General features: G+C 45.0%; 118 protein-coding genes, 1 pseudogene and 1 riboswitch (2 of these 120 only partly in view). Of the genes and pseudogenes, 116 read left to right on the top strand and 3 right to left on the bottom strand.

All coding sequences use genetic code 11. From position 1 onward, the window contains the following. The 13 genes from lspA to OKX00_RS13590 form a co-directional block, all read left to right on the top strand. Positions 1–225: the 3' end of a signal peptidase II gene (gene lspA / locus OKX00_RS13650; protein ID WP_053354560.1), read on the top strand. It extends 258 nt beyond the left edge of the window; the window shows 225 of its 483 coding nt (coding positions 259–483); the start codon falls outside the window, past its left edge; its stop codon occupies positions 223–225. Further along, complete coding sequence (locus OKX00_RS13645) at positions 206–1,123, top strand: RluA family pseudouridine synthase (protein WP_053354559.1); 918 nt, start codon at positions 206–208, stop codon at positions 1,121–1,123. The genes lspA and OKX00_RS13645 overlap by 20 nt, the downstream gene beginning before the upstream one ends. Before the next feature lie 190 nt (positions 1,124–1,313). Next, positions 1,314–1,859 carry a bifunctional pyr operon transcriptional regulator/uracil phosphoribosyltransferase PyrR gene (gene pyrR, locus OKX00_RS13640; RefSeq protein WP_265407709.1) on the top strand — a complete coding sequence of 182 codons (546 nt, stop codon included), beginning with the start codon at positions 1,314–1,316 and terminating at the stop codon, positions 1,857–1,859. A gap of 124 nt (positions 1,860–1,983) precedes the next feature. Next, positions 1,984–3,336 carry a solute carrier family 23 protein gene (locus tag OKX00_RS13635; RefSeq protein WP_265407708.1) on the top strand — a complete coding sequence of 451 codons (1,353 nt, stop codon included), beginning with the start codon at positions 1,984–1,986 and terminating at the stop codon, positions 3,334–3,336. Between the two features lie 141 nt (positions 3,337–3,477). Beyond that, positions 3,478–4,404, top strand: coding sequence for an aspartate carbamoyltransferase catalytic subunit (locus tag OKX00_RS13630; protein WP_265407707.1), 927 nt, complete (start codon positions 3,478–3,480; stop codon positions 4,402–4,404). Then, on the top strand, positions 4,379–5,665 hold the full coding sequence (locus tag OKX00_RS13625; RefSeq protein WP_265407706.1) for a dihydroorotase: 1,287 nt from the start codon (positions 4,379–4,381) through the stop codon (positions 5,663–5,665). The genes OKX00_RS13630 and OKX00_RS13625 overlap by 26 nt, the downstream gene beginning before the upstream one ends. Next, on the top strand, positions 5,662–6,765 hold the full coding sequence (locus tag OKX00_RS13620; RefSeq protein ID WP_265407705.1) for a carbamoyl phosphate synthase small subunit: 1,104 nt from the start codon (positions 5,662–5,664) through the stop codon (positions 6,763–6,765). Before OKX00_RS13625 ends, OKX00_RS13620 begins: the two co-directional genes overlap by 4 nt. Next, positions 6,750–9,953 (top strand): carbamoyl-phosphate synthase large subunit, encoded by a 3,204-nt coding sequence (gene carB, locus OKX00_RS13615; RefSeq protein ID WP_265407704.1) that lies wholly within the window; start codon positions 6,750–6,752, stop codon positions 9,951–9,953. The genes OKX00_RS13620 and carB overlap by 16 nt, the downstream gene beginning before the upstream one ends. Next, positions 9,950–10,723, top strand: coding sequence for a dihydroorotate dehydrogenase electron transfer subunit (locus OKX00_RS13610; RefSeq protein WP_265407703.1), 774 nt, complete (start codon positions 9,950–9,952; stop codon positions 10,721–10,723). The genes carB and OKX00_RS13610 overlap by 4 nt, the downstream gene beginning before the upstream one ends. Beyond that, positions 10,720–11,658: a dihydroorotate dehydrogenase gene (locus tag OKX00_RS13605; protein WP_062231669.1), complete on the top strand. Its 939-nt coding sequence runs from the start codon at positions 10,720–10,722 to the stop codon at positions 11,656–11,658. The genes OKX00_RS13610 and OKX00_RS13605 overlap by 4 nt, the downstream gene beginning before the upstream one ends. After that, positions 11,631–12,356, top strand: coding sequence for an orotidine-5'-phosphate decarboxylase (gene pyrF / locus OKX00_RS13600; protein ID WP_265407702.1), 726 nt, complete (start codon positions 11,631–11,633; stop codon positions 12,354–12,356). The genes OKX00_RS13605 and pyrF overlap by 28 nt, the downstream gene beginning before the upstream one ends. Next, a complete protein-coding gene (gene pyrE / locus OKX00_RS13595; protein ID WP_265407701.1) occupies positions 12,337–12,966 on the top strand; it encodes an orotate phosphoribosyltransferase in 630 nt (209 codons plus the stop codon). Before pyrF ends, pyrE begins: the two co-directional genes overlap by 20 nt. A gap of 35 nt (positions 12,967–13,001) precedes the next feature. Continuing rightward, positions 13,002–13,658 (top strand): class I SAM-dependent methyltransferase, encoded by a 657-nt coding sequence (locus OKX00_RS13590; protein WP_231689254.1) that lies wholly within the window; start codon positions 13,002–13,004, stop codon positions 13,656–13,658. Between the two features lie 7 nt (positions 13,659–13,665). On the opposite strand, the gene OKX00_RS13585 is transcribed toward OKX00_RS13590, so the two are convergent. Then, entirely contained in the window at positions 13,666–15,369 is a 1,704-nt protein-coding gene (locus OKX00_RS13585; protein ID WP_265407700.1) for an Rqc2 family fibronectin-binding protein, read from the bottom strand. A 95-nt stretch (positions 15,370–15,464) separates the two neighbouring features. Here OKX00_RS13585 and OKX00_RS13580 point away from each other — a divergent pair, with 95 nt between their 5' ends. From OKX00_RS13580 to spoVM, 17 genes are all read left to right on the top strand, one after another. Next, the gene (locus OKX00_RS13580; protein WP_265407699.1) at positions 15,465–18,131 is read left to right on the top strand and encodes a calcium-translocating P-type ATPase, SERCA-type; all 2,667 of its coding nucleotides are present in this window, start codon (positions 15,465–15,467) and stop codon (positions 18,129–18,131) included. A gap of 216 nt (positions 18,132–18,347) precedes the next feature. Further along, entirely contained in the window at positions 18,348–18,611 is a 264-nt protein-coding gene (gene remA, locus OKX00_RS13575; protein WP_053358281.1) for an extracellular matrix/biofilm regulator RemA, read from the top strand. Between the two features lie 12 nt (positions 18,612–18,623). Continuing rightward, a complete protein-coding gene (gmk, locus tag OKX00_RS13570; RefSeq protein ID WP_265407698.1) occupies positions 18,624–19,238 on the top strand; it encodes a guanylate kinase in 615 nt (204 codons plus the stop codon). 2 nt (positions 19,239–19,240) lie between these two features. Next, positions 19,241–19,444: a DNA-directed RNA polymerase subunit omega gene (rpoZ, locus tag OKX00_RS13565; protein WP_053354544.1), complete on the top strand. Its 204-nt coding sequence runs from the start codon at positions 19,241–19,243 to the stop codon at positions 19,442–19,444. Positions 19,445–19,568: 124 nt separating this feature from the next. Continuing rightward, a complete protein-coding gene (gene coaBC, locus OKX00_RS13560) occupies positions 19,569–20,762 on the top strand; it encodes a bifunctional phosphopantothenoylcysteine decarboxylase/phosphopantothenate--cysteine ligase CoaBC (RefSeq protein ID WP_265410543.1) in 1,194 nt (397 codons plus the stop codon). Beyond that, entirely contained in the window at positions 20,759–23,176 is a 2,418-nt protein-coding gene (gene priA / locus OKX00_RS13555; protein WP_265407697.1) for a primosomal protein N', read from the top strand. The genes coaBC and priA overlap by 4 nt, the downstream gene beginning before the upstream one ends. A 24-nt stretch (positions 23,177–23,200) precedes the next feature. Next, positions 23,201–23,674 carry a peptide deformylase gene (def, locus tag OKX00_RS13550; RefSeq protein WP_265407696.1) on the top strand — a complete coding sequence of 158 codons (474 nt, stop codon included), beginning with the start codon at positions 23,201–23,203 and terminating at the stop codon, positions 23,672–23,674. Positions 23,675–23,683: 9 nt separating this feature from the next. Further along, positions 23,684–24,619 carry a methionyl-tRNA formyltransferase gene (gene fmt, locus OKX00_RS13545; RefSeq protein ID WP_265407695.1) on the top strand — a complete coding sequence of 312 codons (936 nt, stop codon included), beginning with the start codon at positions 23,684–23,686 and terminating at the stop codon, positions 24,617–24,619. Continuing rightward, positions 24,616–25,989, top strand: a complete 1,374-nt coding sequence (gene rsmB, locus OKX00_RS13540; RefSeq protein WP_265407694.1) for a 16S rRNA (cytosine(967)-C(5))-methyltransferase RsmB — start codon at positions 24,616–24,618, stop codon at positions 25,987–25,989. Before fmt ends, rsmB begins: the two co-directional genes overlap by 4 nt. Further along, the gene (gene rlmN / locus OKX00_RS13535) at positions 25,983–27,068 is read left to right on the top strand and encodes a dual-specificity RNA methyltransferase RlmN (protein WP_053354539.1); all 1,086 of its coding nucleotides are present in this window, start codon (positions 25,983–25,985) and stop codon (positions 27,066–27,068) included. The genes rsmB and rlmN overlap by 7 nt, the downstream gene beginning before the upstream one ends. Before the next feature lie 6 nt (positions 27,069–27,074). After that, entirely contained in the window at positions 27,075–27,839 is a 765-nt protein-coding gene (locus OKX00_RS13530; RefSeq protein WP_053354538.1) for a Stp1/IreP family PP2C-type Ser/Thr phosphatase, read from the top strand. Next, complete coding sequence (gene pknB, locus OKX00_RS13525) at positions 27,840–29,834, top strand: Stk1 family PASTA domain-containing Ser/Thr kinase (RefSeq protein ID WP_265407693.1); 1,995 nt, start codon at positions 27,840–27,842, stop codon at positions 29,832–29,834. It begins immediately after the preceding gene. Beyond that, positions 29,824–30,717, top strand: coding sequence for a ribosome small subunit-dependent GTPase A (gene rsgA, locus OKX00_RS13520; RefSeq protein ID WP_053354536.1), 894 nt, complete (start codon positions 29,824–29,826; stop codon positions 30,715–30,717). Before pknB ends, rsgA begins: the two co-directional genes overlap by 11 nt. A 1-nt stretch (position 30,718) precedes the next feature. Further along, on the top strand, positions 30,719–31,366 hold the full coding sequence (rpe, locus tag OKX00_RS13515) for a ribulose-phosphate 3-epimerase (RefSeq protein WP_053354535.1): 648 nt from the start codon (positions 30,719–30,721) through the stop codon (positions 31,364–31,366). A 23-nt stretch (positions 31,367–31,389) separates the two neighbouring features. Next, positions 31,390–31,497, top strand: a riboswitch (TPP riboswitch). Positions 31,498–31,571: 74 nt separating this feature from the next. Then, positions 31,572–32,144, top strand: coding sequence for an energy-coupled thiamine transporter ThiT (thiT, locus tag OKX00_RS13510; protein WP_231689120.1), 573 nt, complete (start codon positions 31,572–31,574; stop codon positions 32,142–32,144). After that, entirely contained in the window at positions 32,141–32,782 is a 642-nt protein-coding gene (locus tag OKX00_RS13505; RefSeq protein WP_265407692.1) for a thiamine diphosphokinase, read from the top strand. The genes thiT and OKX00_RS13505 overlap by 4 nt, the downstream gene beginning before the upstream one ends. A gap of 97 nt (positions 32,783–32,879) precedes the next feature. Further along, entirely contained in the window at positions 32,880–32,960 is an 81-nt protein-coding gene (gene spoVM, locus OKX00_RS13500; protein ID WP_053354533.1) for a stage V sporulation protein SpoVM, read from the top strand. A 93-nt stretch (positions 32,961–33,053) separates the two neighbouring features. Here the strand turns inward: spoVM and rpmB are convergent, their stop codons facing one another. Continuing rightward, positions 33,054–33,242 (bottom strand): 50S ribosomal protein L28, encoded by a 189-nt coding sequence (rpmB, locus tag OKX00_RS13495; protein WP_053354532.1) that lies wholly within the window; start codon positions 33,240–33,242, stop codon positions 33,054–33,056. Positions 33,243–33,473: 231 nt separating this feature from the next. Between rpmB and OKX00_RS13490 the strand changes: the two genes are divergently transcribed. The 11 genes from OKX00_RS13490 to rnc all read left to right on the top strand — a co-directional run bounded on the left by OKX00_RS13490 (position 33,474) and on the right by rnc (position 44,126). Further along, positions 33,474–33,836, top strand: coding sequence for an Asp23/Gls24 family envelope stress response protein (locus OKX00_RS13490; RefSeq protein ID WP_053354531.1), 363 nt, complete (start codon positions 33,474–33,476; stop codon positions 33,834–33,836). Positions 33,837–33,851: 15 nt separating this feature from the next. Then, a complete protein-coding gene (locus tag OKX00_RS13485) occupies positions 33,852–35,528 on the top strand; it encodes a DAK2 domain-containing protein (RefSeq protein WP_265407691.1) in 1,677 nt (558 codons plus the stop codon). Positions 35,529–35,621: 93 nt separating this feature from the next. Further along, positions 35,622–36,284, top strand: coding sequence for an L-serine ammonia-lyase, iron-sulfur-dependent subunit beta (gene sdaAB, locus OKX00_RS13480; RefSeq protein ID WP_062231696.1), 663 nt, complete (start codon positions 35,622–35,624; stop codon positions 36,282–36,284). Between the two features lie 21 nt (positions 36,285–36,305). Continuing rightward, positions 36,306–37,193, top strand: coding sequence for an L-serine ammonia-lyase, iron-sulfur-dependent, subunit alpha (sdaAA, locus tag OKX00_RS13475; protein WP_053354528.1), 888 nt, complete (start codon positions 36,306–36,308; stop codon positions 37,191–37,193). Then, the gene (recG, locus tag OKX00_RS13470) at positions 37,190–39,232 is read left to right on the top strand and encodes an ATP-dependent DNA helicase RecG (protein ID WP_265407690.1); all 2,043 of its coding nucleotides are present in this window, start codon (positions 37,190–37,192) and stop codon (positions 39,230–39,232) included. Before sdaAA ends, recG begins: the two co-directional genes overlap by 4 nt. A gap of 147 nt (positions 39,233–39,379) precedes the next feature. Beyond that, on the top strand, positions 39,380–39,958 hold the full coding sequence (fapR, locus tag OKX00_RS13465; protein ID WP_053358278.1) for a transcription factor FapR: 579 nt from the start codon (positions 39,380–39,382) through the stop codon (positions 39,956–39,958). After that, on the top strand, positions 39,955–40,965 hold the full coding sequence (gene plsX / locus OKX00_RS13460) for a phosphate acyltransferase PlsX (protein WP_265407689.1): 1,011 nt from the start codon (positions 39,955–39,957) through the stop codon (positions 40,963–40,965). The genes fapR and plsX overlap by 4 nt, the downstream gene beginning before the upstream one ends. After that, the gene (gene fabD / locus OKX00_RS13455; protein WP_265407688.1) at positions 40,965–41,903 is read left to right on the top strand and encodes an ACP S-malonyltransferase; all 939 of its coding nucleotides are present in this window, start codon (positions 40,965–40,967) and stop codon (positions 41,901–41,903) included. The genes plsX and fabD overlap by 1 nt, the downstream gene beginning before the upstream one ends. A gap of 5 nt (positions 41,904–41,908) precedes the next feature. Continuing rightward, on the top strand, positions 41,909–42,649 hold the full coding sequence (gene fabG / locus OKX00_RS13450) for a 3-oxoacyl-[acyl-carrier-protein] reductase (protein WP_256225746.1): 741 nt from the start codon (positions 41,909–41,911) through the stop codon (positions 42,647–42,649). A gap of 354 nt (positions 42,650–43,003) precedes the next feature. Beyond that, the gene (gene acpP / locus OKX00_RS13445; RefSeq protein ID WP_053354523.1) at positions 43,004–43,240 is read left to right on the top strand and encodes an acyl carrier protein; all 237 of its coding nucleotides are present in this window, start codon (positions 43,004–43,006) and stop codon (positions 43,238–43,240) included. A gap of 100 nt (positions 43,241–43,340) precedes the next feature. Continuing rightward, positions 43,341–44,126, top strand: a complete 786-nt coding sequence (gene rnc, locus OKX00_RS13440) for a ribonuclease III (protein WP_416054340.1) — start codon at positions 43,341–43,343, stop codon at positions 44,124–44,126. A 50-nt stretch (positions 44,127–44,176) separates the two neighbouring features. On the opposite strand, the gene OKX00_RS13435 is transcribed toward rnc, so the two are convergent. After that, the gene (locus OKX00_RS13435; RefSeq protein ID WP_053354522.1) at positions 44,177–44,401 is read right to left on the bottom strand and encodes a DUF1128 domain-containing protein; all 225 of its coding nucleotides are present in this window, start codon (positions 44,399–44,401) and stop codon (positions 44,177–44,179) included. Between the two features lie 110 nt (positions 44,402–44,511). On the opposite strand from OKX00_RS13435, the gene smc reads away from it, so the two are divergent. From smc to ribF, 75 genes and pseudogenes are all read left to right on the top strand, one after another. Then, positions 44,512–48,081 (top strand): chromosome segregation protein SMC, encoded by a 3,570-nt coding sequence (gene smc, locus OKX00_RS13430; RefSeq protein ID WP_265407687.1) that lies wholly within the window; start codon positions 44,512–44,514, stop codon positions 48,079–48,081. Positions 48,082–48,112: 31 nt separating this feature from the next. Continuing rightward, complete coding sequence (ftsY, locus tag OKX00_RS13425) at positions 48,113–49,099, top strand: signal recognition particle-docking protein FtsY (protein WP_053354520.1); 987 nt, start codon at positions 48,113–48,115, stop codon at positions 49,097–49,099. A gap of 316 nt (positions 49,100–49,415) precedes the next feature. Further along, the gene (locus OKX00_RS13420) at positions 49,416–49,739 is read left to right on the top strand and encodes a putative DNA-binding protein (RefSeq protein ID WP_062231712.1); all 324 of its coding nucleotides are present in this window, start codon (positions 49,416–49,418) and stop codon (positions 49,737–49,739) included. Between the two features lie 14 nt (positions 49,740–49,753). Then, positions 49,754–51,097, top strand: a complete 1,344-nt coding sequence (ffh, locus tag OKX00_RS13415; protein WP_053354518.1) for a signal recognition particle protein — start codon at positions 49,754–49,756, stop codon at positions 51,095–51,097. Positions 51,098–51,184: 87 nt separating this feature from the next. Next, positions 51,185–51,457 (top strand): 30S ribosomal protein S16, encoded by a 273-nt coding sequence (gene rpsP / locus OKX00_RS13410; RefSeq protein WP_053354517.1) that lies wholly within the window; start codon positions 51,185–51,187, stop codon positions 51,455–51,457. Positions 51,458–51,471: 14 nt separating this feature from the next. Further along, positions 51,472–51,699, top strand: coding sequence for a KH domain-containing protein (locus tag OKX00_RS13405; RefSeq protein ID WP_053358276.1), 228 nt, complete (start codon positions 51,472–51,474; stop codon positions 51,697–51,699). A gap of 156 nt (positions 51,700–51,855) precedes the next feature. Beyond that, entirely contained in the window at positions 51,856–52,374 is a 519-nt protein-coding gene (gene rimM / locus OKX00_RS13400; protein WP_265407686.1) for a ribosome maturation factor RimM, read from the top strand. A 1-nt stretch (position 52,375) separates the two neighbouring features. Next, positions 52,376–53,113 (top strand): tRNA (guanosine(37)-N1)-methyltransferase TrmD, encoded by a 738-nt coding sequence (gene trmD, locus OKX00_RS13395; protein WP_265407685.1) that lies wholly within the window; start codon positions 52,376–52,378, stop codon positions 53,111–53,113. A 129-nt stretch (positions 53,114–53,242) separates the two neighbouring features. Continuing rightward, on the top strand, positions 53,243–53,587 hold the full coding sequence (gene rplS / locus OKX00_RS13390; RefSeq protein ID WP_007202524.1) for a 50S ribosomal protein L19: 345 nt from the start codon (positions 53,243–53,245) through the stop codon (positions 53,585–53,587). A gap of 91 nt (positions 53,588–53,678) precedes the next feature. Further along, positions 53,679–54,218 carry a signal peptidase I gene (lepB, locus tag OKX00_RS13385; RefSeq protein ID WP_265407684.1) on the top strand — a complete coding sequence of 180 codons (540 nt, stop codon included), beginning with the start codon at positions 53,679–53,681 and terminating at the stop codon, positions 54,216–54,218. 8 nt (positions 54,219–54,226) lie between these two features. Continuing rightward, positions 54,227–55,087, top strand: coding sequence for a ribosome biogenesis GTPase YlqF (ylqF, locus tag OKX00_RS13380; protein WP_265407683.1), 861 nt, complete (start codon positions 54,227–54,229; stop codon positions 55,085–55,087). A 95-nt stretch (positions 55,088–55,182) separates the two neighbouring features. Next, positions 55,183–55,962, top strand: a complete 780-nt coding sequence (locus OKX00_RS13375) for a ribonuclease HII (RefSeq protein WP_265407682.1) — start codon at positions 55,183–55,185, stop codon at positions 55,960–55,962. Between the two features lie 19 nt (positions 55,963–55,981). Further along, the gene (locus OKX00_RS13370; protein WP_265407681.1) at positions 55,982–57,532 is read left to right on the top strand and encodes a hypothetical protein; all 1,551 of its coding nucleotides are present in this window, start codon (positions 55,982–55,984) and stop codon (positions 57,530–57,532) included. Then, entirely contained in the window at positions 57,529–57,798 is a 270-nt protein-coding gene (locus OKX00_RS13365) for an EscU/YscU/HrcU family type III secretion system export apparatus switch protein (protein WP_265407680.1), read from the top strand. The genes OKX00_RS13370 and OKX00_RS13365 overlap by 4 nt, the downstream gene beginning before the upstream one ends. A gap of 59 nt (positions 57,799–57,857) precedes the next feature. After that, positions 57,858–58,040 (top strand): alpha/beta-type small acid-soluble spore protein, encoded by a 183-nt coding sequence (locus tag OKX00_RS13360; RefSeq protein ID WP_062231725.1) that lies wholly within the window; start codon positions 57,858–57,860, stop codon positions 58,038–58,040. A gap of 202 nt (positions 58,041–58,242) precedes the next feature. Continuing rightward, positions 58,243–59,403: an ADP-forming succinate--CoA ligase subunit beta gene (sucC, locus tag OKX00_RS13355; protein WP_062231727.1), complete on the top strand. Its 1,161-nt coding sequence runs from the start codon at positions 58,243–58,245 to the stop codon at positions 59,401–59,403. A 36-nt stretch (positions 59,404–59,439) separates the two neighbouring features. After that, positions 59,440–60,354 (top strand): succinate--CoA ligase subunit alpha, encoded by a 915-nt coding sequence (sucD, locus tag OKX00_RS13350; protein WP_091005419.1) that lies wholly within the window; start codon positions 59,440–59,442, stop codon positions 60,352–60,354. A 62-nt stretch (positions 60,355–60,416) separates the two neighbouring features. Next, positions 60,417–61,292 (top strand): DNA-processing protein DprA, encoded by an 876-nt coding sequence (gene dprA / locus OKX00_RS13345; RefSeq protein ID WP_265407679.1) that lies wholly within the window; start codon positions 60,417–60,419, stop codon positions 61,290–61,292. Positions 61,293–61,427: 135 nt separating this feature from the next. Further along, a complete protein-coding gene (topA, locus tag OKX00_RS13340; RefSeq protein WP_256225760.1) occupies positions 61,428–63,503 on the top strand; it encodes a type I DNA topoisomerase in 2,076 nt (691 codons plus the stop codon). An 18-nt stretch (positions 63,504–63,521) separates the two neighbouring features. Then, complete coding sequence (trmFO, locus tag OKX00_RS13335) at positions 63,522–64,826, top strand: FADH(2)-oxidizing methylenetetrahydrofolate--tRNA-(uracil(54)-C(5))-methyltransferase TrmFO (protein WP_062231733.1); 1,305 nt, start codon at positions 63,522–63,524, stop codon at positions 64,824–64,826. Positions 64,827–64,913: 87 nt separating this feature from the next. Further along, complete coding sequence (gene xerC, locus OKX00_RS13330; protein ID WP_156418852.1) at positions 64,914–65,789, top strand: tyrosine recombinase XerC; 876 nt, start codon at positions 64,914–64,916, stop codon at positions 65,787–65,789. Positions 65,790–65,813: 24 nt separating this feature from the next. Continuing rightward, positions 65,814–66,356: an ATP-dependent protease subunit HslV gene (gene hslV / locus OKX00_RS13325; protein ID WP_062231737.1), complete on the top strand. Its 543-nt coding sequence runs from the start codon at positions 65,814–65,816 to the stop codon at positions 66,354–66,356. Positions 66,357–66,373: 17 nt separating this feature from the next. Next, positions 66,374–67,771, top strand: coding sequence for an ATP-dependent protease ATPase subunit HslU (hslU, locus tag OKX00_RS13320; RefSeq protein WP_053354501.1), 1,398 nt, complete (start codon positions 66,374–66,376; stop codon positions 67,769–67,771). A gap of 13 nt (positions 67,772–67,784) precedes the next feature. Next, the gene (codY, locus tag OKX00_RS13315; RefSeq protein WP_265407678.1) at positions 67,785–68,564 is read left to right on the top strand and encodes a GTP-sensing pleiotropic transcriptional regulator CodY; all 780 of its coding nucleotides are present in this window, start codon (positions 67,785–67,787) and stop codon (positions 68,562–68,564) included. 301 nt (positions 68,565–68,865) lie between these two features. Continuing rightward, positions 68,866–69,252 carry a flagellar basal body rod protein FlgB gene (gene flgB / locus OKX00_RS13310; protein WP_265410541.1) on the top strand — a complete coding sequence of 129 codons (387 nt, stop codon included), beginning with the start codon at positions 68,866–68,868 and terminating at the stop codon, positions 69,250–69,252. A gap of 3 nt (positions 69,253–69,255) precedes the next feature. Further along, positions 69,256–69,711, top strand: coding sequence for a flagellar basal body rod protein FlgC (flgC, locus tag OKX00_RS13305; RefSeq protein ID WP_265410540.1), 456 nt, complete (start codon positions 69,256–69,258; stop codon positions 69,709–69,711). A 17-nt stretch (positions 69,712–69,728) separates the two neighbouring features. Beyond that, positions 69,729–70,031: a flagellar hook-basal body complex protein FliE gene (gene fliE, locus OKX00_RS13300; RefSeq protein WP_062231741.1), complete on the top strand. Its 303-nt coding sequence runs from the start codon at positions 69,729–69,731 to the stop codon at positions 70,029–70,031. A 115-nt stretch (positions 70,032–70,146) separates the two neighbouring features. Beyond that, positions 70,147–71,736 carry a flagellar basal-body MS-ring/collar protein FliF gene (gene fliF / locus OKX00_RS13295; protein WP_265407677.1) on the top strand — a complete coding sequence of 530 codons (1,590 nt, stop codon included), beginning with the start codon at positions 70,147–70,149 and terminating at the stop codon, positions 71,734–71,736. 10 nt (positions 71,737–71,746) lie between these two features. After that, positions 71,747–72,760 carry a flagellar motor switch protein FliG gene (gene fliG / locus OKX00_RS13290; RefSeq protein WP_248252579.1) on the top strand — a complete coding sequence of 338 codons (1,014 nt, stop codon included), beginning with the start codon at positions 71,747–71,749 and terminating at the stop codon, positions 72,758–72,760. Beyond that, positions 72,753–73,535, top strand: coding sequence for a flagellar assembly protein FliH (gene fliH / locus OKX00_RS13285; protein WP_265407676.1), 783 nt, complete (start codon positions 72,753–72,755; stop codon positions 73,533–73,535). Before fliG ends, fliH begins: the two co-directional genes overlap by 8 nt. Further along, the gene (fliI, locus tag OKX00_RS13280; protein ID WP_265407675.1) at positions 73,525–74,841 is read left to right on the top strand and encodes a flagellar protein export ATPase FliI; all 1,317 of its coding nucleotides are present in this window, start codon (positions 73,525–73,527) and stop codon (positions 74,839–74,841) included. Before fliH ends, fliI begins: the two co-directional genes overlap by 11 nt. A gap of 1 nt (position 74,842) precedes the next feature. After that, positions 74,843–75,280 (top strand): flagellar export protein FliJ, encoded by a 438-nt coding sequence (fliJ, locus tag OKX00_RS13275; protein WP_265407674.1) that lies wholly within the window; start codon positions 74,843–74,845, stop codon positions 75,278–75,280. Positions 75,281–75,295: 15 nt separating this feature from the next. Further along, positions 75,296–75,913 (top strand): MotE family protein, encoded by a 618-nt coding sequence (locus tag OKX00_RS13270; RefSeq protein ID WP_265407673.1) that lies wholly within the window; start codon positions 75,296–75,298, stop codon positions 75,911–75,913. Between the two features lie 19 nt (positions 75,914–75,932). Next, positions 75,933–77,150, top strand: a complete 1,218-nt coding sequence (locus tag OKX00_RS13265; protein WP_265407672.1) for a flagellar hook-length control protein FliK — start codon at positions 75,933–75,935, stop codon at positions 77,148–77,150. A gap of 3 nt (positions 77,151–77,153) precedes the next feature. Then, entirely contained in the window at positions 77,154–77,621 is a 468-nt protein-coding gene (gene flgD / locus OKX00_RS13260; RefSeq protein ID WP_265407671.1) for a flagellar hook assembly protein FlgD, read from the top strand. A gap of 33 nt (positions 77,622–77,654) precedes the next feature. Next, on the top strand, positions 77,655–78,461 hold the full coding sequence (gene flgG, locus OKX00_RS13255) for a flagellar basal body rod protein FlgG (protein ID WP_265407670.1): 807 nt from the start codon (positions 77,655–77,657) through the stop codon (positions 78,459–78,461). A gap of 49 nt (positions 78,462–78,510) precedes the next feature. Continuing rightward, positions 78,511–78,726: a flagellar FlbD family protein gene (locus OKX00_RS13250; RefSeq protein ID WP_062231759.1), complete on the top strand. Its 216-nt coding sequence runs from the start codon at positions 78,511–78,513 to the stop codon at positions 78,724–78,726. Further along, on the top strand, positions 78,727–79,170 hold the full coding sequence (gene fliL / locus OKX00_RS13245; RefSeq protein ID WP_265407669.1) for a flagellar basal body-associated protein FliL: 444 nt from the start codon (positions 78,727–78,729) through the stop codon (positions 79,168–79,170). It begins immediately after the preceding gene. Positions 79,171–79,200: 30 nt separating this feature from the next. Continuing rightward, entirely contained in the window at positions 79,201–80,187 is a 987-nt protein-coding gene (gene fliM / locus OKX00_RS13240; protein ID WP_265410539.1) for a flagellar motor switch protein FliM, read from the top strand. A 1-nt stretch (position 80,188) separates the two neighbouring features. Beyond that, the gene (fliY, locus tag OKX00_RS13235) at positions 80,189–81,331 is read left to right on the top strand and encodes a flagellar motor switch phosphatase FliY (RefSeq protein WP_265407668.1); all 1,143 of its coding nucleotides are present in this window, start codon (positions 80,189–80,191) and stop codon (positions 81,329–81,331) included. Between the two features lie 18 nt (positions 81,332–81,349). Next, positions 81,350–81,712 carry a response regulator gene (locus tag OKX00_RS13230; RefSeq protein ID WP_053354484.1) on the top strand — a complete coding sequence of 121 codons (363 nt, stop codon included), beginning with the start codon at positions 81,350–81,352 and terminating at the stop codon, positions 81,710–81,712. Between the two features lie 18 nt (positions 81,713–81,730). Further along, positions 81,731–82,408 (top strand): flagellar biosynthetic protein FliO, encoded by a 678-nt coding sequence (locus OKX00_RS13225; RefSeq protein ID WP_265407667.1) that lies wholly within the window; start codon positions 81,731–81,733, stop codon positions 82,406–82,408. 52 nt (positions 82,409–82,460) lie between these two features. Further along, the gene (fliP, locus tag OKX00_RS13220) at positions 82,461–83,081 is read left to right on the top strand and encodes a flagellar type III secretion system pore protein FliP (RefSeq protein WP_231689253.1); all 621 of its coding nucleotides are present in this window, start codon (positions 82,461–82,463) and stop codon (positions 83,079–83,081) included. A 17-nt stretch (positions 83,082–83,098) separates the two neighbouring features. Next, complete coding sequence (gene fliQ / locus OKX00_RS13215; protein WP_053354481.1) at positions 83,099–83,371, top strand: flagellar biosynthesis protein FliQ; 273 nt, start codon at positions 83,099–83,101, stop codon at positions 83,369–83,371. 4 nt (positions 83,372–83,375) lie between these two features. Beyond that, positions 83,376–84,146: a flagellar biosynthetic protein FliR gene (fliR, locus tag OKX00_RS13210; RefSeq protein ID WP_265407666.1), complete on the top strand. Its 771-nt coding sequence runs from the start codon at positions 83,376–83,378 to the stop codon at positions 84,144–84,146. Between the two features lie 5 nt (positions 84,147–84,151). Next, complete coding sequence (flhB, locus tag OKX00_RS13205) at positions 84,152–85,225, top strand: flagellar biosynthesis protein FlhB (protein WP_175501852.1); 1,074 nt, start codon at positions 84,152–84,154, stop codon at positions 85,223–85,225. Positions 85,226–85,255: 30 nt separating this feature from the next. After that, the gene (gene flhA, locus OKX00_RS13200) at positions 85,256–87,289 is read left to right on the top strand and encodes a flagellar biosynthesis protein FlhA (protein ID WP_265407665.1); all 2,034 of its coding nucleotides are present in this window, start codon (positions 85,256–85,258) and stop codon (positions 87,287–87,289) included. Continuing rightward, positions 87,286–88,410: a flagellar biosynthesis GTPase FlhF gene (gene flhF, locus OKX00_RS13195; RefSeq protein WP_265407664.1), complete on the top strand. Its 1,125-nt coding sequence runs from the start codon at positions 87,286–87,288 to the stop codon at positions 88,408–88,410. The genes flhA and flhF overlap by 4 nt, the downstream gene beginning before the upstream one ends. After that, positions 88,403–89,287 carry a MinD/ParA family protein gene (locus OKX00_RS13190; RefSeq protein ID WP_091005449.1) on the top strand — a complete coding sequence of 295 codons (885 nt, stop codon included), beginning with the start codon at positions 88,403–88,405 and terminating at the stop codon, positions 89,285–89,287. Before flhF ends, OKX00_RS13190 begins: the two co-directional genes overlap by 8 nt. Continuing rightward, positions 89,275–90,327, top strand: a complete 1,053-nt coding sequence (locus OKX00_RS13185) for a protein-glutamate methylesterase/protein-glutamine glutaminase (protein ID WP_265407663.1) — start codon at positions 89,275–89,277, stop codon at positions 90,325–90,327. The genes OKX00_RS13190 and OKX00_RS13185 overlap by 13 nt, the downstream gene beginning before the upstream one ends. Positions 90,328–90,342: 15 nt before the next feature. After that, positions 90,343–92,340, top strand: a complete 1,998-nt coding sequence (locus OKX00_RS13180; RefSeq protein WP_265407662.1) for a chemotaxis protein CheA — start codon at positions 90,343–90,345, stop codon at positions 92,338–92,340. 22 nt (positions 92,341–92,362) lie between these two features. Continuing rightward, entirely contained in the window at positions 92,363–92,830 is a 468-nt protein-coding gene (locus OKX00_RS13175) for a chemotaxis protein CheW (protein WP_265407661.1), read from the top strand. Next, complete coding sequence (locus tag OKX00_RS13170; protein WP_265407660.1) at positions 92,830–93,471, top strand: chemotaxis protein CheC; 642 nt, start codon at positions 92,830–92,832, stop codon at positions 93,469–93,471. The genes OKX00_RS13175 and OKX00_RS13170 overlap by 1 nt, the downstream gene beginning before the upstream one ends. Next, positions 93,464–93,952 (top strand): chemotaxis protein CheD, encoded by a 489-nt coding sequence (locus tag OKX00_RS13165; protein WP_265407659.1) that lies wholly within the window; start codon positions 93,464–93,466, stop codon positions 93,950–93,952. The genes OKX00_RS13170 and OKX00_RS13165 overlap by 8 nt, the downstream gene beginning before the upstream one ends. Before the next feature lie 26 nt (positions 93,953–93,978). Continuing rightward, positions 93,979–94,746 (top strand): FliA/WhiG family RNA polymerase sigma factor, encoded by a 768-nt coding sequence (locus OKX00_RS13160; RefSeq protein ID WP_265407658.1) that lies wholly within the window; start codon positions 93,979–93,981, stop codon positions 94,744–94,746. 28 nt (positions 94,747–94,774) lie between these two features. After that, positions 94,775–95,203, top strand: coding sequence for a DUF6115 domain-containing protein (locus tag OKX00_RS13155; RefSeq protein WP_265407657.1), 429 nt, complete (start codon positions 94,775–94,777; stop codon positions 95,201–95,203). Between the two features lie 175 nt (positions 95,204–95,378). Beyond that, positions 95,379–96,104: a 30S ribosomal protein S2 gene (rpsB, locus tag OKX00_RS13150; RefSeq protein WP_053354469.1), complete on the top strand. Its 726-nt coding sequence runs from the start codon at positions 95,379–95,381 to the stop codon at positions 96,102–96,104. 102 nt (positions 96,105–96,206) lie between these two features. Continuing rightward, entirely contained in the window at positions 96,207–97,091 is an 885-nt protein-coding gene (gene tsf / locus OKX00_RS13145; RefSeq protein WP_256225784.1) for a translation elongation factor Ts, read from the top strand. Positions 97,092–97,186: 95 nt separating this feature from the next. Beyond that, on the top strand, positions 97,187–97,912 hold the full coding sequence (gene pyrH, locus OKX00_RS13140) for a UMP kinase (protein WP_053358273.1): 726 nt from the start codon (positions 97,187–97,189) through the stop codon (positions 97,910–97,912). After that, entirely contained in the window at positions 97,912–98,469 is a 558-nt protein-coding gene (frr, locus tag OKX00_RS13135; protein WP_053354467.1) for a ribosome recycling factor, read from the top strand. The genes pyrH and frr overlap by 1 nt, the downstream gene beginning before the upstream one ends. An 86-nt stretch (positions 98,470–98,555) precedes the next feature. Continuing rightward, the gene (locus OKX00_RS13130) at positions 98,556–99,314 is read left to right on the top strand and encodes an undecaprenyl pyrophosphate synthase (RefSeq protein WP_062231788.1); all 759 of its coding nucleotides are present in this window, start codon (positions 98,556–98,558) and stop codon (positions 99,312–99,314) included. Between the two features lie 15 nt (positions 99,315–99,329). Beyond that, complete coding sequence (locus tag OKX00_RS13125) at positions 99,330–100,124, top strand: phosphatidate cytidylyltransferase (RefSeq protein ID WP_265407656.1); 795 nt, start codon at positions 99,330–99,332, stop codon at positions 100,122–100,124. Positions 100,125–100,147: 23 nt separating this feature from the next. Beyond that, entirely contained in the window at positions 100,148–101,296 is a 1,149-nt protein-coding gene (locus tag OKX00_RS13120; protein WP_053354464.1) for a 1-deoxy-D-xylulose-5-phosphate reductoisomerase, read from the top strand. A gap of 16 nt (positions 101,297–101,312) precedes the next feature. Then, positions 101,313–102,590: an RIP metalloprotease RseP gene (rseP, locus tag OKX00_RS13115; protein WP_053354463.1), complete on the top strand. Its 1,278-nt coding sequence runs from the start codon at positions 101,313–101,315 to the stop codon at positions 102,588–102,590. A 20-nt stretch (positions 102,591–102,610) separates the two neighbouring features. Continuing rightward, positions 102,611–104,323, top strand: a complete 1,713-nt coding sequence (locus OKX00_RS13110) for a proline--tRNA ligase (RefSeq protein ID WP_265407655.1) — start codon at positions 102,611–102,613, stop codon at positions 104,321–104,323. A 100-nt stretch (positions 104,324–104,423) separates the two neighbouring features. Beyond that, a pseudogene (locus OKX00_RS13105) lies at positions 104,424–108,720 on the top strand (PolC-type DNA polymerase III). 162 nt (positions 108,721–108,882) lie between these two features. Beyond that, the gene (rimP, locus tag OKX00_RS13100; RefSeq protein WP_053354460.1) at positions 108,883–109,356 is read left to right on the top strand and encodes a ribosome maturation factor RimP; all 474 of its coding nucleotides are present in this window, start codon (positions 108,883–108,885) and stop codon (positions 109,354–109,356) included. A gap of 17 nt (positions 109,357–109,373) precedes the next feature. Beyond that, positions 109,374–110,465 carry a transcription termination factor NusA gene (gene nusA, locus OKX00_RS13095; RefSeq protein WP_265407654.1) on the top strand — a complete coding sequence of 364 codons (1,092 nt, stop codon included), beginning with the start codon at positions 109,374–109,376 and terminating at the stop codon, positions 110,463–110,465. A gap of 27 nt (positions 110,466–110,492) precedes the next feature. Beyond that, positions 110,493–110,753, top strand: coding sequence for an RNase P modulator RnpM (rnpM, locus tag OKX00_RS13090; protein WP_062231800.1), 261 nt, complete (start codon positions 110,493–110,495; stop codon positions 110,751–110,753). Between the two features lies 1 nt (position 110,754). Further along, positions 110,755–111,057, top strand: a complete 303-nt coding sequence (locus OKX00_RS13085) for a YlxQ family RNA-binding protein (protein ID WP_369795759.1) — start codon at positions 110,755–110,757, stop codon at positions 111,055–111,057. A gap of 38 nt (positions 111,058–111,095) precedes the next feature. Next, positions 111,096–113,366 carry a translation initiation factor IF-2 gene (gene infB / locus OKX00_RS13080; protein WP_322114319.1) on the top strand — a complete coding sequence of 757 codons (2,271 nt, stop codon included), beginning with the start codon at positions 111,096–111,098 and terminating at the stop codon, positions 113,364–113,366. Next, positions 113,363–113,641: a DUF503 domain-containing protein gene (locus OKX00_RS13075; RefSeq protein ID WP_053354456.1), complete on the top strand. Its 279-nt coding sequence runs from the start codon at positions 113,363–113,365 to the stop codon at positions 113,639–113,641. The genes infB and OKX00_RS13075 overlap by 4 nt, the downstream gene beginning before the upstream one ends. A gap of 26 nt (positions 113,642–113,667) precedes the next feature. Continuing rightward, positions 113,668–114,021 (top strand): 30S ribosome-binding factor RbfA, encoded by a 354-nt coding sequence (gene rbfA, locus OKX00_RS13070; RefSeq protein ID WP_265407653.1) that lies wholly within the window; start codon positions 113,668–113,670, stop codon positions 114,019–114,021. Positions 114,022–114,094: 73 nt separating this feature from the next. Beyond that, on the top strand, positions 114,095–115,018 hold the full coding sequence (gene truB / locus OKX00_RS13065; protein WP_265407652.1) for a tRNA pseudouridine(55) synthase TruB: 924 nt from the start codon (positions 114,095–114,097) through the stop codon (positions 115,016–115,018). 24 nt (positions 115,019–115,042) lie between these two features. Next, on the top strand, positions 115,043–115,343 hold the 5' portion of the coding sequence (ribF, locus tag OKX00_RS13060) for a bifunctional riboflavin kinase/FAD synthetase (RefSeq protein WP_265407651.1). 638 nt of this gene lie beyond the right edge of the window; only the first 301 of its 939 coding nucleotides appear in the window; it begins with the start codon at positions 115,043–115,045; its stop codon lies beyond the right edge, outside the window.

The raw sequence follows: 115,343 nt of genomic DNA, 5'->3' as shown, positions 1-115,343 counted from the left end.
ACAGCGCTTGGTCTTGTGCTCGGGGGAGCAACCGGGAACTTTTTAGACCGTATCATCAGGAAAGAGGTCGTTGACTTCCTGGACGTCAAGATATCGAACTATAACTATCCGATATTCAATGTGGCCGATTCCGCACTGGTTATTGGTGTCATACTAATTTTTATTCAAACATTAATGGAAAGCAAGAATAAGAAGGAGAACATGAATGGAGCACATCGAGGTTAAAATAGAGGAAGAACAACAGTCTGAGCGAATTGATAAGGTGGTAACTTCCATTGAATCAGACTGGTCGCGGTCTCAAGTCCAAAATTGGGTGAAGGACGGCATGGTAACGGTCAACGGCAAAACGGTCAAGACCAATTACAAATGCAGTGCAGGGGATATTATCTCCATCACGATTCCCGAACCGACAATCTTGGATGTTGAAGCAGAAGAATTGAATCTTGATATTGTCTATGAGGATTCCGACGTGCTAGTCGTGAATAAGCCAAGAGGAATGGTGGTTCATCCGGCTCCTGGAAATTATTCAGGTACTCTCGTTAATGGTCTCATGGCTCATTGCAAGGATTTATCAGGTATAAACGGAGTTCTTCGGCCTGGCATCGTCCATCGTATTGACAAAGATACCACGGGTCTTTTGATGGTTGCTAAAAATGATATGGCCCATGAATCATTAGTGAGCCAGCTAAAAGCAAAGACTACGACACGGAAATACAAAGCCATTGTTCATGGCGTCATGCCTCACGACAAGGGAACCATTGATGCACCGATCGGGCGTGATAAAAGTGACCGCCAAAAGATGACGGTTACGGATGAAAACAGCAGAGACGCGGTAACCCATTTTAATGTTCTGGAAAAGTTCAATGATTTCACATTTGTTGAATGCCAGCTGGAAACAGGCAGAACACACCAGATTCGTGTGCATCTGAAATATATCGGTTTTCCTCTTGCAGGAGATCCGAAATATGGCCCCAAAAAGACGCTTGATATCAATGGACAAGCCCTCCATGCAGGTTTGATCGGTTTTGAACATCCTCGCACAAAGGAATATATGGAATTTGAAGTTCCTCTTCCAGAAGATATGGAACAGCTGCTCGACAATCTTCGACGGAAAATGGGTTGACAGCGTCCTCCCTTTCTGTAATAATAAGGTCAAATGAATAGTCCTTTAACAACAGTCCCGTGAGGCTGAGAAGGAAAACGGATTTAGGCTGCAGGCCTAACTAAGTCCTCTCGCCCATACGGTGAGGGGACTTTTTTTATGGGCCGCTTAAAGGATAAGCATTAACGAACGAAAAAGAAGGTGACAAGTCATGCAAAAGGCAGTCATTATGGATGATCAGGCGATCCGCCGGGCACTGACAAGGATTGCTCATGAGATCATTGAACGGAACAAAGGAATTGAAAATGTGGTCCTGGTAGGCATTAAAACAAGAGGTGAATATTTGGCGAAGCGCCTTGCAGAACGAATTCAGAACATTGAGGGGAAACCAGTCAAGGTGGGAGACATCGATATCACCCTTTACCGTGACGACCTTAAAGTAAAGACCGAGAATCTTGAACCTGAATTAAAAGGAACGGATATTCCTGTGGATATTGCCAATAAAAAAGTAATATTGGTGGATGATGTTCTGTTCACAGGCAGAACGGTAAGAGCGGCGATGGACGCCGTCATGGACATCGGCCGCCCTGCTTCGATCCAGCTGGCTGTCCTCATCGACAGAGGCCACCGCGAACTGCCGATAAGGGCTGATTATGTCGGCAAGAATGTACCAACATCAAATAATGAAATCATTTCTGTTTCCTTAGCAGAGGTCGATGGAGCTGATGAAGTATCCATCCACGAAAACAATAAATAGCGCACTGTCCCTTTAAATCGAGTCCAGAGAGACTAGCAAGGGAGGTATGGATAGACAGGCTGCACAAATAGGCAGACCTGTGTATTCAGCACAACCTCCTTCACTTGCAACGGAGGTATTTTTTATGGATAAAAACAGAAATATTGAAATTACAGATCAACAGGAAACACGCCATGCCATACTGGATGTGCGTGAAGTACCGAAAATTCACCAATGGCTGACGTTAAGCCTGCAGCACCTTTTTGCCATGTTCGGTGCTACGGTTCTTGTACCATTCCTGGTTAAACTGGATCCAGGGGTCGCACTGGTCTCAAGCGGTTTGGCAACATTGGCTTACTTGCTTGTGACAAAAGGCCAGATTCCCGCTTACCTTGGTTCATCCTTTGCGTTCATCACTCCAATCATTACCGTTAAAATGCTGGGCGGACCTGAAGCCGCGATGGTCGGAAGCTTTCTTGCCGGGCTTGTTTACGGAGCAGTAGCTTTGATCATTAAAACAAGCGGGCTGAAATGGCTGATGAGAATTATGCCCCCCGTTGTAGTCGGTCCTGTCATTATCGTTATTGGACTGGGGCTCGCCAATACAGCAGTTAAAATGGCAATGAACAATCCACATACAAACGAGTATAGCTTGTCCTACTTTTCAGTCGCTTTGTTCACACTGGCTGTCACGATCATTTGCTCGATGTATTTAAAAGGAATCTTTGGAATCATTCCCATCCTGATCGGTATCATCGCCGGATATCTCTTTGCCTTTGCGAGGGGGATGGTGGATTTGTCGAAAGTAAAGCAAGCTAGTCTCATCGATGCACCAGACTTCATGTTTCCGTTTGTATCCTACACACCGCATTTTTCCTGGTCGATCGCATTTATCATGATGCCGGTGGCTACAGTTACAATCGCCGAGCATATCGGGCATCAGCTTGTACTGAGCAAGGTTGTCGGCCGAAACTTTTTAGAAAAACCAGGTCTGCATCGCTCCATCCTCGGTGACGGCATCGGGGTAATGATCGGTTCTTTCATAGGTGGACCCCCAGTGACCACATATGGTGAAAACATAGGAGTCTTGGCCATCACGAGAGTGTTCTCCGTTTTCGTTATCGGGGGAGCGGCAGTGACGGCCATCTGCTTCGGGTTTTCAGGAAAGGTCACTGCACTTATCAGCTCTGTACCAACACCGGTCATGGGCGGTGTTTCCATCCTTCTCTTTGGGATCATTGCTTCATCGGGGCTCAGGATGCTGATTGATAATCAAATTGATTTTGGAAACAAACGAAACCTGATCATCTCTTCCGTCATCCTTGTTACAGGGATCGGGGGAGCGGTCCTCCAATTTAGTGAAACTCTGCAGATCACCGGCATGGCGCTGGCCACTTTGATCGGTGTGTTCTTAAATCTTGTCCTTCCAGGACGAGAAGATGATTCTGAACTACTGAATAAGATGTTCGGAGTATCTGAAAACGACCCAGCTGCATAATGAACACCTTTTAAATGAGTCCGAGAGGCTTAGAAGGGTGAACCAGTTTGAAGAGCGTATACGCTTCTTCAAATCTGGCTGCACCCTGACAAGAAAACGTCAGGGTGTTTTTTTAGGAAAAATTCAAAAGGAGCTGATACTATGAAAAATTTACTCACGATGAAAGATCTGTCAGTTCTAGAGATCGAACAGATCCTGCATGATGCACACGCGTTTGCCAAAGGAGAGCGATGGCAGCCGGAAGGCCAGACGTTCACAGCCAACCTGTTTTTTGAACCGAGCACGAGAACGAGAATGAGCTTTGAAGCAGCCGAACGGAAATTAGGACTGGATGTATTAAACCTTGACTGCGCCTTCTCGAGCACCCAAAAAGGGGAAACTCTTTACGATACGGTCAGAACACTTGAAGAAATCGGTGCGGCTGCCGCAGTTATCCGGCACCGTAAAGACCGGTATTTTGATGAACTGGCCGGCAGAGTAGGAATTCCGATCATCAATGCAGGTGACGGATGCGGAAACCATCCTACCCAGTCATTGCTTGACTTGCTCACCATCCAGCAGGAATTCATCGTCCTGCAGGGGTTAAAGGTAGTTATCGTCGGTGACATCAGGCATAGCCGTGTTGCGAAATCCAATGCGGAAATTCTAGTTCGTCTAGGCGCAAAAGTTTATTTTTCAGGACCGAGAGAATGGTATGACAGTGAACTGGGTGAGAATGGCTATCTTACGATGGATGAAGCGGTTGAAACAGCAGATGTACTCATGCTGCTGCGGATTCAGCACGAACGCCATGATAACAAGAGCAGCATGACGGCTGATCAGTATCACGAAAAGTACGGATTGACCGTTAAACGGGAAAAAAGAATGAAAGACCATGCCATCATAATGCATCCCGCCCCTGTAAACCGGGGAGTAGAGATTGCCGACGAACTTGTGGAATGTGATCGTTCAAGAATTTTTAAGCAGATGAACAATGGAGTTTTTGTCAGAATGGCGGTTCTTAAATGGGCTCTGGAAACCAATTCAAAGGAGGAAACAAAGAATGGGCATCTTGTTAAAGGGTGGTAAAGTACTGACTGGGACAAATGGTTTAAAAGTACAGGACATTTTAATCGAGGATACAAAAATAGCAGATCTGGGCGAGTCACTGCCTGAAGAAGGCCATAAGGTGATTGACGTGTCAGGGAACCTGGTTACTCCGGGACTTATCGATCTACATGTCCATTTGCGGGAGCCTGGCGGAGAACATAAAGAAACGATTGAAACAGGAACAAAAGCAGCTGCAAGAGGAGGATTTACGACAGTTGCCGCCATGCCGAACACTAAACCGGTGCCTGACAACGCTGCACAGCTTCAATGGGTGAATGAAAAGATCAAAGAGACAGCTTCCGTTCGTATCCTTCCATATGCTTCGATCACAACCAGGCAGGCAGGCAAGGAACTTACTGATTTTGAAGCGTTAAAAAACAAAGGTGCGTTTGCCTTTACAGATGATGGAGTAGGTGTCCAGTCGGCGGACATGATGCTTCAGGCGATGAGGCTGGCTAAACAGAGCGATGCGGTTATCGTTGCTCACTGTGAAGAGAACACACTGATCCATAAAGGATCGGTACATAAAGGAGATTTTGCAGAAAAACATGGACTAAATGGAATCCCTTCCGTATGCGAAGCGGTTCAAATTGCCAGGGATGTTCTTCTGGCAGAGGCAGCTGGAGCCCGCTATCACGTCTGCCATGTGAGTACGAAAGAGTCTGTTCGTGTGATAAAAGATGCGAAGGCTGCAGGAATCAAAGTAACAGCTGAAGTAACTCCGCATCACTTGCTATTGTGTGATGAAGATATACCAGGATTAGACACGAATTATAAGATGAATCCTCCGCTGAGAGGAAATGAAGACAGAAAAGCGCTGATTGAAGCCTATAAATCCGGGGTTATTGATTTTCTGGCGACTGATCATGCGCCTCATAGCAAAGATGAGAAAGACCAGGGAATGGAACTTGCTCCTTTCGGTATCGTTGGTCTGGAAACAGCCTTCCCGCTTCTATACACCAATCTTGTTCAAAAGGGAGTTTTGACCCTGCAGGAACTGGTTGACGGGTTTACGCGGAAGCCAGCTGATTCGTTCAATCTTCCTTACGGAAGATTGGAGATTGGAGCGGAGGCGGACCTGACGGTGATCGACTTAAATCATGAAGAAAAAATAGATCCTGAAAACTTTGTTTCAAAAGGAAAGAATACACCGTTTGCAGGTTGGAGCTGCAAAGGATGGCCCGTACTTACGATTGTAGAAGGCAGCTTTAAGTATGAAAAGGAGAGTGTAAACGCATGAAACGGATTCTGGTTTTAGAAGACGGTACCGTATTTCACGGAGAAGGATTTGGAAGTGCAATCGATCAGGAAGGCGAAGTTGTCTTTAATACAGGGATGACGGGCTATCAGGAGATCTTGTCCGACCCTTCCTATTGCGGACAAATCGTGACACTGACATACCCGATGATCGGAAACTACGGCGTTAACCGCCAGGACTTTGAATCCATCTCACCTGCTGTTCACGGACTGATCGTCAACGAAGCGTGTTCAATGCCCAGCCACTATCAGTCCCTCGGGACGCTTGACGAACTGTTAAAAGCAAAAAATATACCGGGCCTAATGGGAATCGATACAAGAAAGCTAACTCGTTTAATCCGGAAACATGGAACGCTGAAAGGCAAGATTGCTTCAGCTGAGGCTGATATAGCTGCCATCGTAGAAGAGCTTAAATCTGCGCCGCTTAAAACGGACCATGTTCAATCTGTTTCTACGAAAACACCTTATCATCTCCCAAACACAGGTCGAAGGGTCGTCGTAGTGGATTATGGGGCAAAAAGCGGGATCTTAAGAGAACTGTCACAGCGCAGCTGCGATGTGGTTGTGGTTCCCTACAATACAACAGCAAAGGAGATCTTACTGCTGAATCCAGACGGTATTCTTTTAAGCAATGGCCCTGGAGACCCTAAGGATGTGCCGGAAGCCCTTCATATGATCACCAGCATTCTGGAAGAAGAAATCCCGCTGTTTGGGATCTGCTTAGGCCACCAGCTGTTCGCGCTGGCAATGGGGGCAAATACAGAAAAACTGAAATTTGGCCATCGCGGCTCAAACCATCCTGTAAAAGACCTACAGACAGGAAAAATAACAATGACGGCACAGAACCACGGGTATACAGTCAGCCCCGAAACCCTTGCCGGAACGGAGCTTAGATTAACGCATACCGCTGTCAATGACGGAACTGTCGAAGGATTGGGACACAAAGTAAAACCCGCATTTTCAGTGCAATACCATCCAGAAGCCTCTCCAGGTCCTATGGATGCCAATCCGCTGTTTGAAAAGTTCATGAACATGATGAAAACTACCAAGGAAGAGGGGAAAGAAATATGCCTAAACGCTTAGACATTAAAAAAATACTTGTGATCGGATCAGGTCCGATCGTCATTGGACAAGCTGCAGAGTTTGATTATGCCGGTACACAGGCTTGCCAGGCGTTAAAAGAAGAAGGCTATGAAGTTATCCTTGTCAACTCCAATCCGGCGACCATCATGACCGATACCTCGATGGCAGACAAAGTTTTCATAGAGCCGCTTACGGTTCCGTTTGTCAGCCGGATTATCCGCCAGGAACGCCCAGATGGACTTTTAGCCACACTTGGCGGACAGACAGGCTTAAACCTTGCTGTGGAATTGTCAGAGAGCGGCATTCTTGAAGAATGCAATGTGGAACTGCTTGGAACAACACTTTCAAGCATTCAACAGGCAGAAGATCGTGAACTTTTCAGAGGGCTGATGAATGAACTGAACGAACCGGTGCCGGATAGCGAGATTATCCGTACGTATGAAGAGGCAGCAGCATTTACGGCAGAAATCGGCTATCCCGTGATCATTCGCCCAGCTTTCACCCTCGGTGGGACAGGCGGGGGAATTGCCAGTGATGAAGAGGAACTGAAAGAAATCGTAACGAGCGGCTTGCTTGCCAGCCCTGTACACCAGGTCTTGCTTGAAAAGAGCATTGCCGGATTCAAAGAAATTGAGTATGAAGTGATGCGTGACAGCAACGACACATCCATCGTTGTCTGCAACATGGAAAACATCGATCCTGTCGGCATCCATACCGGGGATTCAATCGTAGTTGCACCAAGCCAGACGCTGAGCGACAGAGATTACCAGCTTTTAAGAAACGCTTCTCTCAAGATTATTCAGGCATTAAAGATAGAGGGAGGATGCAATGTCCAGCTTGCTCTCGATCCTGACAGCAGCAACTATTACATTATTGAAGTAAATCCAAGGGTAAGCCGGTCGTCTGCGCTAGCCTCAAAAGCAACAGGTTATCCCATTGCCAAGATCGCAGCTAAAATTGCTGTCGGCTACAGACTGGATGAGATCAAAAACCCGGTCACAGGCTCCACTTACGCAAGTTTTGAACCGGCACTAGATTACATCGTAACAAAGATTCCGAGATGGCCGTTTGATAAATTTGAAGGAGCAAACCGAAAGCTCGGTACCCAGATGAAAGCAACGGGAGAAGTGATGGCGATCGGAAGGAATTTGGAAGAGTCATTGCTGAAGGCGGTCCGCTCGCTTGAAACAAAATGCTATCATCTTGAAATCAGCAATCCGAAGCAGACAAGAGAAGAATTGATCCCAGTACTGGTCAGCGCAGACGATGAGCGTTTATACCATATCGCGCAAGGTTTCAGAATCGGAATGACGGTAAGGGACATTTGGGAGCTGACGAAGATCGATGTTTTCTTCCTTGAAAAGATCAAAGGAATCATTGACCTTGAGCAGAAAGTGCTTAACAAAGTTGGTGATTTAGGATTGCTGCGTGCCGCAAAAGAAAAGGGCTTCAGCGATGTATGGCTGGCGAAAGCCTGGAACATGCCTGAGAAAGAAATCTATGAACTTAGAATGAAGAAGGATATCAAGCCTGTGTACAAGATGGTAGACACATGTGCGGCAGAGTTTGAGTCTGAAACGCCATATTACTATGGAACATACGGTGAAGAAAATGAATCGTTACGAACAGAAAGAGAAAGCGTCCTTGTTCTCGGTTCCGGACCGATCCGGATCGGTCAGGGCATCGAATTCGACTATGCGACCGTGCACACAGTCTGGGCGATCAAAGAAGCCGGCTATGAAGCGATCATCATCAATAACAATCCAGAAACAGTGTCCACAGACTTCAGTACATCGGATAAGCTTTATTTTGAACCGTTAACCGTAGAAGACGTGATGCATGTCATCGATCAAGAAAATCCAAAGGGAGTGATTGTCCAGTTTGGCGGGCAGACGGCCATCAATCTTGCGGATGCTTTGCATGAGCGAGGGGTAGCCATCCTTGGAACCTCACTTGACAACATGGATAGAGCAGAAGACAGAGACCGGTTTGAACAGGCGATGAAAGAATTGAACATTCCTCAGCCGGAAGGAGAAACAGCGTTTTCTGTCAAAGAAGCACAGGTTATTGCAGAGAGAATCGGCTATCCGGTCCTCGTTAGGCCGTCCTACGTTCTGGGAGGCAGAGCGATGGAGATCGTCTATAAAGAAAAAGAACTTCTTCAATACATGGAGAATGCGGTGAGAGTAAATCCTGAACATCCTGTCTTGATCGACCGTTACCTTGAGGGCAAAGAAGTAGAAGTTGACGCGATATCCGATGGAGATGATGTATTCATTCCAGGAATAATGGAGCACATCGAACGTGCGGGCGTTCACTCTGGTGACTCCATTGCCGTCTATCCGCCTCAGCGATTGACGCCTGAACAGAAAGATAAAATTATCGAACGTACGATCTCAATGGCAAGAGGCCTCGGAATCATCGGACTTCTTAACATCCAGTTCGTGCTGCATGGCGAAGAGGTCTATGTATTGGAAGTCAATCCAAGATCAAGCCGAACAGTACCTTTCTTGAGCAAGATTACAGGTATTCCGATGGCCAACCTGGCAACCAAAGTGATTCTTGGAACACCACTGAAAGAACTGGGCTACGAAACAGGATATGCTCCAGAAAAAGAAGAAGTTTTCGTTAAAGTACCCGTGTTTTCTTTTGCCAAAATGCGCCGGGTGGATACGTACTTAAGTCCGGAGATGAAGTCCACTGGAGAAGTGATGGGAAGAGATACCACGCTGCAAAAGGCGCTATATAAAGGACTTGTGGCTTCAGGAATGAAAATGCCGACATATGGATCTGTACTGTTCACCGTAGCAGATAAAGACAAACCAGAAGCGCTCCGCTTGATGAAGCGTTTCTACGAAATCGGCTATACGATCATGGCGACAGAAGGAACAGCGAACTATTTGCAAGAGCAGCAGATCCCTGTGACGGTTGTTCACAAGATCGGAAGCAAGGAAAGAAACCTGCTTGATGTGATCCGCCAGGGCGAAGCGCAATTTGTGGTCAACACGCTGACGAAAGGAAAAGTTCCTGCACGCGATGGATTCCGCATACGAAGAGAATCGTCCGAAAACGGAGTGGTGTGTTTAACAAGTCTTGATACTGCAGAAGCCTTGCTTGGTGTCCTTGAGTCCTTGACCTTTACAGCCAGACAAATGCCAGCTTTTGAAAAGGATCGTGTTCTCATATGAAAAAGGAACTGGTAGAAGTAGTTTCTCAGAAGGAGATTGCTCGTCACATTTTTGAACTGATAGTACAGGGAAATGTTGTTAAGGAAATGACTTCTCCCGGCCAGTTTGTCCACATACGAGTCACTGACACATTTCAGCCTTTGCTCAGAAGGCCGATTTCTATCTGTGATGTGGACCTGGATAGCCGGACCCTGACGATGCTTTACCGCAAAGAGGGCACGGGTACCGCTTTGCTCAGCCAAAAAAAGGAGGGCGAGAAAATCGACCTTCTCGGACCGTTAGGAAACGGGTTTCCTCTGGACAAGCTCTCCCAAGGACAGACAGCGCTGCTTGTCGGCGGGGGTATCGGTGTGCCTCCCTTGTACTATCTGGCAAAAAAACTGCGCAGCCAAGGAATCAATGTGATATCCGTACTTGGATTCCAATCTGCAGAAGACGGATTTTACAGTGAGAAATTCGCCGAGCTAGGAGAAGCATATGTTTCAACGGTGGATGGATCTCAAGGGACTAAAGGGTTTGTAACAAATGTGATAAAAAACAAAGATTTACATTATGACCTGCTGTTTTCGTGCGGACCCACTGTCATGCTAAAAGCTTTGGAACAGCAGGTGCCTTCAGCTGATGGTTACTTCTCTTTAGAAGAACGGATGGGATGCGGAATCGGAGCTTGTTTCGCCTGTGTTTGCCATGTGAATGGAGGGCTTCCCTCAGACTATGTGAAAGTATGCAGCAATGGTCCGGTATTCCCGATTGGTGAGGTGGTATTATGAAACGTCTTGAGGTAAGTCTGCCAGGTTTAAAAATGAAGAATCCGATCATGCCTGCTTCAGGATGTTTTGGATTCGGCCGTGAATATGCAGGATTTTATGATCTGTCAGTCCTTGGGGCTGCTGCCATTAAGGCAGCCACCGTTGAAGCGAGGTTCGGCAATCCTACACCAAGGGTGGCCGAAACCCATAGCGGGATGCTCAACGCGATAGGATTGCAGAATCCTGGTGTGGATCAAATCATGGAAAAAGAACTGCCTTTTCTTAAATCGTATGACCTTCCGATCGTTGCCAATATCGCTGGATCAACAGAAGAAGATTACTGTGAAGCCGCAGAGAAGATGTCCAGCCATCCTCAAGTCTCTGTTTTGGAGCTGAATATATCATGTCCGAACGTAAAAGAAGGCGGCATTCAGTTTGGAACGGATGCGAGAACAGCAGCCGCACTGACAAAAAGAGTGAAAGCCGTCTCGTCCAAGCCGGTGTATGTTAAATTGTCTCCAAACGTTGCAAATATTGCCGAGATGGCAATAGCGGTAGAGGAAGCTGGGGCGGATGGTCTTTCCATGATCAACACGCTTTTAGGTATGAGAATCGATTTGAAAACACGAAAACCGATTTTAGCCAATAAAACTGGCGGGTTGTCAGGACCAGCGATCAAGCCAGTGGCGATCCGCATGATCCATGAGGTGAGCCAGGCGGTATCCATCCCGATCATTGGAATGGGAGGCGTCAGCTGTGCGGAGGATGTGATCGAATTCATGCTGGCCGGTGCTTCTGCAGTCGCGGTCGGAACGGCGAACTTTGTAGATCCGTTCATCTGCCCGGATATTATCTCACAATTGCCGGAATTGCTTGAGAAAATGAACGTCAGCCATATCAGAGAAATAATCGGAGGGAGCTGGAGGGAATGCGAAGTCCCGTCATTATCGCGCTAGATTTTCCGGGTAAAAAAGAAGTAGAAGCGTTTATTGAACCATTTGAAGGACAAGAGGCCTGGGTAAAAGTTGGGATGGAGCTGTTCTATGGAGAGGGACCTCAACTGGTCTCTTATCTGAAAGAAAAAAAGTTCCGGATCTTTCTTGATTTAAAGCTTCATGATATTCCGACAACGGTCCGAAAAGCGATGGAACGAATTGCCGCTCTCGGAGTCGATATGGTAAACGTTCATGCAGCAGGGGGGCGAGAAATGATGAGAGGTGCCATCGAAGGGCTGGAAGCTGTAGCAGGTCCAGAAAAGCGTCCTCTCTGCATCGCGGTGACCCAGTTAACCAGTACATCGTCACAGATGCTCAAGGATGAATTGCTGATCGGCGAATCCATGGAGTGGGCGGTCAGCCATTATGCAAAGCTTGCGAAAGAAAGCGGGCTTGATGGCGTGGTCTGTTCACCGCTTGAGGTGCCATACATCAAGAGGGTCTGCGGACAAGCATTTCTAACCGTAACTCCCGGGATCAGGCTTAAAGATGATGATAAGAACGATCAGAAGAGAACCGCTGACCCTGCAGTAGCCAAAGAGCTAGGATCTGATTACATTGTGGTGGGAAGAAGCATTACCGGGTCTCTTGATCCATTGCAAACATACGTAAATATCGAAAAAGAATGGGGGATTTTACATGAAACAACAAATCGCTAAAGACCTGCTTTCCATTGAAGCCGTTACACTTTCGGTGGAACATCCGTATACTTGGTCATCTGGAATGAAATCTCCTATCTATTGCGACAACCGCCTGACACTCTCCTATCCAAACGTGCGCAATGAGATCGCAGAAGGATTGAAGAACCTTGTTCTAGAGCATTTTCCGGAAACGAACATGATCGCGGGAACAGCAACAGCCGGGATTCCGCATGCGGCACTGCTTGCAGACCGTCTTGACCTTCCGATGAGCTATGTGAGGAGCAGTGCAAAGTCTCACGGAAAAGGCAAACAGATCGAAGGGAAAGCGGAAGCCGGAATGAACGTGGTAGTGGTCGAAGATCTGGTTTCAACTGGAGGGAGCGTCATTACTGCCGTTCAGGCACTTAGGGAAGCAGGCTGCAATGTACTTGGAGTTGTTGCGGTCTTTTCTTACGAACTTGCCAAAGGGGCGGATAATCTGGCAGCCAACAACATAAACGTGCAAACTCTCACCGATTTTAGTACATTAATAGAAACAGCCTCTGTGGAAGGCTATATTTCTCAAGATGATCTCTCGTATTTGCTCTCTTGGAAAGAAAATCCGGAGAACTGGCTTCAAAACGCATAGCGGGAGAATGGAAGGAGCGCTTCTGATTGAGGAAGATGAACGGTGAAGAATTCGATGAATTGGTCTCTTTTTTCGATAGCATGGCACGAACCACCTGGCTCGGCGGAATCCATGATACATTAAAGGAGAAAACAGGATCGTGGAGAGATAAAAAGGTTCTTGATGTCGGATGTGGAACAGGAAGACTGCTGCTTCGCGGCGCAGATGAAGCCGACAAGCTTACAGGTATTGATCTGTCATCGGAAATGATAAAAGCCAGCACGCAAAATTTCTTCTTTCATAACCGCAGCAAGAAGGGGGAGTTTTTGATCGGCGATGCATGTGATCTGCCGTTTGGTGATGAATCATTTGACGTGGCTTTATCAACGTGTGTCCTGTTTCTCCTTCCTGAACCGGAAGTGGGCATCAAGGAGATGATCCGAGTCCTGAAACCAGGCGGAACGCTGGCTATGCTGAATCCATCAGAAAAAATGAATCAGATGGAAGCTTTTCAGTATTGCAAGCAGCATAACATTTCAGGGTTTGAACAAACGGCCATGCTGAAGTGGGCGAATGTTTCAACGAGGAGACATCGATACATATCAGATAGCCTGACTTCTCTTCTTATAACAAACGGCCTTGAAGAGGTCACACATCATGAAGTGCTTGATGGATTGGCCATCATCACCATTGCAAAAAAAATAACCAGGTAGCTCCTGGTTATTTTTTTAATTTTAGCAGTTGATCTTCATCTGGAGTGACATAAAGGGTTTGCTGCTGGTCGTAGATCACAAATCCCGGCTTGGCCCCTGATGGCTTTTTAACGTGCCGGATCAGTGTATAATCCACCGGAACGGAGCCTGAATGCCTGGCTTTGCTAAAATAGGCGGCAAGTCCTGCGGCTTCAATGAGCGCTGTTTCGCTAACTTCCTCGCTCTTTATGACGACGTGAGAACCTGGAATGTCTTTCGTATGAAGCCACGTTTCATTTTGGCGTGAGGCTTTAAACGTCAAATAGTCATTCTGTTTATTATTTTTACCGACAAGGATGGTAATGCCATCTGTTGATTGATAGGTTTCTAGAACAGGCTTTTCATTCTTTTTGGCCTTTTGCTGTTTTCGTCTTCTGACATAACCTTGCTCTTCTAATTCTTCCCGGATGCCTGCCACATCTCTCACAGATGCGGACTCCATCTGCTGGATGAGACTCTCGAAGTAAAGAAGATCTTCTTTCGCTTTTTCCAGCTGCTCTTCAATATAAGCGACCGAGTTTTTAAGTTTAGTGTACTTTTTGAAATAAGCTTGAGCGTTTTCAGAAGGACCTTTCAGGGGATCAAGCGGAATTTCCAGCTTCGGCTGATCCTCTTCGTAGAAATTCGTCACTTCAATTTTCTTTTGGCCTTTTTTCACCAAATAAAGGTGGGATGTCAAAAGTTCACCGAGGACTTTAAATCTATCTGCTTTCTCTGTATCTGAAAGAGATGCATTCAGTTTCTTGATTTTTTTGGCAATTTTATCATGCTCGTTATGCAGCATTTTTTCCAAATCTGCAGCTTGCTGCTTTACTCTGTCCCGTTCGGATTTGCCGTAATAGAAGCGGTCCAGAAGCTCTCCAGCCGTATCGAAATCCTTCCTTTCTCCCTTTAAATGGGAGAGAGCTGTAACCGAAAAGTATTCCTTTCCATCTGAGACAGACATCTGTGGTGCATATCGGTTGTTCCTGAATTCCTCCATCATGGCGGTGAACGCTTCAGAAAGAGTCTCTTTCGTTGCCAGTCCGGCACGGAACGTTATCTCCCTGGCAATCTGTGGTGAGATTCCGCTGTAAAGCTGCACGATTTGACGGTCGATCTTACCTTCGTTCCATCTGATTTTTTGTATAAAACCTTCTGCACTTTCTGTAAGCGGAGAATGTTTTTCCTGAGGCGGAGGAGATAAGTATTTCTGTCCGGGAAGCAAAGTTCTGTATCGGTTCAGTGACGGGGGAATATGCTTGATGCAGTCTATGATCGTGCCGTTCTTATCCTCTACAAGAATAATATTGCTGTGCCTTCCCATAATTTCTATGATCAGCGTCTTATAGGCGATATCACCGATCTCATCTCTGTTTTTTACTTTAATATGAATGATTCTTTCCAGATCAATCTGTTCGATCGATTCGATGACTGCACCTTCCATATGCTTTCTTAGCAGCATGCAGAACATGGGTGGGACTGCAGGGTTATCATACGATTTTGCGGTCAGCTGAACTCTGCTGAATGAAGGATTGGCGGATAACAATAGTTTTTGGTTTTTTCCTCCAGATCTTATCGTAAACAGCAAGTCTGTTTTATCAGGCTGATAGATTTTTGTAATCTTTCCGGATTGCAATGTCTTTTTTATCTCTGAAGCTGTTGCTCTTGTAACAATTCCATCAAAACTCATAGTTTCACCTCTGTTTCTCTCTTCATCAGTATAGCATTATTGAGGACATGCCTGCATATAAATGGCTATATACGTTATGAGGCAGAGGTGGAGAAATGAATTGGTATCAGCTATCAAAGGAAGATGTTGAACGCCTGACCAACAGTAACCTGCAGACTGGCCTGAGTGATAAGGAAAGCCAGAAAAAGCTGAAAACAACAGGATATAACCAGCTGCAGGAAGCAAAGAAACCGTCGTCGATTCTCGTTTTTTTCGCACAATTCAAGGATTTCATGGTGCTCGTCCTTCTAGCCGCCACGTTATTGTCAGGCTTGCTAGGAGAGTATCTTGATGCCATTGCGATTATTCTGATCGTGATCATGAACGGAATATTAGGATTTATTCAGGAACGAAAAGCGGAAAAGTCACTGACTGCACTGCGTGAGCTGTCTGCTCCAACTGCGATCGTTATGAGAAACAGCAGCTGGACGGCGATCTCTGCTAAAGAACTCGTTCCCGGTGATATCGTAAAGCTTTCAGCTGGAGACCGGGTCGGTGCTGACATCCGCATGGTATCTGCTAGAGGCCTTTATATTGAGGAATCAGCACTGACAGGAGAATCCATTCCTGTTCAAAAACGGGGAGAGGCACTCCAGGGAAGCGGATTGCCGCTTGGTGACCAGGCCAACATGGCTTTTATGGGAACGATGGTGACCAGGGGCAGCGGAACAGGAGTTGTTATTGCGACGGGAATGACGACGGAGATGGGAAAAATCGCCCATCTGATCCAGAATGCTGATACGCTTGCAACTCCTCTGCAGCTTAAGCTTGAGCAGCTTGGCAAGATTTTAATAGGCATCGCTTTGCTTTTGACTGTCCTTGTTGTTGTTACAGGCGTGTACAGGGGACATGACTTATACAGCATGGTGCTGGCGGGTGTGTCACTTGCAGTGGCTGCCATACCTGAAGGACTGCCAGCTATTGTAACGATCGCCCTGGCGCTTGGGGTTCAGAAGATGATTAAGCGCAGAGCCATCGTAAGAAAGCTTCCTTCGGTCGAGACTCTGGGCTGTGCCACTGTCATCTGTTCCGATAAAACGGGAACGTTGACTCAGAACAAAATGACGGTCACTCATTTGTGGAGTGAAGGAACGACATGGAATGTAACAGGAAGCGGTTATGATACTGCAGGAGAATTTATAAGAAACGGGCAAAAGACGAGAATCGATCAGCATGAGGGGCTGCTTCAGCTTCTTTCATACGGCGCGATCTGCAACAATGCTGAACTTACGGATTCTGGCAGCATCATGGGTGATCCTACAGAAACCGCATTGCTGATCAGCGCAGCAAAAGCAGGGCTGATGAAAGATAATATTCTCCGTTCGGTTGAAATTTTGGACGAGGTTCCGTTTGACTCGGCAAGAAAAATGATGAGTGTAATCGTCCGCAACCAAAACAACGAGATTTTTTTAATCACTAAAGGAGCACCAGATGTCCTACTGGAAAAAAGTGATTATGTATTATGGGATGGAAAGCGGCAGCTGTTAAAACAGCAGCATACCGAACAGATTAAAGAGGCGATCCTGGGTCTCGGAAGCCAGGCACTGAGAACCATAGCCGTTGCCTACAAGCCACTGCATACAAAAGACAGAGCTGCCGCAGGACCGTCGGCAGAAAACCATCTGACGTTCATCGGTCTTCAAGGAATGATAGATCCCCCAAGAGAAGAAGTGAAAGAGAGTATCAACCGATGCCATGAAGCAGGGATTAAAACCGTTATGATTACCGGTGACCATGTCGTTACCGCAAGTGCCATCGCCAGACAGTTGAACATCCTGCCACAGGGAGGGAAAGTTATTGATGGTGCGGCTTTATCGGTCATGTCAGATGATGACCTGGTAAGGGAAGCAGAAAACATCTTTGTTTATGCCAGGGTCTCACCTGAACATAAGCTTAAGATTGTCAAAGCTCTCCAAAAAAGAGGGCATATCGTCGCGATGACAGGGGACGGGGTTAACGATGCACCGGCAATAAAATCTGCCAACATTGGAATCGCGATGGGTATAACGGGAACAGACGTGGCCAAGGAGGCATCCTCACTCGTTTTAAGTGATGACAATTTTTCAACCATTCGTGCAGCGATCGAGGAAGGAAGAAATATTTACGAAAACATCAGGAAGTTTATCCGATACTTGCTGGCTTCAAATGTAGGTGAGATCCTCGTCATGCTGTTCGCCATGATCTTGTCGATGCCGATGCCGCTTGTGCCCATCCAGATCTTGTGGGTAAACCTCGTAACAGACGGTCTGCCGGCAATGGCCCTTGGTATCGATCCTGCGGAAGATAATGTAATGAAACGCTCTCCGAGGAAGCCCAATGAAGGGGTATTCTCAAGAGGGCTTGGATGGAAGATCGTTTCCAGGGGTTTCATGATTGGAATCGTAACGATTCTTGCTTTCTGGACCGCTCTGCACGAGCACCCGGATCAGCTGATGAAAGCACAGACTGTCGCTTTTTCAACCCTGGTAATGGCCCAGCTGATCCATGTCTTTGACTGCAGAAGCGAAAGGTCAGTTCTGCACCGGAACCCGTTTGGTAACATGGCGTTAGTCTTGGCTGTTTTGTCTTCTGTTCTGCTTACGCTCGTGGTCATGTACATTACTCCGCTGCAAGCAATTTTCCATACGGTTCCCTTGTCTGGCCGGGATTGGCTGCTGGTCCTCGGAATGGCTGCAATTCCTACATTTGCCCTTACAGGGTTTCAAGCATTTAAAAAATTATAAATAGGGGGGATAGAAACAAATCTTCATAGGTTTCTATCCTTTTTATTGTTCTGGGTTGTACATACTGTTAAAATTGTTTAGAATAACGGAGGAATATGTTAAAATGATATAAATGTGCTGGGTACGGATATATCCATACATCGAATTAATTTCTACATAATGATTATGATCTTGCTCGTTCTGGCTAGAATAGAACTACCAACGTTAGGAGCGGTTATATACATGAAGCTAATCAATATTGGTTATGGAAACATTGTAGCAGCACACCGGATCATTTCCGTCGTAAGTCCGGAATCAGCGCCGATCAAACGCTTAATAACTATGGCAAGAGACGGAAATATGCTTATTGATGCCACATACGGCAGACGGACGAGGGCGGTCATCATTACGGACAGTGATCACGTTGTACTCTCTGCTGTTCAGCCTGAAACCGTGGCACAGCGGCTTCTCTCAATTGAAGAGGGAGCGGAAGAAAGTTAAGTGGAGGTAAGTATGGATAGAGAACGGGGCATTTTATTTGTGCTCTCCGGCCCATCCGGTGTCGGAAAAGGTACGGTATGCAAAGCGCTGAGAGCACAAAAGCTGGACATTCAATATTCAGTTTCAGCGACCACCCGAAATCCTCGGGTTGGAGAGGTTCATGGGGTAGATTATTTTTTCAAGTCTAAAGAAGAATTTCAAAACATGATTGAAAATAACGAACTGCTCGAATGGGCAGAATACGTTGGCAACTTCTATGGCACACCGATTGAGTATGTCAATCAGACACTGGATGAAGGCCGCGACGTTATTTTAGAAATTGAGGTTCAGGGAGCGCTTCAGGTACGAAAGACCTTTCCAGAAGGCGTTTTTATTTTTCTGACCCCGCCTAGTCTTGAAGAACTGCGAAGCCGCATTATCGGCAGAGGAACTGAAACGGAAGACTTGATCAATAACCGCATGACAGTAGCCAGGGAAGAAATAGAAATGATGCAGCACTATGATTATTCCGTCGTAAATGATGAGATAAGCCATGCCTGCAGCAGGATCCAGTCTATTATCACCTCTGAACACTGCAAAGTGGACCGTGTAACCAATCGTTATAAAAAATTACTGGGAGATGAATAAGCATGCTGTATCCTTCAATTGATGCCCTTATGGACAAAATAGATTCAAAATATTCACTGGTGACCCTCTCTTCAAAAAGAGCAAGAGAGATTCAGAGAAGCAATAACGGAATCGTTGAAAACCCGGTTTCCCACAAATTTGTCGGAAAAGCTTTGGAAGAGATTTATGCGGGATATTTAACGCCAAAAAAGTCTGACACTGAATGATGATCAATAACAACCTATGATTATAGGTTGTTATTTTTTTCAATTTTTTCGGAATATTACATCTGTTAATCATAATTATATTATGTAAACAGATAGGCGGGGGGAGATTTCATTGAATCATTCAATGAAAAAGATTTTGCTTTGTGTAACTGGAGGGATTGCGGCATATAAGGCAGCAACGATCGCAAGCCAGCTGTATCAGCTGGGGTTTGAGGTAAAGGTAATGATGTCAGAGTCATCACAGAAGTTTATTACTCCGTTGACACTGCAAACCTTATCCCGGAACGAAGTCTACACCGATACATTCGAAGAACGGAATCCAAAAGTTGTTGCCCATATTGACCTTGCGGATTGGGCAGACCTTGCTGTCGTGGCACCGGCTACCGCTAACTGCATTGGCAAACTGGCAAACGGGATAGCTGATGACATGATTACAACAACTTTGCTGGCCACTACGGCACCGATAATGATTGCGCCTGCAATGAATGTCAACATGTATCAGCATCCTGCTGTTCAGGCAAACATGCAAAAGCTGGCAGACTACGGATACCGGTTCGTGGAACCAGGGGAAGGGCTGCTCGCATGCGGCTATATCGGAAAAGGGAGACTTGCTGAGCCAGAAGAAATTATTGCCTGTATTAAGGATTTCTCTGCCGGGCAGATGGATTTGCCTCTTGAAGGGAAAAAGGTCTTGATTACAGCGGGACCAACGAGAGAACAGGTGGACCCTGTCCGTTACTTCACGAATTATTCATCCGGGAAGATGGGTTATGCCATTGCAAGGACGGCAGCAGAAATGGGAGCTTCAGTCACCTTGGTCAGCGGACCAACAGCGCTTGAAAAACCTGCAGGCGTCAAGTTCATATCGGTAGAATCTACCGATGAAATGTTTCATGCGGTTATGAAAGAGTACCCTGAAATGGATCTCGTTATTAAGTCGGCGGCTGTTGCAGATTATACTCCCCGGATTAAATATGGTGAAAAAGTTAAGAAAAAGAATGAGAACTGGTCGGTGGAAATGGAGAAAACGACCGATATTCTGTCAGTACTCGGAGAGAAAAAAGAGAGACAAGTCCTCGTGGGATTTGCCGCAGAAACCGGTAACCTTGAGGGTTATGCGCTCGACAAACTGAAACGCAAAAACCTGGATATGATCGTTGCCAATAACGTCGCTCAAGAAGGGGCCGGCTTCAGTGTTGATACAAACCGTGTGGTCATTTATAAAAAGGACGGTTCTGCAAAGGAATATCCGCTGCTGTCAAAAGATAAAGTGGCTCAGGAAGTTTTGGCGCAGGCTATGGAACTGATGCCTCTATGATCGCAAAAGTTGTCGTGGATGTGCCGGCCAGCAATGTAAACCGCACCTTCGATTACCTTGTGCCTGAAGAACTGAAAGATACAGTTAAACCCGGTATGAGGGTAGCCGTGCCTTTTGGACCAAGAAAACTGCAAGGCTTTGTCATCGAGCTTTGCGAGGAAACTTCTGTTCAAAAATTAAAGAAGATCATTGAACTTCTGGATCCGGTCCCAGTATTGACTGAAGAACTCCTGAAACTCGGCAAGTGGGTATCAGATCAGACACTCTGTTTCTTAATCACAGCTTATCAGGCTATGATTCCAGCTGCTTTAAAAGCTACCTACCACAAGGAATTCAGGCTGGTTGACGGAGTCGGCCTCGCTGACTTGCCGGACGAAGCTAGAGAGTGGTTTAAACACCGGGAATACATCCCGATGGAAGATCTGCTGAAAATTTCACCGACACCGCTTGCCCTCTTCCAAAAACTTGTTCAAAAGAATTCCCTGGAAGTGATCTACAGGATGTCAGACAAAATAACGAAGAAAAAAATAAAGATCGTGCAGAGACGGGGAACAGAAGAGGAGAGACTGCAGCATATCGAATCACTTTCCAAACAGGCGGTTAAGCAAAAAGAGGTTCTATCATTTCTTCATGAGTCTGAAAGCCCTGTAGTATTAAAAGATCTTCTAGAGATGTTCGACACGACAAGGTCCACAGTCCAGGCCTTGGAGAGCAAAGGTTTTATAGAGATAGCGGAGAAGGAGATCTACCGTGATCCGTATGGTGGCCGTGAATTTAAAAGAACGCAGCCCCTGCTCTTAACATCTCAGCAGGAACAAAGCATTCAGCCTGTTTTGGCTGCTCTCGAGGAGAAGAGGCATGAAACTATTCTGCTTCATGGCGTTACAGGAAGCGGTAAAACAGAAATCTATCTGCAGAGTATTGACAGGGCAATTCAAATGGGGCAGGAAGCCATTGTATTAGTGCCTGAGATCTCTCTGACACCGCAGATGGTAAACCGTTTTAAAGGGCGGTTCGGTTCAAGGGTTGCTGTTTTGCATAGTGCTCTGTCCGCCGGAGAAAAATATGATGAGTGGCGAAAAATTCAGCGTAAAGAGGTATCTGTTGTGGTAGGTGCCCGGTCGGCAGTTTTCGCTCCGTTTGAAAATCTGGGCCTGATCATCATCGATGAAGAGCATGAATCAAGCTATAAACAAGAGGAAAATCCCCGTTATCATGCGCGGGATGTTGCTGTCCAGCGGGGAGAGCATCATCAGTGTCCGGTAATTCTAGGAAGCGCAACACCGTCACTTGAATCTTATGCCAGAGCTCAAAAAGGGGTCTACACGCTCTGTGAGTTAAGCGACAGAGTGAACAAGCGGGAGCTTCCCTCTGTTTCGGTAGTGGATATGAGGGAAGAGCTCAGGGCAGGAAACCGCTCGATGTTTTCCCGCGAGTTATTTGATAAAATCAATGACCGACTAAAACGCGGAGAACAATCTGTATTGTTTCTCAACCGCAGAGGCTACTCATCGTTTATTCTTTGCAGAGACTGCGGATATGTCGGAGAATGCCCGCATTGTGATATTTCTCTTACGTACCATAAAAAACAGCATCTGCTTAAATGCCATTATTGCGGCCATCAGGAACCGATGCCTTCCCAATGTCCCATGTGTGAAAGCCAGTATATCCGTTTTTTTGGCACAGGGACACAAAAGGTGGAGGAGGAGCTCGCCAAGCTGCTGCCTCACGCAAGAGTGATCAGGATGGATGTGGATACCACCGGGCGAAAAGGGAGCCATGAAAAGCTCCTAAATCAGTTTGGTGAAGGAAAAGCAGACATATTGCTCGGCACGCAGATGATCGCTAAGGGGCTTGATTTTCCAAAAGTGACACTGGTGGGGGTGCTCGCTGCGGACACGATGCTGCACCTTCCCGATTTCAGGGCCTCTGAAAAAACCTTTCAGCTCCTCACTCAGGTCAGCGGAAGAGCAGGGCGGCACGAGCTTTCGGGAGAAGTGGTTGTACAGACCTACACCGTCGGCCATTACAGCATCGATCTGGCATCAGGACATGATTATCATTCGTTCTATGAAACGGAAATGCAGATCAGACGGGAGCATAAATATCCTCCGTATTACTATTTGACGCTCATTTCGTTTTCGCACACTGAGCTATTGAAGGCTGTAGATGCCAGTGAAAAATCGGCATCCTATCTTCAGCAGAAAGTGTCTCCGGGAACAATCATCCTGGGTCCGGTCGTATCGCCGATCGCCCGTATTAAAGATAGATATCGTTATCAGGTAATGATAAAATACAAAAATGAACCTCGGCTGAGTGACTTGATCTCAGAGCTATTGCAGCATTTTCAGCATGAAATGGATGGGAACGGCCTGCAGATTTCAGTCGATATGAATGCGCAAAATATGATGTAAGCCTATAGATGGGAGAGAATGAGGATGGGAGTTAGGGAGATTGTATGTTATCCTGATGAAATTTTAGAAAAGAAATGTGAAAAAGTGACAGAATTCAACCAGAAGCTGAGCCAGCTGATCGATGATATGTTTGAAACGATGTATGAAGCGGAAGGAGTAGGGCTCGCCGCTCCTCAGATTGGAATCGGCAAACAGATTGCTGTAGTTGATGTCGGAGATGAAACAGGTAAAATTGAACTGGTCAACCCGGTCATTGAAAAAATGGAAGGCGAACAGGACGGTCCGGAAGGGTGCCTTAGCTTCCCAGGTATATTTGGAGATGTTAAACGCGCTCAAAAAATCAGTGTGACTGCGCAGGACAGACATGGAAGAATGTTCACGATTACTGCAGAAGACTTTCTTGCCCGCGCCCTTCAGCATGAGATCGACCATCTGAACGGAATTCTATTTACCTCTAAGGTCAGTTCGTATTATGAAACGGGAGAGTTTGAAAGGTAGGAGTTACAAATGAAAATAGTATTTATGGGAACGCCTGATTTTTCTGTGCCAGTACTGCGCAGACTCGTTAACGACGGCTATGAAGTCGCAGCCGTCGTCACGCAGCCGGACAAGCCGCAAGGGAGGAAAAAGGAAATTAAGCCAACGCCGGTGAAAGCAGAAGCCGAATTGCACGGCATTCCTGTCTTGCAGCCTGTAAAACTAAAGAATGAGTTTCAGGAAATTTTAGATCTACAGCCAGATCTGATCGTAACTGCGGCATACGGACAAATCTTGCCTTCAGAAATATTAGAAGCACCGGAATATGGCTGTATTAATGTTCATGCTTCACTACTGCCGGAATACCGAGGCGGAGCGCCGATCCATCAGAGTATCATTGACGGGAAGAAAGAAACGGGCGTAACGATCATGTACATGGTAGACAAGCTCGATGCCGGCGACATTCTGACACAGGTAGTGGTCCCAATAGGTGAAGAAGACCATGTCGACAGCATGTTCATTAAACTCAGCGTTGCAGGAGCAGAACTCTTATCCAAGACAATACCTGACCTGATCGAGGGAAAATTGACCCCGATAAAGCAAGATGATGATAAAGTTACCTATGCCTATAATATCTCTAGGGAAAAAGAGAAGATCGACTGGACAATGAGCGGTGAAGCCATCTATAACCAGATAAGAGGACTTCATCCTTGGCCGGTTGCATTTTCCACACTGAATGGCCAGACGTTAAAAATATGGTGGGGGAAAAAGGTGCCTGTTCCATCGGATGCAGTGCCTGGGACTGTTCTTGAAACAAACAAAGAGGGATTGACGGTGAAGACCGGAGATTCTACAGGAATATTAATCACCGATCTGCAGCCGGCCGGAAAAAAACGCATGGCAGCTTCACAATTTTTGCAAGGAGCCAAACTGGAACGGGGTACAAAGCTGGGTGAAGAACTGTGAAACAAAACGTGAGAAATACTGCAGTTGAAGTTTTATTGAAAATTGAACAAAATCAGGCCTATAGCAATCTTTTGCTGAATCAGTCCATACAGAAGGCCAATCTTAGCCAAAAGGATGTCGGATTGCTGACAGAGCTTGTATACGGGACAGTCCAGCGGAAAAACACTCTTGATTATCTGCTGGAGCCTTTTGTCGCAAAAGGGTTGAAAAAGCTTGAAAAATGGGTGCTTGTCCTGCTGAGGATGTCGCTCTACCAAATGGTCTATCTCGATAAGATTCCGGATCATGCCATCATTAATGAAGCGGTGGAAATTGCTAAGAAACGAGGGCATAAAGGGATCTCCGGCATGGTAAACGGCGTGCTGAGAAGAATTCAGAGGGAAGGAACGGCTGATCTTTCCGAATTGACCCATGATGAGGAAAGGCTCGCTCTTCAATACAGCATGCCAGAGTGGCTGGTCCAGCGATGGATCACTCAGTATGGCTTGGATAATGCTGAAAAGATGTGCGCGGCCAACATGGAGCCTGCCCCGGTTACGGGCCGTGTCAACAGCATGAGATCCAGCAGGGAGAAAGTGCTGCAATCGCTGCATGATGAAGGCATAGAGGGGAGCAACGGCGGCCTTTCGCCCGATGCGATTAAATTAAAAAAAGGGACCCTTTCACATTCTTCTGCATTTAAGGAAGGATATGTTACAATACAAGACGAAAGCTCCATGCTCGTTGCAAGGGCGCTTAATCCATCATCAAACGAAAAAATCCTGGATGCCTGTGCAGCTCCTGGAGGAAAAACGACCCATATTGCCGAACTGTTAAATAATACGGGAGAGGTAACGGCCCTGGATCTTCACCCTCATAAGGTGAAATTGATACAGGAGCAGGCGGAGCGCCTCGGCCTTACCAATATCAAAACGGAAGCTCTTGACAGCCGTAAGGCCTGCGAAAAGTTTTCTGTGTCATCGTTTGACAGGATTCTGGTAGATGCACCGTGCAGCGGTTTCGGAGTGATACGAAAAAAGCCCGACATCAAATGGTCGAAAAAAGAAGAGGATATCCATCGCATAGCCGAGATTCAGATGCAGATCCTCGATAAAGTGGCCGAACTGTTAAAACCCGGCGGTACTTTGCTTTACAGTACATGTACCGTCGATAAAGAGGAAAATGATGAAATTGCAGATGCTTTCTTAAAGCATCATCCTGATTTTGAATGGGACAAGTCTTTTAACGAACGGCTTCCTGAAACATTACAGCCGTACCTTAAACCTGCTGAAGCACAGGTACAGATTCTTCCTCATTATTTTAACAGTGATGGTTTTTACCTTGCATGCTTTAAGAAAAAGACTACAACTGGTGGTGAAACCCGATGTTAAAACCGTTAAGTGAAAAACAGCAGAACCCGGCAATTATGCCTTCTATTTTTTCGCTTGAGCTGACAGATCTGGAAAATTGGCTTTCTGATATAAAAGAACCTAAATTCCGTGCTTCCCAGGTTTATGATTGGCTTTACGAAAAAAGAATTACGAGTTATGAAGAAATGTCGAACCTTCCTAAAGGGCTTCGCGATAAGATGCAAGAAACCTTTCATATTCAGCCGATGAAAGAATTAGCCCGTCAGGAATCTTCTGATGGTACGATAAAATTTTTGTTTGAACTCCAGGACGGTTATTCTATCGAAACAGTCCTGATGCGCCATGAATATGGAAACAGCGTATGTGTGACAACACAGGTAGGCTGCCGTCTCGGCTGTACATTCTGTGCGTCAACGCTCGGCGGGTTAAAGAGAAATCTGCATGCGGGCGAGATTGTAGCTCAAGTGCTTCAAGTGCAGCGTGCGCTCGATGCCACTGAAGAAAGAGTAAGCTCAATTGTCATCATGGGGATTGGTGAACCTTTCGATAACTACGAAGGACTGATCAAGTTCCTAAAAGTAGTAAACCACGACAAAGGGCTGAATATCGGTGCAAGGCATATTACGGTTTCCACAAGCGGAATCGTGCCTTACATCTACAAATTTGCTGATGAAGGAATGCAGATCAACTTTGCGGTATCCCTTCATGCTCCGAATACTGAAATCAGAAGCAGGCTAATGCCGGTCAACCGCATGTATCCAATGGAAGAACTGATGGAATCAATTCGTTATTACATCAAGAAGACCGGGCGCCGGATTTCTTTCGAATATGGTCTTTTCGGCGGTGTGAATGATCAGGTTGAACATGCTGAAGAACTGGCAGATCTGATTAAAAACGTAAAATGCCATGTAAACCTGATTCCTGTCAACTATGTACCGGAACGTGATTATGTCCGGACACCTAAGAAGCAGATCTTCAAATTTTTAGATACGCTAAAAAAACGGGGTGTCAATGCTACCTTACGAAGGGAGCAGGGACATGATATTGACGCAGCCTGCGGGCAGTTAAGAGCGAAGGAGCGTCAGGAAGAGACGAGGTGACGTAAATTGCAGTATGCCTTTAAAACAGATACTGGTAGAGTTCGTCAGCATAATGAAGACAGCGGGGGAGTGTTCACAAAAGGTGAACACTTTCTTGCCCTTATTGCGGATGGCATGGGCGGACATAAAGCGGGAGATGTTGCCAGTTCCAAAACAATCCAGTCATTTGAGGAAGCCTGGAACGCTTCTTCAGAAGAAATTTCAGAGACTCCTGTAAAGGCTGAAGAATGGCTTTTAGAAACCGTAACACAGACCAATTTGGATCTGCATCAGTATGCAAATAAGAATATTGACTGCAGCGGGATGGGGACAACACTTGTCGGAGCCCTTTGCACACCTTCCTATTTAACGATTTTACATATCGGTGACAGCCGCGTTTATTATTTTTCTGAAAAAAAGCTGATTCAAAAGACCGAAGACCATACCCTCGTTAATGAGCTGGTGCGGTCAGGGCAGCTATCGGAAACAGAAGCGGAAAATCACCCTAGAAAGAATGTGATTTTGCGGGCCCTTGGAACGGATGACCATATTGATGTGGATATTCAAACGATTTCCTGGGGCGAGGGAGATATCGTTTTGTTATGTTCAGACGGCCTCTCTAACAAAGTAACCCGCGAAACGATGGAAAACATACTGAATGATGACAACCTCTCGTTGGAAGATAAAGCTGATCGACTTGTGAACCTTGCAAATGAGGCCGGAGGAGAGGATAATATCACGATTGGACTCGTCCATTATACGCCCCAGACACCGGAAAAGGGAGTAAGTTAAATGATTGGCAAGCGTATAAGCGGCCGCTATAAGTTGCTTGAAGTCATCGGTGATGGCGGAATGGCAATCGTATACCGTGCCAAGGACTTAATCCTTGACCGGGATGTTGCGGTTAAAATACTTCGATCAGAGTTTTCAGACGACGAGGAGTTCATCAAACGATTCAGAAGAGAGGCTGAAGCGGCAACGAGTCTCGCCCATCCTCACATCGTAAGCATATTTGATGTGGGAGAGGAAAATAATGTGTACTTCATAGTCATGGAGTATGTAAAAGGGAAAACGTTAAAACAATACATCAGGGACCACGGCCGCCTGTCTGTTGAAGAATCCATACAGATTATCAGGCAGATTGCCTCAGGAATGGTTGCAGCTCATGAGCATGGGATCATACACAGGGATATCAAGCCCCATAATATCTTAATTGATGAGCATGGATTGGCAAAAGTAACAGACTTTGGGATCGCTCTCGCCATCACATCCGCAACGATTACCCATACGAACTCAGTGCTTGGATCGGTCCATTACTTCTCTCCGGAACAGGCGCGAGGGGGAGTGGCCAATGCAAAATCGGACATCTATTCCCTAGGTGTTGTGCTGTTTGAAATGCTGACAGGCAGGGTTCCGTTTACAGGGGAATCACCGGTATCCGTAGCCCTTAAGCATCTTCAGGAGGAAGTTCCCGAGCCAAGGAAAATCAATCCGGAAATTCCGCAGAGTGTAGAAAATATTATTCTTAAAGCACTGACAAAAAATCCGGTGTACCGGTATGACAGTGCTCTTGAAATGATGGACGACCTGGATACGGCGCTCTCTCCTCACCGTCTGCATGAGCAGCGGTGGAGCAATTTTGATGATGCGGCAGATGCTACACGGGTCATGCCTCCGGTATCCATGAACAAAGCAGTCGAAAAGCCAGCTTCAAATCTAAAAGAAACCGCTGAACCACCGGCCAAAAAGAAGAAAAAAAGATGGTGGCTTGTACTGCTGATTTTACTGCTTTTGCTCGCAGGTGCTGGAGCGGCTGCTTTTGTGGTCATGCCTGGATGGTTTAAAGTGAAAGATGTTTCTGTTCCCAATGTTATCCACAAAGATTACGAATACGGGTTTGAGCGGCTCGCAAAGCTCGGTTTTAACGTCGAGCGTAAAGAGCGCTACGATGAAGATGTGGAACAGGGGAAAATTATAAAACAGAATCCTGATCCGCATTCTATGGTTAAAGAAGGCAGCACGGTTACACTTTTTGTTTCTAAAGGCTTTAAGAAAGTGGACATGCTGGATCTTACCGGAATGGGTGAAGATGCTGCACGAGACCTCTTAAACGAAAGAGGCTACGATAGCAAGAACATTGAGACCATACCGGTGGAATCAGAGGAAACTCCTGAGGGTGAGGTCGTCTCACAGAGCCCGGATAAAGAGGAAAAAGTCAATCCAAGCGAAATACAGGTGATTCTTCGTGTCAGTACCGGCCCGCCTTCGATTCAGCTTGAGAACTTGTCAAATTCCTCGAAAGAAGATGTTGAGAAATACATCTCGCAGGAAGGGCTTAGAGTCAACTTTACAAAAGAGTACTCTGATACCGTAGAAGAAGGAAAGGTCATCTCGCAAAAACCTTCACCTTATACGAATGTCAAAAAAGGTTCTACGGTTGATGTCGTTATTTCAAAGGGCAAGAAACCAGAACCGAAGCCCAAACCAAAGCCTGATGATCAGGAAGACATCACATTTAATAATAAAATAACGGTTGAAGTTTCAAAGGGTGATGAGAATAAACAATTCCAGGTCAGAATTGTTTACAGCGATGCCAAAGAGGAAAATGCTGTTTTCGTAGAAGAAGAAATTTCCCAGACGAAAGAGTATATGGTGCCTTTGACCGTCTCGCCGGACCATGATGCTTCCTATACCGTTTATTTAAATGGGAAAGAGCAGGCATCCAAAACATTTAATTATCAAGATGCGAAGGAAGGTAAATTCAAAGGAGCGAACAATGGACAATAAGACTGAAGGCAGAATTATTAAATCAGTCGCAGGATTCTATTATGTACAATACAATGACAAAGTCTTTCAATGCAGAGGCCGGGGCAATTTCCGTAAAAAGAAAATTACGCCAGTGGTCGGAGATTGGGTCGTATTTGAATCCTCCAATCCGACAGACGGATACATTATGGATGTTAAGGAAAGAAAGAACGAGTTAAACCGGCCGCCAATTTCAAATGTTGACCAGGCAATTCTCGTTTTCTCTGCCGTCCGGCCGGAATTTTCAAGTTCGCTGCTGGACCGTTTCCTTGTCCATATCGAAGACAATGGCATTCAGCCGGTGATCTGCATTACGAAGATGGATTTGATTGAAAGTGCAGAGTATCAGAAGGAAATCGAAAATTACATCGCTGCTTATAAGAAGCTCGGCTATGAGGTCATTCCAACCTCTGCGATGTCGCTGGCCGGCATGGATGACATCAAACCGATATTTAAAGGAAAAACGAGCGTCTTCGCAGGACAGTCCGGGGTAGGGAAGTCGTCTCTCTTGAATGCGCTGATGCCTGAACTCATGCTGGAGACGAATGACATATCAGATCATCTTGGACGCGGAAAGCATACAACGAGGCATGTTGAACTCCTTCCTTTTGAAGAGGGCTTGATCGCAGACACTCCTGGGTTCAGCTCATTGGACTTTGTAGAAATTGAAACCGAAGAGCTCTCCTACAACTTCCCTGAGATGAAACAGAGGGTATCACAATGCAAGTTTCGCGGCTGCACTCACAGCTCTGAACCGAAATGCGCAGTAAAAAAAGCAGTGGAAGAGGGAGAGATCCCATCGTTCCGCTATGAGCATTATCTTGAATTTTTGCAGGAAATCAAGGATCAAAAACGGAGGTACTAGCATGGTAAAAGTTGCGCCTTCCATTCTTTCCGCAGACTTTTCAAAGCTCGGTGAAGAAATTAAGGCAGTGGAAGAAAACGGTGCTGATTATATCCATATCGATGTGATGGATGGGCATTTTGTGCCGAATATTACGATGGGACCTTTAGTCGTTAAAGCAATCAGGCCGCTCACTGAACTGACATTTGATGTCCATTTAATGATTGAAAACCCTGACCGGTATATCCCGGAGTTTGCAAAAGCAGGTGCTGATATCATTACTGTTCATGTTGAAGCATGTCCGCACCTTCATCGGACCATTCAATTAATTAAAGAGCAGGGAAAAAAGGCAGGGGTCGTATTAAATCCTGCTACTCCTGTTGAAACCATTCAGCATATTTTGGCTGATATAGACCTTGTACTCATCATGTCTGTAAATCCAGGCTTTGGTGGACAATCCTTCATCCACGCTGTGCTTCCAAAGATTGAAGTATTATCTGCGAGGATCAAGGAGCAAGGCTTGAACGTTGAAATTGAGGTAGACGGCGGGGTGAACGCAGAGACTGCCCGTCTTTGTGAGAAAGCTGGAGCTACCGTACTTGTAGCGGGATCAGCCATTTATGGGCAAAAAGACATAAAGGGTGCAATCCGTACCATTCGTGGTGTATAATATATTAGAGAATAATTGAAAAAAGTAACCACAGGGGGAGTCCCATACAGGGGCTGAGAGGGGAGTACACTCCCGACCCTTTGAACCTGAAGCAGGATCATGCCTGCGTAGGAATGTGGAGTCGCTGTTGTTTTTACGCTAAGCAACCGTCATTCACATGCCGGTTGCTTTTTTCTTTTCTTAACGAGTTTAGGAGGAGATTGATTTGAGTAAAAAAATTATGTTTTTGACTGAAGTGGCGATGATGTCAGCGTTGGCCATCATACTTAGTTTTGTTCAATTTAAAGGGCTTTGGGCAAATGGAGGCTCAGTTTCATTGGAGATGCTGCCAATCTTTTTAATGGCATTCCGCAGAGGGGTCCCTGGCGGAGTATTAACTGGTTTGATTGTCGGGATGGTTAAAATCCTGGTTGATGGAACTGCAGGATATAATCCCGCTGGTTTGATCCTGGATTACCCTCTCGCGTTCCTATTGGCTGGATTTGCCGGGGTGTTTAAAGTCAGTTCGGCAAGCCAATCTAAAAGGAGGATCTCAGCGATTGTGGCAGGCATCGCCTTCGGAAGCCTGCTCCGTTTGGCCTCCCATGTTGTATCAGGAGTCATATTCTTTGCATCATACGCCCCAAAAGGCATGAACCCTGTCCTGTACTCCATTGTGTATAATGCTTCATACATGATCCCGGTTGCTTTGATCACTGCAGCTGCTTTTATTTTCTTGACAAAAACAGCACCGCGGCTGCTGCACAGGACCGATCCAAGAGTTGTTAACGCGGCATGAAAATTATCATTTTAGCAGGAGGTCCGGAAGAAAGGCAGCCGGACCTCTCTTTATTTGCCGGCGAAAAGGCAGTCTGGGCGGGTGTTGACCGCGGTGTATTCTACTTGTTGAAAAAAGGAATCATACCTGGCTGTGTATTTGGAGATTTCGATTCTGTGAACAGAAGTGAGCGTGAATGGATGGCTTCATTTAACCTTCCTTCATTTGAGTATGACAGTGAAAAGGATAAAACCGATCTAGAGCTGGCCCTTGATTGGGCACTGGAGCAAAAACCGGAGCAGATCCTGCTCATGGGTGCTACGGGCGGGCGCCTGGATCATGAATTGGCCAATATCCAATTGCTCCTTCATGGACTCGAAGCCGGAATTAACATTGAAATATGGGACAGGCAGAATAAGATTGCCTTATCAGCACCAGGACTGCATATCATACAACAAGAGCCGGAGTTCTCTTATGTCTCATTCCTTCCATTTATCGGACCTGTTACCGGCCTGACTCTAAAAGGGTTCAAATATCCGCTTCAGGATCAATACTTGCCGATGGGTTCTACTCTCTGCATTTCCAATGAGCTTGTAAATAAAAGTGGTACTTATTCATTCTCGGGCGGCATATTAATGTTGGTAAAGAGCCATGATTAATATTTTATGCGTCGGGCCGCATGGTACTATTTTTATAAAAGCGAATATATTTATTAGGGAATGTCTTATTTTTCAAAGGGCCTGGAGGAGGGGTATGATGAAATTTTACACCATTAAACTGCCTAGGTTTTTAGGGGGATTTGTACGTGCGGTTTTAGGTTCATTTAAAAAAGGATAATCAATTCCATCCAAAAGAAAAAAGCACCCTTGATGGGTGCTTTTTTCTTTTGGAAATTAAAAAACAACGGGGATGCCGTTGTCTTAAGAGCGATTAAACGCGTTCAATTTTTCCAGATTTAAGGGCACGTGCAGAAACATAAACACGTTTAGGCTTCCCGTCAACCAAGATGCGGACTTTTTGAACGTTTACTCCCCAGCTCTTTTTAGATTTGTTCAATGCGTGGGAACGCTTGTTTCCTGTTTTAGGTCCTTTACCAGTAACGTAACATTTGCGTGACATAATTGTACCTCCTTTATAACAGTAAAACTGTATCATATCAGTCGTATGTTAAATACTAACCTATAGTAGCATGACCACTAAAGAAAAGCAACAAATGATTTTTCGCATTTCAAGTAAAAAGGCTTGACACGGCTTTGTGACTATTGTCAAATGGAGTTGTCCTTTCATAAAACTTAATTTTATAGTAAAATGAGGTTTAGCCATAATTGATTGATTAAAGGAGGATTCATCATGTCCATCGAAATGAAGAATAAATACGGCCAGATTGACATTTCTACGGAAGTGATCGCTACTATTGCTGGCGGCGCTGCTATTGATTGCTACGGAATTGTAGGCATGGCTTCCAGGAAGCAGTTAAAGGATGGTATTACCGAACTTTTAGGACGTGACAACTTCTCCCGGGGGATTGTGGTTCGGCAGGAAGAAGATGAAGTACATATTGACATGTATATTATTGTAAGCTACGGAACAAAGATTTCTGAAGTAGCCCATAATGTACAGACAAAAGTGAAATATACCCTCGATCAAATGCTGGGTCTCTCAGTAGATTCTGTAAACATTTTTGTTCAGGGTGTAAGGGTGACAACCCCTTAGTTAGGAGGAAAGTTCGTGTCTTTAACAGTTTTAGACGGTAAAAAGTTTGCGGCCATGGTTGCATTGGGAGCCGCAAACTTATCAAAAAACGCAGCAATGGTAGATGCCCTTAATGTTTTTCCTGTGCCAGATGGGGATACAGGAACCAACATGAACCTTACGATTACTTCTGGTGCAAAAGAAGTTCAAAACAACATAATTCCCGATATCAGTAAAGTCGCGAGCTCTTTTTCCCGAGGCTTGCTCATGGGGGCAAGAGGCAACTCCGGGGTTATATTATCCCAGCTTTTCCGTGGTTTTTCAAAATCAATCGAAGGAAAAGAAACCATTACTTCGGCTGACTTTGCAAGAGCATTTGAGAACGGAGTAGAAACAGCCTATAAGGCTGTGATGAAGCCAATCGAGGGAACCATTCTTACGGTGGCTAAAGATGCGGCAAAACGTGCCGTTAAGGCGGCCAAAAAAAGTGATGATATCCTTTTCGTCATGTACGAAGTTGTAACGGAAGCCAAAGCTTCCCTAGACAGAACACCTGACTTGCTTCCGGTATTGAAAGAAGTAGGCGTTGTTGATTCAGGCGGACAAGGCCTTCTGACGGTTTATGAAGGCTTTCTTTCCGCGCTGGAAGGAAAGGACCTTCCTGAAATTTCTCCACAATCGCCTTCTATGAAGGAAATGGTTAATGCCGAGCACCATAAAGCACAGCTTCATATGAAAACCGAAGACATCCATTTCGGATACTGTACAGAGTTTATGGTGAAATTCGAACCTGAGAAATTAAAGAAGGCGCCTTTCAGTGAGGAAGCATTCCGCAATGAATTAAACGAGCATGGCGATTCTTTGCTTGTTGTTGCCGATGATGATCTTGTAAAAGTTCATATTCATACGGAACAGCCGGGCAACATGCTTACCCTTGCTCAGAAACATGGTAGTCTGATCAACATTAAAATTGAAAACATGCGTGAGCAGCATACTGCGATTTTGGAATCTGAGACACATGTGCCCGTTAAGATGCCTGAAGCTAAACAAGAGAAAAAAGCATATGGCATCGTTACCGTAGCGATGGGGAGCGGCATTAAAGAATTGTTCACTTCACTCGGTGCCGGTTACGTTATTGAAGGCGGACAAACGATGAACCCTAGTACCGAAGATATCGTCAAAGCCATTGAAGAAGTGAATGCTGAAAAAGTAATCGTACTTCCGAATAACGGAAACATTGTTATGGCTGCAGAGCAGGCAGCATCCATCGTCGACCAGGATGTAATCGTCGTCCGCTCTAAAAACGTTCCTCAGGGAATGGCTGCTCTGCTTGTGTTTAACCCTTCAGCCGAATTGGAAGAAAATCAAAAGAAGATGACAGACGCGCTTTCAAGCGTAAAATCCGGACAGCTTACATTTGCTGTAAGAGATACTTCCATTGATGGCGTCGAGATTTCAAAAGGCGATTTCATGGGGATCTTGAACGGCAAGATCGTAGCTTCGATGCCGGATAAAGATGAAGCGGTTCAGGAGCTTGTAAAGGAAATGATTGATGAGGATTCTGAAATCATCACCCTGATTTCCGGCGAAGATGCATCGGATGAAGATACGGAACGTTTAGTTCAGTTTATCGAGGAATCTTTCCCTTCTGTAGAAGTGGAAGTCCATGAAGGCAGCCAGCCGCTTTATCCTTTTATTATCTCAGTTGAGTAGGTAAAATGTTCTCTCCATTATTGTTGAGTTATGATACAGTAATGGAGGGAATATTTTTTATGTCAGCTATATATTTTTATCGGAGGGACATGAATGAAATACAAAAGTGTTTTTGATATAATCGGGCCGGTCATGATTGGGCCTTCAAGCTCCCATACAGCAGGAGCTGCACGAATCGGTAGGGTCGCCCGCCACCTGTTTGGCAGGAAGCCAGAATATGCCCATATTTCTTTTTATGGTTCGTTTGCAAAAACGTACCGCGGACACGGGACTGATGTGGCGATCGTTGGCGGAATCCTTGATTTTGATACTTTTGATACTAGGATTGTGGATGCGCTTTCATTGGCAGAAGAGCAAGGTATTGATATAAAAATGACCGAGGAAGATGCACTGACCGATCATCCCAATACCGCAAAGATCATTCTTGGTGACCAGAATGGAAAAATTGAACTGGTTGGGATTTCGATCGGCGGAGGGAAAATAGAAATAGTTGAGCTTAACGGTTTTGAATTGAAGCTGAGCGGAAACCATCCTGCAATGCTGATTGTTCATAACGACAGATACGGAGCCATCGCAGGAGTTGCAAATATTCTCGCCAAGCATCAGATCAATATTGGCCACATGCGGGTTTCACGAAAAGAAAAAGGACAAGAAGCTCTCATGATCATTGAAGTAGACCAAAATATAGACCCGGTACTCATCGAGGAGATTGAATCGCTGCCAATTGTACAGCAAGTGGTAAAAATTAATGAGTAACCTTGAAAGGGAGAAGTAAGTATGTTTCGTAATGTTGCCGAACTAGTGGAACTTGCCGAGGCAAAAGAATGCAAGATTTCAGATATCATGATTGAGCAGGAAATGGAGTTTACTGGCCGGACGAAAGATGAAATCATCAGCCAGATGGACAGAAACTTAAAGGTGATGGAAGAAGCTGTTGAACGAGGAATAACGGAAGATGTTAAATCTCATTCCGGATTGACTGGGGGGGATGCCATCCTCCTTCAGAATTATTTAAAAAGCGGGAAAAGCCTTTCAGGTGAGTTCATGCTGGATGCGGTCAGTAAAGCAATCGCAACCAATGAAGTCAACGCGGCTATGGGAACCATCTGTGCTACCCCTACAGCAGGCTCAGCAGGTGTGGTTCCTGGAACGCTCTTTGCCTTGAAAGATAAATTAAATCCGACAAGAGAGCAGATGGTCGCCTTTTTATTTGCTTCTGGAGCTTTCGGATTTGTAGTCGCCAACAATGCTTTTATTTCAGGTGCTGCCGGGGGCTGCCAGGCAGAAGTCGGATCAGCGACCGGTATGGCAGCAGCGGCCATTGTTGAGCTAGCTGGCGGGACACCTTCACAGTCCGCAGAAGCGATGGCTATCGCTCTGAAGAACATGCTCGGGCTCGTTTGTGATCCTGTTGCAGGCCTTGTAGAAGTGCCTTGTGTAAAGCGGAACGCCATGGGAGCAAGCAATGCAATTGTTGCTGCTGATATGGCGCTCGCAGGAATCAAGAGCAGGATTCCGTGCGATGAAGTCATCGATGCGATGTACAAGATCGGGCAATCCATGCCGACAGCACTGAAAGAAACAGCGCAAGGAGGTTTGGCGGCTACACCAACTGCCCGGGAGCTTGAAGCGAAAATATTTGGAATAGCCCTGGATAAAAAATGAAGCTTAACGAATTAAAAGTGACAGAGATCAATGGGATCGGTGAGAGCAAATCAGAAGAACTGAAAGAGCTTGGGGTTGTCTCAGTGATGGATCTGCTTGAATATTTGCCGTTCCGCTATGACAATCATCAGCTGAAAGATCTGGCCGATGTTAAACATGAAGAGAGGGCAACAATCGAAGGGAAGGTTCACAGCGAACCTTCTCTCCGTTATTTTCCAAGAAAAAAATCAAAACTCAGCATCAGGGTGCTGATCGGACGGTATTTAATAACCGCTGTCTTTTTTAATCAGCCATATTTAAAAAAGCAGCTGACACCTGGACAGACGGTTACCCTCACAGGAAAATGGGATGCTCATAAAATGACCCTGACCGTTAATGACATTAAATTTGGACTGCAGCCGCAAGATGAAAGTATCGATCCCATCTATCCGGTCAAGGGAGAGATGAGCGTGAAGCAAGTAAGGCGGCTGATCAAACTCGCCTTCAACCAATATGGTGAGGAGGTTGAGGAAGTGCTTCCTAAGGAGAGTTTGGAGTCCTATAAGCTTTGGCCGAGAAAGCAAGCGCTATACAGCCTGCACTTTCCGCAGAGTTTTGAACATTTAAAACAGGCGCGCCGCCGGATGGTATATGAGGAATTCCTGCTTTTTCAGCTTAAGATGCAAATGTTTAAAAAGATCAACCGTGAACAGTCTGCCGGAGAAAAACTGCATTTCAGCATGGATGATGTCCACAGGTTTGTTACTTCTTTGCCCTTCCCGCTGACGAATGCCCAGCAGCGGGTCACTCATGAGATTTTAAAGGACATGTCATCTCCCCACAGGATGAACCGCCTTCTTCAAGGAGATGTCGGATCTGGCAAAACAGTCGTTGCAGCCATCGCTCTATTTGCAGCTTTTTCCTCAGGAAGCCAAGGAGCTTTGATGGTACCGACTGAAATATTGGCGGAACAGCACTACCATTCGCTTCTCCAGCTGCTTGAACCTCATCAGATTAAGGTGGAATTGCTGACAAGTTCTGTGAAAGGGAAAAGACGGGCAGATATTTTAGCAAGGCTTATAGAGGGTGAAGTGGATGTGTTAATTGGTACACACGCACTCATTCAGGATGAGGTTGTATTTCATCAATTAGGCCTTGTCATAACTGATGAACAGCATCGTTTTGGCGTCAAACAGCGCCGGGTGCTGCGCGAAAAAGGACAAAGTCCGGATGTGCTGTTCATGACAGCAACCCCCATTCCGCGGACGCTTGCAATCTCCGTGTTTGGAGACATGGATGTTTCTGTCATCGACGAAATGCCAGCCGGCAGAAAAGCCATCGAAACCTATTGGGCTAAACATAACATGCTTGACCGTGTCCTCGGTTTTGTACAGAAAGAGCTTGATCAAGGGAGACAGGCCTATGTGATTTGTCCGCTTATTGAGGAGTCAGACAAGCTGGATGTTCAGAATGCGATTGATGTACATGCACAGCTGCAGCACTATTTTCATCGATACAGGGTCGGCTTAATGCATGGAAGGCTCCATTTCTCTGAAAAAGAGGAAGTGATGAGAGAATTTGCTGAGAATAAGTGCCATGTTCTGGTATCTACGACCGTAGTAGAAGTCGGAGTAAACGTACCGAACGCCACGATGATGGTGATCTACGATGCGGAAAGGTTTGGCCTGTCACAGCTTCATCAGCTCAGGGGCCGCGTCGGCCGTGGAAGTGATCAGTCGTATTGTATATTAATCGCTGACCCGAAATCAGAAGAGGGAAAAGAAAGAATGAGGATCATGACAGAAACCTCGGATGGTTTTGTTCTGTCAGAAAAAGACCTTGAACTTAGAGGCCCGGGGGACTTCTTCGGCAGCAAACAGAGCGGGCTTCCAGATTTTAAGATCGCAGATATCGTGCATGACTACCGTGTGCTCGAGGTGGCGAGGAACGATGCTTCCCGGCTCGTCAATTCAGAAGCGCTTTTTCATGAAGGGGCCTACGCTCCGCTTAGAAGCTTCTTGGAAAAGGAAGGCGTGTTAACTTCGGAACGCCTTGATTGATGAGGGTTCTGCCTTCTGACGAATAGGTCCTTTCTTGAAATGATATAGCTGCTATTATATACTACTGTTAGTACCAGCTCTTAAAAAGCGAAAAACCGTGCATCCATAGAGGCTGATGCTTAAATGGCATATCTGGATGGTGTATACATGAAAAGAACGAAAAAAGAACGACAGGCTTTGCTGAAAGCTACAATTGAAAGGACGCCATTTATTACGGATGAAGAACTGGCGGATATATTCACTGTCAGTGTACAGACCATACGGCTTGACCGTCTTGAACTTTCGATCCCGGAACTAAGGGAACGGATCAAAAACGTTGCACAGCAGCAGCTGGATACCGTTAAAGCCCTTCCGCTCGAGGAAGTAATCGGCGAAATTATTGATCTCCAGCTGGACGAAGCAGCGATATCCATATTGGACATAAAGAGTGAACATGTGTTTTCCCGGACAAAAATAGCAAGGGGGCATCATCTGTTTGCACAGGCAAACTCACTTGCCGTAGCCATTATAAACGATGATCTGGCCCTTACTTCAAAGGCAAAGATCCGTTTTACCCGGCAAGTAAAAGAAGGGGAGCGAGTTGTTGCCAAGGCAAGGGTGAGCAGCATTGAAGGCTATCGGACGACAGTGGAAGTTACGAGCTATGTAGATAAAGAGGCTGTTTTTTCCGGGGAGTTCATCATGTTCCGTTCAACTGGAGAAGGAAGGGAAGGGAGTAAGACATGAGAATTGCCATCGATGCAATGGGAGGCGACAATGCTCCGGAAGCTCAGGTTAAAGGAGCTTTAAAAGCACTTTCTGCCTTTGATGATCTTACAGTGATTTTAATTGGAGATGAAAAGAAAATCTCTCCTTATCTGACTTCTGCAAAAAACATTGAAGTCATTCACACGGAAGAAAAAATAGCAAGCGATGATGAACCTGTGCGTGCAGTGCGAAAGAAAAAGAACGCTTCCATGGTTCTCGCCGCTAAAGAGGTAAAAGAGGGGCGGGCGGATGCCTGTATCTCAGCAGGGAATACTGGAGCACTTATGGCTTCTGGTCTGTTTAACGTCGGCAGGATCAGCGGTATTGACCGTCCGGCGCTATCTCCGACGCTTCCGACAGTAGACGGGAAGGGGTTTTTGCTCCTGGATGTAGGCGCCAATATGGATGCAAAACCTGAGCATCTGCTGCAGTACGCTATCATGGGAAGTACATATGCAGAGCAAGTAAGGGGAACGAGTTCTCCGAGAGTCGGTCTTTTGAATGTCGGCACGGAGGATGAAAAAGGGAATGCCTTAAGCAAAGCGGCCTTTCAGCTGCTGAAAGAAGCTCCCGTGAACTTTGTCGGTAACGTTGAAGCGAGGGACCTCCTGAACGGAGCAGCTGATGTTGTCGTCTGCGATGGGTTTTCTGGAAATGTAGTGCTGAAAACGATAGAAGGTACCGCGCTGACGTTGTTTTCCATGCTTAAGCAGGAGCTTACAGCGACCGCTGTCAGCAAGATTGCAGCTGGAATTTTAAAACCCCGGCTTAAAGGCCTGAAGAACAAGCTGGACTATTCAGAGTATGGCGGAGCGGGACTATTTGGGCTTGCTGCACCGGTAGTAAAAGCCCATGGCTCTTCCGATGAGAACGCGATTTTTAATGCGGTAAGACAAACGAGAACGATGGTAGAGAAAAATGTTGTTCAAATCATTGCTGAAAAGATGAAAGAATTTGAAAGAGAAGAACAAAAGGGGGAAGAATAATGGGTAAAATTGCTTTTCTTTTTCCGGGACAGGGCTCCCAAAGCGTTGGAATGGCGCAAGAACTGGCACAAAATTTCGTAGAAGCCCGAACTATCTTTGATACCGCAGATGAAAAGCTCGGTATCTCTTTGTCTTCTATCATTTTTGAAGGGCCTGAAGAAGACTTAAAACGTACAGAAAACACACAGCCGGCCTTGCTGACTGCAAGTATTGCTGTTTTGGAAGTTTTTAAGAAATATGGGATCAAAGCTGACTATGCAGCCGGGCACAGTCTTGGAGAATATTCAGCTCTTGTGGCGGCAGGCAGCCTGTCGTTTGAAGATGCTGTATACGCGGTCAGACAGCGTGGCCTTTTTATGGAAGAAGCCGTGCCGACAGGAGTCGGTGCGATGTCTGCCATCCTGGGAATGAAACAGGAGGAACTTGAAGCCATTACAGAAAAGGTTATTGAGAACGGGCATGCTGTTCAGGTCGCTAATCTTAACTGTCCGGGGCAGATCGTTATTTCTGGTACTGCTCAGGGAGTTGCAGACGCTTCAAGCCTTGCGAAAGAAAACGGTGCAAAAGTGATCCCGCTGCAAGTGAGCGGACCTTTCCATTCTTCCTTAATGGAGCCGGCAGCTGAGAAAATGCAGGATGTTCTTGACTCGATTACGATTCAGGATGCAGAAATTCCAGTACTTGCGAACGTCTCTGCCAAACCGGTAACAGATGCAGGGGAAATAAAAGAAAAGCTCGTCAAGCAAATCTACTCTCCGGTCAGATGGGAAGAGACCATTAATGAACTAATGGCTTTAGGTGTAGATACCTTTATCGAAATCGGACCAGGTAAAGTGCTGTCAGGCCTCGTGAAGAAAGTGAATCGCCGGGCAAATGTCATCGCCATCAGTGATGAAGCAACCATAAATGCAGCAGCGGAAAAGCTGAAGGGAGAGTAAAACTGATGTTAAAAGGAAAAACAGCTCTTGTTACAGGCGCATCCAGGGGAATCGGAAGAGCCATCGCGTTGGAACTGGCAAAAAACGGCGCTAAAGTGGCCGTAAACTATGCAGGCAGTGAAGCGAAGGCGCAGGAAGTCGTAGATGAGATAAGATCAATGGGCCAGGACGCTATCGCTGTACAAGCAAATGTGGCAGATAGTGAATCGGTATCAGCTATGGTTAAAACAGTTATTGAAGAGTTTGGTGCTCTGGACATTCTAGTGAATAACGCAGGTATCACGAGAGACAACCTGATCATGAGAATGAAAGAGGACGAGTGGGACGCTGTCCTTGACACCAACTTAAAAGGTGTATTCCTCTGCACAAAAGCCGTAACCCGCCAGATGATGAAGCAGAGAAAGGGGAGAATCATTAATATCTCCTCCATTGTCGGTGTATCCGGAAATCCTGGCCAGGCCAATTATGTTGCAGCCAAAGCAGGTGTTATCGGATTGACAAAATCGACGGCTAAAGAATTAGCCAGCAGAAATATTACGGTGAACGCAGTGGCTCCAGGATTCATTGATACGGATATGACACACGTTCTTGAAGAAAATGTAAAAGGTGAGATGCTGAAGGCAATACCGCTTGCCCGTTTTGGGAGCACGGAAGACATCTCCTCCCTCGTCACGTTCCTAGCAAGCGACTGCAGTTCCTATATTACTGGACAGACGATCCACGTCGACGGCGGAATGGTGATGTAAGAATAGCGAAAACTGGGAAGCCTAAGGAGAGCTTCTCAGTTTTTATGGAATCCAGCTTCAGTGGCCAGAGACTCGAATGCTTCAGTCTCCCCCTCCAACACAAAGACCGTGTTGCTGTATGAGACTTCCGCCATTTTTCGTCTCTAAACAGGCCACTTCAGCATTTCTGAGGATCCAGCTTCAACGCCTAGAGACTCGAGTCACTTCACTCTCTCACCCCAACACAAAGACCGTGTTGAAGTTCTAGAGTTCCAGTGCTTTTCGTCTCTGATCGAGGCGTTTCAGCATTTCTATCTTTTCTATCTTTTTTTTTCTTATGAAATGGTATATATTATTGAAAGGAGGTGAATACACATGGCAGACGTATTAGAAAGAGTTTCAAAGATTATCGTAGATCGTCTTGGTGTAGACGCTGCTGAGGTTAAAACCGAAGCTTCTTTTAAAGAAGATCTAGGTGCTGATTCCTTGGATGTTGTTGAATTGGTTATGGAACTTGAGGACGAGTTTGATTTGGAAATTTCCGACGAGGATGCTGAAAAAATTACAACGGTTGGTGACGTTGTTAATTACATAAACAGCAACAACAACTAATTTTATGCTGAACAAAGTCCCGTAACAGATGGTGCGGGACTTTAAACCTGTTGGCAGAAGAATAATGCCGATACCCTCTAAGTGTTTGCAGGAGGCAATGATGAAAGGTTCAAAGAAACAGACATCAAATTTAAAGAAACATTCGAGACAGAGATTTAAGCATCAGGCAAGAAAACAGATGGATGAAAAGGTACGCAAACAAAAGGTAGCTCCCTTACAGGAACGAATTAATCTCTTCTTTGACAATGAAAAATTACTGGTTCAGGCATTTACCCATTCATCATATGTGAATGAGCATCGGGGACGTCCTTACGAAGACAACGAACGGCTTGAATTTTTAGGGGATGCAGTTCTTGAATTGACCATTTCTCAATTTCTTTACTCAAAGTTTTCGACTATGAGCGAAGGAGAGTTAACAAAATTAAGAGCAGCCATTGTCTGTGAGCCATCTCTCGTTATTTTGGCCAACGAGCTTCATTTTGGGGATTATGTTTTGCTGGGCAAAGGCGAAGAAAACACCGGCGGACGCACACGGCCGGCATTGCTCGCAGATGTGTTTGAAGCCTTTATCGGTGCACTGTACCTTGATAAAGGAATCGAAGCTGTTAAAGGATTTCTGGAAGTGAATGTTTTTCCCCGAATTAATGAAGGTGCTTTTTCTCATGTGATGGATTTTAAGAGCCAGCTTCAGGAATATGTTCAGCGAGAAGGTCTTGGAACGATTGATTATAAAATTATTCAGGAAAAAGGGCCGGCGCATAACCGGGAATTCGTATCTGAGGTAAAGTTAAATGAAGATACGTCCGGAGTCGGATTTGGACGTTCTAAAAAAGAAGCAGAGCAGCATGCTGCACAGGAAGCGCTCGAGAAGATAATGAAACAATAAAAAAAACACCCTGCGAAAAGGGTGTTTTTCTTATGATTATGTATGAACGCTTACTTCTTTTTTAGGGAACCGAGCTCGGAGACGATGCCTTCCATATCTCGTACACTGAATCCAGGCATTTTCATTACCATATCATAAAGTTCTTTTATGTCATCATATTGGTCAACGGTGTAATCATCACCCTGGATCAGACCTGAGTTTACGAGCTGGAGCTTTTTTTTCAAGCCTTCTATCATAAACTCTATGTTCTCCTGGCTGGGAGTGGATAAGTTCATAGTAGCACCCTTTCTATCCTCAATATTACATAATTGTAGCATAAAAGAATCTATTTGTAAGTTGATCTATGGTAAAATAAATTAGTTAAGAATACATAAGGGGGATTAAGATGTTCCTCAAACGGTTAGATGTAGTAGGTTTTAAGTCTTTTGCGGATCGAATCAATATTGAATTTGTGCCTGGTGTGACTGCGGTCGTAGGGCCGAATGGCAGCGGTAAAAGCAACATTTCGGATGCCGTCCGCTGGGTGCTTGGTGAGCAATCGGCCAAGTCGCTCCGCGGTTCAAAGATGGAAGATATCATCTTCGCTGGAAGCGATAACCGCAAGCCGCTGAACGTGGCTGAAGTAACGCTAACGCTTGATAATGAAGATCAGCATATACCGCTTGAATATAATGAAATCAGTGTCACCCGCAGAGTGTACCGTTCGGGCGACAGTGAATATTTGTTGAATAAACAGCAGTGCCGCCTGAAAGACATCGTGGATCTGTTCATGGATTCCGGTCTTGGCCGTGAAGCGTATTCGATTATCGGCCAAGGGAAGATCGAAGAGATCTTGAGCAGTAAGGCGGAAGACAGAAGAAAGATCTTTGAAGAGGCAGCCGGGGTCCTGAAATACAAAACCCGTAAACAAAAAGCAGAGCAAAAATTGCAGGAAACTCAGGAAAACCTGAACCGGGTGGAAGATATACTTTATGAACTAGAAGGACAAGTTGAGCCTTTAAAAATACAGGCCTCCATCGCCAAGGATTTTCTTGAGAAAAAAGAAGAACTTCAGCAGATCGAAGTGGCTTTGACGGTTTTTGAAATTGAAGAATTGCATGAAAAATGGGAAAAACAATCTACACTCGTAGAAGAACTCAAAAATAAAGATTTCGCACTATCATCGAAAGTGAAAAATGAAGAAGCATCACTCGAACGAGCCAGAGCCGACATACAGGCATTGGACGAATCCATAGACGAACTGCAGCAGTCGCTTCTCGTCGCGAGCGAAGAGCTTGAAAAGCTTGAAGGGAAACGCGAAGTCTTAAAAGAACGAAAGAAAAACTATCATCAGAATAAAGAGTCTCTCAAACAGCAGATTCAGACACTTAAGAAAAAAAGCGAGGAGCTCCAGGCTGCTTCTACAGAAGGGACCAAGATTTTTGGCGAACAGAAGAAGGAACTGCGTTCACTCCGCAGCCAGCTGAAGGAAGAGGAGAACCGTCTTTCAATCATTGAGCTCGATCTTGAAGCAGAGCTGGAACGTTTAAAAAGTGACTACTTCGAGAACTTGAACAGCCAGGCTTCCATTAAGAATGAAATTCGTTATTTATCGGATCAGCAGAACCAGCAGCAGTTCAAGTCGAGCAGGCTGGATCAAGAACACGAGAAATATGTAGCTGAACGTGAAAGAGTCACCTCAGATAAAAAAGAATTGCTCGAGAAGGCTAAGGAAGCTGAGGAGAATATTCAGTCTCACTTAAAGCAGTATGCCGGATTAAAACAACAGCTTGAACACAAAGAAAAAGAGAACGAAGAAATGCAAAGCAAGCTGTATCAAGCCTATCAGTTCATTCAGCAGTTCAAATCAAAAAAAGAATGGCTTGAATCCATGCAGGATGAGTACCAGGGATTTATGCAGGGTGTAAAAGAAGTCCTTAAAGCCAAAGGAACCGTACTGCAGGGCATTGAAGGTGCGGTCGCTGAACTCATCAGCGTACCGGCTGATATCGAGACAGCCATCGAAACGGCTCTCGGCGGATCCATGCAGCACGTTGTTACCCAAAGTGAAAAGGATGCCGTTGCCGCTATCGCTTTTTTAAAGAAAAAAAGATTCGGGAGAGCTACGTTCCTCCCTCTATCTGTCATTAAGGGGCGTTTTATCTCACCGTCTGAAATCAGTTTGGTCGCTTCGCACTCTGCATATGTCGGAGTGGCTTCTCAGCTCGTAACTGGAGACAGCAAATACAAGACGATCATCGCCAACCTGCTTGGCAACATCGTGATCACTAAAACTATCGAGGGAGCGAACGAGATCGCCAAAACCCTCCGTTACAGGTATCGGATTGTTACCCTTGAAGGAGATGTAGTCAGTGCCGGCGGCTCCATGACGGGAGGAAGCGTCAAACAAAAGAATTCCTCGCTCCTTGGAAGACAGCGGGAACTGGACACGGTCACTGGAAAACTGGAGAAAATGGAACAGCAGACAGCTGTCATCGAAGAGCAGGTAAAGGACTCAAAAACAGCGATTACAGAGCTGAGATCTCAGCTCGAATCCTTCCGTGAAGAAGGAGAGAACAGCAGGCTAAAGGAGCAGTCTGTAAAAAGCAGACTGCGCGAAATTGAGATCGAAGAGAAAAACCTGAATGACCGCCTCTCTCTGTATGACCGGGAGAAGAATAGCTATCATTCGGAACAAAGCACGATCGCTGAAAGGATTAAAGAACTTCAGATTTCATTAGAGAGAAATGTGAAAGACGCGAAATCGCTCGAGGATCAGATCGAACAGCTGGATGCCCGTAAGAAAGACCAGCAAACCTCGAAAGAAGAGATTCAGCAGTCAGCAACCGCTTTAAAAATCAAGATTGCAGAAAAAGACCAGCAAACGGCGAACCAGGAAGAGAAACTGGAGAGGATCCAGATGGAACTCCGAGAAGTGAACCATCAGCTTAAAGAGACTGAGCAGGACTTTTGGATGCTGGAAGAAGAGATGAACAGCAATTCATCAGGTGAAGAAATACTTGATGGACACATCGCCAAAAAAAGGCAAGACAAGAATTCTGTACTTCAGCTCATCTCTCAGCGCAGACAGGAAAGACTCACGGTGTACCAGCAAGTGGAGGGCCGGGACCGTGAACTGAAAGAATCAAAACGCATTCTTAAACAGCTGAACGATGCCCTCCGTACAGAAGAGGTGAGCATCAACAGGCTCGATGTTGAGCTCGACAACCGCCTCACCCATCTTCGGAAAGAATACGAGCTTTCCTTTGAAGGTGCGAAGGAACAATTCCTGCTGACCATGGAGGCAGCTGAAGCGAGGAAGAAAGTCAAATTAATCAAACTCGCGATAGAAGAACTCGGCATGGTGAACCTTGGTGCCATCGAAGAGTATGAACGGGTATCGCAGCGTTTTGATTTTCTGACAGAACAAAGAGCGGATCTTGTAGAAGCAAAACAGACACTGCATGGAGTTATCGATGAGATGGACGAAGAAATGAAGAAGAGGTTCGAGGAGACGTTCACAAATATCCGCTCACATTTCGGCCAGATTTTCAAAGAGCTTTTTGGCGGAGGAAGGGCAGATTTATCTTTAACCAATCCGGAAAACCTGCTGACGACCGGCGTGGATATCCTTGCTCAGCCTCCAGGTAAAAAGCTGCAGCATCTTGCCCTATTGTCCGGCGGAGAGCGGGCGCTGACCGCTATTGCCCTGCTGTTTGCCATTTTGAAAGTCCGTCCTGTTCCTTTCTGCATCCTTGATGAGGTGGAAGCCGCACTGGATGATGCCAATGTCAGCCGCTATGCGAGCTATTTGCGAACGTTCAGCAATGAAACTCAGTTTATCGTCGTCACCCACCGTAAAGGAACGATGGAGGAAGCGGACGTGCTGTACGGCGTTACGATGCAGGAATCCGGGGTTTCCAAACTTGTTTCCGTCAAGCTGGAGGAATCAAGGGATCTCGTCGGGGCAAAGTAATGTATCATGTATGAATTTGAAGGAGGAACCTATGAGCTTCTTAAAACGACTAAAAGACAAATTCACTTCTCAAACAGACTCTGTATCTGAAAAATTCAAAAGCGGACTGGAAAAGACCCGAACTTCATTTTCGACAAAAGTCAATGACCTCGTTAAGCGGTACAGAAAAGTTGATGAAGAATTTTTCGAGGAACTGGAAGAAATTTTGATCAGTGCCGATGTAGGTGTCCATACGGTTATGGATCTAATCGACAAATTAAAGGACATCGCGCGTACGAGAAACATCCAGGAAACAGAAGAACTGAAATTCGCAATCTCAGAAACACTCGCTGGAATGCTCCATAAAGGAGAACAGGACGGCTCACTGAACCTTCAAACAGAAGGCATGACGGTCATCCTTTTTGTCGGTGTAAACGGCGTAGGGAAAACGACGACGATCGGAAAACTTGCTCATCAGCTGAAACAACAAGGGAAAACCGTGATGCTTGCTGCCGGGGACACATTCCGCGCTGGAGCGATCGAGCAGCTTGAAGTCTGGGGGCAGCGTGCAGGCGTGGATGTTATCAAACATCAGGAAGGTTCCGATCCTGCAGCCGTTATTTTTGACAGCGTTAAAGCTGCCAAATCCAGAAACGTGGATGTTCTGCTGTGCGATACTGCAGGAAGGCTGCAGAACAAAGTTAATTTAATGAATGAGCTTGAAAAAGTGAAACGCGTTATCGAACGGGAAGTGCCGGGAGCACCGCATGAGGTATTGCTTGTCGTTGATGCGACGACTGGACAGAATGCGATGAGCCAGGCGAAGATATTCAGCCAGTCGACAAATGTTTCAGGTCTTGTACTTACTAAGCTCGATGGTACAGCCAAGGGCGGAATCGTTCTCGGCATCCGGAACGAACTTGATATTCCTGTGAAATTTGTCGGCCTAGGTGAAAAAATCGACGACCTGCAGGCATTTGATCCTGATCAGTTTGTCTACGGACTCTTTTCTGGATTGGAGGAAGAAAAAGCGGAGTAATCCGCTTTTCTTTTTTTGTATGAGGTTGGCTGAATGGAAGTGTTTCGGACAACTTCTCAGTATTTGCGGAGAGTGCTTATCGTCCCTGAACAGGTATCTCAGCTTTTCTTGATCTAGCTTCGACACCCAGGGACTGTATCACTTCGGTCTTTGTCAGCAAACAAAGTGCGTTTTATGCCAAAGACCTCCAGTGTCTATCGTCCCTGAACAGGTATCTCAGCTTTTCTAATCTATCAAGAAAAAATCTTGACATTGTTTCTTCGACAGTGTACTATAATTTAACGTAAAGGCTTTTCACTTAACAAGGGGTGTTGGGATGCTGGATAAGACGATGAGAATTAATTATCTTTATGACTTTTATCAGTCCTTGCTGACACCGAAGCAAAAGAATTACATGGCTTTTTATTATCTGGATGACTTTTCCCTTGGAGAAATCGCTGAACAATATAATGTAAGCCGCCAGGCCGTTTATGATAATATAAAACGGACCGAGGCGATGCTTGAAGAATACGAGGAAAAACTCGGTTTATTTGCGAAATTTCAGGAACGCGATCAGTTACTTTCCAGATTAAAAGAACTGCTCGGAAATTCGTCTGATAAAGTTCTTGAGATCATTGATCGCCTTGAAAACATGGAATAGGAGGCGACAATACTATGGCATTTGAAGGATTAGCCGACCGGCTTCAAAACACCTTGCAGAAAATCCGGGGCAAGGGTAAGGTAACAGAAGCTGATGTTAAAGAAATGATGCGTGAAGTCAGGCTTGCACTATTGGAAGCCGATGTTAACTTCCGGGTAGTAAAAGATTTTATCAAGCGAGTGACAGAACGTTCCATAGGTCAGGAAGTGCTGAAGAGTCTTACTCCAGGCCAGCAGGTTGTTAAAGTCGTTCACGAAGAGCTCACTGCTCTATTGGGCGGAGAACAAAGCAAGATCGCTGTCAACAACCGGCCGCCAACCGTCATTATGATGGTCGGGCTGCAAGGGGCAGGGAAAACGACGACAACCGGGAAGCTTGCGAATCATCTTCGCAAGAAGCATAACCGCAATCCTCTTCTGGTGGCTGCCGATATCTATCGTCCTGCAGCGATTCAGCAAATCGAAACACTTGGCAAACAGCTGAGTCTTCCTGTTTTCTCAATGGGGGACAAAGTGAGCCCGGTTGAGATCACGAAACAGGCACTGGCTAAGGCAAAGGAAGAGCATCATGATTATGTTCTCATCGATACGGCAGGACGCCTTCATATTGATGAAGAACTGATGGATGAGCTTCAAAAGGTCAAAGAACTGGCAAATCCCAATGAAATTTTCCTTGTGGTTGATGCCATGACCGGGCAAGACGCCGTTAATGTTGCCGAGAGCTTTAATGAGCAGCTTGGATTAACGGGTGTCGTACTGACCAAGCTTGATGGAGATACTCGCGGCGGTGCTGCACTTTCCATTAAAGCAGTGACAGATCTCCCGATTAAGTTTGTCGGTATGGGAGAAAAGATGGATGCGCTAGAACCGTTCCATCCAGACAGAATGTCCTCCAGGATTCTTGGAATGGGTGATGTGCTGACGCTTATTGAAAAAGCACAGACTAACGTTGACGAAGAGAAGGCAAAAGAACTGCAAAAGAAGATGCGGGACATGTCTTTTACTTTCGATGATTTCCTTGATCAGATGGGGCAGGTCAGAAATCTCGGCCCTCTTGATGAACTGCTTAGCATGATGCCGGGCGCGAACAAGATGAAGGGCTTGAAAAATGTCTCCATAGATGAGAAACAGATAGGCCATGTCGAGGCTATCATTCGATCGATGACCAAACTCGAAAGAGAACAGCCGGAGATCATCAACGCTTCAAGAAGAAAAAGGATTGCGAAAGGGAGCGGACGGACCGTACAGGAAGTAAACCGCCTCATCAAGCAGTTCGACGATATGAAGAAGATGATGAAACAAATGTCCGGTATGATGAAGGGCAAGAAAAAAGGCGGAATGAAATTTCCGTTTATGTAAAATGGATGAATTTTCTGGTTTACAAAGCTGGGAATTTATTATATTATATTGATTTGTGTGAACAATTTTCGGAGGTGTATTTTTACAATGGCAGTAAAAATTCGTTTAAAACGCATGGGGCAAAAGAAAGCTCCATTTTATCGGGTAGTAGTAGCAGATTCTCGCGCACCGCGTGATGGTCGCTTTATCGAAGAGATTGGCACTTACAATCCAGTTGTTAATCCTGCAGAAGTTAAAATCAACGAAGAGCAGGCTCTTAAATGGATGCTTGACGGCGCAAAGCCTTCAGACACTGTACGTAACCTTTTCTCTAACGCAGGGATCATGGAAAAGTTTCATAACGCTAAACTACAAAAATAATGGGTGATGATATGATGACAGAGTTAATCGAGACGATTGTTAAGGCTCTTGTTGATCATCCAGAAGAAGTCAGCGTGAAAGAGGTAGCTGATGGCGAAAAGCTTGTTTATCAATTAACCGTGCACAGCTCAGATATGGGCAAGGTGATCGGCAAACAAGGCCGGGTGGCAAAAGCGATCCGTACTGTTGTCAATGCTGCTGGAACAAGCCAGAACAAACGTATTTCACTAGAAATCGTATAGCCGGATTTGAATTCGGCGGCAAAGTTACTTCTTTAAGCTTGAAAAGGGATGAGGGCAGCCTCAGCCCTTTTTTGCACTTTTAAATGATTTTTGATTATAGATTCTAATCATTCAGCCCACACTGTATTTAAGAAACGGGCACAAGGGTGGATACATATGTCGAAATGGTTAAACGTAGGAAAAATCGTTAATACACATGGTATACGAGGGGAAGTTCGGGTGATCTCCCGCACGGATTTTCCTGAAGAACGATATAAAATAGGAAACACACTTTATGTTGATTTCGAAGACGGGAGCAGCCTGATACCGGTTGTCATAGCCGCGCACAGGGTTCACAAACAGTTCGACCTTTTGCAGTTTGAAGAACATCCGAACATTAACGACGTTGAAAAGTATAAAGGTCATCTCCTGAAAACGCCTGCGGACGATTCCGTTGAACTTGATGAGGGGGAATTCTTCTATCATGATATCATCGGCTGCACGGTGATAACGGTAGAAGGCGAAGAACTCGGAAAGATAAAAGAAATTCTCTCTCCGGGAGCAAATGACGTATGGGTCGTGAAACGAAAAAACTTCGGGCCTGATATCCTGGTTCCTTACATTCCTTCAGTTGTAAAAAAGGTGGATATCGAAAACAAACAAATCACGATTCATCTGATGGATGGTCTGATTTAACATGAAGATTGATGTCTTATCGCTGTTTCCTGAGATGTTTACCGGTGTATTCGGTTCATCTATCCTCAAAAAGTCACAGGAAAAGGGTCTCGTCCAGTTTCATGTGACCGATTTTAGAGAGTATACAGAAAATAAACACCGGCGTGTTGATGATTACCCCTATGGCGGCGGAGCAGGCATGGTCCTGACACCCCAGCCTCTGTTTGACGCTGTAGAAGCCTTGAAGCGGGAGAAAGATACTCAGCAGCCGAGGGTCATCCTTCTCTGTCCGCAGGGGGAGCGCTACAGCCAGCGAAAAGCGGAGGAGCTTTCGAAAGAATCGCACTTGATTTTTGTCTGCGGACACTATGAAGGATATGATGAACGCATCCGGGAAAATTTAGTAACAGATGAGATCTCGATCGGCGATTTTGTTCTCACTGGCGGTGAACTCGGCGCGATGGTCGTTATCGATAGTGTGACGAGGCTTCTACCTGGTGCTCTCGGCAATGAAGAGTCACCGTTAAAGGACTCGTTCAGCAGCGGAATGCTCGAGCATCCCCAATATACGAGACCCGCAGATTTCAGGGGGATGAAGGTGCCAGAGGTCCTATTGTCAGGGAATCATAAAAACATTGAAGAATGGCGTGCTAAAGAGTCGTTAAGACGCACGTGGAGAAGAAGGCCTGATCTTTTAGAAGGAATGGACTTAACCCCTCAAGAGAAAAAATGGCTTGAAGAGGTTAAAAAAGAGGACTAAATTTTATGGAACTACTTGCCTCTGTCTCTCTCCTATGGTAAGATAAATCTCGTGGCTTAGGCCAGTATTAAGGTGTTCCGCTGCTGAAGAAAACGAGGCAAGAACATCTGTCGGAAGGAGGCAATAACTATGCAACAGATTATTGCAGAGCTTGCTAAAGAGCAACTAAAATCGGATCTACCTAAGTTCCGTTCTGGTGATACTGTTCGTGTTCACGTTAAAGTTGTCGAGGGAACTCGCGAACGTATCCAGCTTTTCGAAGGCGTTGTAATCAAAAAGCGCGGAACTGGAATAAGCGAAACATTCACTGTTCGTAAGATTTCTTACGGTGTTGGTGTAGAGCGTGTATTCCCTTTACATTCACCTAAAATCGCGAACCTTGAAGTCGTTCGACGCGGTAAAGTTCGTCGTGCTAAGCTTTACTACTTGCGTGCACTTCGCGGTAAAGCAGCGCGTATTAAAGAGATTCGCTAATTACACACAAAAGGAGCTTGACTCATCTCAAGCTCCTTTTTACATATTTAAAAGAATGCGAAAAAAATTAAGTTGAATGTGAGGATGAAGTATGGCAAGTCAGAAAAAAGAATCTTGGGAATGGTTAAAAGCATTGGCAGTGGCCTTGATTCTCGCCGGAGCAATTCGTTACTTTTTATTCGCTCCGATCGTGGTGGATGGCGAGTCCATGATGCCTACCTTGCACAACAGGGATCGGCTTGTTGTTAATAAAATGGATAAACCGGAACGATTTGATATCGTCGTGTTCAAGGCAACAGAAACGAAGGATTACATTAAACGGGTCATCGGCCTTCCGGGCGACAAGATTGAATACAAAAACGATACTCTGTATGTAAACGGCAAACCTCTAAAGGAAAAATATTTGGATCCGTATAAGAAACAGACGAAAGATGGAAACTTAACCTATGATTTCACTCTGTATGAAGTGACAGGAAAACAGACTGTTCCCAAGGGGAAAGTTTTTGTGCTGGGAGATAACAGAAGGCACAGCAGTGACAGCCGGAATATCGGCACTGTAGACATGGATGATATTATCGGCAAAGCCAGCGTGAAATTCTGGCCGATTAATGATATAGGTGTAGTAAAGTAGGTGAAGGAATGACCATCCAATGGTTTCCTGGCCATATGGCAAAAGCCAGGCGAGAAATTACAGAAAAACTTAAACTGATCGATGTTGTTTTTGAATTGGTAGATGCGAGAGTGCCCCTTGCCTCCCGCAATCCGATGGTTGACGAGATTACAGCCGGAAAGCCGCGGCTGCTGTTATTAAACAAGGCGGATATGGCGGATCCGGAGGTTACAAAACTTTGGTCGGACTATTTCGAGCAGAAAGGCCTCCCTGTTCTTGTGATTAATTCTAAAACGGGCCAGGGCATTAATCGTATTGAGACAAAAGCAAAAGAACTGGTCAAGGAAAAATTCGATAAGATGAGAGCCAAAGGCATTGTTAAGCCAAGAGCTGTCCGAGCGTTGATCCTTGGAATTCCCAATGTTGGAAAATCCACGCTCATCAACCGGATGGCAGGAAAAAACATTGCGGTCACCGGTGATAAACCGGGTGTCACCAAAAAACAGCAATGGATTAAAGTGGGTTCAGCACTGGAATTACTCGATACACCGGGTATTCTTTGGCCGAAATTTGAGGATCCATCCATTGGGCTGAAGCTGGCTGTAACAGGAGCCATCAAAGAAACACTTCTTGATTTTTCGGAGATTGTTCTGTTTGCGCTTAAGTATTTTAAGGATCACTATCCTGCTCGGCTGCAGGAACGATACAATCTTGAGTCGATTCCAGAAGACCCGATCGTCCTTTTTGATGAGATTGGAAAAAAACGCGGTTGTTTGATGAGCGGCGGCTATATCGATTATGAGAAGACAGCAGAAATAGTGCTGCGCGACATACGTTCTGAAAAACTGGGCAGATTGTCGTATGAAAGACCAAAAGATTTTATCCAGTAGGCACGCACAAGCGTGCCTATTTTCTTTATAATAAACCTGAACTGCTAAATGATTAATTCATGATGGCCGATATACATAGAAAGCGAAGGTTGACGATGAAACTTACGATCAAGGAAATTGAAGAAAGAATCCATGCGCTTAAAGAAGAAAAAAATGAGCTTGATGCTTTTATAGATGAACTTCAGAGTGATGAACGTTCCGGAGTTAAGAAAATCATTTTGGGACATGAAAAAGCACTGGAATCTGCCCGGCTGCTCAAGGATCGCTATGAACAGATGATGGTGTTTGAGAAGGAGTGGACCAGTAAAGGAAAGCATGTAATCGCAGGGGTTGATGAAGTGGGAAGAGGCCCTCTTGCAGGCCCTGTGATTGCAGCTGCAGCCATTTTAAAACCAGGCACATACATACCAGGATTGAATGATTCAAAAATGCTCAGTGAATCGCGGCGTGAAGAATTATTTGGAGAAATCATGAAAAACGCGGTTTCGATCGGCATCGGTCTGGTGACCGCACAGGAAATTGATGAAATTAATATCTATCAAGCTTCCAAGAAAGCGATGGTAAAAGCAGTCGGAGCTATGAAGGAGCAGCCTGATCATCTGCTGATTGATGCGATGGAACTTCCCCTTGCTGTTACCCAGTCCAAAATCATCAAAGGGGACGCAAAAAGTGTTTCTATTGCGGCCGCATCCATCATTGCAAAGGTGACTAGAGACCGGTATATGAAGAAGCTGCACAGGAACCACCCTCAATATCATTTTAATAAAAACATGGGCTATGGCACGAAGGAGCACCTTGAAGCATTGGAAAGATTCGGTCCAGTTGAGGAACACCGACGATCCTTTTCTCCTGTACTGCAAGGTTCACTGCTTTAAGCTTAAGGAGGAGCAGTTTATGAGAGTAGAAAACGGGGAGCTCCTTTCCCTGCTTGGAACCTTCAAGAACAGATCCGCATTGGTGCAAGGACAGCTGACGGCAGCAAAGGTATTGCAAATATTGCCAGGAAATGTGGCGAAATTGTCTCTGCAGGGAGAGGTTAGGACAGCTTTGCTGGAAACCGCCCTTCAAGCAGGAGAAAGCTATTGGTTTGAAGTCAGTCAAACCGAACCCCTGGCGTTAAAGAAACTGGGAGCCATAAAAGGCGGTAAAATGAATTCTGCAGAATTTGTGGCAGCACAGCTCGGATTTCCTAAAGATCCTGCAGCAAGAATGGCCGCTCAGTTTTTGCTGACTTCCAAACTGCCTGCTACAAAAGAACAGCTGGCAACAGTTGCGGATTTGTTTCGAATTTCACAGAACAATGAACCGAAAACAGCAGAAATTCTTCACCAGATGACGAACCGGGATATTCCATTGACAGAAGGTACGTTCAGGGCCATGGAAGCTTATGAAAAAACAGGCCCGCTGCGGACAGAGCTGTTGAGGCTCCTGAATATGATCGATAATCACCAACCTGCCGGACTGTTAAACGAGCTGAAGCAAGCGTTAAACGGTGTATTAAAAGGTTCTGTGGCTGTATCACTGGAAGAGCCGGCAGCAGCGATTCTTGATGCCTTAGTAAGCGAAAAACAGCCAAAAACAGCCGGGCAGCTAGAATATTTACTAAAAAAAGCCGGGTGGCTGGATCCTGCCAGGACATTGGAGGAAATCAAAGCCGGCAGCACGTCAAAAGGAAACGGAACAGCAGCCAACGATGATATGGAGAAATTTTTCTCAAAGCAGGGTGTAAGCCGGGAACAAGCGATGACCCAGCTTTTGAAGCTTCTGCCTGAACTTCCTGAAGAAGATCGTGCTTTCGTTCAATCCTTACTTTTATCCGACCACAGCAAAGACAGGCTGCCGGCAGCCATTAAGAAGCAGGTTGACCATCTTGGCCTGTTTCATGAAGCAAGGTTGCAATCCTTACAGTCTCAGGAAGAAGCAGTGAACAAAAGTGTAAAGTCACTCCTTCTTCAAGTACTTGAGAGTAACGAGAAGATGACAGCAGCGTTCAGAACACAGGCTGAAAAGGTACTGCATAAGATAACCGGGCTTCAGCTGAACATGCTCCAAAGCCAGGAGAACGTTCAACAAGTCCTGCTTCAGCTTCCGATGATGTTAGGCATACAGGCGGCTGACCTTACCGTGAGATGGGAAGGAAAAAAAACAGAAACTGGTGAAATCGACAGTGATTTTTGCCGAATTCTCTTTATTTTACAGCTTGAAAATATGAAAGAAACAACAGTAGGAGTAACGATTCAGAACCGCATCCTCTCCCTGCAGATCTGGAACGGCCAGGAGAAAGCCAACAAGATACCTCAGGACCGTATCGAGATGCTTCGGGAGTCTCTCAAACAAATCGATTACCACTTATCAGGGGTTATGATAATGGGCGGAGGCAAGGAGCGGCCAGCACTGGCTAAAAGCGCTCCTGAGCCTATGAAGGGAGTTGATCTGCGAATATGAATAAAGAGAAAACACTATCTCGTGCCGCTGCCCTTTCCTATCATGAGAATATGGCGGCGCCCAAGCTGACAGCAAAAGGAACGGGAAAAACAGCAGAAAAAATTTTATCGGTGGCACAGGAAAACAATATTCCCATCCAGAAGGATCCCTCCCTTGTGGCACTTCTTTCACAGCTGGAGATCAATGAAAAAATCCCACAAGAACTCTATGAAGTGGTCGCAGAAGTATTTGCGTTCATCTACCAAGTGGATCAGGGACAGCATTGACAGGAGACGATATTTTTAGTGTGATTGGGCATCCTATATTAAAAAAGGAGGCGTCCATCATGCCAAGAAGAAAACTGCTTGTTCCTGGTGTCGACTCGATGCTCAATCAGTACAGGGAAGAGATCGGCGAAGAATTCGGGATCTACCGTCCGGCTGCAGAACGGGATTTTACGGAAAAAAAGCCAGACAGAAAAAAAGAAAAATCGAACGGCAGGAAAGAAACAAAAAGCAGGGATGAATAACCTGCTTTTTGTTTTTCATTTAGAAGCAGTATGAGGCGATATATCTCCTATTTTATTACATATTGTGTAGTTTTTAATATGTAAAAATGTCGAAATTAGGTGAATGCGTTTGCAATAATTCTGTAGAATGGTAGACAGTTCGGCTTCTATTATATAAAATGGTATCGGTAGTTTAGTTTTGAACATGATAGGAGGATGGAGAATGAATATCCACGAGTATCAAGGTAAAGAGGTACTAAGAAAGTACGGTGTGGCTGTTCCTAACGGTAAAGTAGCGTATTCCGTAGAAGAAGCAGTTGAAGCTGCAAAAGAATTAGGAAGCGCTGTTACTGTTGTTAAAGCTCAAATCCACGCTGGCGGACGAGGAAAGGCCGGCGGTGTTAAAGTGGCTAAAAACCTTGATGAAGTTCGTACATATGCGGATGAAATTTTGGGGAAAGTGCTTGTCACTCATCAAACAGGCCCTGAAGGCAAAGAAGTTAAACGCTTGCTTATCGAAGAAGGCTGCGACATCAAGAAAGAATATTACATCGGCCTCGTGCTTGACCGCGCAACATCAAGCGTTGTCATGATGGGATCTGAAGAAGGCGGTACTGAAATTGAAGAGGTGGCTGAAAAGACGCCTGAGAAAATCTTCAAAGAAGTCATCGACCCAGCGATCGGGCTTCAAGCATTCCAAGCTCGCCGCTTAGCATTCAACATCAACATCCCGAAAGAGCTTGTGAACAAAGCGGCAAAGTTCATGATGGGACTTTATAAAGCTTTCGTTGAAAAAGACTGCTCTATCGCAGAAATCAACCCGCTTGTTGTAACAGGTGACGGCAACGTAATGGCACTTGATGCGAAGTTAAACTTTGATTCAAATGCGCTTTACCGCCAAAAGGACATTCTTGAGTACCGCGATCTTGAAGAAGAAGATGCAAAAGAGATCGAAGCTTCCAAATATGACTTGAGCTACATCTCCCTTGATGGAAACATCGGATGTATGGTTAATGGCGCTGGTCTTGCTATGGCAACGATGGACATCATCAAACACTACAGCGGAGACCCTGCCAACTTCCTTGATGTAGGCGGCGGTGCAACTGCTGAAAAAGTAACAGAAGCATTTAAAATTATCCTTTCTGATGAAAAAGTTAAAGGGATTTTCGTTAACATTTTCGGCGGAATAATGAAATGTGACGTTATCGCTAACGGAGTAGTTGAAGCTACAAAACAAGTAGGGTTAAACCTGCCGCTGGTTGTCCGTTTAGAAGGTACGAACGTAGAGCTTGGCAAGAAAATCCTTAATGAATCTGGATTGAACATTACTTCTGCAGATTCCATGGCAGACGGTGCTGAGAAAATCGTTTCTTTAGTAAAATAAATTCCCCGAAATAAGGTAGAAGGGTGGAGAAAATAGATGAGTATTTTTATCAATAAAGACACAAAGGTCATCGTGCAAGGGATTACAGGATCTGTAGGCCTGTTCCACACACAGCAGATGCTTGAATATGGAACGAAAATTGTCGGCGGTGTTACACCGGGTAAAGGCGGTACGGAAGTAGAAGGCCTTCCTGTTTTCAATACAGTTGAAGAAGCGGTTAAAGCAACAGGTGCTACGGCTTCTGTCATTTATGTTCCGCCTGCATTTGCCGCTGATTCCATCGTGGAAGCAGTTGACGCAGAACTTGATCTTGCTATCTGTATTACAGAAGGTATTCCGGTTATGGACATGGTTAACGTAAAACGTTACATGGAAGGCAAGAAAACTCGTCTTGTCGGTCCTAACTGCCCGGGTGTTATCACGCCAGATGAGTGCAAGATCGGTATCATGCCTGGGTACATTCATACAAAAGGGCACGTTGGGGTTGTATCCCGTTCCGGAACATTGACTTATGAGGCGGTTCACCAGCTTACACAGCGCGGAATCGGCCAATCTACAGCAGTAGGAATCGGCGGAGACCCGGTAAATGGAACAGATTTCATTGATGTGCTAAAAGCATTTAATGAAGATGAAGATACTTATGCTGTCATCATGATCGGTGAAATCGGCGGAACAGCTGAAGAAGAAGCTGCTGAATGGGTAAAAGCCAACATGAAAAAACCTGTTGTCGGTTTCATCGGCGGACAAACAGCGCCTCCAGGAAAACGTATGGGCCATGCCGGTGCGATCATTTCCGGCGGTAAAGGTACTGCTGCCGAAAAAATCAAAACCATGCAGGAATGCGGAATTAAAGTCGCTGAAACTCCTTCAGTTATGGGAGAAACACTTGTTTCTGCACTTAAGGAAAAAGGGCTTCTTGACCGCTGCACAACTCATAAAGCGAATGTATAAGCATAAAGCTCCCGTTTTTGGGAGCTTTTTTTAAAAAAATTTTGGTTTTATTGGAGGAGACTATGGACAGAGAACGGTTAATTCTTCTTCATCATTGCCGCGGAGCAGGGTGGAAAGCCATCCAGTCATTCTTAGCATTTGACCCGGAGTTAAAAGCTGTTTTTCAATTGAGCAAGAAAGAGCTTATAGAACGGTTCCGTATGAGTCATCAGAACAGCAATGATTTTTTAGAAGATATCCGGAAGCTGTCTTACCGCTCCATCGAACAAACATACCGAAAGCATAATATAAAAATACATACATATTTTGATAGTCATTACCCCGTTCCTCTCCGCCATATTTTTGATTCGCCCTGGGTGTTGTACAGCAAAGGGAACACAGAGGCGCTGTCAGCTCCTCTCGCTATTAGTGTAGTAGGAACCAGGAATCCCACCGAGGGCGGATTAAAAAGCCTGAATAAAGTGCTTATGCCCCTGCTGGAAAAAGGCTGGGTAACGGTCAGCGGGCTTGCTGCAGGGATCGATACCCATGCCCATGAATTGACTTTAACGCAGTCAGGCAGTACGATTGCAGTACTCGGGTCAGGAATTGCCCGTATTTACCCCAAGGCCAACACAGCCTTGGCACACCGGATTACAAAAAAAGGCCTTCTCTTGTCTGAGTATCCGTATGATCTGCCGCCAAGAAAATGGCAGTTTCCGCAAAGGAACAGAATCATCAGCGGATTAACCCGTGGTACTCTCGTTGTGGAAGCGCGGGAAAGAAGCGGTTCTCTTATTACAGCAGATCAAGCAATGGAACAGGGAAGGGAAGTATTTGCTGTTCCAGGGTCCATATTGGATGAATGTGCATCAGGCACTAACCGCCTGATTCAGCAGGGAGCCAAGCTTGTAATGGAAGCTGAGGATATTTTAAGTGAATTAAGTTTGATATATTAGGTCAGAATGAAGTATTAGTCCCTGTTATTTCTCTTTATTCGATTGGCAATAATTGAAAACCGTTTGACAAATGATGAGAGTCTATTTAATAATAGGGAAGATTTGATTAAACCCTTAAAGGGGGATGCACTGAAAATGGAAGAGTATTTAGTAATCGTTGAATCTCCCGCCAAAGCAAAAACGATAAAGAAGTATTTGGGAAGCAAATATATCGTTAAGGCGTCGATGGGCCATGTTAGAGATCTGCCACGAAGCCAAATGGGAGTAGAAATTAGTGAGAATTATAATCCAAAATATATAACGATCAGGGGAAAAGGGCCTGTTTTAAAAGAGTTGAAGACAGCGGCCAAAAAAGTAAAAAAGATTTTTCTCGCATCTGACCCCGACAGAGAAGGCGAAGCGATCGCCTGGCACCTTGCCCACAGCCTGGATATTGATCTGGATTCCGAATGCCGGGTTGTTTTTAATGAGATTACAAAGAATGCTATTAAAGACTCGTTTAAACGACCGAGAAAGATAAACATGGATCTCGTTGATGCCCAGCAGGCTCGCCGTATACTCGACCGTCTCGTAGGCTATAAGATCAGCCCTTTATTATGGAAGAAAGTGAAAAAAGGCCTCAGTGCCGGAAGGGTACAGACCGTAGCTCTTCGTTTGATCGTGGAGAGAGAAAAAGAAATCAAGGCTTTTATTCCTGAAGAATACTGGAAGATTAAAGCCGCTTTCTCCTATGGCAAAGAAGAGTTTGAAGCCAATTTTTATGGTATCAACGGCAAGAAGAAAGAGTTATCGAATGAAGAGGAAGTCAAGGAAGTCTTAAGCAAGCTCAAAGGAAATACCTTTTCAATCGCTTCGGTTCAGAAGAAGGAGAGAAAACGTAATCCTGCACCGCCTTTCATTACTTCTTCATTGCAGCAGGAAGCAGCAAGAAAGCTGAACTTCAGAGCGAAGAAAACGATGATGCTTGCACAGCAGCTGTATGAAGGAATCGACCTCGGAAAAGAAGGCACGGTCGGTCTAATCACGTATATGAGAACGGATTCCACCCGGATCTCAGATCTTGCAAAAGAGGAAGCGAAAACTTTCATTACAGAAGAATATGGTCAGGAGTATGCAGACCAAGGTAATCGTGCAGAGAAAAAACAGGGCAAAAATGCACAGGATGCCCATGAAGCGATCAGACCATCTTCTGCTTCCAAACATCCTAAAGAATTAAAAGAGTATTTGAGCCGTGACCAGCTCCGGTTATACCGATTAATTTGGGAGCGTTTTATTGCGAGCCAGATGTCTTCAGCTGTTTTGGACACCATGACTGTTGATCTCGAGAATCAGGGAGTAATTTTCCGTGCCAATGGTTCAAAAGTGAAATTTCCTGGATTCATGAAGGTATATATTGAAGGAAACGATGACGGCAAGAAAGATGAAGACCGTTTACTGCCGAATCTTGAAGAAGGCAAGACGGCCGAAAAACAAGAAATCGAACCGACTCAGCACTTTACACAGCCGCCTCCAAGGTACAGTGAGGCCAGGCTCGTCAGAACAATGGAAGAACTCGGTATTGGACGCCCTTCAACGTATGCCCCGACATTGGATACGATCCAAAAGCGAGGCTACGTTATGCTCGATGACAAGAAGTTTCAGCCTACCGAGCTGGGAGAAGTCGTTCTTGAACTGACACTTGAATTCTTTTCAGAAGTGTTTAACGTAGAATTCACTGCTCAGATGGAAACGGATCTCGATGAAATCGAAGACGGCGACAAGCATTGGAACGAAGTTATTGATGAGTTTTATAAAAGCTTTGAAAAACAGCTGGTTGTCGCAGAAGAGGAAATGAAGGAAGTCGAGATCAAAGATGAACCTGCCGGTGAGAACTGTGAATTGTGCGGGCACGAAATGGTCTTTAAGATGGGGCGCTATGGCAAGTTTATGGCCTGTTCCAATTTTCCGGAATGCCGGAACACAAAACCAATTGTAAAAGACACGGGTGTTGAATGCCCTGAATGCCATGAAGGAACAATCGTCGAACGTAAGAGCAAAAAGCGGAGAATCTTTTATGGCTGCAGCAGGTATCCAGAGTGTGAATTTGTTTCATGGGATAAACCTGTCGGCCGAACATGCCCGAAATGCAGTAAAATTCTTGTTGAAAAGAAGACGAAAAAAGGAAAAGTTGTACAGTGTATCTCTTGTGATTACACTGAGGAGCAAGGTTAAAGGGGAGTTTTTCACAGAATGAACGATTTTGTAAATGTAATCGGCGCCGGGCTAGCGGGAAGTGAAGCAGCCTGGCAGATCGCCAAAAGAGGAATTAAAGTCCACTTATATGAGATGAGGCCAAAGAAACAGACGCCAGCTCACCATACAGATAAGTTTGCAGAGCTTGTCTGCAGCAACTCCCTTCGCTCCAATACATTGACCAATGCGGTTGGTGTGCTGAAAGAAGAGATGAGAAAGCTGGATTCGGTGATCATTGCTTCAGCGGATGATTGTTCGGTGCCGGCTGGAGGGGCCCTTGCCGTCGACCGCCACGAATTTGCTGCGATGGTTACAGATCGGGTTAAGAATCATCCGAACGTTACGGTTTTTGAAGAGGAAGTAACGTCAATTCCTGAAGGGCCGACTGTGATCGCTACAGGCCCGCTCACATCAAAGGAACTATCAGAGTCATTAAGAACACTGACATCCGAGGATTATTTGTATTTTTATGATGCGGCAGCACCGATCATCGATGTAGAGAGCATCGATATGGACAAAGTCTATTTAAAATCCCGCTATGATAAAGGTGAGGCTGCTTATTTAAACTGCCCGATGACAGAAGAGGAATTTGACCGTTTCTATGAAGCGTTGATCTCTGCTGAAACGGTGCCTTTAAAAGAGTTTGAAAAGGAGATTTTCTTCGAAGGCTGCATGCCGATCGAAGTCATGGGCTCCAGGGGCAAGAAAACGATGCTGTTCGGCCCGCTTAAGCCAGTAGGGCTTGAGGATCCAAAAACCGGCAAACAGCCATATGCAGTCGTTCAGCTAAGACAGGATAATAGCGCAGGAACTCTCTATAATATAGTAGGTTTTCAAACGCATCTGAAATGGGGACCGCAGAAGGAAGTCATTCAGCTGATTCCCGGGCTTGAAAAAGCGGAGATCGTCCGCTATGGTGTGATGCACAGAAACACATTTATCAACTCCCCGAATCTTTTGGAGAAGACCTATCAGTTTAAAGACAGACAGGATCTTTTCTTCGCAGGCCAGATGACAGGTGTTGAAGGCTATGTGGAAAGCGCAGCATCGGGACTGATCGCCGGAATCAATGCGGCAAGGCTTATGGAAGAAAAAGAGCTTCTGGAGTTCCCACAGGAAACAGCAATCGGCAGCATGGCCCATTACATTACGACGGCTAATGCGAAGAACTTCCAGCCGATGAATGCGAACTTTGGGTTGCTTCCTGCTCTTGAAACCCGCATTAGAAACAAGAAAGAGCGTTATGAAGCATTGGCTGATCGAGCTCTGGAAACAATTCAGAATTTTATAACAAATTTGTGAACTTACTTGTCATTGCCCCTAATCTGTGATACGATTTAGGGGCTTTGTGAGGTGTGATAAGTGGATTTAAATGACCGCTATTTGAAGATGTTTATCGAGTATTTGCAAATAGAAAAAAATAGTTCACATCATACAACGGAAAATTACGAAAAAGCGATCTTACACTTCAAGACGTTTATGAAACAGCAAGCAATCGAAGGATTCGCTGCTGTTTCTTATCTTTTGGTGAGACATTATTTGACGTGGCTTCACGAGCAGTCCTATTCCAGAAGGACGGTCGCCAAAAAAATTTCGTCTCTCCGCAGCTTTTATCGTTTTCTTAACCGGGAAAAGATTGTTGAACATAATCCGTTTGCTGCCGCATCTCTGCCCAAAAAAGGCCAGAGCATTCCCCATTTTATCTATGAGGAAGAACTGGCACAGCTTTTTCATGTCAGTGACCTGTCTGATCCGCTGGGTCAGAGAAACCAGGCCATCTTGGAGCTTCTTTACGGGACAGGTATCAGGGTGAGTGAATGCTGCAAGATACAGCTCGATGACATCGATTTTTACATAGAAACGGTGCTCATTAAAGGAAAAGGTAAAAAAGAAAGGTATGTGCCTCTGGGCAGCTATGCGATAGAAGCATTGACTCGTTATATTGAAGATGGAAGAAAACAGCTTGCAGAGAAAGCCGGCCAGCCTGTAAAAACACTATTCCTTAACTATAAAGGAGGTTCTCTTTCTGCACGTTCCGTCAGAAATGTATTAAACAGCATGATTCAGCAAACGACGTTAACCGTACATATCAGCCCTCACGTCCTGCGCCACACGTTTGCGACCCATTTATTAAACGAAGGCGCTGATCTGAGGGCCGTGCAGGAATTGCTCGGACACTCTCATCTTTCGTCTACACAGATCTATACTCATGTCACAAAAGAACATTTGAAAAAAATTTATAATAACGCTCATCCTCGTGCATAAATGAAAGTAAGGAGGGATTTTTTAATGACCCATACATTCCATGCAACGACTATTTTTGCCGTTCACCATAATGGACAGTTTGCGATGTCAGGCGATGGCCAGGTTACCTTTGGCAATGCCGTAGTCATGAAACATTCTGCCAAGAAGGTTAGAAGACTCTTCGGTGGAAAAGTACTCGCCGGATTTGCAGGTTCAGTTGCGGATGCTTTTACGCTGTATGAAAAATTCGAAGCCAAACTGGAGGAATACAGTGGCAACCTCGCACGTGCCAGTGTCGAACTCGCCAAAGAATGGCGTACCGACCAGGTGCTGAGGAAGCTTGAAGCCATGCTGATCGTCATGAACAAAGAAAGTCTCCTGCTCATTTCTGGAACCGGGGAGGTCATCGAACCGGATGATGGCATTCTTTCGATCGGATCCGGCGGCAACTATGCGCTTGCTGCGGGAAGGGCTTTGAAAAGAAATGCTCCTCATCTGTCAGCTGCCGAAATCGCAAGAGCGGCTTTGGAAATTGCCGGTGAAATCTGTGTTTATACAAACGACCAAATTATTTTGGAAGAGCTGTAGAAGGAGCGTGGGAAGAGATGAACACACATTTAACTCCAAGGCAGATTGTTGAGAAGCTTGATCAGTATATCATCGGCCAAAAAGACGCGAAAAAAGCGGTAGCTGTTGCTTTAAGGAACAGGTATCGAAGAGGATTACTTGATGAAAAGCTTAGAGACGAGATCTCTCCTAAAAACATTCTGATGATCGGGCCGACCGGTGTCGGAAAAACCGAAATTGCAAGAAGGCTGGCAAAGCTAGTGAACGCCCCTTTTATTAAAGTGGAAGCTACCAAGTTTACAGAAGTAGGTTATGTCGGCCGGGACGTTGAATCCATGGTCCGGGACCTTGTGGAGACATCGATCCGTCTTGTTAAAGAACAAAAAATGCATGATGTAAAAGATAAAGCGGAAGAGAACGCCAATAAACGGCTTGTTGAACTGTTGGTTCCTGGAAAACAAAAAGAATCATCCTATAAAAATCCGCTCGAAATGTTTTTTGGTTCTAACAACAGCAATAATGCCCAAGCTCCAAGCGACAAAGAAGATGATGCATCGATCAGCCAGCAGCGCAGGCAGATGGCCCATAAACTCGCTCTTGGAGAGCTTGAGAACCATCTTGTAACCGTTGAAGTGGAAGAACAGAATCATTCCATGATGGATATGTTTCAAGGCGCAGGACTTGACCAGCTCGGCATTAACATGCAAGATATGCTTGGAGGCATCGTCCCCAAGAAAAAGAAAAAACGCAAACTGGCGGTCTCCGAGGCCAGAAAAGTGCTCACGCAGGATGAAGCTGCCAAGCTGATCGACATGGATGAAGTCACAAGTGATGCGGTTTACAAAACCGAACAAACAGGTATTATATTTATTGATGAGATTGATAAGATTGCAGGTAAGAACCAAAACAGCGCTGATGTTTCCCGAGAAGGTGTACAGCGTGATATCCTGCCGATCGTTGAAGGATCTACCGTCATGACGAAATACGGATCCATCAAGACAGATCATATTCTGTTCATCTCAGCAGGTGCGTTTCATATGGCAAAACCCTCAGATCTCATACCTGAGCTGCAGGGCCGTTTTCCAATCAGGGTAGAACTTGAAAAGCTGTCTGTCGAGGATTTTACCCGGATCTTAATAGAGCCGGATAATGCCCTTTTAAAACAATACAAAGCGTTGCTTGCAACAGAAGGTATAAATCTTGAATTTTCTGACGAAGCTATTTCTAAGATTGCAAGTATTGCTTTCCAAGTGAATCAGGAAACCGATAATATTGGTGCAAGAAGACTTCATACCATCCTGGAACGATTGCTTGAAGATCTGTCCTTTGAAGCACCTGATGTAACAATGAATGCCATAAAGATCACACCAGAGTACGTAGAAGAAAAACTTGCGACAATCGCAAAGAATAAGGATTTAAGCCAGTATATCCTGTAGGAGGAAATGAAAAATGAATTTATTAGAAAAAACAAGAAAGCTGAATGCGATGCTGCAACAATCCGGAGGAAAGCCCGTCAATTTTAAAGAAATGGCGGAAACTCTCAGGGATGTTATCGAAGCGAATGTTTTTGTTGTCAGCAGAAGAGGAAAGCTTCTTGGAATTTCTTTGAAACAAGAAATTGAAAATGAGAGAATGAAAAAAATGCTCGAGGAACGACAATTTCCTTCCGAGTACACAAAAGGTTTGTTTAATGTTACAGAAACATCATCTAACTTGGATATTGCAAGTGAATATACGGCTTTTCCGGTCGAGAACAAAGAACTCTTCTCTTCTGGATTAACGACCATTGTTCCCATTATCGGTGGAGCAGAGCGTCTTGGGACGCTGATTCTTTCCCGCCTAACCAATTCTTTCAATGATGATGATCTGTTGCTGGCAGAATATGGAGCCACTGTTGTTGGAATGGAGATTCTGCATGAAAAAGCCGAAGAGATTGAAGAAGAAGCTAGAAATAAGGCTGTCGTTCAAATGGCGATCAGTTCACTCTCATATAGTGAACTAGAAGCAATTGAGCACATTTTCGAAGAGCTTGAAGGAAACGAAGGCTTGCTTGTCGCAAGTAAGATCGCTGACCGTGTTGGGATTACCCGCTCTGTTATCGTAAATGCTCTTCGTAAACTTGAAAGTGCAGGTGTTATCGAATCCCGTTCTCTCGGTATGAAAGGCACATACATTAAAGTGCTTAATGATAAATTTTTACTCGAATTATCAAAACTTAAAACAAGCTGAAGATCATGTCATACACAAGGAGCCCATTCTGCTAAAAAGCAGGATGGGTTTTTTGTATGGGATGAAATTGTCGAACCGTGCAAAGGTCCCAAGACATTTCAGATCCAATAAATCCTTGTGTATCAGGCTTCTAGTAATAACTTATTAGGCCTAAAGACCTGGACACAAAGTAGTTCTTTTTATCGAAAAAAGTCACTTTGGTAAAAAATACATAGACACTTTTTGGTTTTATGCCTTAAAATATGGAATATCGGTAACTTTTGGTACTCTTTTTAAAATTTAGTAGTAAAAAAGAGGGGATATAGTAATGTTTTCTAGTTCTATTTTTCAAATGCTTGAAAGAGGCTTGGATGCCACAGCGTTAAAACAAAAAACAATAACTGACAATCTGGCAAATATCAATACGCCAAACTACAAAGCAAAGAAGGTAGAGTTTCAAACTGAGCTCGATGGAAGTTTAACAGCTTACCGCACGAGCAGCAGGCATGTTCCATTCAGTACGTCTGGAGGCCGAAGCATGGCCGTGACAAGGGACAGCAGTACAATGATGAACAACAACGGGAACAATGTGGATTTAGATAAAGAGATGGCCGATCTGGCGAAGAACCAGATCTTGAACCAGGCCCTGGTTCAAAGGCTGAACGGAAAATTCAATTCACTGCAAATGGTTATTAAAGGGGGCAAGTAATTGATGGGTATGTTCGATGCATTAAACAATTCCGCTTCAGCTCTAACAGCACAGCGCCTGAAAATGGATGTGGTGTCCTCCAACATTGCAAACGCAGATTCAACGAGAGGAAAACTGGTTAATGGAAAGTGGGAGCCTTACCGGAGGAAAATGGTCGTCACAGAACCGCATGGGTCTTCATTCAGCACGATGTTTCAAACAGCCGTGGACGGCCGCTCAGGAGGTACAGGTGGAGGAGTAAAGGTTGATGGAATAGTAGATGATCAAACACCATTTAAAATGGTGTATCAGCCTGATCATCCGGATGCGGATAAGAACGGTTATGTAAAACTTCCTAATGTGGATCCTTTAAAAGAAATGGTAGATCTAGTGAGTTCTACTCGGTCTTATGAAGCCAACGTGACGGCATTGAATGCAGCTAAGGGAATGTATTTAAAAGCTTTGGAAATAGGTAGATAGAAGGAAAGGAGATACATATGAATACTATAAATGTTACATCAGCAGCAGGCCTGGTAAAGAATGCGTATTCCGCCGGAAAGCAAACTCCTGCAGATGCTCAGAAATCATTCGCGGGCATGCTGAACAACATGCTCCATAAAGTCAATGACTCCCAGACGGCATCCAACACTGCTACTGAAAATCTGGTAACCGGCAAGACTACCGATCTTCATCAAGTCATGATTGCTGCGGAGAAAGCCAGCTTAACCTTGCAAACAACATTGGAAATCAGAAATAAGGTCATAGAGGCTTATCAAGAGGTAATGCGTACACAAATATAACATTCAATAAATTTTTCGGATAGTCAGGCTGGTTTATAGGGGTAGGAAGAAAACACTTTTTTAAAATAAAAAAAGAAGAGAATTTCCTTGAGGAGATTGTTAATCGGGGGAAACGATGATTGAAAAACTGAAGAGCACTATGAACAGAATCTATGTGAATTTTAAAGAGCGCCCTAAAAAGCAAAAGATCATTTTGATCAGTTCCATCGCATTTGTTATTATAGCAGCCGCATTTCTGTTTACGTTTATAGCAAAACCGAAACTAGTCCCGTTATATTCTGACCTATCTCCCCAGGAAGCCGGTCAAATTAAAGAAAGCCTTGATTCAAAAGGAATCACGTCCGAGCTTTCTAATGGGGGCAAGGTCATCTCTGTTCCTCAAGGTGTAGTTGACCAGCTGAAAGTCGAACTTGCTTCAGAGGGCATACCGAAAAGTGGAAGCATTGATTACTCTTACTTCGGAGAGAACAAAGGGTTCGGGATGACGGACAACGAATTCAGCGTTTTAGAAAAAGAAGCAACACAGACAGAGATCGAAAAGTTGATCAAAAGCATAAATGGTGTAGAAGAAGCCAGTGTGATGATCACAACACCGGATAAGAGCATCTGGGTGAATGACCAGAAAGATACATCTTCAGCGTCAGTCGTTCTAACACTGAAGCCAGGGTATAAACTTGATCAAAGCGAAGTTAAATCACTGTACCATCTTGTTTCTAAAAGCGTTCCGAATCTGCCGGTCGAGAATATCGTGATATCCGATCAATATTCCAATACCTTTTCGCTTGACCAGACAAACTCGAATTCCGATATGACGGCATACGAAGAACAGCGCCAGATCAAGCAGGATATCGAACGTGATCTCCAAACGAGGGTGCAGCAGATGCTCGGTACGATCATGGGGCCGGATAAAGTGGTGGCCACCGTTACAGCTGATATTGATTTTACAAAAGAAAAAAGAGAAGAAAAACTCGTTGAGCCTGTCGATAAGGACAAGATGGAAGGCATAAAGCTGAGTGCTGAAAAAGTCAAAGAAACGTTCACAGGGAACGGAACGGTTCCTGGAGGGGTCGACAACACAGGCCAGAGCGATGTGCCAACCTATCAGGGCGGAGCGAACGGATCCAACGGCGATTATGAAAAAGAAGAAGACAGAATTAACTACGAGGTTAACCGGATAAAAAGACAGATCGTTAAAAGTCCTTACGAGATTAAAGATCTGGGCATTCAGGTTATGGTAGAGCCGCCTAAGCCAAACGATCCAACTTCATTGCAGCAAGGAACACTGAATGACATCCAGCAGATGCTTGGAAATATTGTCAGGACCAGCATCTCAAAAGATACAGCCGCAAACCTGTCGCAGCAGCAGGTCAACCAAAAGATATTTGTTTCAGCCAAACCGTTTAATGGCAAGCAGCGAACGGCGGCATCGGCTAACTCAGCTATTCCGGTTTGGATCTACATTGCTGGCGGAATTCTGCTGGTCGTTATCATTCTTCTCTTAATCCTTCTTCTCATGAAAAAGAAGCAAGAAGAAGAGCCGGTATCAGAAGATGTCGTCTTCGAGCAAGAGTTCTTTAATATACCAGATGTGAACATGGACCGGGAATCTGAGGGAACAGTCCGAAAAGAACAACTTGAAAAAATGGCAAAGGAAAAGCCTGAAGAGTTTGCCAAGCTGCTCCGCACGTGGCTATCCGAAGAATAGGAGGTTAGTTATGGCAAAAGCCGCCAAGGAATTGAATGGAAAAGAAAAAGCTGCCATGCTGATGATTTCTATGGGACCCGATGTGGCAGCCCAGGTATACAAGCACTTAAATGAAGATGAGATCGAGCGCCTGACGCTACATATCTCACAAATTAGAAAAGTAGATTCAGAAGTGAAAGAGAACATTATTGAACAATTTCATCAAATAGCTCTTGCACAGGATTATATTTCTCAGGGGGGTATCGGTTACGCTAAAACTGTCCTGGAAAAGGCTGTAGGCCGGTCGGAAGCGATGGATATCATCAACCGGCTTACATCCACCCTGCAAGTAAGGCCGTTTGATTTTGCAAGAAAAGCGGATCCTGGACAGATTCTTAATTTCATACAGAATGAACATCCACAGACTATTGCTTTGATCCTGTCCTATCTGGATTCATCACAGGCAGGACAGATTCTTTCAGAACTTCCTCAGGAGCTGCAGGGGGACATCGCGAGAAGGATCGCCATCATGGACCGCACCTCTCCTGAGATCATTAATGAAGTAGAGCAAATCCTCGAACGAAAACTCTCTGCTACCGTAAGCCAGGACTTCACGCAGGCTGGCGGTGTAGAATCTGTTGTGGATGTGCTGAACGGAGTAGACCGGGCGACGGAAAAAACCATTCTTGATGCGCTTGAGATTCAAGACCCGGAGCTTGCAGAAGAAATCAAGAAGAGAATGTTTGTTTTTGAAGATATTGTCATCCTTGATAACCGTGCAATACAGCGCGTAATCAGAGAAGTGCAGAACGAAGATATGCTCCTTGCACTTAAAGCAGCAAGTGAGGAAGTTAAAGAAATTTTGTTCCAAAACATGTCCCAGCGTATGGCGGAGAATTTCAAAGAAGAGATGGAATTTATGGGTCCAGTCAGGCTGCGTGATGTAGAAGAAGCACAATCCGGAATTGTCGGAATCATCCGGAAACTGGAGGATGCTGGTGAAGTTGTAATCGCAAGAGGCGGAGGAGATGACATTATTGTCTAGGATCATTAAATCTTCTTTTGCAGAGACCCAGGACTTGAATCGTACAATCGGAATCAAAAAAATAAAGCAAAAAATAATGGAACAGGAACATCTTACGCCTGAATCCAGGATGGAGATCTCCAAGCAGAAAGCGCAGAACATTTTGGAGGAAGCGGAACGAAGCTATGAAGAGATGACCTCAAGAATGGCACTGGAACGCAGGGAACATGAAGCTTTCCTGGAAAACAGCAAAAAAGAATGGAACGAACAGGTCATCATAGAGCGAGATGAAGCTAGAAAAGAAGGCTTTCATGAGGGGTTTGAGGCAGGTTTGATAGAAGGACGATCAAGTTATGAGAGTTTACTGGGTCATGCAAGGGAAACGGTAGAGCGCTCAAAGCAGGATTATCAGCAGCAAATTGAGTCTGCTGAACCCGTTATTATCGAACTGGCAGCAAAGATGGCCAGAAAACTTGTTGGTGAACTTTTGACAGACAATAAAGAAGCATGGACCGTGGTCTTAAAGGGTCTCATAAAAGAAGTCAGAGATTATCCTGAAGTGAAATTATATGTCCATCCGCACTGGTATGAAACGACACTGAACGCCAAACAGGAAATACAAAACGTTTTGATGCACACATCCGTCCTGTATATCTATCCGGATGAAAAACTCAGCGAAAACGGCTGCGTTGTCGAATTTCCGTTTGGCAGAATTGAGGGAGGCATGGACAGCCAGCTCAATGAATTGAAAGAAAAGCTGATAGAAACGATAGGTGATCAAAACGATGAACACTGATGGCCTTCTGGAAAGTATTGATCAGATCGACACCTACAAGCGCTTTGGAAAGGTTACGAGAGTGGTAGGTTTAATGATTGAATCCCGTGGCCCGAAAGCTTCAATTGGGGATATGTGTTATATCCATACGGGGAGCAGCAACCATCATAAGATCAAGGCGGAAGTCGTCGGGTTTAATGAAGAAAATGTACTTCTCATGCCGTTTACGGCACTAAAATCCATATCAGTAGGCAGCCTCGTAGAAGCGACGCGGCGCCCGGTTCAGATTAAGGCGGGCCACGCATTGATCGGACAGGTGCTTGACGGTTTAGGGAACCCATTGGACGGAAGTAAAATGCTGAAAGGATTAAGCAGTTTCCCTTCTGAGAATGACCCGCCAAACCCGATGAGACGGCCGAGGATACAGGAAAGCATCGAACTTGGGGTGCGTTCCATCGACAGTCTCCTCACGGTTGGCAAAGGCCAGCGGGTAGGTATCTTTGCTGGAAGCGGGGTCGGAAAGTCAACCTTGATGGGGATGATCGCTAGAAACTCTACTGCCGATCTCAATGTTATCGCCCTTATCGGGGAACGTGGGCGAGAGGTAATGGATTTTATCGAAAAAGATCTTGGAGAAGAGGGACTCAGAAAATCAGTGGTTGTTGTCGCCACCTCTGATCAGCCGGCGCTGATGAGGATTAAAGGTGCACTGACCGCCACGGCCATTGCGGAATACTTCAGAAGCCTTGGAAAAGATGTCATGCTGATGATGGATTCGGTCACCCGTTTTGCCATGGCACAGAGGGAAATCGGGCTTGCTGTCGGTGAACCGCCAACAACGAAAGGATACACACCATCGGTATTCGCAATGCTGCCGAAGCTTTTAGAGCGTTCCGGTACGGATGTCCAGGGATCCATAACAGCTTTTTATACAGTGCTTGTAGATGGAGATGATCTGAACGAACCCATATCTGACACTGTCAGAGGGATACTTGACGGTCACCTCGTACTGGACAGGAACCTGGCTAATAAAGGCCAGTTTCCTGCGGTAAACTTGCTGAAAAGTGTCAGCAGGGTAATGAGTGATATTGTAGACAGCGACCATCGGATAGCAGCCAGCCGGTTTCGCGAACTTCTCGCCTCCTACACGGATGCGGAGGATCTGATCACCATCGGAGCCTATAAAAGAGGATCATCAGAAAAAATAGACAAAGCCATTGAAGCTTACCCTAAAATCCTGTCTTTCTTAAAGCAGGAAGTTGATGAAAAGGCTTCATACTATGACTCGATTTATCGCTTGCTGAGTGAGTTTGGAGGAGAACAGTAACATGGCATTTCAGTTTAAGATGGAAAAAATCTTGGCTCTAAAAACGAAAGAAAAAGAAGCTGCGGAGTCTGAGTACGGCGAGAGCGTAAGAATGTTTGAGAGCTTGGCGCAATCACTCTATGATCTTCTCAGGAAAAAAGAGGAAATAGAACAGCATTCGGATGAACAGTTCAGGACGAGGCTGGTGATCAATGAGCTTCAGCAGACACAGCGTTTTCTGCTTTCTCTGACTCAAAAGATCAGCATGGTTCAATCACAGGTGCAGAAGGCCCGGGAGATCATGAATATCACACAGCAAGAACTGGTCGAAAAAACCATCGAAGTAAAGAAATATGAAAAGCTGAAGGAAAAACAACATGCTGATTACCAGCGGTTCGTGACTGGAATAGAAAATCAGCAAAATGATGAGTTTTCCATTCTGCGCTACATTAACCAATGAAATTAGGTGAACTCGTTGGAAAGAAAAGAAAAGACAAACCGGTTCTCCTGGATCCTGCTCGTCATCGTAGTGCCCGCGATATTTGTTATCGTCATCCTGGCACTGATCCTTTTGTTCATGGGTGTGAATATCGGTGATAAAGCGAAAGAGATCGGAAGCGGCATCCCTGTTGTGTCATCCCTCATCGATAAAGGTGACAGCTCCGTAAATCCAGCTGATCAGAACGCACAATCGGAGGCGTACTGGAAAAAGAAGGTGAGAGACCGCGACCGAATGATCAAGCTTCTGCAGCGTGATGTTGATAAGAAAGAAACCGAGGCAGAGGGCCTGAAATCAGATCTTGCTGCCGCACAAAAGCAATCGGAATCAGGAATTGCACAAAGTTCAAGCGAGACACAGAACTCAAGCAATACAGGGGCAGGTTCCTCACAGCAGAATCCGGATAAAAAGAAAATAGCGGCATGGTATAACACGATGTCACCAAAAAATTCAGCCGATATCCTCTCTAAAATGAAAAGTAAAGATGCAGTGGAAATCTTGCAGATGCTTGATGACGAAGTGACAGGAAGCATTCTTGCGAAAATGGACCCTTCCAAGGCTGCTGAACTTACTCTCATGCTGAAAACAAAGTAATTAGAGGAGGTGATTCAACGTGAATTTACCCATTGCTTTACTAGGAAATCGATCTGTTATACAGCAGTCTGGTTCTCAACAACCTGAAAAAAAGATGGAGGCTTCTCTGTTTTCTATAAGTCTTGCACAGTCAGAAAGCGCGCTGCAAGCTTTAGCATCAGCTGTTCCGCATAAGCAGGAGAATGTATCGTTAGAAAGTTTGCTTAAAACTATTCTTCATGCACTGGACAAAGAGGATCAGCCTCTTCAGAAAGGGGACTTGGTTTTACCGGACGTACAGGCTTTATTAGCGAAGCTGCCTTCGGACCTCGTACATCAGATCGAACAGCTCTTCCAAAGCGGAACGAGTGTTGCAGAAATGATAAAAAGTGAATCTCCGCCTGCAGTAAAAGCTATCACGGTACTGATTCATCAGTTCAGCAAAGAAACACAGAATACAGATCCAATCAAGACGAGTGACCCTGTTAAATTTGAAATACCTGAAATTAAAAAAAGCATTGAGCATCTGTTCCCGATTTTACGAGACCAAAAGGAAGTAAAGTCAGCAAAAGCTATTTTAATAGGGCTCATAGAACAACTGCATAAACAGGAGACGAAAAACAGTGGCAAACCATTTAAGGCGCTGGATCCTCAAACCTTTTTCGATAAAATGGAACGTGCTGTTCTGAAAAAAGAACTGCCGGTTATGCCGTTTCAATGGAATAGTACTGCAACTAAACAAACCGACCGACCGGTTTTCTCAGCTGCTCAGACCCCTGCTTATATGCCGCCTATGGAACAATTTGTTCTGCATGCGCCGAGATCAGGAAACAGTGAGGCAGCTCAGCAGCAATTTGTAAAAGAGTTTCAAAACATTATTTTGTCAGGGAAGTTTGCGGCTTCTTCAAACGGTATGGCAAAGCTGAACATCAGGCTGACTCCGGAGCATTTAGGCACATTGAACATTGAGCTCATCTCAAAGAATGGTGAGCTTTCAGCCAGAATTCTTACGAGCAGCGTCGGTGCAAAAGAAATGATGGAATCCCAAATTCATGTATTAAAGAACGCGTTGCATGGAAACAGCATTCAGCTGGACCGGATCGTTGTCCTGGAACAGCCGCAGGAACAAAAATTTCAGCAGCAGGATACGAATCCGCAGCCTCATCAGCAGCATCAACATCAGCAACAGCCGCAGGATGACGGTGTACAGGATGAACTGTTCAGTGACCTGTTGGATGAATTAGAGAGCGGGGAATAAAAGATGGCATCATCAATCAGCAATGATCTTTACCTGTCAAACCTTCAAAAAAAAGAGCGCCAAACGGGTTCGAACATTTTGGGAAAAGACGATTTCATGAAAATATTGATGACGCAGCTGCAGAATCAGGATCCTTCGAGCCCTATGGAAGATAAAGAGTTTATCTCGCAGATGGCGACCTTTTCTTCTCTGGAGCAGATGACCAATATGAGCAGCAGCTTCGATAAATTTATCGCTCAGCAGTATGACAATCTTTTCATCCAGCAGAGCAGTTTAATCGGTAAGAACATTACGTATCTGCAAGAAACACAGGATGAGCCAGGGGCGGTAAAAACAGAATCAAAAGAAAGTAAGGTAAAAGCCGTCTTGTTTGAAAACGGAGAAGCTAAATTCCAGCTGGCCGACGGAAACGTAATCGGAAGTAATTCGATCACCAAAGTCTCGAATGAAGATGTACAGGCAAATAAATAAAGGCAATCCGTTAATTAAGGGGAGGAACAAATAATGCTACGTTCAATGTATTCAGGAATCAGCGGAATGAAAAACTTTCAAACCAAACTAGATGTGATCGGCAACAATATTGCCAACGTTAATACCTATGGCTTCAAAAAAGGCCGGACGACGTTCAAAGATCTTGTAAGCCAGCAGATTTCCGGTGCAGGTGCTCCGGGGACTAATATAGGTGGCACCAATCCAAAACAAATAGGATTGGGTTCGCAAATGGCAGCGATTGATACTATTGATACTCAAGGAAGCTTACAAACAACAGGTCGAGCTTTAGACCTCGGAATATCTGGAGATGGGTATTTTGTGGTAGTAAATGGAAATGGAGATAAATTTTTAACAAGAGCGGGAAATTTTTATCTTGATGCAAATGGAAGCATAGTAAACTCAGATGGATTTAAACTTCTCGACTCCGCGGGTACAGCTCTAAAAATTCCTACTGATGCTAGCAGTTTTAGTATTGGAGCAGATGGTTCTATAACAGTAGTTGGAGGAGCGGGTACTAATAATCCGACTAATCCAATTGCGCTTGCAAAGATACCAAACCCAGCAGGATTAGAAAAAGCTGGATCTAACTTATATCGAGTTACAAAAAACTCTGGTAATGACACTGTTGCATTAAGTAAGCCTGGTGATTCGACAAAAGGTGTTGGGTCATTAGTATCTGGTGCTCTTGAAATGTCGAACGTTGATTTGTCAGAAGAGTTCACGGAGATGATTGTCGCTCAAAGGGGATTCCAGGCAAATACAAAGATTATTACAACATCCGATGAGATCTTACAGGAGCTAGTCAATCTCAAACGATAAGCTGGGAGGGAGGATGGAGTAAGATAACCTCTTACTTATATCCCATAATATGATTATGTTAACTAAATTAAACGGAGAGACATTTACTTTAAACGCTGTCTTTATTGAACAAGTCCAGTCTTTTCCTGATACGACCATTACACTGACTTCTGGAAAAAAGTTTGTGGTGAAAGAATCAGAAACTGAGGTTGCAGAAAAAGCTGTCTCCTTTTACCGGAAGATTTCTCCGTTTCACCTTCAGGGGTTGAAGAAGGAGGATTTGTAAATGGAACAAGAAGTTAAAAAGTCTAAGGGCAAACCAATTCTTATCGCCATGCTGGCCGCTTTGGTCATCATGGGGGGGATCGGCTATTATGTTTTCTTCCAGATGCCATCAAAAACCGCAGCGGTTGCCGAACCTTCAGCTGAAGAATTGGATAAGGTAACAGTTGAGACGGAAGAGATCACGACGAATCTGGCTGACCAATCTTTCATTAAGATTAAGTTCAGAATTCAGGCTGACACTGAAGATGCAAAAGCTGAGCTGGAAAAAAGGCTGTTCCAAGTAAACAACATTATTATCTATGAATTGTCTGGAATGAAAGCCGGTGACCTGCAAGGCCAAAAAGGGATCAACCATCTTGAGGGGACCTTGAAAGGCAAGGTTAGTAAACTGATGCAGGAAGGCAAGATTAAAAGAGTTTACACGATTGAAAAGATTATTCAATAGAAAAAAATTCATCATAGAAAAGGGGTGAGGCTGTTGGCGGAAGTACTTTCCCAGAATGAGATTGATGCGCTGCTTTCTGCAATTTCCACAGGTGAAATGGATGCGGAAGAGCTGAAGAGAGAAGAGAAAGAACAAAAAGTCAGAACGTATGATTTTAAACGGGCACTGCGTTTTTCAAAAGATCAGATTAGAAGCATCACGAGGGTGCATGAAAACTTTGCCCGGCTGCTGACGACATATTTCTCAGCTCAGCTCAGAACCTATGTGCAAATATCAGTGGCGTCAGTCGATCAGCTGCCTTATGAAGAATTTATACGCTCCATTCCGCGGATGACAATTTTAAATATTTTTGAAGCCCATCCGCTTGAGGGCAGGCTGCTCGTTGAGGTCAACCCCAACATCGCTTATTCGATGCTAGACAGACTGATGGGCGGCTACGGGGCAAGCATGAACAAGGTAGACAGCCTGACAGAAATAGAAACGAAGATCATCTCTCAGCTTTTTGAACGTGCACTGGCGAATTACAAGGAAGCCTGGAACAATGTGATGGAAATCGATCCCGTTGTACTGGATTTTGAAGTGAATCCTCAGTTCCTGCAGATGGTCTCGCCTAATGAAACAGTGGTTGTTATCTCGTTGACAACAACGATCGGAGAAACGAGCGGGATGATGAACGTCTGTCTTCCTCATGTGGTATTGGAGCCGATCATACCGAAGCTTTCTGTTCATTACTGGATGCAGAACAATCAAAAAGCCAGCATGCCGGAAGAGGCTGCACTGATCGAACAGAAAATCAGGCAGACACCGCTGCCGATGGTAGTAGAACTTGGTTCTGCAAATATGAAGGTGGAGGAGTTTTTACAGCTTGACTCAGGTGACATCATCCAGCTAAACAAAGGAATCCATGAACCATTGGACGTTTTTGTGGAAAACAACAAGAAATTCTTAGCCCAGCCCGGTAAATCGAAAAACCGGATGGCTGTGCAGATCATAGAGCAATTAGAGGGGGAAGAGTGACATGGTAGGCGGAAATATGCTCTCGCAAGATGAAATTGATGCATTGCTGAACGGAGGAGACTCTTCTTCAGAAGACGATGTCTCGATTGAAGATTACCTGAGTCCAATGGAACAGGATGCACTAGGAGAGATCGGAAATATATCTTTTGGCAGTGCCTCAACAGCGCTTTCAACCTTGCTGAACCAGAAAGTGCAGATTACAACTCCGGCTGTTTCGATGGTAACGAAAGAAAAATTAAAGGATGAATTCCCGATTCCCCACGTGGCAGTACAGGTGGAATATGTGGAAGGCATTCAGGGAGCAAACCTCCTTGTGATCAAGACTTCTGATGCTCAGATCATCGCAGACCTCATGCTTGGAGGAGACGGAACAAATCCTTCACCTGACTTTGGGGAACTGCAGCTCAGTGCGGTGGGTGAAGCGATGAATCAGATGATGGGATCAGCTTCCACGTCGCTTTCTACGATTTTTAATAAGCGGGTGGATATTTCACCGCCTACAATTGACTTTTTAGACATCGATTCCCCGGCCCCTGTCATTTCGAATGAAGACATCCTTATAAAAGTTTCGTTCCGCCTGAAAGTAGGTGGCCTCATCGACTCGAATATTATGCAGCTCGTACATACAGATTTTGCACAAAATCTAGTAAAAGAGCTCATGAATCCTGAGCCGATGGCAGCTGGTCCGTCTGATATTCCGGAGAGTGTTCCGGTGGCGCATCCAGTAATGGAAGAGCAAGTTTCCATCCATAATCAGCAGCCTGTGGCCAACGAAGTTCCAAGAGCAGAGCAGGCTGTTGAACCAGCACCTCAGCAAAGAACCGTTTCAGTACAGCCGGCCATCTTTTCTGACTTTGAAGAAAGCGGCAGCACGTTCACAGAAACGAAAAACCTTGATATGCTGCTGGATATCCCGCTTCAGGTAACAGTCGAGCTGGGAAGAACGAAGAAAAGCATAAAGGATATTCTGGAATTATCACCAGGTTCTATTCTTGAATTGGACAAGCTTGCAGGAGAACCGGTTGATATTCTTGTGAATCAGAAGCTGATCGCCAAGGGTGAAGTGGTCGTCATTGATGAAAACTTCGGGGTGAGAGTCACCGAAATCGTAAGCAGAAGAGACAGACTTCAAAATTTAAGATAATAACAAGGAGGCAAAATAATGGCTAAACGTATTTTAGTAGTAGATGACGCAGCGTTTATGCGAATGATGGTAAAGGACATTCTTGTCAAGAACGGTTTTGAGGTTTGCGGAGAGGCTGGAGACGGGCTGCAGGCGGTTGAAAGGTTTAAAGAACTGGCTCCTGACCTTGTTACTCTTGACATCACAATGCCTGAGATGGACGGCATCACAGCCTTAAAAGAAATTAAGAAGATCAATCCGAACGCGAAAGTGATTATGTGCTCAGCCATGGGACAGCAAGCGATGGTCATCGATGCAATCCAAGCTGGGGCAAAAGATTTTATCGTCAAACCGTTTCAGGCTGACAGGGTTATTGAAGCGATCAATAAAACATTAAGTTAACATCAGGTGGTGCAGCAATTGAGCAAGTTTATAAGGTGCACGACAATCGTACTTTTCTCCTTTCTGCTCCTTTTTAACGGATATCAAGCTGTTTCTGCAGAAGAAGGAGGAAGTTCCCGAGCCTCTTCTGCAGAATGCAAGACCGTTTATGAATGTCTGGATAAGAAGGCAGAAAAAAGCGAAAGCGGTAAGAAGCAGGAAAATGTTCAGGAACAGTCTTCCCTTACGAGCGGAGGAAGCAGTTTTCTCACGTTTGTTAAGGTTATTATCGCCCTGGGATTTGTACTGTTTCTATTGATTTATTTACTGAAATTTATTCAGCGCAGAACGAAGAACTTTCAAGAAGGAAAGGCTCTGCAGTCTGTTGCCGGTATCGGTGTCGGTGCCAACCGATCCATACAGGCTGTCAAAGTCGGCTCAAGTGTCCTTATTGTCGGGATCGGTGAATCGGTCACTCTTTTGAAGGAAGTAACCGACGAGGAGGAAGTTGAGAAACTGCTAAGGCAGGATCCGGCAGAAACGCCGAAACTGCCGATGAGGGCGGGAGAAGTGTGGAACAGCCTTAAGAAAAAAAGACAGTCGGCTTCACCTTCTGCTGATTTTTCCAGTGTCATGAAAGCGCAGCTTGAAGAAATGACAACCGAGAGGAAATCAGTGTTAAAAATGCTTGGCAAGAAAGGAAAAGCGGATGAGTGATCTACTGCCAGGACTCAACCTGGATCTATTAAACAATCATAGCTCTGGCGGCATGGAAACCACGATACAGTTATTGCTTCTGCTGACGGTTTTATCACTGGCACCCAGCATCTTAATTCTCATGACGTGTTTTACTAGAATCGTAATCGTTCTGTCTTTTGTAAGAACGTCACTGGCGACCCAGCAGATGCCTCCCAACCAGGTACTTGTCGGCATCGCACTCTTCCTGACATTTTTCATCATGGCCCCCACCTTTCAGGAGATCAACCATGATGCGATCGGCCCGCTCATAAAAGGAAAGATTACACAGGAGGAAGCCTTTGATAAAGGGACTCTGCCTTTAAAGGAATTCATGACAAAGCATACGAGGGAAAAGGATCTCCAGCTTTTCTTGAATTACTCCGGTGCGAAGAAGCCAGAAAAAATAAAGGATATATCGTTATTGGCCCTCGTCCCTGCCTATGCGATCAGTGAATTGAAATCGGCCTTCCAGATGGGATTCATGATCTTTGTTCCATTTCTTGTTATCGATATGGTAGTGGCAAGTGTTCTGATGGCGATGGGTATGATGATGCTTCCGCCGGTCATGATCTCGCTCCCTTTTAAAATCCTGCTGTTTATTCTCGTTGACGGCTGGTACTTGATTGTGAAATCTCTATTATTAAGCTATTAAACAAGTAGGTGTATCGTATGAATTCAGAATTTGTTATATCCATTGCTGAAAAAGGAGTCTACACGACACTCCTGTTATGCGGTCCGCTCCTCGTAATCGCCCTGGTTGTCGGTCTCATCGTCAGTATCTTTCAGGCGACCACCCAGATTCAGGAGCAGACACTGGCTTTTATCCCTAAAATAGCAGCGGTGCTGATCGCACTCATATTTTTCGGGCCGTGGATGCTTTCTCAAATGGTAACGTTCACGTATGAAATATTTAATAATTTAAATCACTTTGTAGGTTTGTAACAGCATGGATTTTTTGAATTCGTTCCCTGCTTTTCTATTAATCTTAGTCAGAGTCGGTTCCTTTTTTGCAACCGTACCGATTTTCTCTTATAGAAACATACCGAACGTACATAAGGCAGGGCTGGCTGTTTTCCTTTCCTGGATCATGCTTTACGCCCTTGGATCCCCTGAAGTTTCAGTTAACAGCGACTTCATCGTCCTGCTTTTTAAGGAAGCGCTTGTCGGCCTGTCGCTTGGTCTGATTGCCTCCATCCTGCTCTTTTCGATTCAGGTTGCAGGGGGATTCATCGATCTGCAGATGGGGTTCGCCATCGCCGGGGTGTTTGATCCGCAAACAGGAGTTCAGACACCGCTGATTGGTAAATTTTTATACAATCTGGCCATCTTGTTTCTATTTGCACTGAACGGCCATCACATGCTGATCGACGGATTATTTTACAGCTATTCTTTTGTACCTCTCACTGACATGCATTTTGGATGGGGAGATGGAGAAGTTGCAAGGCACGCAGTCTCCGTGTTTTCTGCCATGTTTGTTATCGCATTTCAGATGGCGCTCCCGATTGTAGGCTCGTTGTTTCTCGTCGATCTCGCTTTAGGAGTAGTTGCGCGGACTGTTCCTCAGGTCAATATTTTTGCAGTTGGCCTTCCGATAAAAATTATTGCAGCATTCTGCATCTTGTTCGTCATCATGCCGGCGTTTTTTATGAGCGTACAGTACTTGAGTGATGAGATGTCACAGGCCATGAGGAAGCTGCTCATGTTGCTTCAGGAGTGATACCCATGCCATTACACATTGATTTGCAGTACTTTTCAGGCGAGAAAACCGAAAAAGCCACACCAAAGAAAAAAGAAGAAAGCAAGAAAAAAGGACAGGTTGCCAAAAGCGCGGACGTGAACACTGCGGTTACCTTATTCGCCGCTTTTTTAATGCTTTGGTTCACCGGCAAGACGGCCGCCGGGAAACTGCTTCACCTCGTGAACTATTCGCTGCAGAACGGTTTGTCGCTCGAGCCGACAGAAGAAAATGTTCAAATGCTGTTTGTCCATCTCGTCGAGGAGTCAGCAGGCATCGTTCTTCCTGTATTGCTGACTGTTCTAGCCGCTGGTGTTTTTGCGAGTTTTATCCAGACCGGATTTTTGTTCTCGGCAGAAGCTGTCCAGATGAAGCTTGAAAGGCTCAATCCGCTGCAAGGGTTTAAAAAAATCTATTCCATGAGAGCAGTGGTCGAACTAATTAAATCCATATTGAAGATTTCCATTATCGGAACAGTTACCTTTCTGGTGATCTGGAATAAAAAAGACCAGCTGATGAAATTATCGCAGGTCAGCCTGGAATCTGCACTTGGCATCTTTGGCGGTTTGGCTTTTCAAATGGGGTTTTATGCTTCTCTCGTTCTTCTCTTTCTTTCTTTGCTTGATTTTATGTACCAGAAATTTGATTTTGAGAAGAGCATCCGGATGTCCAAGCAGGACATCAAGGATGAATACAAAAAATCAGAGGGTGACCCGAAAATCAAGTCAAAGATTAAAGAGAAACAGAGACAGATGGCCATGAGAAGGATGATGCAGGAAGTGCCAAAAGCCGATGTGATCATCACCAATCCTACCCACTATGCAATCGCATTAAAATATGACGATCAGAGAATGGAAGCTCCTGTCGTCGTAGCTAAAGGAGTAGATTTGATCGCGCAAAAAATAAAAAAAATAGGCGCGGAGAACCGGGTGGCTTTAGTCGAGAACAGGCCGCTCGCCAGAACCCTCTACAGCCGGGCTGAAATCGGTGATGTTATACCTGAAGATCTGTTTAAGGCAGTCGCTGAAATATTGGCTTATGTCTACCATTTAAAGAAATAAGTGCAGCAAATGTAAGGAGAGAAGGAAAAAATGAAAGCAAGAGATATTAGCATTTTAGTCGGGGTAATCATGATCATCGCCATGTTGATCATTCCTTTGCCTACATGGCTGCTCGATTTCTTTATCATCATCAACATCACATTGGCGCTTATCATCATATTAATTTCTATGAATATGCAGGAGCCGCTGCAGTTTTCCATTTTTCCTTCATTGCTGCTGCTCGTAACACTTTTTCGGCTCGGTCTGAATGTATCGACGACGAGGTCTATTCTGGGGTACGGAAAAGCGGGGAACGTGGTCCATACATTCGGAGAGTTTGTGGTAGGAGGCAATATTTTAGTCGGAATTGTCGTCTTCTTTATACTAGTAGTCATTCAATTTATCGTTATCACAAAAGGATCAGAACGTGTTTCTGAAGTGGCGGCCAGGTTTACTTTGGATGCGATGCCTGGGAAACAGATGAGTATCGATGCTGACCTGAACGCAGGGATGATCTCAGACCGTGAAGCGAAAGAAAGACGAGAAAAGGTAGAGCGGGAATCAGATTTCTACGGGGCGATGGACGGTGCAAGTAAGTTTGTAAAAGGAGATGCCATTGCCGGGATCATTATCGTCCTGATCAACATGCTGTTCGGTATTATTATCGGCATGACTCAGATGGGATTAAGTTTTGCCGAAAGCGCGCACACGTTTACATTGCTGACGGTGGGTGACGGGCTTGTGAGCCAGATTCCGGCATTGATTATTTCTACCGCCACCGGGATCATTGTTACAAGAGCCGCTTCTGAAGGAAATCTGGGATATGATATTTCAAGACAGATTCTAGCCTATCCTCATATGCTCATCGTGGCAGCCGCTACCATCATCGCCTTAGGGCTTTTCACACCGATCAACGATTTTGTCACCATCTCCATTGGAGGCCTTATCGCGATCGGCGGATATCTGCTGATAAAAGCAGAAAATCAACAAAAGGAAATGAATGAAGTCATCGAAGAAGACATTCAAACAGAACAGCTTAAAAGTCCGGAAAGTGTCATCAGCCTGCTGCAGGTCGACCCGATTGAATTTGAGTTTGGGTATAGCCTGATTCCTCTGGCAGATACCAATCAGGGCGGGGACCTGCTGGACCGGGTCGTCATGATCAGAAGGCAGCTGGCACTTGAACTTGGCATGATTGTTCCGGTTGTCCGGATTCGTGACAATATTCAGCTTCAGCCGAATGAATACAGAATTAAGATCAAGGGCAATGAAGTGGCGCAAGGGGAACTGCTTCTGGATCATTACCTGGCGATGAGCCCGGGAATTGAAGATGAAGCGATTCAAGGGATAGATACAGTGGAGCCCGCGTTTGGACTCCCAGCCCAATGGATCTCCGAAGACATGAAGGAACGGGCAGAAATGTCGGGATATACCGTAGTGGATCCCCCGTCCGTCGTTTCTACCCATCTGACCGAAATCATTAAGAAATTCGCTCACGAACTGATCGGCCGCCAGGAGACAAAGCAGCTCATCGACCATATGAAAGAAAGCTATCCTACACTGATTGAGGAAGTAACACCTGATCCGCTTTCTGTCGGGGAAATTCAGAAAGTACTGTCTAAATTATTAAAAGAAAAAATATCCATCCGAAATCTCCCTGTTATTTTTGAGACGCTGGCTGATTTCGGAAAAATGTCCAGAGATATTGATCTATTGACTGAATATGCAAGGCAGGCCCTTTCAAGACAGATATCAAAACAATACGGACAGGATAATCAGCCTTTAAAAGTCATTACGCTGGGCGGATCGGTCGAGAAAAGAATAGCAGATCACGTACAGCAAACAGAGCATGGCAATTATCTGTCGCTAGATCCGCAAGATTCTCAGCTTATTTTTGACCATATCTCAAAAGAGCTTGAACAAAGCAGGAGTTTTGGGCAAACGCCGGTCCTCCTCTGTTCGCCCGCAGTGCGCATGTATGTAAGGCAGCTGCTCGAACGCTACATGCCTGATCTTGTCATCTTATCGTATAACGAGCTGGAGCCGAAGCTGGAGGTTCAAAGCATAGGAGTAGTGAATATATGAAGGTGAAAAAATACAGCGCTCCTACCATTCAGGAAGCTATGAAAAAAATTCGGGGAGAGCTTGGAAGTGAAGCGGTCATTTTGCAAAGCCGGGAAGTCCAGACCGGTGGTTTTATGGGGTTCTTTACAAAGACGAGCATTGAAGTAGTTGCTCTTCTTGATGCAGAACCGGTGCCTGCCACCAAAAAACATCCGGTGAACAGACAAGATAGTCCTCTTTTGCAGAATGAACCAGACAAAATTGCGAAGAGTTTAACCCAAGACATCAATGAATTGAAACAGATGGTAAAACGATTGTCATCTGGGGATTCCGGACCTGTCATCGATGAATCCATCCAGTTCTGGGAAGGTTTCTTACGGAATCGCGGTCTGAGTGAATCTGTGATTGCCTCAATCGTTTCAGAGATGGCAGAGAAGTGTGACTTGCTGCATGGCAGCGAAAAGAAAGACATTGATTGGTTTCCCTGGATTTCAGATTGGATGCTCAGCCGGATCACGAATGATGGATGGAACGGTTTTAACTATGAAACAAAATATTTAAACGTCATGGGACCGACGGGAGTTGGCAAGACGACTACCTTGGCGAAGCTGGCAGCAAAAGCCAAGCTGAATGATGGGAAAAAGGTTGCTTTTATCACAACAGACACTTACCGGATCGCTGCGATTGAGCAGTTGAAAACTTATGCCGCCATTTTAGATGTGCCGATAAAAGTAGCGCACAGTGCAGAAGATTTTCAGCTGGCAAAACGGGAGTTCAGCGAGTGTGATCTGGTATTGACCGACAGTGCGGGCCGCAATTTTCTGAACAGCACGTACGTCCATGAACTTCAGGGCCTTCTGGAATCAAAAGATGAGATGACGAACTATCTGGTCTTATCATTAACATCCAAATTTGAAGATATGAAAAAGACGATCGAGCAATTTAAAGAAGCGGGTATTGATCGATATATTTTTACAAAAAAGGATGAAACGTCATCGCTCGGTTCCTTGATGAACCTCTTGATCGAGGAGCGTATATCAGCCGCTTATATTACAAATGGACAAAATGTTCCTGACGATATATTTGAACCAAAACCGGAAGATATCATTGAAATGTTCATAGAGGCAAAAGTGAATGCGTGATCAAGCTGAAATTCTGCGTTTGAAGATAGAAGCAGCTTCATCTGATCAGCCGACGAAAGTATTTTCCGTTTTGAGCGGAAAGGGCGGAGTAGGCAAGTCCAACGTAGCGGTGAATTTTTCGCTGGCACTTAGCAAGCTGGGAAAGAGGGTGCTGCTGGTCGACCTTGATATCGGGATGGGAAATGTCAATCTTCTGCTAGGGTCCCCTTCTCGTAGAACGATCGTTGACCTTCTGGACCAGCGTCTTTCTATCTGGGAAATCATTGAAAAGGGCCCTGGCAATCTAAGCTTTATTGCCGGGGGGAGCGGCCTCACCCGGATGGTTGATATGGACGAAAGAAAATCAGCATTCTTTGCTGCGCAGCTCCAGGACCTTTCCAGTATCTATGAATATATCGTTTTTGACATCGGGGCGGGTGTTTCAGAGACAAGCCTGAATTTTATCATGGCCGGGCATGAAGCTATCCTTGTTACAACCCCGGAGATTACGTCTGTTACCGATGCCTACTCTATGATCAAAATGCTTCATGCCAGATGCCCTGAACTTCCGGTTTTTACGGTAGTCAATCAATGCCGGAGTACCCGGGAGGCAATGGAAGTTCATCAGCGTTTGGCAAAGGTTACAAGTGAGTTTCTTAACAAAGAGATTAAGAATCTTGGATCTGTTCCCTTTGATCCTTCCGTTCAGCTCGCTGTAAAGCGGCAGAAACCGTTTCTGCTGCACCAGCCCCGGTCACCAGCAAGTGCTGGGATCATCAGAGCGGCACATCAGTTCTCAGGGAATGTGAAAGAAGAACAGTCTATTAGCTATCAGCGTTTTATTGAAAGGCTCACGGCTTTTTTTAAGAAAGGCAGAGATGAATCTTGGAAAAGATAAAAGTTTTGGTGGCTGACGACTCTGCTTTTATGCGAAAGATGATCAGCGATATGCTGAATTCTGCAGAAGGCATTGAGGTTGTCGGCTCAGCAAGGAACGGGGAAGAAGCGTTCAGCAAGGCGATGGATCTTAATCCGGACGTCATAACAATGGATGTTGAGATGCCGGTGCTTACCGGAATAGAGGCGGTAAAAAAAATTACAGCCTTGAAAGAGATACCGATCATCATGCTCAGCAGCACAACAAAAACTGGGGCCGACAATACAATTCTTGCAATGGAGGCCGGGGCGTTTGACTTTATTGAAAAGCCTTCGGGAGCGATTTCCTTGGATATCGAAAAAGTGAAGGTGGAACTGATTCTAAAAGTTAGATCGGCGCTCAAGAATAGAAAAATTGGCGACAGCTCAGCGGATAGACATTCAAATAATTGTTTTAATACCGGAAAGATGATTTCAACATTACATATGCCGGCCGGCCAAAAGGTGATCTTAATCGGTGTTTCTACCGGGGGCCCTAAAGCTCTTCACCACGTGTTTTCCAAGCTGCCGGGTAACTTATCCCTGCCTATCGTTATCGTCCAGCATATGCCGAAAGGATTTACGGCTTCGCTTGCCGACAGGCTTGATTCCATATCAAAAGTGAAGGTAAAAGAAGCAGTGGACGGCGAGATGTTAAGGGCGGGAACAGCTTATCTGGCACCAGGAGGGTATCATGTGGAACTGAGGCAGGATAGAGAAGGACTGGCTATATCATTAAATACGAGTGATCCCGTAAGAGGACACCGGCCTTCTGTGGATGTTCTGTTTAACAGTGCATCTGCTGTAAGGTGCCATGCGATGGCTGTTGTGTTAACGGGTATGGGTTCGGATGGTTCTTCCGGCATTTTAGCAATAAAAAAAGCAGGGCCATCGCTGATCATTGCGGAGTCTGAAGAGTCTTCCGTCGTATACGGCATGCCAAAAGCAGCCGCTGCTACCGGTGTAGTAGATCAAGTTGTTCATATTAAAGATGTTGCTGACAGTATTTTAAATTTTGTTTAGACAGGGTGAAACCAGATGGAAATGAGTCAATACTTGGATATTTTTATTGAAGAAAGTAAAGAACATTTACAATCAATGAATGAACAGGTTCTGCTTTTGGAAAAACAGCCTGATGAATTATCGATCGTTCAGGAAATTTTCCGTTCAGCCCATACGCTGAAAGGTATGTCTGCTTCAATGGGTTATGAAGATCTAGCGAACCTGACTCATATTATGGAAAACGTGCTCGATGGCATAAGGAATCACAAGCTGACCGTTACGCAGGACCTCCTGGATGCTTTGTTCGTTTCCATTGATCACCTGGAAGAGATGGTATTATCCATTGGCAACGGAGGAGATGGAAAAAAAGACGTGGAAGATATCGTACGCCTTCTTCATGCCATCGAGTCCGGAAATAGCGAGGAGCATCCTCAAAATAAACAAGAACAGAGCAAGGCAGGACAAGCGATATTTGATGAATATGAAATGACGATCATGAAACAGTCACTTGAGCAAAACTTTCACGTATACCAAATATCTGTTGAACTTCGCGATGATTGTCTGCTAAAAGCCGTAAGGGCGTACATGGCATTTGAAACACTGGAGCAGATGGGTGAAGTGGTGAAATCAGTCCCTTCGGTAGATCTTATCGAACAGGAAAAATTCGAACGGGAATTTCAAGTAACCCTCATTTCAAAAGAACTGCCTGAGACCATTCAAAACAACCTTTTGAAGGTGTCTGAGATTGATAGGGTTTCAATAGAAAGTATTATGGCAGAACACATTGCTCAGAACGAAGCAGAAGAGGCGGATCCGGAGGAAGAAAAGACTGGAACTGATATGAAGGGCGAGCCCGCTCAAAAAACATCTTCCCCATCGGCCGGAAGTAAAACAATCAGAGTTAACATAGACCGGCTGGACCGCCTGATGAACCTTTTTGAGGAACTGGTCATCGACAGGGGACGCCTTGAGAAGATATCAAAAGACTTGAAAAGCAATGACTTGAATGAAACGGTCGAAAGGATGTCGAGAATTTCATCTGATCTGCAGGACATCATTTTAAACATGAGAATGGTGCCGGTAGACCAGGTGTTTAACCGCTTTCCGCGTATGATACGGGGATTGGCAAAAGACCTTGGAAAATCAGTCTCTCTTGAGATATCGGGGGCAGAAACAGAACTTGACCGGACGGTGATCGATGAGATCGGTGACCCGCTTGTTCACCTGCTGCGAAATTCCATTGATCATGGAATCGAGAAACCCGAAAAGAGGGCTGAAGCGGGGAAAAGCGAGATCGGTACGATCCATCTTAGGGCGTATCATAGCGGAAATCATGTGTTTATCGAAATTCAAGATGATGGAGCAGGAATTAACAGGCACAAAGTACTCGAACGGGCCATTGAGAGAGGAATTGTAAACCGGGAATTATCAGAAGATTTCACAGATAAACAAGTTTTTGAATTATTGTTCGCATCTGGCTTTTCAACAGCGGACGTTATCTCTGACATATCTGGAAGAGGTGTTGGCTTAGATGCAGTGAAAAATAAAATTGAATCGTTAGGCGGTTTCGTCACTGTAGATTCAAGGGAAGGCAGCGGTTCTTTATTTTCAATCCAGCTTCCCCTGACGCTTTCCATCATTTCTTCCATGCTCGTGAAGGCAGGGGAAGAAACGTATGCCATTCCTCTTTCTTCTATTATAGAAACGGCGCTGATAAAACAGAGCGATATCATGACCGTCCATCATCAGCCAATGATTGATTTCAGGGGCAAAGTAGTTCCGCTTATTTCGTTGAGCGAACTGTTTGAAGTGCCTGTACCGGGCTGGGATGAAAAGGACAGAAGTTCTGTAGTCATTGTTAAAAAAGGAGACAAGATGGCGGGGCTTGCTGTGGATTCCCTGATAGGCCAGCAGGAGATTGTTTTGAAATCGCTTGGGAATTACCTGGCATCCGTCTTTGCAGTTTCGGGCGCAACCATTCTGGGTGATGGTCAAGTTGCTCTTATTCTAGATTGTAACGCACTTATAAAATAACCATATACGGAGGTAGTCTGACATGAACGGACAAGAGATAAAAGTCATTGTATTTCAATTAGAAAACGAAGAATACGGCGTAGATGTACACCAGGTGAAATCGATTGAGCGAGTTTCTCATATTACAAGAATTCCAAGATCTCCCGGGTTTGTAAAAGGTGTGATTAATCTTAGAGGAATTGTAACCCCGATTATTGATCTTCGCAGCCGATTCGGAATGGAAGAAAAACAAACGGATGAGAACACGAGAATTATTATTGTAAATACGGATGAGATGGAAGTCGGCCTGATCGTTGACTCCGCAAATGATGTGCTTGACATTCCTGCTGCGGATATTGAGCCTACACCAGAGGTGGCAGGCGGAATAAACGCAGAATATCTGGACGGTGTTGCTAAGATTGGGGATAGACTGCTGATTCTACTCCAGTTAGACAAAGTGCTGAACAAAGAAGAAGTCACACAATTACATTTAATCGGTAATCAGGGATAATGGCCGGATATGCACGCTTGACGGGTTTTCATTTGGATGTACTGAGGGAAGTCGGAAACATAGGCGCAGGGCATGCGGCTACCGCTCTCTCAGAACTTCTCGGGAAAACCGTAGATATGAGGGTTCCTTCAGTGAATATTGTCTCCCTTCAGGAGATGACAGAACTCCTTGGAGGAACAGAAACGGTTGTGGCTGCAGTCTACCTGCGGATGCTTGGTGACGCTCCAGGATCGATGTTCTTCATGCTTCCCCTGAATCAGTCAAAAAAGCTTGTCAGCCATCTGTTAGCCGGAGAACCATATGACCCGGCTGAAGGTGTGTATTCCGAACTGACCCTGTCTGCCCTGCAAGAGGCGGGCAACATCCTTTCCGGATCTTACTTGTCGGCCTTATCCGATCTTACAGGAATGAACATACAGCCATCTGTTCCATCACTGACTATAGATATGACAGGTGCTATCCTGGGCTATGGATTGATTGAAATATCGAAATCAAGTGATTACGCAATTATTATTAACACGTCACTTACCGAACCGGAAAACATGCACTCGGACAGTATACACGGATACTTTTTTCTGCTGCCTGATCCTGATTCGTTTGAAAAAATATTTGATGCGCTTGGAGTGCCTTTGCATGAGTGAAGTGATTAAAGTTGGCATAGCAGAAATCTCCTATGGAGGACCGGCGGCGTTTATCCGGACAACCGGCCTTGGATCTTGTGTAGGCATTATCCTTTATGATCCGATAACAAGGAAGGCAGGTATGGCACATGTCATGCTGCCGGATTCATCAATGTCAAGAACACCTGAAGTTAATGAAGGGAAGTATGCAGATACGGCTGTAAAAGCTCTTGTGAAAAATCTGGAGACACAAGGTGTCAAGAAGATCCGGCTGAAAGCTAAAATAGCAGGAGGTGCACAGATGTTTCAATTTTCTTCAGGCCAGGAATCCATTCGGATCGGTCCGAGGAATGTGGAAGCTGTGAAGAGCGGACTGTCGGATTCAGGGATACCGCTGGTCGCTGAGGATACGGGCGGAAATAAAGGAAGAACGATTGAGTTTAACACAGACACATTTGAGCTGATGATCAAAACCGTACACCAAAAAGAGTTCATCATTTAAAAAACTGAAATTCAGGGGGAGTAGGCATGACATCTTCATCTTCTGTTGTAGAAGAGCAGGAAACGTGGAAAAAATGGCATGAAGACAGGGACAGCGAAGCCGGAGATATACTTTTAAGAGGGTATATGCCGCTGGTTCAATACCATGTGCAGCGAATCTCAGTCGGTCTGCCAAAGAACGTTAACCGTGACGAGTTAAAGAGCCTGGGCATGCTCGGCTTGTTTGATGCTCTGGAAAAATTCGAGCCCGAGAGGGATCTTAAATTTGATACGTATGCTTCCTTTCGAATCAGAGGAGCAATACTTGACGGGTTGAGAAAAGAGGACTGGCTTCCGCGGTCGCTGAGGGAAAAAACAAAAAGAATTGAAACGGCCATCGAGAAGCTCGAACAGCAGAATCTCAGGACGGTGAGTTCTTTTGAAGTGGCTGAAGAACTTGGAATTGAAGAAGACGAAGTGAATTCCGTCATCTCCGAAAGTTTTTTTGCGAATGTACTTTCCATCGATGAAGATAACAGGGATAGTGAGAACAAAGAAAAGATCGGCTATACAATAGAAGATAAAAAGGGTCTGTCTCCAGAGTCAGAGATCGTACAGTCCGAACTGCATAAGGAATTGGCAGAAGTCATTACGGAATTGAATGAAAAAGAACAGCTTGTGGTCAGTTTATTCTATTTCGAAGAACTGACTTTCACAGAGATCGGCCAAGTGCTCGGATTATCAACTTCACGGATATCACAAATTCATTCCAAGGCTCTTTTCCGGCTAAGACAGGTGTTAAAACGGTATTTATAAAATTTCTTTTTCAGAATGCGGGGATCACATGCTGTATTTTCTAACCACTGTCAGTTTAGTGCTGAATGTATTATGTTTTTATTTGATTGCCGTGTTATGGCAGAAACAGAGCGGCGGTGGAGCTGCTCTTCAGGATGAACAGGTAAAAAGAGAGATTGAAGATCTGCTCCTTGCCTATGCCAGCGAGATGAAAGAACAGAACGATGAGATCATGAACCTGATCAAAGAAAACTGCGGCACAGGCCCTGTAAAAACCGAGCCTGCTGCTGAAAATCATATAGAGGATGCGGAGAATGGCAACCCAGCTGCCGCAACAGAAGACATTCAGGACGCCATTTTGCATCAAGATGTTTTAAATTATGCGGAAAGTGGCTATACTGCAGATCAGATTGCGAAAATGCTTGACAGGGGCAAGGGTGAGATCGAGCTGATCCTAAAGTTTCATGGAGCCAGATAAGGATTTATCGACAAGAAATTATATTTTATCTTGCTACTCTGTGCCGAAGTATGGTATATTTACTTTCGGTGTTAATCACACACGTCTGCGGATTTAACCATTGGTGCTGCATATTTGCAGTTTTGGCTAAAGGCGAAGCAGGCGGAGGAAAACAAAACCATCAGGAGGTGCCATCATGGCAGTCATTTCAATGAAACAACTATTGGAAGCCGGCGTACACTTTGGACATCAAACACGTCGCTGGAATCCGAAAATGTCTCGTTACATCTTCACTGAGCGTAACGGCATTTACATCATCGATCTTCAAAAAACAGTGAAAAAGGTTGAAGAGTGCTACAACGTAATGAAAGACATCGCTGCAAACGGCGGTAAAATTCTTTTCGTAGGTACTAAAAAACAAGCTCAGGATTCTGTTAAAGAAGAAGCAGCTCGTTCTGGCATGTACTTCATCAACCAACGCTGGTTAGGTGGAACATTAACAAACTTCGGAACTATCCGCAAACGTATCAACCGTTTAAAAGAACTTGAAAGAATGCAAGAAGACGGGACTTTTGATGTTCTTCCTAAAAAAGAAGTTATCCTTCTTAAAAAGGAAATGGATCGTCTTGAAAAGTTCTTGGGCGGAATCAAAGAAATGAACAGCCTTCCAGATGCGCTATTCATCGTAGATCCTCGCAAAGAGCGAATCGCTGTAGCAGAAGCTCGCAAGCTGAACATTCCTATTATCGCTATCGTGGATACAAACTGTGATCCTGACGAGGTTGATCACGTGATTCCTGGTAACGATGATGCGATTCGTGCAGTAAAACTTCTTACTGGAAAAATGGCTGATGCTATTATCGAAGCTAACCAAGGCGGAGAAGAGCAAGAAGCTCAAAACGACGAAGAAACATCTGCATAAGCAATATAAACAGAAGGGTGATGGAGGGGATAAGCCCTTTCACGCCCTTTTTTAATGCTAAAGTCAACCATGCTTTACATAAACCAAAGGAGGAATTACATTATGGCAGTAACAGCTCAAATGGTAAAAGAATTGCGCGAAAAAACAGGCGCGGGGATGATGGATTGCAAAAAAGCTTTGACAGAAACAAACGGTGACATGGAAAAAGCAATCGACTTCCTTCGTGAAAAAGGAATCGCGAAAGCAGCTAAAAAAGCTGATCGTATCGCTGCAGAAGGTTTAACTTCTGTTGTTGTAGACGGAAACAAAGCTGTAATCCTTGAAGTGAACTCAGAAACTGACTTTGTTGCGAAAAACGAAAACTTCACAGCATTGATCTCAGTGCTTGCTAAGCACCTTCTTGAAGCGAACGTTTCTTCTGTAGAAGAAGCACTTTCTTCAGAAATCAAAAGTGAAGGCATTTCCGTTAACGATTACCTAAACAATGCGATCGCTAAAATTGGAGAGAAAATCTCTCTTCGCCGTTTCCAAATCATTGAAAAAGGCGAAAATGCTGTATTTGGAGCTTACCTTCACATGGGCGGACGCATCGGCGTACTTTCTGTAGTAGAAGGAACTACTGACGAAGCAGTTGCAAAAGACGTAGCTATGCATGTAGCTGCAGTCAACCCTCGCTACATCTCCCGTGATGCGGTAAGCGAAGAAGAAGTAGCGCGTGAGCGTGAAGTTCTTACTCAACAAGCTCTAAACGAAGGAAAGCCGGAAAATATCGTTGCTAAAATGGTAGAAGGACGCCTTGGCAAGTTCTTCGAAGAGATCTGCTTGAACGACCAGTCTTTCGTCAAAGACCCAGATCAAAAAGTAGGTAAATATGTGGCTTCTAAAGGCGGAACTGTAAAAGCATTCGTTCGTTTTGAAGTTGGAGAAGGAATGGAAAAACGCGAAGATAACTTCGCTGAAGAAGTAATGTCTCAAGTTAAAAAGTAATGCAGTAAAAAGCAGAATGAGGGAGCACAGTGTGTTCCCTTTTTTTCAGAACGGAAGAAGCAAGCTATAATAAGGTGATGGATACGGAGGGAATTATGAGTACTTCAAAATACAAACGAGTAGTCCTAAAACTAAGCGGAGAAGCACTTGCCGGCGGAAAAGGCAGCGGAATTGACCCGGCTGTCATTCAGTCCATAGCCAACCAAGTCAAAGACATCGTTGAGCTTGGTGTAGAAGTTGCTGTAGTTGTTGGCGGCGGTAATCTATGGAGAGGCAAAGCGGGAAGTGAAATGGGAATGGATCGTGCTTCCGCTGATTACATGGGAATGCTTGCAACCGTCATGAACTCCCTGGCGTTGCAGGACAGCCTGGAGAACATCGGTGTTCAGACAAGGGTACAGACTTCAATTGAAATGCGTCAGGTAGCTGAACCGTATATTCGCAGAAAAGCTATTCGTCACCTTGAAAAGAAACGTGTTGTTATTTTTGCAGCAGGAACAGGAAATCCATATTTTTCAACGGATACGACAGCTGCTCTTCGCGCTGCGGAAATTGAAGCTGAAGTCATACTGATGGCTAAAAACAATGTGGATGGCGTATATTCTGCTGATCCGACGATTGATCAAACAGCTGTAAAATACAATACTTTATCCTACCTTGATCTTCTGAAAGAAGGACTTGCAGTAATGGATACAACAGCTTCTTCTTTATGTATGGACAATGATATACCGCTTATCGTATTCTCCATCATGGAGGAGGGCAACATTAAGCGTGTAGTTATAGGTGAAGAAATCGGAACGACGATTAGGGGGAATAATTAATGGCAAAGGAAATTTTGACAAACGCAGAAGACCGAATGAAAAAAGGCATTTCATCTTTTCAGCGTGAACTTTCAACTATACGTGCCGGCCGAGCTAATCCTGCGCTTTTGGATCGTATTCATGTCGATTATTACGGAGCACAGACTCCGATTAACCAGTTAGCGGGAATATCTGTGCCGGAGGCCCGTTTATTGGTCATTCAGCCTTATGACAAATCCGCCTTGAATGATGTTGAAAAAGCGATTCAAAAATCTGATCTTGGGCTGACGACTTCTAATGATGGCCAAGTGATCAGGATTGCGATTCCTCCTCTGACAGAAGAAAGACGCAAAGAACTCGTTAAGCTCGTTAAAAAATACGGTGAAGAAGCAAAAGTAGCTCTTCGAAACGTTCGCCGTGATGCCAACGATGATTTGAAAAAATCAGAAAAAGACGGTGAGATCACAGAAGACGAACTGCGCCGCTACAGCGAGGACGTACAGAAGCTTACAGACAAATACATTAGCGAAGTAGATTCTGTCGCTGTAAATAAAGAGAAAGAAATCATGGAAGTATAATTGATTTCCATGTAAAATAAAATAAGAAAAGCCCTCTTTATACAGGGGGTTTTTTTGTTAAGTCTGGACTAAATGGGGGCTCTGCCATGCTTGACAGAATTACATTCTGGAAAAAAGACGAAAAATCTGTGATGGATATAAAAGATGATTTAATACCCGCTCATGTCGCTATTATTATGGACGGCAACGGACGCTGGGCAAAACGGCGCGGTCTCCCAAGGATTGCCGGACATCATGAAGGAATGAAGGTTGTTAAAAAAGTGGTCAGGCACGCCAGTGATCTTGGCGTAAAAGTTCTTACACTTTATGCTTTTTCAACAGAGAACTGGAAGCGTCCGCGGGATGAAGTGGATTTTCTTATGAAGCTGCCCGGTGAATTCTTGAATAGCTTCTTGCCTGAACTGATTGAACAGAATGTGCGCGTTACGATCATGGGGCATAAAGAAGTATTGCCGATACATACCATCCAGGCTGTTGACGAGGCGATTGAAAAAACAAAGAGCAACACGGGACTCGTTTTGAATTTTGCCTTGAATTACGGAAGCAGAAACGAAATTACAACCGCTCTTACTCAAATTATCCAAGACATCGGCAAAGGTGCAGTGACTCAGGAGGACGTCAGCGAAGAACTGATCAGCCAGTATTTGATGAGTGCAAGCCTGCCTGATCCTGATTTGCTCATCAGAACAAGCGGAGAAGTCCGTCTCAGCAATTTTATGCTGTGGCAGCTGGCTTACAGTGAATTTTGGTTTACCGACATCAATTGGCCCGATTTTACTGAGGAACATTTTAAAAAAGCCATTTACGACTATCAAAATCGCGGTCGGCGTTATGGCGGTGTATAATAAGAAGGAGGATTTATGAAGGAACGTATCATCACGGGTATTATTGCCGCTCTTCTTTTTATAGGAGTTACCGTTTATGGCAAATTGCCCTTTACTCTCGTTATCATCGCATTGGCAGTGATTGGTTTGCATGAATTGCTTAGAATGAAAAAGATAACGATTCTGTCTGTTCAGGGGCTCATCGGGCTGCTGCTGACTCTGGCGACCGTTATTCCTGAAAATTGGAAAGTAACGTATCTTGGCTATTTCTCAGGTGCTGAACCGATTGTTCTTGCTTTGCTGCTGATCCTGGTGGTAACGGTTATAACGAAGAACAGATTTACATTTGATGATGCTGGATTCGTCATTCTCTCTTCTTTATATGTCGGATATGGATTTCACTATATTCTTGAAACGAGGCTGATGGATCAAGGCCTCCCGATCTTATTCTTCATCCTATTCATGATCTGGGGTGCAGATTCTGGAGCTTATTTTACAGGGAAATCGATAGGGAAAACAAAACTATGGCCTGTAATCAGCCCGAATAAGACTGTGGAAGGGGCTGTAGGCGGAATTATCACAAGCATTGCTGTAGGTTTGCTGTGCTATGCGTTTAACTTTATTCCTTTTACGCTCTCAGTAGTCATTTTAATGGCGGTTATCGCGGGTATTTTTGGACAAATCGGGGATCTTGCGCAGTCTGCCTTTAAACGGCATTACGGGGTGAAGGACTCTGGCAATCTGCTGCCGGGGCATGGCGGGATTTTAGACCGTACGGACAGCTGGCTGTTCGTTCTTCCTCTCCTGCATATTCTGCACTTGCTTGCTTAAGAGAAAAGGACAAGGAGTAATCTATGAAAAAAATCAGTTTGTTGGGTGCTACAGGTTCAATAGGAGTACAGACTCTTGATGTGATCGAGCAGCACCCTGAGCAGTTTCGGTTAACAGCCATTTCTTTTGGGAAGAATATGGAAAAAGGCCTGGAGATCATCCATAAGTTTGAGCCAGAAGTGATTGCTGTCCAGAAAAAGGAGGATGCTGACCGGCTTCGGTTGAAGCTGGGGAACAGCTTCCGCATCGTTTTTGGAGAAGAAGGCTTAATCGAAGCGGCTGCTGCGACCGAAGCAGATATCGTCGTCAGCGCTGTGATGGGGAGTGTAGGGCTCCTGCCTACCATCCATGCAATAAAAGCCGGCAAAGACATTGCGATCGCTAATAAAGAAACACTAGTGACGGCTGGGCATATCGTGATGGAACTCGCAGAAAAGCATGGTGTCCGAATTCTGCCCGTGGACAGTGAGCATTCAGCGATCTTCCAATGTTTGAATGGAGAAAATCCCAAGCAGATCGAACGCCTGATCTTGACGGCCTCCGGCGGAAGTTTCCGTGATTATACGAGAAACCAGCTGGCTGATGTAACAGTAGATCAAGCGCTGAACCATCCAAACTGGTCGATGGGTGCCAAAATCACCATTGATTCCGCTACGATGATGAATAAAGGATTAGAAGTTATTGAAGCACATTGGCTGTTTAATATCCCATATTCAAAAATAGACGTCATCTTACACAAAGAAAGTATCATACACTCTATGGTAGAGTACAAGGACGGCAGCACACTGGCTCACCTTGGAAACCCTGATATGAGGGTTCCTATCCAATATGCTCTTACGTATCCCGACAGACTTGAACTGCCTTCATCCAAAAGGTTAAACTTATGGGAAATAAGCAAACTTCACTTTGGAAAGATGGATCAGGAACGGTTCCGCTGCCTGAAGCTGGCATACATTGCCGGTGAGAAGGGCGGTACGATGACAACAGCCATGAATGCTGCAAACGAAGAAGCTGTTCAACTTTTTCTAGACCGGAAGATTCCTTTCTTAAGGATTGAAGATTTTATTGAAAAGGCTATGGAGCAGCATGAGTTCATCGAACGGCCAACGCTGGAAGAGATACAGGCAATCGATAGACTTACAAGGCAGTATGTTCAGTCATTACTAAATTAAAGGTGGGTAAAAGGTTATGAATACAGTCATTGCCATCGTTATTATCCTGGGTGCACTTGTGTTCTTTCATGAACTTGGCCATTTGCTTCTTGCCAAAAGAGCGGGTATTCTATGCAGAGAATTTGCCATCGGGTTCGGTCCTAAAATTTTTGCATTCAAGAAGAACGAAACGACATACACGGTTCGCCTTCTCCCCCTTGGTGGATTTGTAAGAATGGCTGGGGAAGATCCTGAAGGCATCGAGCTTAAACCGGGCTACAGGGTTGGTTTGATTTTTAACCCGGAAGGCAATGTACAGAAGATTATCGTGAATCATAAAGAAAAATATGAGATTCAAAAAGTCATTACCGTAGAAAGTGCCGATCTGGAAAGGGATCTGATTATCCGCGGATTTGAAAATGAGGAAGGCGAACGTCTTATCTATAAAGTAGATCCGCAAGCGATGTATGCAGCTGACCACCAGGAAATGCAGATCGCACCGTATGACAGACAGTTTGGTTCCAAGACGCTAATGCAGAGGACGCTCGCAATCTTTGCTGGTCCGTTCATGAATGTGCTGCTTGCGTTCATCGTATTGATGAGTTTTTCACTGTTTCAGGGCATCCCGACGAAAGAAGCGAGGCTGGGTAATCTGGCACCGGATGGAGCTGCCATAAAATCTGGCCTGCAGAAGGGTGATAAGATCGTTTCGGTCAACGGTGATAAAGTCAGTAACTGGGAAGAGCTGGTTTCATTCATACAACAGAATCCGGGAGAAGAACTGACCTTCGAAATTGACCGGAACGGACAGACTCTTAAAAAGCCAGTCACTCCAGGCGAAAGGGATATGGATAACAAAGGGAACAAGGAAGGGTTTATCGGGGCTTATCCGTCCACTGAGTTTTCTTTATTGGGTTCTGTCTCCTACGGAGCAAAACAGACATGGTTCATGACGAAGATGATCTTTATTGGCCTAGGTGACCTGATTACCGGAAAACATGGATTTGATCAGCTTTCCGGACCGGTTGGAATTTACGAGTATACGAATAAAGCAACAGAGGGCGGAATTCCTATGCTCCTGCAGTGGGCGGCTGTACTTAGCATCAACCTAGCCATCTTTAATCTATTGCCGCTGCCTGCACTAGACGGCGGAAGACTCCTATTCCTGGCACTTGAAGCATTAAGAGGAAAGCCTATCGATCCGCAGAAAGAAGGGCTCGTCCACTTTATCGGATTTGCGTTTCTGATGCTCCTGATGCTGGTCGTTACATGGAATGATATTCATAAATTCTTTTTAGATAAAATTGATCAATAAGTTTTAGTTGAGGTGGAGAGATGAAGCAAAGCAGGTTGTTCGCACCAACATTAAGAGAAGTTCCGGCAGATGCCGATGTTGTCAGCCATCAGCTGCTGCTCAGAGCGGGTTTTATCCGTCAGAATGCAGCTGGAATCTATTCGTTTTTGCCTTTAGGGAAAAAGGTACTTCATAAAGTAGAAGCAATCATTCGCGAAGAAATGGAGAATGCAGGCTCCAATGAGCTTGGCATGCCGGCGCTTCAGCTTGCTGAACTATGGCAGGAATCAGGAAGATGGTACTCCTATGGCCCGGAACTCATGCGTTTAAAAGACCGTCACGGGCGTGAATTTGCGCTCGGTCCAACCCATGAGGAAGTCATCACGAGCCTGATTCGCGATGAAGTAAAGTCTTATAAAAAGCTGCCACTTAATCTTTTTCAGATCCAAACAAAATACAGAGATGAAAAACGTCCTCGTTTCGGGCTTCTTAGAGGCCGCGAGTTCATCATGAAAGATGCCTATTCTTTCCATGCTGACAAGGAAAGCCTGGATGATACCTATGAAGGAATGAAAGAAGCTTATAAAGCTATTTTCAGCCGATGCGGCTTAAACTTTAGAGCGGTCCTTGCAGATTCAGGAGCTATTGGCGGAAAAGACAATCATGAATTTATGGTACTTTCTGAGATTGGTGAAGACTTGATTGCTTATTCTACCGAATCCGATTTTGCAGCGAACATTGAAATGGCTCCTGTCAGCGAGGTTTATGAAACATCTGATGAAGCAAAAAAAGAATCGGAAAAAATTCAAACCGATAATGCAAAAACCATTGAAGAAGTGGCTGCCTATTTAAATGTAGAATCAGGTCAAATCATCAAATCTGTTCTGTTTATGGCAGACGATGAACCTGTACTCGTTCTCGTCCGCGGAGATCATGAGGTAAATGATATCAAGGTTAAAAATACGCTTGGTGCAGAACAAGTGGAACTGGCAGCTGCTGAGCAGACAGAAGCTACGATGGGATGCAAGCCGGGCAATATCGGCCCTGTTTCAGCACCTGAGAATGTGAAGGTCATCGCAGATGAAGCAGTTGAGTATATGGTGAACGCCGTCATTGGTGCTAATGAAGAAGGCTATCACTATAAAAATGTGAATCCGGGTAAAGATTTTAGTGTTTCTCAATATGCTGATCTCCGTTTCATCCAAGAAGGTGATGCTTCACCGGACGGAAATGGAACGATCCGGTTCGCAAAAGGAATTGAAGTGGGGCATGTCTTCAAACTCGGACAAGTCTATAGTGAACCATTAAACGCAGCATTTCTTGATGAGAACGGAAAAAATCAGATCATGACAATGGGCTGCTATGGGATTGGGGTTTCACGTACACTTGCTGCTGTAGCGGAAGAGAACAACGATGAAAGAGGGCTCATCTGGCCAGTTTCACTTGCTCCGTTTGATGTGCATCTCATTGCGGCCAACAGCAAGGACGACATTCAGGCAAGTCTCAGCGAAAAACTGTATGATGAGTTAAAGGATGCAGGTTATGATTGTCTTTATGATGATCGAAAAGAGCGTGCAGGTGTCAAATTCGCCGATGCTGATCTAATCGGAATTCCAATCCGCATTACTGCAGGAAAAAAAGCAGGCGAAGGAATTGTGGAATTGAAAATCAGAAAAACCGGTGAAGTTGCCGAGATACATGTTTCAGAACTAGTGGAGGCAGTTAAAAGCCGCCGCGAAATACTAGCGCGCTAGCATCCAGGGGATGACTTATGTGCCTGAAACCCGAAGGAATTCTTTGGGGAATTGGGCTTTCCAACCTAAGTCATCCTCTTATTTATGGAAGGAGGGCATCATGAACAGTGACGATCAGGTAAGAAAAGAACGCTTCGCTCTGCTCTTGGACCAGATTGGCATCCCGGACGAACTGCGCCAGCACCTTGGCGAAGGCAGCGTTCAAAAGCTCGCCATCGATAAGAACGACAGAAGCTGGCATTTTTATTTTTCATTGCCTAAGCCAATGCCTGCCAATGTTTATACGTTTTTTACCGCGAAATTAACTCAGGCGTTTGAACATATTGCAAAAGTATCGTTTTCCGTCCGCTGCGAAACGAAAGACTGCGAAGAAGCATTATTGAGCCAATATTGGGAGATATGCTGTGAGAAGCTTAAAACAACAGCGAGCTCTCTTATACCTGGCCTCTTAGGGCAGACACCAGAAGTGACGGGGAACAAAATAAAAGTTACGGTAAGAAACGAGGCTGAAGGCTTGCTCATCAAAAGAAAGCTTTCTTCAGCGATGACAGAAGTCTACCGCTCGTTCGGTATGGAATCGGTGTCTCTCGAGATCGAAGTAAAACACAGTAAAGAGGAATTTCAAAAGTTCGTTGATCAGAAAAAGCAGGAAGACGCAGATAAAGTGCTCGCTGCGCTTATTGAGAAGGAGAAAGCAGATAAACGAGATGCTTCTTCTGCTCCATCAGAGATCATGATAGGTTACAAGATTCCCGATGACCCTGTTTCCATTGAAACGATTCAAGATGAAGAACGGAAGGTTACTCTGCAGGGATTCGTTTTTGATGCGGAGACACGGGAACTTAGAAGCGGCCGAACGCTGCTTACGTTTAAGATTACCGATTATACCGATTCAATCATGGTGAAGATCTTCTCAAGAGATAAAGAGGATATACCGATTTTACAAGCTGTTAAAAAAGGAATCTGGGTGAAGGTCCGGGGCGGAATCCAAAATGATACGTTCGTTCGTGATCTAGTAATGATCGCTAACGACATCAACGAGATCAAACCTGAAACAAGGAAAGATCTTGCAGAAGAAGGAAAGAAAAGGGTAGAACTTCATCTTCATACCCCAATGAGCCAGATGGACGCCGTAACATCGGCATCCAGGCTGATCAGCCAAGCGAGCAAATGGGGCCATGAAGCAGTAGCGATAACCGACCATGCTGGCGTTCAATCCTTTCCGGAGGCTTACTCTGCCGGGAAGAAGAATGGAATTAAAGTCCTGTATGGTGTGGAAGCAAATCTAGTGGATGACGGAGTGCCGATCGCATACAATGAGCAGCATCGTAAACTCGCCGATGAGTCCTATATCGTTTTTGACGTAGAGACGACAGGTTTATCGGCCGTTTACAATAAGATCATTGAGCTTGCTGCCGTTAAGGTGCTAAACGGTGAGATTATTGATCGGTTTGAGTCGTTTGCGAATCCGCATGAACCGCTTTCAGACACTACGATCAATCTGACGGGAATCACCGACGATATGGTGAGAGACGCTCCAGAGATCGAGGAAGTTTTAAGGCGTTTTGAAACGTTCATGGGCAATGATATTCTTGTAGCTCACAATGCCAGCTTCGACATGGGATTCTTGAACGAAGGATTTCGTAAAATCGGAATCCAGGAGGCTCGTAATCCGGTCATCGATACCTTGGAACTTGCGCGTTTTATTCTGCCCGAGCTGAAAAATCACAGACTGAACACACTTTGTAAAAAGTTTGATATTGAACTGACCCAGCACCACAGGGCCATTTACGATGCAGAAGCTACCGGGTATCTATTATGGAAACTATTAAAGGAATCATTCCAAAAAGGGATAGAGTTTCATGACCAGCTGAATGAAAACATGGGGCAGGGTGGCTATATGAGGAGCCGGCCTTCTCATTGTATTCTGTTCGCCCAAACCCAGCAGGGATTGAAAAATTTATACCAGCTCGTATCTGAGTCTCATTTGAATTATTTTTACAGAACACCAAGGATTCCTCGCTCACGTCTGGCGAAATACCGGGAAGGACTGCTTATCGGTTCAGGCTGTGACAAGGGAGAAGTCTTCGAGGGCATGATGCAGAAAGCTCCGGCAGAAGTGGAAGAAATCGCAAAGTTTTATGATTATCTTGAGATCCAGCCTCCATCCAACTACTATCATCTGATCGAACGAGAGCTGATACAGGATGAGCTGGCGTTAAGGGAGATTATCGGGAATATCGTCAAACTTGGTGAAAAGCTTGGAAAGCCTGTAGTTGCTGCAGGTAATGTCCATTATCTGGAACAAAATGATGCCATCTACCGAAAAATTCTTATTTCAAGCCAGGGTGGGGCAAACCCGCTTAATAGGCAAAGCTTGCCTGAAGTCCATTTTCGGACAACAGACGAAATGCTCGATTGTTTCTCGTTCCTGGGAGAAGAGAAGGCGTTTGAGGTTGTTGTAGCGAATACCCAAAAAGTTGCCGCCCAGATCGAAGAGATCAAGCCGATACCTGATGACTTGTACACGCCAAAAATTCCTGGTGCTGAAGATGACGTGCGGAACATGAGTTATTCGATGGCTCGCAGCATCTATGGCGAGAAACTGCCTGATATCGTGGAAAAAACGGCTGGAAAAAGAACTGAACAGCATCATTGGGCATGGGTTCGCTGTTATCTATCTCATTTCTCATAAGCTCGTTAAAAAATCACTGATTGACGGATATCTTGTTGGTTCGAGGGGGTCAGTCGGGTCATCCTTTGTGGCGACGATGACAGAAATTACGGAAGTTAATCCCCTTCCGCCACATTATGTTTGTCCGGAATGTAAGGAATCGATCTTTTTTGATGATGGTTCTGTCGGATCAGGCTTCGACCTTCCCGACAAAGAATGCCCGCAATGCCTTGTGCTCTACAGAAAAGACGGGCAGGATATTCCATTTGAAACGTTCCTTGGCTTCAAAGGGGATAAGGTACCAGATATCGATCTAAACTTTTCGGGTGAATACCAGCCGCGAGCCCATAACTATACGAAGGAACTTTTTGGAGAAGAGTATGTATATCGAGCGGGGACAATTGGCACAGTTGCTGAGAAAACAGCGTATGGCTATGTAAAAGGATACGCATCTGACCATAACATCAATCTCCGTTCTGCAGAAGTGGACAGGCTGGTTTCTGGCTGTACCGGTGTAAAACGGACGACCGGCCAGCATCCTGGCGGAATAATCGTTGTTCCGGATTACATGGATATCTATGACTTCTGTCCGATCCAGTTTCCTGCTGATGATAAGAACTCCGAGTGGAAGACGACGCATTTTGACTTCCATTCCATCCATGACAACCTTTTGAAACTCGATATACTGGGACACGATGATCCGACCGTCATCCGGATGCTCCAGGATTTAAGCGGCATTGATCCGAAGACGATTCCAGCATCTGACCAGGAAGTTATGAAAATATTTTCCGGGCCTGAAGTACTCGGTGTAACAGAAGATCAGATTCTATGTAAGACCGGTACTCTAGGGATCCCGGAATTTGGGACAAAGTTCGTCCGGCAGATGCTTGAAGAGACGAAGCCGAGCACGTTCTCAGAGCTTGTGCAGATCTCCGGCCTCTCTCACGGAACGGATGTATGGCTCAATAATGCCAATGAGCTTATCGCTGATGGAACGTGCGAACTGAAAGACGTAATCGGCTGCCGTGACGATATCATGGTGTATCTGATCTATAAAGGCCTTGATCCTTCACTCGCCTTTAAGATCATGGAGAGCGTTCGTAAAGGAAAAGGACTCATCCCTGAATGGGTAGAAGAGATGAAAAAGAATGATGTGCCGGACTGGTATATAGGTTCATGCTTGAAGATCAAGTATATGTTCCCGAAAGCCCATGCTGCAGCCTATGTTATGATGGCTGTTAGAATCGCTTACTTTAAAGTGCATTATCCCATTCTTTTCTATGCTGCTTATTTTACGGTCCGTGCCGACGATTTTGACATCACCGCCATGGTAAGAGGCTCAAGCGCTATCAAAGCTAAAATTGAAGAGATCTCTTCTAAAGGGCTGGATGCCTCTACAAAGGAAAAGAACTTGCAGACAGTTCTCGAACTGGCGTTGGAAATGTGCGAACGAGGATTCTCTTTTGGAAAAGTGGATCTTTACCGCTCAAGCGCAACCGAGTTTTTGGTGGAAGGAAACCAGCTTATCCCGCCGTTCAACTCCATTGCCGGCCTTGGTACCAATGCGGCTCTCAATATCGTGAAGTCGCGCGAAGACGGTGAGTTCCTCTCGAAAGAGGATCTTCAGCAGAGGGCTCGCCTATCTAAAACGATCATCGACTATCTGGATGAACAGGGCTGTCTTGCAGGCATGCCTGAAGCCAACCAGCTCTCTCTCTTCTAAAATGAGCATAGCGGCTGATGGTAAGGCAAGTTGCATAAACCCTTGGATTATGATATAGTAAATTTGGAAATACTTATGAATACCTTTCGGGAAAAGAGTGGGGAAACCCACTCTTTCGTTTCGTTTTGGAAAAGGATTTTTTTGGTGGAAGGGAGGATTCTAATGAGTAAGAAAATCACTGAAACTACCGAAGAGCTTGTGGTGCCGATACTTGATGAGTTGAACCTTGAGCTGGTAGATATCGAGTTTGTAAAAGAAGGAAAAAACTGGTTCCTTCGCGTATTTATTGATAATGAAACAGGTGTGGACATTGAGGATTGCGGGACGGTAAGTGAACGGCTCAGCGAAAAGCTGGACGCTTCTGATCCGATTGAACAGGCATACTTTTTGGAAGTTTCTTCACCCGGCGTTGAACGGCCTTTGAAAAAACCGGAAGACATTGCAAAAGCGATAGGGAAAAATGTCCACATTAAAATGTATGAGCAGGTTGATGGTGTAAAGGAGTTTGAGGGCAAACTGCTAGGATTTGACGGAGAAACTATAAAACTGCAGGTAAAAGTTAAAACCCGGAATACCGAGGTAGAACTGCCATATAACAAGATAGCAAGTGCCAGACTTGCGGTTGTGTTCAATTAATAAAGGGGAGAAGATGGATGAGTAGCGAGCTATTAGATGCACTGACGTTTTTGGAGAAAGAAAAAGGAATCAGCAAGGATATATTAATTGAAGCAATCGAAGCTGCACTGATTTCAGCTTATAAAAGAAACTTTCACCAAGCACAGAATGTAAGAGTTGATTTTAATACAACGACTGGAAGCATCAGGGTTTTTGCCCGAAAGAACGTTGTTGAAGAAGTTACGGATCCAAGGCAGGAACTTTCAGTTGAAGAAGCTCAAAAGATCAATCCGCAGTATGAGCTTGAAGACATTGTGGAGCTGGAAGTCACTCCGCGTGATTTTGGAAGAATTGCTGCACAGACGGCAAAACAGGTTGTTACCCAGAGAGTCCGCGAAGCTGAACGCGGCATTATTTTCTCTGAATTCATCGACCGCGAGGAAGATATCATTACAGGAGTGGTTCAAAGACAAGACCACCGATACATCTATGTGAACCTTGGCCGAGTTGAAGCATTGCTTCCAGCAACAGAACAGATGCCGGGTGAAAAATACACGACGAATGACCGAATTAAAGTTTTTATTACAAAAGTTGAAAAAACAACGAAAGGGCCGCAGATCCTTGTTTCAAGAACACATCCGGGATTGCTGAAGCGCCTATTTGAACTTGAGGTTCCTGAAATCTATGATGGAACAGTGGAAGTGAAATCCATTGCGAGGGAAGCAGGAGACCGTTCCAAGATTGCCGTCCATGCTGCTGACCCCGAAGTGGATCCAGTGGGTTCATGTGTTGGACAAAAAGGCGGCCGTGTCCAAACTATCGTAAATGAGCTTAATGGTGAAAAGATCGACATCGTCCGCTGGTCTGAAGATCCGGTCGTTTATGTGGCAAATGCTCTAAGCCCCGCAAAGGTGCTTGAAGTGCTTGTCAATGAAGAAGAAAAGATGACAACTGTCATCGTTCCTGATTATCAGCTGTCTCTTGCAATCGGCAAGCGTGGACAAAATGCGAGGCTTGCAGCGAAATTGACGGGCTGGAAGATTGATATTAAAAGCCAGTCTGATGCTGAAGAATCAGGGCTTTATAACGGTGAAGAAGCAGAGGGGAATTTCGAAGTTTCCGAAGAATAGTTTTAATGAAGATGGGGGTGGGGCTGGATGAAAACCCGTAAAATTCCTATGCGTAAATGCGTGGCTTGCCAGGAAATGAAACCCAAGAAAGAGTTAGTGCGTGTGGTCCGTTCTCCTGAAGGCGAAGTTTTCGTTGATCGAACCGGAAAGAAATCGGGCAGAGGCGCGTATTTGTGCAACCAGGCGTCCTGTTTTGCACTTGCGAAAAAAAAAGGAAGTTTGAGCAATCAACTGAAAGCTCCTGTTACGGATGATGTGTTTTCAGAACTCGAAAAAGGAGTCCTCTAATTTGACTGCATCTAAATGGGCTTCACTGCTGGGGTTGGCAAACCGGGCAGGTAAATGCATTTCCGGAGAGGAGCTTGTTGTTAAAGCTGTACAGCGGCAGAACGCAAAGCTTGTTATCCTCTCACAGGATGCATCGGCAAACACAAGGAAGAAAGTTACCGATAAATGCGCTTACTATAAAGTAGAAGTAAGATGGGTAGATGACCGCTATAGTCTCGGCAGTGCTATCGGCAAAGACCAGCGGGTAGTGGTTGCCGTGACAGATGTTGGTTTTACGAAAAAGTTAACTGCTTTACTTGATTAAACCAATCGGGGGTGAACATATGAGTAAGATGCGTGTGTATGAATATGCAAAAAAAACAAAATGTTCAAAGCAAGGATATCATTGATAAATTAAAAACGATGAACGTCGATGTATCCAATCATATGTCAATGATTGATGAAGACGCGATCCGTAAATTAAACGATGCATATCAGCCCAAAAATAAGATGACAGAGGAGAAACATAAAATAGAACAGAAAAAGAATACATCCAATGTGAACAAGGTAGAAAATAAAAATGAAAGTAAAAAAGAGAATACTATGAAAATAAAAAAAGACGAAACACCTAAAAAGCCAAACAGCAGCCAAAACAACAAACCGGCTCCAAAGAGCGGAAACAATAGCCAGAACAGCAAGCCAGCCCCGAAAAGCGGGAACAACAGCCAGAATGCCAAGCCGGGACAAAAAGGCGGCAGCAACTTCAAGCCTGGAAACAAAAATAATAACAGCAATCATAATAATAAGAACAGAAACAACAAGAATAACAACAACCGAGGCAAATCTGCACCTGCACCACAACCAAAACCATTACCGGTCACTCCAGAGAAGATTACCTTCTCAGGTTCTCTGACCGTAAGTGAACTGGCTAAAAAATTGGCAAAAGAGCCATCTGAAATCATTAAAAAATTAATGTCCCTAGGTGTTATGGCAACAATTAACCAGGAACTTGACAAAGAAACTATCGAGCTGATTGCGAGCGACTACAACGTTGAAGTAGAAGAAGAGATCATCATCGACGAAACTGAATTCGAAAATTTTGACAACGCAGATAAAGAAGAAGATCTTCAAGTCCGTCCTCCAGTTGTAACGATCATGGGGCACGTTGACCATGGTAAAACAACGCTGTTAGACTCTATTCGTGATACGAAAGTAACTGCAAGCGAAGCTGGAGGCATCACGCAGCATATCGGCGCTTATCAAATCGAAGACAAAGGAAAGAAAATCACTTTCCTTGATACTCCTGGCCATGCCGCGTTTACAACAATGCGTGCAAGGGGAGCACAGGTTACAGACATCACGATTCTTGTCGTTGCGGCTGATGATGGTGTTATGCCACAGACTGTGGAAGCGATCAATCATGCGAAGGCTGCCCAAGTTCCGATCATTGTTGCTGTTAACAAAATGGATAAAGAGGCGGCGAACCCTGACCGCGTCATGCAGGAATTAACCGAGCATGCACTTGTTCCAGAAGACTGGGGCGGCGATACCATTTTCGTCAATGTTTCCGCGCTAAAAGGTGAAGGAATTGATGACTTGATCGAAATGATCCAGCTTGTTGCTGAAGTAGAAGAGCTAAAAGCGAATCCGAAGCGTGCCGCACAAGGTACCGTTATCGAAGCACAGCTTGATAAAGGCCGCGGATCAGTGGCTACCCTTCTCGTTCAAAACGGAACATTGAATGTCGGTGACCCGATTGTTGTCGGAAACACATTTGGACGTGTAAGAGCGATGGTTAACGATATTGGGCGCCGTGTAAAAGTGGCAGGCCCTTCAACTCCTGTAGAAATCACGGGCCTAAACGAAGTTCCTCAAGCCGGGGACCAGTTTATGGTATTTGTTGATGAGAAAAAGGCTCGCCAGATTGGTGAAGCTCGCTCCAAGAAACAGGTTGAAGCACAGCGTAAAGAATCATCGAAGCTAAATCTTGAAGATCTGTTCAACCAGATCAAAGAAGGCGACATTAAAGAGATCAACGTGATCATTAAAGCGGACGTACAAGGATCTGCAGAAGCGCTTGCCGGCTCCCTTCAAAAGATCGATGTAGAAGGCGTAAAGGTTAAGATCCTTCATACCGGAGTGGGTGCAATTACTGAATCTGATATTATTTTAGCCTCTGCTTCTAACGCGATCATCATCGGTTTTAATGTTCGCCCTGATAATAATGCCAAACGTACAGCTGAAGCGGAGAAAGTCGATGTTCGTCTTCACCGTATCATTTACAACGTTATCGAAGAAATCGAATCTGCGATGAAAGGGATGCTTGATCCTGAGTTTGCAGAAAAAGTAATCGGCCAAGTTGAGATCCGAACAACCTTTAAAGTTTCAAAAGTAGGAACGATCGCAGGCTGTTACGTTACCGATGGAAAAATAACACGTGATTCAACTGTTAGGCTCATCCGTGACGGTGTCGTGATCTATGAAGGTAAAATCGATGCGTTAAAGCGTTTCAAAGATGATGCAAAAGAAGTTAGTGCAGGGTATGAATGTGGAATAACATTAGAAAAGTTCAATGACATCAAAGAGGGAGATGTCATCGAAGCGTACATCATGGAAGAAATTAAACGGGCATGATTGGTTTCCTGACGGTTGAATGTTTCATCTATGAATCGCATTCACTAAAGGATAAACGCTCGGTAGTTAAAAAGATCGTTACTCGGTTAAGGCAGCAATTTAATCTTGCTGTCTCCGAGACCGACTTTCATGATTTATGGCAGAGAGCTGAACTTGGAATTGTAACCATCTCTAAGGACAAACTAATTGTAGAACAGGAACTTCAGAAAGCGATCAAGCTGATCAGCAGCATTCCTGAGCTGGAAGTGACAACAACTGCAATAGAGTGGTTATAATGTACAGATAGAAACGGGGTGGAAGAATGAGCAAAATCCGATCCAATCGCATTGGAGAACAAATGAAGAAAGAACTTGGCGATATTATTGGCCGGAAGCTAAAAGATCCCCGCGTTGGCTTTGTAACTGTAACAGGTGTTGAAGTAACGGGAGATTTACAGCAGGCAACTGTTTATATTTCCGTGTTTGGAGATGATGCACAAAAAGAACAGACACTTCGTGGTCTGGCAAAAGCATCAGGTTTTATCCGAACAGAGATTGGCAAACGAATCCGATTGCGCAAAACGCCGGAAATTTCTTTTAAATTCGATGAATCCATCGAATATGGAAGCCGAATTGAAACATTGCTGACTGATATAAAAGGTTCTGATGAGGAATAGTGATTACAAAAAGAGATAGACAGGCAGTGGTTTGTCTGTCTCTTCTTTTTTCATGCAGATAGGTGGTAAGGATATGCCGGCACACCAGCCAGAGGGCGTTTTGCCTTTATTAAAGCCTGCAGGAATGACATCTCATGACTGTGTGGCAAAGTTAAGAAAAATTTTAAAAACAAAAAAAGTAGGGCATACAGGAACCTTAGACCCTGAGGTGACTGGTGTTCTTCCGGTCTGTGTCGGAAGGGGCACAAAGATAGCCCAATATATGACCGATTATCCGAAAGCATACGAAGCGGAAGCTACGTTAGGCAAAGCAACGGCTACTGAAGATGCTCATGGAGAAACCGTTGAAACAAAAGAAGTTCCCGGAGAGATCAGTGCTGAGCAGGTTGAAACAGTTTTACAGTCTTTTAAGGGGATTATCCAGCAGATTCCTCCCATGTTTTCTGCTGTAAAAGTTAATGGTAAAAAGCTTTATCAATATGCCCGTGAAGGGATCGAAGTGGAGCGTCCTGTCCGTGAAGCAAACATTTACGAACTCAAGCTTCTCTCACATGATCGTCAATTTCCGGGACCTTACCCTGCCTTCTCGTTTTTTGTAAGATGCAGCAAAGGAACCTATATCAGAACCCTGGCGGTAGATATGGGCAAAAAATTGGGCTATCCTGCACATATGTCCAAATTGGTGCGAGTAGCTTCAGGTCCGTTTCAGCTAAAGGACTGCTTTACCTTTGAGGAAATAGAGACAGCCGCAGAAAACGGGACGATCGACGAGCTGTTCCTGCCTCTTGAAAAGGCGATTGGCCACTTTGAGTCCATCGTCGCTGATGAAGAGATGGAACGCAGGATCAAGCACGGATCCGTACTGCCTATGGCAAAAGATGTGCAAAATAACAGGTTTGCCGTTTATAATGAAAAAGGGCTGTGCCTTGCGATTTATAAACAGCATCCCGATAAACCTCATTTAATGAAACCAGAAAAAATTTTAGCCGTAGAGTAAGGCAAAGAGTTAGAAGGTGGATTTTTGAAAACAATTACACTGTCACATCCTCATCAGCTGAATAAGAACGAACTTCCCCCTACAGTCATGGCTTTAGGGTATTTCGACGGTATTCATAAAGGACATCAGAAAGTGATCGGAACTGCGGCTGAAATTGCCAAAGAGAAAAAGGCGGTATCATCAGTGATGTCGTTTCATCCGCACCCCTCTGTTGTTTTAGGGAAGAAAGAAGCGCATGTATCCTATTTAACGCCTCTGGAGAAGAAAGAAGCCCTGCTTCGTAATATGGGCATTGACATCTTCTATCTGGTGGAGTTCAATGAAG

Origin of the sequence: Fictibacillus sp. KU28468 (genome assembly GCF_026153615.1) — a bacterium.
GTDB classification, from domain to species: Bacteria; Bacillota; Bacilli; order Bacillales; family Fictibacillaceae; genus Fictibacillus_C; species Fictibacillus_C marinisediminis.
This window is presented reverse-complemented; position numbering and strand designations above follow the sequence as displayed.

Excerpts from the sequence above, each read along its gene's own strand:
- OKX00_RS13645 (WP_053354559.1), top strand. The coding sequence starts at position 206 with ATGGAGCACATCGAGGTTAAAATAGAGGAAGAACAACAGTCTGAGCGA.
- pyrR (WP_265407709.1), top strand. The coding sequence starts at position 1,314 with ATGCAAAAGGCAGTCATTATGGATGATCAGGCGATCCGCCGGGCACTG.
- OKX00_RS13635 (WP_265407708.1), top strand. The coding sequence starts at position 1,984 with ATGGATAAAAACAGAAATATTGAAATTACAGATCAACAGGAAACACGC.
- OKX00_RS13630 (WP_265407707.1), top strand. The coding sequence starts at position 3,478 with ATGAAAAATTTACTCACGATGAAAGATCTGTCAGTTCTAGAGATCGAA.
- OKX00_RS13625 (WP_265407706.1), top strand. The coding sequence starts at position 4,379 with ATGGGCATCTTGTTAAAGGGTGGTAAAGTACTGACTGGGACAAATGGT.
- OKX00_RS13620 (WP_265407705.1), top strand. The coding sequence starts at position 5,662 with ATGAAACGGATTCTGGTTTTAGAAGACGGTACCGTATTTCACGGAGAA.
- carB (WP_265407704.1), top strand. The coding sequence starts at position 6,750 with ATGCCTAAACGCTTAGACATTAAAAAAATACTTGTGATCGGATCAGGT.
- OKX00_RS13610 (WP_265407703.1), top strand. The coding sequence starts at position 9,950 with ATGAAAAAGGAACTGGTAGAAGTAGTTTCTCAGAAGGAGATTGCTCGT.
- OKX00_RS13605 (WP_062231669.1), top strand. The coding sequence starts at position 10,720 with ATGAAACGTCTTGAGGTAAGTCTGCCAGGTTTAAAAATGAAGAATCCG.
- pyrF (WP_265407702.1), top strand. The coding sequence starts at position 11,631 with ATGCGAAGTCCCGTCATTATCGCGCTAGATTTTCCGGGTAAAAAAGAA.
- pyrE (WP_265407701.1), top strand. The coding sequence starts at position 12,337 with ATGAAACAACAAATCGCTAAAGACCTGCTTTCCATTGAAGCCGTTACA.
- OKX00_RS13590 (WP_231689254.1), top strand. The coding sequence starts at position 13,002 with ATGAACGGTGAAGAATTCGATGAATTGGTCTCTTTTTTCGATAGCATG.
- OKX00_RS13585 (WP_265407700.1), bottom strand. The coding sequence starts at position 15,369 with ATGAGTTTTGATGGAATTGTTACAAGAGCAACAGCTTCAGAGATAAAA.
- OKX00_RS13580 (WP_265407699.1), top strand. The coding sequence starts at position 15,465 with ATGAATTGGTATCAGCTATCAAAGGAAGATGTTGAACGCCTGACCAAC.
- gmk (WP_265407698.1), top strand. The coding sequence starts at position 18,624 with ATGGATAGAGAACGGGGCATTTTATTTGTGCTCTCCGGCCCATCCGGT.
- rpoZ (WP_053354544.1), top strand. The coding sequence starts at position 19,241 with ATGCTGTATCCTTCAATTGATGCCCTTATGGACAAAATAGATTCAAAA.
- coaBC (WP_265410543.1), top strand. The coding sequence starts at position 19,569 with ATGAAAAAGATTTTGCTTTGTGTAACTGGAGGGATTGCGGCATATAAG.
- priA (WP_265407697.1), top strand. The coding sequence starts at position 20,759 with ATGATCGCAAAAGTTGTCGTGGATGTGCCGGCCAGCAATGTAAACCGC.
- def (WP_265407696.1), top strand. The coding sequence starts at position 23,201 with ATGGGAGTTAGGGAGATTGTATGTTATCCTGATGAAATTTTAGAAAAG.
- fmt (WP_265407695.1), top strand. The coding sequence starts at position 23,684 with ATGAAAATAGTATTTATGGGAACGCCTGATTTTTCTGTGCCAGTACTG.
- rlmN (WP_053354539.1), top strand. The coding sequence starts at position 25,983 with ATGTTAAAACCGTTAAGTGAAAAACAGCAGAACCCGGCAATTATGCCT.
- pknB (WP_265407693.1), top strand. The coding sequence starts at position 27,840 with ATGATTGGCAAGCGTATAAGCGGCCGCTATAAGTTGCTTGAAGTCATC.
- rsgA (WP_053354536.1), top strand. The coding sequence starts at position 29,824 with ATGGACAATAAGACTGAAGGCAGAATTATTAAATCAGTCGCAGGATTC.
- rpe (WP_053354535.1), top strand. The coding sequence starts at position 30,719 with ATGGTAAAAGTTGCGCCTTCCATTCTTTCCGCAGACTTTTCAAAGCTC.
- OKX00_RS13505 (WP_265407692.1), top strand. The coding sequence starts at position 32,141 with ATGAAAATTATCATTTTAGCAGGAGGTCCGGAAGAAAGGCAGCCGGAC.
- spoVM (WP_053354533.1), top strand. The coding sequence starts at position 32,880 with ATGAAATTTTACACCATTAAACTGCCTAGGTTTTTAGGGGGATTTGTA.
- rpmB (WP_053354532.1), bottom strand. The coding sequence starts at position 33,242 with ATGTCACGCAAATGTTACGTTACTGGTAAAGGACCTAAAACAGGAAAC.
- OKX00_RS13490 (WP_053354531.1), top strand. The coding sequence starts at position 33,474 with ATGTCCATCGAAATGAAGAATAAATACGGCCAGATTGACATTTCTACG.
- sdaAB (WP_062231696.1), top strand. The coding sequence starts at position 35,622 with ATGAAATACAAAAGTGTTTTTGATATAATCGGGCCGGTCATGATTGGG.
- sdaAA (WP_053354528.1), top strand. The coding sequence starts at position 36,306 with ATGTTTCGTAATGTTGCCGAACTAGTGGAACTTGCCGAGGCAAAAGAA.
- recG (WP_265407690.1), top strand. The coding sequence starts at position 37,190 with ATGAAGCTTAACGAATTAAAAGTGACAGAGATCAATGGGATCGGTGAG.
- fapR (WP_053358278.1), top strand. The coding sequence starts at position 39,380 with ATGAAAAGAACGAAAAAAGAACGACAGGCTTTGCTGAAAGCTACAATT.
- plsX (WP_265407689.1), top strand. The coding sequence starts at position 39,955 with ATGAGAATTGCCATCGATGCAATGGGAGGCGACAATGCTCCGGAAGCT.
- fabD (WP_265407688.1), top strand. The coding sequence starts at position 40,965 with ATGGGTAAAATTGCTTTTCTTTTTCCGGGACAGGGCTCCCAAAGCGTT.
- fabG (WP_256225746.1), top strand. The coding sequence starts at position 41,909 with ATGTTAAAAGGAAAAACAGCTCTTGTTACAGGCGCATCCAGGGGAATC.
- acpP (WP_053354523.1), top strand. The coding sequence starts at position 43,004 with ATGGCAGACGTATTAGAAAGAGTTTCAAAGATTATCGTAGATCGTCTT.
- rnc (WP_416054340.1), top strand. The coding sequence starts at position 43,341 with ATGAAAGGTTCAAAGAAACAGACATCAAATTTAAAGAAACATTCGAGA.
- OKX00_RS13435 (WP_053354522.1), bottom strand. The coding sequence starts at position 44,401 with ATGAACTTATCCACTCCCAGCCAGGAGAACATAGAGTTTATGATAGAA.
- smc (WP_265407687.1), top strand. The coding sequence starts at position 44,512 with ATGTTCCTCAAACGGTTAGATGTAGTAGGTTTTAAGTCTTTTGCGGAT.
- ftsY (WP_053354520.1), top strand. The coding sequence starts at position 48,113 with ATGAGCTTCTTAAAACGACTAAAAGACAAATTCACTTCTCAAACAGAC.
- OKX00_RS13420 (WP_062231712.1), top strand. The coding sequence starts at position 49,416 with ATGCTGGATAAGACGATGAGAATTAATTATCTTTATGACTTTTATCAG.
- ffh (WP_053354518.1), top strand. The coding sequence starts at position 49,754 with ATGGCATTTGAAGGATTAGCCGACCGGCTTCAAAACACCTTGCAGAAA.
- rpsP (WP_053354517.1), top strand. The coding sequence starts at position 51,185 with ATGGCAGTAAAAATTCGTTTAAAACGCATGGGGCAAAAGAAAGCTCCA.
- OKX00_RS13405 (WP_053358276.1), top strand. The coding sequence starts at position 51,472 with ATGACAGAGTTAATCGAGACGATTGTTAAGGCTCTTGTTGATCATCCA.
- rimM (WP_265407686.1), top strand. The coding sequence starts at position 51,856 with ATGTCGAAATGGTTAAACGTAGGAAAAATCGTTAATACACATGGTATA.
- trmD (WP_265407685.1), top strand. The coding sequence starts at position 52,376 with ATGAAGATTGATGTCTTATCGCTGTTTCCTGAGATGTTTACCGGTGTA.
- rplS (WP_007202524.1), top strand. The coding sequence starts at position 53,243 with ATGCAACAGATTATTGCAGAGCTTGCTAAAGAGCAACTAAAATCGGAT.
- lepB (WP_265407684.1), top strand. The coding sequence starts at position 53,679 with ATGGCAAGTCAGAAAAAAGAATCTTGGGAATGGTTAAAAGCATTGGCA.
- ylqF (WP_265407683.1), top strand. The coding sequence starts at position 54,227 with ATGACCATCCAATGGTTTCCTGGCCATATGGCAAAAGCCAGGCGAGAA.
- OKX00_RS13375 (WP_265407682.1), top strand. The coding sequence starts at position 55,183 with ATGAAACTTACGATCAAGGAAATTGAAGAAAGAATCCATGCGCTTAAA.
- OKX00_RS13370 (WP_265407681.1), top strand. The coding sequence starts at position 55,982 with ATGAGAGTAGAAAACGGGGAGCTCCTTTCCCTGCTTGGAACCTTCAAG.
- OKX00_RS13365 (WP_265407680.1), top strand. The coding sequence starts at position 57,529 with ATGAATAAAGAGAAAACACTATCTCGTGCCGCTGCCCTTTCCTATCAT.
- OKX00_RS13360 (WP_062231725.1), top strand. The coding sequence starts at position 57,858 with ATGCCAAGAAGAAAACTGCTTGTTCCTGGTGTCGACTCGATGCTCAAT.
- sucC (WP_062231727.1), top strand. The coding sequence starts at position 58,243 with ATGAATATCCACGAGTATCAAGGTAAAGAGGTACTAAGAAAGTACGGT.
- sucD (WP_091005419.1), top strand. The coding sequence starts at position 59,440 with ATGAGTATTTTTATCAATAAAGACACAAAGGTCATCGTGCAAGGGATT.
- dprA (WP_265407679.1), top strand. The coding sequence starts at position 60,417 with ATGGACAGAGAACGGTTAATTCTTCTTCATCATTGCCGCGGAGCAGGG.
- topA (WP_256225760.1), top strand. The coding sequence starts at position 61,428 with ATGGAAGAGTATTTAGTAATCGTTGAATCTCCCGCCAAAGCAAAAACG.
- trmFO (WP_062231733.1), top strand. The coding sequence starts at position 63,522 with ATGAACGATTTTGTAAATGTAATCGGCGCCGGGCTAGCGGGAAGTGAA.
- xerC (WP_156418852.1), top strand. The coding sequence starts at position 64,914 with ATGTTTATCGAGTATTTGCAAATAGAAAAAAATAGTTCACATCATACA.
- hslV (WP_062231737.1), top strand. The coding sequence starts at position 65,814 with ATGACCCATACATTCCATGCAACGACTATTTTTGCCGTTCACCATAAT.
- hslU (WP_053354501.1), top strand. The coding sequence starts at position 66,374 with ATGAACACACATTTAACTCCAAGGCAGATTGTTGAGAAGCTTGATCAG.
- codY (WP_265407678.1), top strand. The coding sequence starts at position 67,785 with ATGAATTTATTAGAAAAAACAAGAAAGCTGAATGCGATGCTGCAACAA.
- flgC (WP_265410540.1), top strand. The coding sequence starts at position 69,256 with ATGGGTATGTTCGATGCATTAAACAATTCCGCTTCAGCTCTAACAGCA.
- fliE (WP_062231741.1), top strand. The coding sequence starts at position 69,729 with ATGAATACTATAAATGTTACATCAGCAGCAGGCCTGGTAAAGAATGCG.
- fliF (WP_265407677.1), top strand. The coding sequence starts at position 70,147 with ATGATTGAAAAACTGAAGAGCACTATGAACAGAATCTATGTGAATTTT.
- fliG (WP_248252579.1), top strand. The coding sequence starts at position 71,747 with ATGGCAAAAGCCGCCAAGGAATTGAATGGAAAAGAAAAAGCTGCCATG.
- fliI (WP_265407675.1), top strand. The coding sequence starts at position 73,525 with ATGAACACTGATGGCCTTCTGGAAAGTATTGATCAGATCGACACCTAC.
- fliJ (WP_265407674.1), top strand. The coding sequence starts at position 74,843 with ATGGCATTTCAGTTTAAGATGGAAAAAATCTTGGCTCTAAAAACGAAA.
- flgD (WP_265407671.1), top strand. The coding sequence starts at position 77,154 with ATGGCATCATCAATCAGCAATGATCTTTACCTGTCAAACCTTCAAAAA.
- flgG (WP_265407670.1), top strand. The coding sequence starts at position 77,655 with ATGCTACGTTCAATGTATTCAGGAATCAGCGGAATGAAAAACTTTCAA.
- OKX00_RS13250 (WP_062231759.1), top strand. The coding sequence starts at position 78,511 with ATGATTATGTTAACTAAATTAAACGGAGAGACATTTACTTTAAACGCT.
- fliL (WP_265407669.1), top strand. The coding sequence starts at position 78,727 with ATGGAACAAGAAGTTAAAAAGTCTAAGGGCAAACCAATTCTTATCGCC.
- fliY (WP_265407668.1), top strand. The coding sequence starts at position 80,189 with ATGGTAGGCGGAAATATGCTCTCGCAAGATGAAATTGATGCATTGCTG.
- OKX00_RS13230 (WP_053354484.1), top strand. The coding sequence starts at position 81,350 with ATGGCTAAACGTATTTTAGTAGTAGATGACGCAGCGTTTATGCGAATG.
- fliP (WP_231689253.1), top strand. The coding sequence starts at position 82,461 with ATGGAAACCACGATACAGTTATTGCTTCTGCTGACGGTTTTATCACTG.
- fliQ (WP_053354481.1), top strand. The coding sequence starts at position 83,099 with ATGAATTCAGAATTTGTTATATCCATTGCTGAAAAAGGAGTCTACACG.
- fliR (WP_265407666.1), top strand. The coding sequence starts at position 83,376 with ATGGATTTTTTGAATTCGTTCCCTGCTTTTCTATTAATCTTAGTCAGA.
- flhB (WP_175501852.1), top strand. The coding sequence starts at position 84,152 with ATGCCATTACACATTGATTTGCAGTACTTTTCAGGCGAGAAAACCGAA.
- flhA (WP_265407665.1), top strand. The coding sequence starts at position 85,256 with ATGAAAGCAAGAGATATTAGCATTTTAGTCGGGGTAATCATGATCATC.
- flhF (WP_265407664.1), top strand. The coding sequence starts at position 87,286 with ATGAAGGTGAAAAAATACAGCGCTCCTACCATTCAGGAAGCTATGAAA.
- OKX00_RS13190 (WP_091005449.1), top strand. The coding sequence starts at position 88,403 with ATGCGTGATCAAGCTGAAATTCTGCGTTTGAAGATAGAAGCAGCTTCA.
- OKX00_RS13180 (WP_265407662.1), top strand. The coding sequence starts at position 90,343 with ATGGAAATGAGTCAATACTTGGATATTTTTATTGAAGAAAGTAAAGAA.
- OKX00_RS13175 (WP_265407661.1), top strand. The coding sequence starts at position 92,363 with ATGAACGGACAAGAGATAAAAGTCATTGTATTTCAATTAGAAAACGAA.
- OKX00_RS13170 (WP_265407660.1), top strand. The coding sequence starts at position 92,830 with ATGGCCGGATATGCACGCTTGACGGGTTTTCATTTGGATGTACTGAGG.
- OKX00_RS13165 (WP_265407659.1), top strand. The coding sequence starts at position 93,464 with ATGAGTGAAGTGATTAAAGTTGGCATAGCAGAAATCTCCTATGGAGGA.
- OKX00_RS13160 (WP_265407658.1), top strand. The coding sequence starts at position 93,979 with ATGACATCTTCATCTTCTGTTGTAGAAGAGCAGGAAACGTGGAAAAAA.
- OKX00_RS13155 (WP_265407657.1), top strand. The coding sequence starts at position 94,775 with ATGCTGTATTTTCTAACCACTGTCAGTTTAGTGCTGAATGTATTATGT.
- rpsB (WP_053354469.1), top strand. The coding sequence starts at position 95,379 with ATGGCAGTCATTTCAATGAAACAACTATTGGAAGCCGGCGTACACTTT.
- tsf (WP_256225784.1), top strand. The coding sequence starts at position 96,207 with ATGGCAGTAACAGCTCAAATGGTAAAAGAATTGCGCGAAAAAACAGGC.
- pyrH (WP_053358273.1), top strand. The coding sequence starts at position 97,187 with ATGAGTACTTCAAAATACAAACGAGTAGTCCTAAAACTAAGCGGAGAA.
- frr (WP_053354467.1), top strand. The coding sequence starts at position 97,912 with ATGGCAAAGGAAATTTTGACAAACGCAGAAGACCGAATGAAAAAAGGC.
- OKX00_RS13130 (WP_062231788.1), top strand. The coding sequence starts at position 98,556 with ATGCTTGACAGAATTACATTCTGGAAAAAAGACGAAAAATCTGTGATG.
- OKX00_RS13125 (WP_265407656.1), top strand. The coding sequence starts at position 99,330 with ATGAAGGAACGTATCATCACGGGTATTATTGCCGCTCTTCTTTTTATA.
- OKX00_RS13120 (WP_053354464.1), top strand. The coding sequence starts at position 100,148 with ATGAAAAAAATCAGTTTGTTGGGTGCTACAGGTTCAATAGGAGTACAG.
- rseP (WP_053354463.1), top strand. The coding sequence starts at position 101,313 with ATGAATACAGTCATTGCCATCGTTATTATCCTGGGTGCACTTGTGTTC.
- OKX00_RS13110 (WP_265407655.1), top strand. The coding sequence starts at position 102,611 with ATGAAGCAAAGCAGGTTGTTCGCACCAACATTAAGAGAAGTTCCGGCA.
- rimP (WP_053354460.1), top strand. The coding sequence starts at position 108,883 with ATGAGTAAGAAAATCACTGAAACTACCGAAGAGCTTGTGGTGCCGATA.
- nusA (WP_265407654.1), top strand. The coding sequence starts at position 109,374 with ATGAGTAGCGAGCTATTAGATGCACTGACGTTTTTGGAGAAAGAAAAA.
- rnpM (WP_062231800.1), top strand. The coding sequence starts at position 110,493 with ATGAAAACCCGTAAAATTCCTATGCGTAAATGCGTGGCTTGCCAGGAA.
- infB (WP_322114319.1), top strand. The coding sequence starts at position 111,096 with ATGAATATGCAAAAAAAACAAAATGTTCAAAGCAAGGATATCATTGAT.
- OKX00_RS13075 (WP_053354456.1), top strand. The coding sequence starts at position 113,363 with ATGATTGGTTTCCTGACGGTTGAATGTTTCATCTATGAATCGCATTCA.
- rbfA (WP_265407653.1), top strand. The coding sequence starts at position 113,668 with ATGAGCAAAATCCGATCCAATCGCATTGGAGAACAAATGAAGAAAGAA.
- truB (WP_265407652.1), top strand. The coding sequence starts at position 114,095 with ATGCCGGCACACCAGCCAGAGGGCGTTTTGCCTTTATTAAAGCCTGCA.